The sequence below is a fragment of the Enterobacter sp. AN-K1 genome, assembly GCF_020971765.1.
GTDB lineage: Bacteria > Pseudomonadota > Gammaproteobacteria > Enterobacterales > Enterobacteriaceae > Enterobacter > Enterobacter hormaechei_C.
Genome location: NZ_CP087390.1, coordinates 3,030,657 through 3,145,999 on the forward strand (window position 1 = coordinate 3,030,657; position 115,343 = coordinate 3,145,999).

101 protein-coding genes (2 of these 101 cut by a window edge) are annotated in these 115,343 nt (G+C 54.7%); 60 read left to right on the forward strand and 41 right to left on the reverse strand.

Going from position 1 to position 115,343, the window contains the following annotated elements; all coding sequences use genetic code 11:
* From murF to mutT, 14 genes are all read left to right on the forward strand, one after another.
* Positions 1-783, forward strand: partial view of a UDP-N-acetylmuramoyl-tripeptide--D-alanyl-D-alanine ligase gene (murF, locus tag LOC22_RS14455; protein WP_017383785.1) — the 3' portion only. Its footprint begins 576 nt before the window's first position; the window shows 783 of its 1,359 coding nt (coding positions 577-1,359); the start codon falls outside the window, past its left edge; its stop codon occupies positions 781-783.
* Positions 777-1,859: a phospho-N-acetylmuramoyl-pentapeptide-transferase gene (gene mraY / locus LOC22_RS14460; protein WP_003856353.1), complete on the forward strand. Its 1,083-nt coding sequence runs from the start codon at positions 777-779 to the stop codon at positions 1,857-1,859. The genes murF and mraY overlap by 7 nt, the downstream gene beginning before the upstream one ends.
* Before the next feature lie 2 nt (positions 1,860-1,861).
* Complete coding sequence (gene murD, locus LOC22_RS14465; RefSeq protein WP_062938402.1) at positions 1,862-3,178, forward strand: UDP-N-acetylmuramoyl-L-alanine--D-glutamate ligase; 1,317 nt, start codon at positions 1,862-1,864, stop codon at positions 3,176-3,178.
* Entirely contained in the window at positions 3,178-4,422 is a 1,245-nt protein-coding gene (ftsW, locus tag LOC22_RS14470; RefSeq protein ID WP_006810115.1) for a cell division protein FtsW, read from the forward strand. Before murD ends, ftsW begins: the two co-directional genes overlap by 1 nt.
* On the forward strand, positions 4,419-5,483 hold the full coding sequence (gene murG / locus LOC22_RS14475) for an undecaprenyldiphospho-muramoylpentapeptide beta-N-acetylglucosaminyltransferase (RefSeq protein WP_017383783.1): 1,065 nt from the start codon (positions 4,419-4,421) through the stop codon (positions 5,481-5,483). The genes ftsW and murG overlap by 4 nt, the downstream gene beginning before the upstream one ends.
* A 59-nt stretch (positions 5,484-5,542) precedes the next feature.
* Entirely contained in the window at positions 5,543-7,018 is a 1,476-nt protein-coding gene (gene murC / locus LOC22_RS14480; protein WP_003856345.1) for a UDP-N-acetylmuramate--L-alanine ligase, read from the forward strand.
* Positions 7,011-7,931, forward strand: coding sequence for a D-alanine--D-alanine ligase (locus tag LOC22_RS14485; RefSeq protein ID WP_040117216.1), 921 nt, complete (start codon positions 7,011-7,013; stop codon positions 7,929-7,931). The genes murC and LOC22_RS14485 overlap by 8 nt, the downstream gene beginning before the upstream one ends.
* Position 7,932: 1 nt before the next feature.
* Positions 7,933-8,775 carry a cell division protein FtsQ gene (gene ftsQ / locus LOC22_RS14490; protein ID WP_003856342.1) on the forward strand — a complete coding sequence of 281 codons (843 nt, stop codon included), beginning with the start codon at positions 7,933-7,935 and terminating at the stop codon, positions 8,773-8,775.
* Positions 8,772-10,028: a cell division protein FtsA gene (gene ftsA / locus LOC22_RS14495; protein WP_003856340.1), complete on the forward strand. Its 1,257-nt coding sequence runs from the start codon at positions 8,772-8,774 to the stop codon at positions 10,026-10,028. The genes ftsQ and ftsA overlap by 4 nt, the downstream gene beginning before the upstream one ends.
* 63 nt (positions 10,029-10,091) lie before the next feature.
* The gene (gene ftsZ, locus LOC22_RS14500; RefSeq protein ID WP_003856338.1) at positions 10,092-11,243 is read left to right on the forward strand and encodes a cell division protein FtsZ; all 1,152 of its coding nucleotides are present in this window, start codon (positions 10,092-10,094) and stop codon (positions 11,241-11,243) included.
* Between the two features lie 101 nt (positions 11,244-11,344).
* Positions 11,345-12,262, forward strand: a complete 918-nt coding sequence (lpxC, locus tag LOC22_RS14505) for a UDP-3-O-acyl-N-acetylglucosamine deacetylase (RefSeq protein ID WP_003856337.1) — start codon at positions 11,345-11,347, stop codon at positions 12,260-12,262.
* A gap of 280 nt (positions 12,263-12,542) precedes the next feature.
* A complete protein-coding gene (gene secM, locus LOC22_RS14510; RefSeq protein ID WP_032103219.1) occupies positions 12,543-13,046 on the forward strand; it encodes a secA translation cis-regulator SecM in 504 nt (167 codons plus the stop codon).
* Between the two features lie 58 nt (positions 13,047-13,104).
* On the forward strand, positions 13,105-15,810 hold the full coding sequence (secA, locus tag LOC22_RS14515) for a preprotein translocase subunit SecA (protein WP_015572673.1): 2,706 nt from the start codon (positions 13,105-13,107) through the stop codon (positions 15,808-15,810).
* A 57-nt stretch (positions 15,811-15,867) separates the two neighbouring features.
* A complete protein-coding gene (gene mutT / locus LOC22_RS14520; protein WP_026080649.1) occupies positions 15,868-16,260 on the forward strand; it encodes an 8-oxo-dGTP diphosphatase MutT in 393 nt (130 codons plus the stop codon).
* A gap of 34 nt (positions 16,261-16,294) precedes the next feature.
* On the opposite strand, the gene yacG is transcribed toward mutT, so the two are convergent.
* From yacG to coaE, 3 genes are read right to left on the reverse strand one after another with little or no spacing between them, the layout of a single operon-like run.
* The gene (gene yacG, locus LOC22_RS14525) at positions 16,295-16,489 is read right to left on the reverse strand and encodes a DNA gyrase inhibitor YacG (RefSeq protein WP_015572675.1); all 195 of its coding nucleotides are present in this window, start codon (positions 16,487-16,489) and stop codon (positions 16,295-16,297) included.
* Positions 16,490-16,498: 9 nt separating this feature from the next.
* Positions 16,499-17,242: a cell division protein ZapD gene (gene zapD, locus LOC22_RS14530; protein ID WP_017383779.1), complete on the reverse strand. Its 744-nt coding sequence runs from the start codon at positions 17,240-17,242 to the stop codon at positions 16,499-16,501.
* Positions 17,242-17,862 carry a dephospho-CoA kinase gene (coaE, locus tag LOC22_RS14535; protein WP_039271719.1) on the reverse strand — a complete coding sequence of 207 codons (621 nt, stop codon included), beginning with the start codon at positions 17,860-17,862 and terminating at the stop codon, positions 17,242-17,244. Before coaE ends, zapD begins: the two co-directional genes overlap by 1 nt.
* A gap of 228 nt (positions 17,863-18,090) precedes the next feature.
* Between coaE and LOC22_RS14540 the strand changes: the two genes are divergently transcribed.
* On the forward strand, positions 18,091-19,134 hold the full coding sequence (locus LOC22_RS14540) for a GMP reductase (RefSeq protein WP_017383777.1): 1,044 nt from the start codon (positions 18,091-18,093) through the stop codon (positions 19,132-19,134).
* Between the two features lie 33 nt (positions 19,135-19,167).
* On the opposite strand, the gene hofC is transcribed toward LOC22_RS14540, so the two are convergent.
* The 4 genes from hofC to nadC all read right to left on the reverse strand — a co-directional run bounded on the left by hofC (position 19,168) and on the right by nadC (position 23,239).
* A complete protein-coding gene (gene hofC / locus LOC22_RS14545) occupies positions 19,168-20,352 on the reverse strand; it encodes a protein transport protein HofC (protein ID WP_045333718.1) in 1,185 nt (394 codons plus the stop codon).
* Positions 20,342-21,721 (reverse strand): type II secretion system protein GspE, encoded by a 1,380-nt coding sequence (gene gspE / locus LOC22_RS14550; RefSeq protein WP_015572679.1) that lies wholly within the window; start codon positions 21,719-21,721, stop codon positions 20,342-20,344. The genes hofC and gspE overlap by 11 nt, the downstream gene beginning before the upstream one ends.
* A 12-nt stretch (positions 21,722-21,733) precedes the next feature.
* Positions 21,734-22,171: a prepilin peptidase-dependent pilin gene (ppdD, locus tag LOC22_RS14555; RefSeq protein WP_015572680.1), complete on the reverse strand. Its 438-nt coding sequence runs from the start codon at positions 22,169-22,171 to the stop codon at positions 21,734-21,736.
* Between the two features lie 174 nt (positions 22,172-22,345).
* Positions 22,346-23,239 carry a carboxylating nicotinate-nucleotide diphosphorylase gene (gene nadC, locus LOC22_RS14560; RefSeq protein WP_045338000.1) on the reverse strand — a complete coding sequence of 298 codons (894 nt, stop codon included), beginning with the start codon at positions 23,237-23,239 and terminating at the stop codon, positions 22,346-22,348.
* Positions 23,240-23,326: 87 nt separating this feature from the next.
* Between nadC and ampD the strand changes: the two genes are divergently transcribed.
* Together ampD and ampE are read left to right on the forward strand one after the other, a co-directional pair.
* A complete protein-coding gene (gene ampD / locus LOC22_RS14565) occupies positions 23,327-23,890 on the forward strand; it encodes a 1,6-anhydro-N-acetylmuramyl-L-alanine amidase AmpD (RefSeq protein ID WP_230238993.1) in 564 nt (187 codons plus the stop codon).
* Entirely contained in the window at positions 23,887-24,741 is an 855-nt protein-coding gene (ampE, locus tag LOC22_RS14570; RefSeq protein WP_003856320.1) for a beta-lactamase regulator AmpE, read from the forward strand. The genes ampD and ampE overlap by 4 nt, the downstream gene beginning before the upstream one ends.
* An 18-nt stretch (positions 24,742-24,759) precedes the next feature.
* On the opposite strand, the gene LOC22_RS14575 is transcribed toward ampE, so the two are convergent.
* The 3 genes from LOC22_RS14575 to aroP all read right to left on the reverse strand — a co-directional run bounded on the left by LOC22_RS14575 (position 24,760) and on the right by aroP (position 28,653).
* Complete coding sequence (locus LOC22_RS14575) at positions 24,760-25,710, reverse strand: family 43 glycosylhydrolase (protein WP_045337998.1); 951 nt, start codon at positions 25,708-25,710, stop codon at positions 24,760-24,762.
* 10 nt (positions 25,711-25,720) lie between these two features.
* Positions 25,721-27,118 (reverse strand): glycoside-pentoside-hexuronide (GPH):cation symporter, encoded by a 1,398-nt coding sequence (locus LOC22_RS14580; protein ID WP_023295923.1) that lies wholly within the window; start codon positions 27,116-27,118, stop codon positions 25,721-25,723.
* A gap of 164 nt (positions 27,119-27,282) precedes the next feature.
* Positions 27,283-28,653 (reverse strand): aromatic amino acid transporter AroP, encoded by a 1,371-nt coding sequence (aroP, locus tag LOC22_RS14585; RefSeq protein ID WP_015572685.1) that lies wholly within the window; start codon positions 28,651-28,653, stop codon positions 27,283-27,285.
* A 537-nt stretch (positions 28,654-29,190) separates the two neighbouring features.
* On the opposite strand from aroP, the gene pdhR reads away from it, so the two are divergent.
* From pdhR to lpdA, 4 genes are all read left to right on the forward strand, one after another.
* Entirely contained in the window at positions 29,191-29,955 is a 765-nt protein-coding gene (gene pdhR / locus LOC22_RS14590; protein ID WP_015572686.1) for a pyruvate dehydrogenase complex transcriptional repressor PdhR, read from the forward strand.
* 123 nt (positions 29,956-30,078) lie between these two features.
* A complete protein-coding gene (gene aceE, locus LOC22_RS14595) occupies positions 30,079-32,742 on the forward strand; it encodes a pyruvate dehydrogenase (acetyl-transferring), homodimeric type (RefSeq protein WP_003856315.1) in 2,664 nt (887 codons plus the stop codon).
* Positions 32,743-32,756: 14 nt separating this feature from the next.
* Positions 32,757-34,655, forward strand: a complete 1,899-nt coding sequence (gene aceF, locus LOC22_RS14600) for a pyruvate dehydrogenase complex dihydrolipoyllysine-residue acetyltransferase (protein ID WP_015572687.1) — start codon at positions 32,757-32,759, stop codon at positions 34,653-34,655.
* 175 nt (positions 34,656-34,830) lie between these two features.
* A complete protein-coding gene (gene lpdA, locus LOC22_RS14605) occupies positions 34,831-36,255 on the forward strand; it encodes a dihydrolipoyl dehydrogenase (RefSeq protein ID WP_003856313.1) in 1,425 nt (474 codons plus the stop codon).
* A 52-nt stretch (positions 36,256-36,307) separates the two neighbouring features.
* Here lpdA and LOC22_RS14610 read toward each other — a convergent pair whose 3' ends face one another.
* Positions 36,308-37,099 carry a DUF2950 family protein gene (locus tag LOC22_RS14610; RefSeq protein ID WP_230238994.1) on the reverse strand — a complete coding sequence of 264 codons (792 nt, stop codon included), beginning with the start codon at positions 37,097-37,099 and terminating at the stop codon, positions 36,308-36,310.
* Between the two features lie 10 nt (positions 37,100-37,109).
* Positions 37,110-38,540, reverse strand: a complete 1,431-nt coding sequence (locus LOC22_RS14615) for a DUF3300 domain-containing protein (RefSeq protein ID WP_230238995.1) — start codon at positions 38,538-38,540, stop codon at positions 37,110-37,112.
* A gap of 449 nt (positions 38,541-38,989) precedes the next feature.
* Here LOC22_RS14615 and acnB point away from each other — a divergent pair, with 449 nt between their 5' ends.
* Complete coding sequence (gene acnB, locus LOC22_RS14620) at positions 38,990-41,587, forward strand: bifunctional aconitate hydratase 2/2-methylisocitrate dehydratase (protein ID WP_017383766.1); 2,598 nt, start codon at positions 38,990-38,992, stop codon at positions 41,585-41,587.
* A gap of 212 nt (positions 41,588-41,799) precedes the next feature.
* On the forward strand, positions 41,800-42,162 hold the full coding sequence (gene yacL, locus LOC22_RS14625) for a protein YacL (RefSeq protein WP_015572693.1): 363 nt from the start codon (positions 41,800-41,802) through the stop codon (positions 42,160-42,162).
* A 31-nt stretch (positions 42,163-42,193) separates the two neighbouring features.
* Here the strand turns inward: yacL and speD are convergent, their stop codons facing one another.
* From speD to LOC22_RS14640, 3 genes are all read right to left on the reverse strand, one after another.
* Positions 42,194-42,988 (reverse strand): adenosylmethionine decarboxylase, encoded by a 795-nt coding sequence (speD, locus tag LOC22_RS14630; RefSeq protein WP_017694500.1) that lies wholly within the window; start codon positions 42,986-42,988, stop codon positions 42,194-42,196.
* Positions 42,989-43,858, reverse strand: a complete 870-nt coding sequence (gene speE / locus LOC22_RS14635) for a polyamine aminopropyltransferase (RefSeq protein ID WP_015572694.1) — start codon at positions 43,856-43,858, stop codon at positions 42,989-42,991.
* Between the two features lie 101 nt (positions 43,859-43,959).
* Positions 43,960-44,307: a YacC family pilotin-like protein gene (locus tag LOC22_RS14640; RefSeq protein WP_003856306.1), complete on the reverse strand. Its 348-nt coding sequence runs from the start codon at positions 44,305-44,307 to the stop codon at positions 43,960-43,962.
* 145 nt (positions 44,308-44,452) lie between these two features.
* Between LOC22_RS14640 and cueO the strand changes: the two genes are divergently transcribed.
* Positions 44,453-46,012, forward strand: coding sequence for a multicopper oxidase CueO (gene cueO, locus LOC22_RS14645; RefSeq protein WP_230238996.1), 1,560 nt, complete (start codon positions 44,453-44,455; stop codon positions 46,010-46,012).
* Between the two features lie 86 nt (positions 46,013-46,098).
* Here cueO and LOC22_RS14650 read toward each other — a convergent pair whose 3' ends face one another.
* Positions 46,099-48,489 carry a glucose/quinate/shikimate family membrane-bound PQQ-dependent dehydrogenase gene (locus LOC22_RS14650; protein WP_230238997.1) on the reverse strand — a complete coding sequence of 797 codons (2,391 nt, stop codon included), beginning with the start codon at positions 48,487-48,489 and terminating at the stop codon, positions 46,099-46,101.
* 206 nt (positions 48,490-48,695) lie between these two features.
* Between LOC22_RS14650 and hpt the strand changes: the two genes are divergently transcribed.
* Positions 48,696-49,232 (forward strand): hypoxanthine phosphoribosyltransferase, encoded by a 537-nt coding sequence (hpt, locus tag LOC22_RS14655; RefSeq protein WP_003856303.1) that lies wholly within the window; start codon positions 48,696-48,698, stop codon positions 49,230-49,232.
* Between the two features lie 64 nt (positions 49,233-49,296).
* Here hpt and can read toward each other — a convergent pair whose 3' ends face one another.
* Positions 49,297-49,959 (reverse strand): carbonate dehydratase, encoded by a 663-nt coding sequence (gene can / locus LOC22_RS14660; RefSeq protein ID WP_003856301.1) that lies wholly within the window; start codon positions 49,957-49,959, stop codon positions 49,297-49,299.
* 107 nt (positions 49,960-50,066) lie between these two features.
* Here can and LOC22_RS14665 point away from each other — a divergent pair, with 107 nt between their 5' ends.
* The 4 genes from LOC22_RS14665 to LOC22_RS14680 all read left to right on the forward strand — a co-directional run bounded on the left by LOC22_RS14665 (position 50,067) and on the right by LOC22_RS14680 (position 53,617).
* Positions 50,067-50,993, forward strand: coding sequence for an ABC transporter ATP-binding protein (locus tag LOC22_RS14665; RefSeq protein ID WP_017383763.1), 927 nt, complete (start codon positions 50,067-50,069; stop codon positions 50,991-50,993).
* Positions 50,990-51,760: an ABC transporter permease gene (locus LOC22_RS14670; RefSeq protein ID WP_006810078.1), complete on the forward strand. Its 771-nt coding sequence runs from the start codon at positions 50,990-50,992 to the stop codon at positions 51,758-51,760. Before LOC22_RS14665 ends, LOC22_RS14670 begins: the two co-directional genes overlap by 4 nt.
* A 105-nt stretch (positions 51,761-51,865) precedes the next feature.
* Positions 51,866-52,306, forward strand: coding sequence for a PTS sugar transporter subunit IIA (locus LOC22_RS14675; protein WP_015572698.1), 441 nt, complete (start codon positions 51,866-51,868; stop codon positions 52,304-52,306).
* A 63-nt stretch (positions 52,307-52,369) separates the two neighbouring features.
* Positions 52,370-53,617 carry a polysaccharide deacetylase family protein gene (locus LOC22_RS14680; RefSeq protein WP_015572699.1) on the forward strand — a complete coding sequence of 416 codons (1,248 nt, stop codon included), beginning with the start codon at positions 52,370-52,372 and terminating at the stop codon, positions 53,615-53,617.
* Between the two features lies 1 nt (position 53,618).
* Here the strand turns inward: LOC22_RS14680 and LOC22_RS14685 are convergent, their stop codons facing one another.
* From LOC22_RS14685 to thpR, 16 genes are all read right to left on the reverse strand, one after another.
* On the reverse strand, positions 53,619-54,695 hold the full coding sequence (locus LOC22_RS14685; protein ID WP_230238998.1) for a fimbrial protein StkG: 1,077 nt from the start codon (positions 54,693-54,695) through the stop codon (positions 53,619-53,621).
* An 11-nt stretch (positions 54,696-54,706) separates the two neighbouring features.
* A complete protein-coding gene (locus LOC22_RS14690; protein WP_230238999.1) occupies positions 54,707-55,315 on the reverse strand; it encodes a fimbrial-like protein in 609 nt (202 codons plus the stop codon).
* 14 nt (positions 55,316-55,329) lie between these two features.
* Positions 55,330-55,893 carry a fimbrial protein gene (locus LOC22_RS14695; protein WP_230239000.1) on the reverse strand — a complete coding sequence of 188 codons (564 nt, stop codon included), beginning with the start codon at positions 55,891-55,893 and terminating at the stop codon, positions 55,330-55,332.
* Between the two features lie 26 nt (positions 55,894-55,919).
* A complete protein-coding gene (locus tag LOC22_RS14700) occupies positions 55,920-56,495 on the reverse strand; it encodes a fimbrial protein (protein WP_015572703.1) in 576 nt (191 codons plus the stop codon).
* Between the two features lie 28 nt (positions 56,496-56,523).
* Entirely contained in the window at positions 56,524-59,115 is a 2,592-nt protein-coding gene (locus LOC22_RS14705) for an outer membrane usher protein (protein ID WP_049017530.1), read from the reverse strand.
* 81 nt (positions 59,116-59,196) lie between these two features.
* Positions 59,197-59,940, reverse strand: coding sequence for a fimbrial chaperone (locus LOC22_RS14710; RefSeq protein WP_015572704.1), 744 nt, complete (start codon positions 59,938-59,940; stop codon positions 59,197-59,199).
* Between the two features lie 81 nt (positions 59,941-60,021).
* The gene (locus LOC22_RS14715; protein WP_032647291.1) at positions 60,022-60,630 is read right to left on the reverse strand and encodes a fimbrial protein; all 609 of its coding nucleotides are present in this window, start codon (positions 60,628-60,630) and stop codon (positions 60,022-60,024) included.
* Between the two features lie 277 nt (positions 60,631-60,907).
* Positions 60,908-61,288, reverse strand: coding sequence for an aspartate 1-decarboxylase (panD, locus tag LOC22_RS14720; protein WP_003856284.1), 381 nt, complete (start codon positions 61,286-61,288; stop codon positions 60,908-60,910).
* 32 nt (positions 61,289-61,320) lie between these two features.
* Entirely contained in the window at positions 61,321-62,172 is an 852-nt protein-coding gene (panC, locus tag LOC22_RS14725; RefSeq protein ID WP_230239001.1) for a pantoate--beta-alanine ligase, read from the reverse strand.
* A gap of 11 nt (positions 62,173-62,183) precedes the next feature.
* Positions 62,184-62,975: a 3-methyl-2-oxobutanoate hydroxymethyltransferase gene (panB, locus tag LOC22_RS14730; RefSeq protein ID WP_015572705.1), complete on the reverse strand. Its 792-nt coding sequence runs from the start codon at positions 62,973-62,975 to the stop codon at positions 62,184-62,186.
* Between the two features lie 123 nt (positions 62,976-63,098).
* Positions 63,099-63,578, reverse strand: a complete 480-nt coding sequence (gene folK, locus LOC22_RS14735; protein ID WP_015572706.1) for a 2-amino-4-hydroxy-6-hydroxymethyldihydropteridine diphosphokinase — start codon at positions 63,576-63,578, stop codon at positions 63,099-63,101.
* Positions 63,575-64,972 (reverse strand): polynucleotide adenylyltransferase PcnB, encoded by a 1,398-nt coding sequence (pcnB, locus tag LOC22_RS14740; RefSeq protein ID WP_026080645.1) that lies wholly within the window; start codon positions 64,970-64,972, stop codon positions 63,575-63,577. Before pcnB ends, folK begins: the two co-directional genes overlap by 4 nt.
* A gap of 42 nt (positions 64,973-65,014) precedes the next feature.
* Complete coding sequence (gluQRS, locus tag LOC22_RS14745) at positions 65,015-65,905, reverse strand: tRNA glutamyl-Q(34) synthetase GluQRS (protein ID WP_023303096.1); 891 nt, start codon at positions 65,903-65,905, stop codon at positions 65,015-65,017.
* Positions 65,906-65,964: 59 nt separating this feature from the next.
* Positions 65,965-66,420: an RNA polymerase-binding protein DksA gene (dksA, locus tag LOC22_RS14750; RefSeq protein WP_001155232.1), complete on the reverse strand. Its 456-nt coding sequence runs from the start codon at positions 66,418-66,420 to the stop codon at positions 65,965-65,967.
* Between the two features lie 176 nt (positions 66,421-66,596).
* Positions 66,597-67,301, reverse strand: a complete 705-nt coding sequence (gene sfsA / locus LOC22_RS14755; protein WP_017694492.1) for a DNA/RNA nuclease SfsA — start codon at positions 67,299-67,301, stop codon at positions 66,597-66,599.
* Positions 67,291-67,845 (reverse strand): RNA 2',3'-cyclic phosphodiesterase, encoded by a 555-nt coding sequence (gene thpR / locus LOC22_RS14760; protein ID WP_003856249.1) that lies wholly within the window; start codon positions 67,843-67,845, stop codon positions 67,291-67,293. The genes sfsA and thpR overlap by 11 nt, the downstream gene beginning before the upstream one ends.
* A 73-nt stretch (positions 67,846-67,918) precedes the next feature.
* Here thpR and hrpB point away from each other — a divergent pair, with 73 nt between their 5' ends.
* The 10 genes from hrpB (at position 67,919) to fhuB (ending at position 84,284) form a co-directional block, all read left to right on the forward strand.
* A complete protein-coding gene (hrpB, locus tag LOC22_RS14765) occupies positions 67,919-70,348 on the forward strand; it encodes an ATP-dependent helicase HrpB (RefSeq protein ID WP_032620933.1) in 2,430 nt (809 codons plus the stop codon).
* 152 nt (positions 70,349-70,500) lie between these two features.
* Positions 70,501-73,023, forward strand: a complete 2,523-nt coding sequence (mrcB, locus tag LOC22_RS14770) for a bifunctional glycosyl transferase/transpeptidase (protein WP_017383751.1) — start codon at positions 70,501-70,503, stop codon at positions 73,021-73,023.
* 272 nt (positions 73,024-73,295) lie between these two features.
* Entirely contained in the window at positions 73,296-73,904 is a 609-nt protein-coding gene (locus LOC22_RS14775) for a fimbrial protein (RefSeq protein ID WP_017383750.1), read from the forward strand.
* Between the two features lie 43 nt (positions 73,905-73,947).
* On the forward strand, positions 73,948-74,661 hold the full coding sequence (locus LOC22_RS14780; protein ID WP_017383749.1) for a molecular chaperone: 714 nt from the start codon (positions 73,948-73,950) through the stop codon (positions 74,659-74,661).
* 20 nt (positions 74,662-74,681) lie between these two features.
* Positions 74,682-77,159: a fimbria/pilus outer membrane usher protein gene (locus LOC22_RS14785; RefSeq protein WP_230239002.1), complete on the forward strand. Its 2,478-nt coding sequence runs from the start codon at positions 74,682-74,684 to the stop codon at positions 77,157-77,159.
* Positions 77,160-77,203: 44 nt separating this feature from the next.
* Positions 77,204-78,151 carry a fimbrial protein gene (locus LOC22_RS14790; RefSeq protein ID WP_223862345.1) on the forward strand — a complete coding sequence of 316 codons (948 nt, stop codon included), beginning with the start codon at positions 77,204-77,206 and terminating at the stop codon, positions 78,149-78,151.
* Positions 78,152-78,356: 205 nt separating this feature from the next.
* Positions 78,357-80,567: a ferrichrome porin FhuA gene (gene fhuA / locus LOC22_RS14795; RefSeq protein WP_015572711.1), complete on the forward strand. Its 2,211-nt coding sequence runs from the start codon at positions 78,357-78,359 to the stop codon at positions 80,565-80,567.
* A 50-nt stretch (positions 80,568-80,617) separates the two neighbouring features.
* Positions 80,618-81,415 (forward strand): Fe3+-hydroxamate ABC transporter ATP-binding protein FhuC, encoded by a 798-nt coding sequence (gene fhuC / locus LOC22_RS14800; protein ID WP_003856242.1) that lies wholly within the window; start codon positions 80,618-80,620, stop codon positions 81,413-81,415.
* A complete protein-coding gene (fhuD, locus tag LOC22_RS14805; RefSeq protein ID WP_230239003.1) occupies positions 81,415-82,305 on the forward strand; it encodes a Fe(3+)-hydroxamate ABC transporter substrate-binding protein FhuD in 891 nt (296 codons plus the stop codon). Before fhuC ends, fhuD begins: the two co-directional genes overlap by 1 nt.
* Positions 82,302-84,284 carry a Fe(3+)-hydroxamate ABC transporter permease FhuB gene (gene fhuB / locus LOC22_RS14810; protein ID WP_023295942.1) on the forward strand — a complete coding sequence of 661 codons (1,983 nt, stop codon included), beginning with the start codon at positions 82,302-82,304 and terminating at the stop codon, positions 84,282-84,284. Before fhuD ends, fhuB begins: the two co-directional genes overlap by 4 nt.
* Before the next feature lie 111 nt (positions 84,285-84,395).
* Here the strand turns inward: fhuB and hemL are convergent, their stop codons facing one another.
* Positions 84,396-85,676 carry a glutamate-1-semialdehyde 2,1-aminomutase gene (gene hemL, locus LOC22_RS14815; protein ID WP_015572714.1) on the reverse strand — a complete coding sequence of 427 codons (1,281 nt, stop codon included), beginning with the start codon at positions 85,674-85,676 and terminating at the stop codon, positions 84,396-84,398.
* A 177-nt stretch (positions 85,677-85,853) separates the two neighbouring features.
* On the opposite strand from hemL, the gene clcA reads away from it, so the two are divergent.
* Both clcA and erpA read left to right on the forward strand, forming a co-directional pair.
* The gene (gene clcA / locus LOC22_RS14820) at positions 85,854-87,254 is read left to right on the forward strand and encodes a H(+)/Cl(-) exchange transporter ClcA (protein ID WP_017383743.1); all 1,401 of its coding nucleotides are present in this window, start codon (positions 85,854-85,856) and stop codon (positions 87,252-87,254) included.
* An 85-nt stretch (positions 87,255-87,339) separates the two neighbouring features.
* On the forward strand, positions 87,340-87,684 hold the full coding sequence (gene erpA, locus LOC22_RS14825) for an iron-sulfur cluster insertion protein ErpA (RefSeq protein ID WP_003856230.1): 345 nt from the start codon (positions 87,340-87,342) through the stop codon (positions 87,682-87,684).
* Between the two features lie 58 nt (positions 87,685-87,742).
* Here erpA and LOC22_RS14830 read toward each other — a convergent pair whose 3' ends face one another.
* From LOC22_RS14830 to mtnN, 3 genes are read right to left on the reverse strand one after another with little or no spacing between them, the layout of a single operon-like run.
* A complete protein-coding gene (locus LOC22_RS14830) occupies positions 87,743-88,366 on the reverse strand; it encodes a TRIC cation channel family protein (protein WP_003856227.1) in 624 nt (207 codons plus the stop codon).
* A gap of 23 nt (positions 88,367-88,389) precedes the next feature.
* Complete coding sequence (btuF, locus tag LOC22_RS14835) at positions 88,390-89,199, reverse strand: vitamin B12 ABC transporter substrate-binding protein BtuF (RefSeq protein WP_017383741.1); 810 nt, start codon at positions 89,197-89,199, stop codon at positions 88,390-88,392.
* Complete coding sequence (mtnN, locus tag LOC22_RS14840) at positions 89,192-89,890, reverse strand: 5'-methylthioadenosine/S-adenosylhomocysteine nucleosidase (protein ID WP_003856223.1); 699 nt, start codon at positions 89,888-89,890, stop codon at positions 89,192-89,194. The genes btuF and mtnN overlap by 8 nt, the downstream gene beginning before the upstream one ends.
* A gap of 82 nt (positions 89,891-89,972) precedes the next feature.
* Between mtnN and dgt the strand changes: the two genes are divergently transcribed.
* The 3 genes from dgt to LOC22_RS14855 all read left to right on the forward strand — a co-directional run bounded on the left by dgt (position 89,973) and on the right by LOC22_RS14855 (position 94,357).
* Positions 89,973-91,487: a dGTPase gene (gene dgt / locus LOC22_RS14845; protein WP_040117234.1), complete on the forward strand. Its 1,515-nt coding sequence runs from the start codon at positions 89,973-89,975 to the stop codon at positions 91,485-91,487.
* A gap of 132 nt (positions 91,488-91,619) precedes the next feature.
* Positions 91,620-93,053, forward strand: coding sequence for a serine endoprotease DegP (gene degP, locus LOC22_RS14850; protein WP_015572718.1), 1,434 nt, complete (start codon positions 91,620-91,622; stop codon positions 93,051-93,053).
* A 146-nt stretch (positions 93,054-93,199) separates the two neighbouring features.
* A complete protein-coding gene (locus LOC22_RS14855; RefSeq protein WP_003856217.1) occupies positions 93,200-94,357 on the forward strand; it encodes a CdaR family transcriptional regulator in 1,158 nt (385 codons plus the stop codon).
* 89 nt (positions 94,358-94,446) lie between these two features.
* Here LOC22_RS14855 and LOC22_RS14860 read toward each other — a convergent pair whose 3' ends face one another.
* The 4 genes from LOC22_RS14860 to map form a co-directional block, all read right to left on the reverse strand.
* Entirely contained in the window at positions 94,447-94,836 is a 390-nt protein-coding gene (locus tag LOC22_RS14860) for a DUF3461 family protein (RefSeq protein WP_015572719.1), read from the reverse strand.
* Positions 94,837-94,947: 111 nt separating this feature from the next.
* Positions 94,948-95,772: a 2,3,4,5-tetrahydropyridine-2,6-dicarboxylate N-succinyltransferase gene (gene dapD, locus LOC22_RS14865; protein ID WP_003856214.1), complete on the reverse strand. Its 825-nt coding sequence runs from the start codon at positions 95,770-95,772 to the stop codon at positions 94,948-94,950.
* A gap of 32 nt (positions 95,773-95,804) precedes the next feature.
* Complete coding sequence (gene glnD, locus LOC22_RS14870) at positions 95,805-98,480, reverse strand: bifunctional uridylyltransferase/uridylyl-removing protein GlnD (RefSeq protein ID WP_032666890.1); 2,676 nt, start codon at positions 98,478-98,480, stop codon at positions 95,805-95,807.
* Positions 98,481-98,542: 62 nt separating this feature from the next.
* Entirely contained in the window at positions 98,543-99,337 is a 795-nt protein-coding gene (gene map, locus LOC22_RS14875; protein WP_003856208.1) for a type I methionyl aminopeptidase, read from the reverse strand.
* Between the two features lie 321 nt (positions 99,338-99,658).
* Here map and rpsB point away from each other — a divergent pair, with 321 nt between their 5' ends.
* The 16 genes from rpsB to dnaE form a co-directional block, all read left to right on the forward strand.
* Positions 99,659-100,384, forward strand: coding sequence for a 30S ribosomal protein S2 (gene rpsB / locus LOC22_RS14880; RefSeq protein WP_003856207.1), 726 nt, complete (start codon positions 99,659-99,661; stop codon positions 100,382-100,384).
* A gap of 117 nt (positions 100,385-100,501) precedes the next feature.
* The gene (gene tsf, locus LOC22_RS14885; protein WP_015572722.1) at positions 100,502-101,353 is read left to right on the forward strand and encodes a translation elongation factor Ts; all 852 of its coding nucleotides are present in this window, start codon (positions 100,502-100,504) and stop codon (positions 101,351-101,353) included.
* Between the two features lie 149 nt (positions 101,354-101,502).
* On the forward strand, positions 101,503-102,228 hold the full coding sequence (pyrH, locus tag LOC22_RS14890; RefSeq protein ID WP_002889306.1) for a UMP kinase: 726 nt from the start codon (positions 101,503-101,505) through the stop codon (positions 102,226-102,228).
* Between the two features lie 167 nt (positions 102,229-102,395).
* Positions 102,396-102,953, forward strand: a complete 558-nt coding sequence (frr, locus tag LOC22_RS14895; protein ID WP_017383739.1) for a ribosome recycling factor — start codon at positions 102,396-102,398, stop codon at positions 102,951-102,953.
* 92 nt (positions 102,954-103,045) lie between these two features.
* Positions 103,046-104,245: a 1-deoxy-D-xylulose-5-phosphate reductoisomerase gene (gene ispC, locus LOC22_RS14900; protein WP_015572723.1), complete on the forward strand. Its 1,200-nt coding sequence runs from the start codon at positions 103,046-103,048 to the stop codon at positions 104,243-104,245.
* Positions 104,246-104,430: 185 nt separating this feature from the next.
* Positions 104,431-105,189 carry a (2E,6E)-farnesyl-diphosphate-specific ditrans,polycis-undecaprenyl-diphosphate synthase gene (ispU, locus tag LOC22_RS14905; protein WP_230239004.1) on the forward strand — a complete coding sequence of 253 codons (759 nt, stop codon included), beginning with the start codon at positions 104,431-104,433 and terminating at the stop codon, positions 105,187-105,189.
* A gap of 12 nt (positions 105,190-105,201) precedes the next feature.
* Positions 105,202-106,059: a phosphatidate cytidylyltransferase gene (gene cdsA, locus LOC22_RS14910; protein WP_003856175.1), complete on the forward strand. Its 858-nt coding sequence runs from the start codon at positions 105,202-105,204 to the stop codon at positions 106,057-106,059.
* 11 nt (positions 106,060-106,070) lie between these two features.
* Positions 106,071-107,423 carry a sigma E protease regulator RseP gene (gene rseP, locus LOC22_RS14915; protein ID WP_023303108.1) on the forward strand — a complete coding sequence of 451 codons (1,353 nt, stop codon included), beginning with the start codon at positions 106,071-106,073 and terminating at the stop codon, positions 107,421-107,423.
* A gap of 31 nt (positions 107,424-107,454) precedes the next feature.
* Entirely contained in the window at positions 107,455-109,872 is a 2,418-nt protein-coding gene (gene bamA, locus LOC22_RS14920) for an outer membrane protein assembly factor BamA (protein WP_003856172.1), read from the forward strand.
* Between the two features lie 123 nt (positions 109,873-109,995).
* Positions 109,996-110,490 carry a molecular chaperone Skp gene (gene skp / locus LOC22_RS14925; protein WP_006810039.1) on the forward strand — a complete coding sequence of 165 codons (495 nt, stop codon included), beginning with the start codon at positions 109,996-109,998 and terminating at the stop codon, positions 110,488-110,490.
* A gap of 3 nt (positions 110,491-110,493) precedes the next feature.
* Positions 110,494-111,519 (forward strand): UDP-3-O-(3-hydroxymyristoyl)glucosamine N-acyltransferase, encoded by a 1,026-nt coding sequence (lpxD, locus tag LOC22_RS14930; protein WP_230239005.1) that lies wholly within the window; start codon positions 110,494-110,496, stop codon positions 111,517-111,519.
* Positions 111,520-111,623: 104 nt separating this feature from the next.
* Entirely contained in the window at positions 111,624-112,079 is a 456-nt protein-coding gene (gene fabZ / locus LOC22_RS14935) for a 3-hydroxyacyl-ACP dehydratase FabZ (RefSeq protein ID WP_003856165.1), read from the forward strand.
* A gap of 3 nt (positions 112,080-112,082) precedes the next feature.
* Positions 112,083-112,871: an acyl-ACP--UDP-N-acetylglucosamine O-acyltransferase gene (gene lpxA / locus LOC22_RS14940; RefSeq protein WP_003856164.1), complete on the forward strand. Its 789-nt coding sequence runs from the start codon at positions 112,083-112,085 to the stop codon at positions 112,869-112,871.
* Positions 112,871-114,019, forward strand: coding sequence for a lipid-A-disaccharide synthase (lpxB, locus tag LOC22_RS14945; protein WP_003856161.1), 1,149 nt, complete (start codon positions 112,871-112,873; stop codon positions 114,017-114,019). Before lpxA ends, lpxB begins: the two co-directional genes overlap by 1 nt.
* Positions 114,016-114,612: a ribonuclease HII gene (gene rnhB, locus LOC22_RS14950; protein WP_230239006.1), complete on the forward strand. Its 597-nt coding sequence runs from the start codon at positions 114,016-114,018 to the stop codon at positions 114,610-114,612. The genes lpxB and rnhB overlap by 4 nt, the downstream gene beginning before the upstream one ends.
* A 38-nt stretch (positions 114,613-114,650) precedes the next feature.
* Positions 114,651-115,343, forward strand: partial view of a DNA polymerase III subunit alpha gene (gene dnaE, locus LOC22_RS14955; protein WP_230239007.1) — the start only. 2,790 nt of this gene lie beyond the right edge of the window; the window shows 693 of its 3,483 coding nt (coding positions 1-693); it begins with the start codon at positions 114,651-114,653; the stop codon falls past the right edge of the window.

Below are 115,343 nucleotides of genomic sequence, written 5' to 3' on the forward strand. Positions count from 1 at the left end.
GGTTCGCTGGCCGGTGTGGCGAAAGCGAAAGGTGAAATTTATACCGGCCTGCCGGATGACGGCATCGCCATTATGAACGCCGATAACAACGACTGGCTGAACTGGCAGAGCATCATTGGTTCACGCAAAACCTGGCGCTTCTCACCGAATGCGGCAAACAGTGATTTTTCGGCGACCAACATTCATGTGACGTCACACGGCACCGAGTTCACCCTCACGACCCCAACGGGCGACATCGAGGTGCTGCTGCCCCTGCCCGGTCGTCATAACATTGCCAATGCGCTTGCTGCGACAGCGCTCTCAATGGCGGTAGGTGCCTCACACGCGGCGATCAAAGCAGGTCTGGCAAATTTAAAAGCCGTGCCGGGGCGTCTTTTCCCGATCCAGCTGGCTGAAAACAAACTTCTGCTGGATGACTCCTACAACGCTAACGTCGGCTCCATGACGGCGGCCGTGCAGGTCTTGTCTGAGATGCCGGGCTATCGCGTGATGGTTGTGGGCGATATGGCCGAGCTGGGTGATGAAAGCGAAGCCTGCCATGTTCAGGTGGGTGAAGCGGCGAAAGCCGCCGGGCTTGACCGCGTATTGAGCGCAGGCACGCTGAGCAAGGCCATTTCCGATGCCAGTGAAGTTGGCGAACATTTTGCCGATAAATCTGCACTGATCGAACGCCTGAAGGCATTGATTACAGAAAAACAGATTGTGACTGTTTTAGTTAAAGGTTCACGTAGTGCCGCCATGGAAGAGGTTGTGCACGCATTACAGGAGAACGGGACATGTTAGTTTGGCTGGCCGAACATTTGGTCAAATATTACTCAGGCTTTAACGTCTTTTCCTATCTGACGTTTCGCGCCATCGTCAGCCTGCTGACTGCGCTGTTCATCTCGCTGTGGATGGGCCCGCGCATGATTGCCCGTCTGCAAAAACTCTCTTTCGGCCAGGTTGTACGCAACGATGGTCCGGAATCGCACTTCAGCAAGCGCGGTACGCCGACCATGGGCGGGATCATGATCCTGACCGCGATTGTGGTGTCCGTTCTGCTGTGGGCCTATCCGTCTAACCCCTATGTCTGGTGCGTGCTGACCGTGCTGGTTGGCTACGGGATCATCGGTTTTGTTGATGACTACCGCAAAGTCGTGCGCAAAGACACTAAAGGGTTGATCGCCCGTTGGAAGTATTTCTGGATGTCGGTGATTGCGCTGGGCGTGGCCTTCGCGCTTTACCTGGCAGGAAAAGACACCCCGGCCACCGAGCTGGTGGTGCCGTTCTTCAAAGACGTGATGCCGCAGCTGGGGCTGTTCTACATTCTGCTGGCTTACTTTGTGATCGTCGGCACCGGCAACGCCGTCAACCTGACCGATGGTCTGGACGGCCTGGCCATCATGCCAACCGTGTTTGTCGCGGGCGGTTTCGCGCTGGTGGCGTGGGCGACCGGTAACATGAACTTTGCAAACTACCTGCACATCCCGTACCTGCGACATGCGGGTGAGCTGGTGATCGTCTGTACGGCGATTGTCGGGGCGGGGCTGGGCTTCCTGTGGTTTAACACATATCCGGCGCAGGTCTTTATGGGCGACGTCGGTTCACTGGCGCTGGGCGGTGCGCTGGGCATTATCGCCGTGCTGCTGCGTCAGGAGTTCCTGCTGGTGATCATGGGCGGTGTGTTTGTGGTTGAGACGCTGTCGGTGATTTTGCAGGTCGGTTCCTTCAAGCTGCGCGGTCAGCGCATCTTCCGTATGGCACCGATTCACCACCACTATGAACTGAAAGGCTGGCCGGAGCCGCGCGTCATTGTGCGCTTCTGGATTATTTCGCTGATGCTGGTGCTGATTGGCCTGGCAACGCTGAAGGTACGTTAATCATGGCAGATTACCAGGGCAAAAAAGTCGTTATCATCGGGTTAGGCCTCACCGGCCTCTCCTGCGTGGACTTTTTCCTTGCGCGTGGCGTGACGCCGCGCGTGATGGATACGCGCGTCTCTCCATCGGGTCTGGACAAGCTGCCGGAACAGGTTGAACGCCACCTGGGTGGTCTGAATGATGAGTGGCTGCTGGCCGCCGATCTGATTGTTGCCAGCCCCGGTATGGCGCTGGCGCATCCTTCCCTGAGCGCCGCCGCGGATGCGGGCGTTGAGATTGTCGGCGATATCGAACTGTTCTGCCGGGAGGCGCAGGCCCCGATCGTCGCCATTACCGGTTCAAACGGTAAAAGCACCGTCACCACGCTGGTGGGGGAAATGGCGAAGGCGGCGGGCAAAAATGTCGGCGTGGGCGGTAACATTGGTCTGCCCGCTCTGATGCTGCTTGATAAAGGGTGTGAGCTGTTCGTCCTTGAGCTTTCCAGCTTCCAGCTGGAAACCACTTCAAGCCTGCATGCGGCGGCGGCGACGATCCTAAACGTCACCGAAGATCATATGGACAGATACCCGTTCGGCTTGCAGCAGTACCGTGCGGCCAAACTGCGCGTTTATGAAAATGCCAAAGTTTGCGTAGTGAATGCCGATGATGCACTCACCATGCCGGTGCGCGGCGCAGACGAACGCTGCATTAGCTTCGGTATTAACATGGGTGACTATCACCTTAATCGCCAGCAGGGCGAAACCTGGCTACGCGTGAAAGGTGAGAAAGTGCTGAACGTGAAAGAGATGATGCTCTCCGGCCAGCATAACTACACCAATGCTCTGGCGGCGCTGGCGCTGGCGGATGCCGTTGGCCTGCCGCGATCTTCAAGCCTGAAGGCGCTCACCACCTTTACCGGTCTGGCGCACCGCTTCCAGCTGGCGCTGGAGCACAACGGCGTACGCTGGATTAATGATTCCAAAGCGACCAACGTGGGTAGCACCGAGGCGGCACTGAACGGTTTGCACGTTGATGGCACGCTATACCTGCTGCTGGGCGGCGACGGTAAATCGGCTGACTTCTCCTCGCTGAAGCAGTACCTCAACGGTGATAACGTGCGCCTGTATTGCTTTGGCCGCGATGGCAGCGAGCTGGCAGCGTTGCGTCCTGAAGTCGCCAAGCAAACCGAGACCATGGAGCAGGCGATGCGCCTCATCGCCCCACGCGTGAAGCCCGGCGATATGGTACTGCTCTCACCAGCCTGTGCCAGCCTCGATCAATTCAAGAGTTTCGAACAGCGGGGTGATGTCTTTACCCGCCTGGCGAAGGAGTTAGGCTGATGCGTTTATCTCTCCCTCGCCTGAAAATGCCGCGCCTGCCAGGATTTGGTATCCTGGTATGGCTGTTTACGGCGCTGAAAGGCTGGGTGATGGCTTCCCGGGATAAAGATTCCGACAGCCTGATCATGTACGACCGCACGCTGTTCTGGCTCACGCTGGGGCTGGCGGCGATCGGCTTTATTATGGTCACCTCGGCGTCAATGCCTGTCGGACAGCGTCTGGCAAACGACCCGTTCCTGTTTGCCAAGCGTGACGGGCTGTACATCATTCTCGCGTTCTGCCTGGCAATGATCACCTTACGCCTGCCGATGTCGTTCTGGCAGCGGCACAGTACAGCCATGCTCATCGCCTCAATCATCATGCTGTTGATCGTTCTGGTTGTCGGGAGCTCCGTTAACGGGGCATCACGCTGGATTGCCTTTGGGCCACTGCGTATCCAGCCCGCGGAGTTCACCAAACTGTCGTTGTTCTGCTACCTGGCTAACTACCTGGTGCGTAAAGTTGACGAAGTTCGTAACAACCTTCGTGGCTTCTTAAAACCGATGGGCGTGATTCTGGTCCTCGCGATCCTGCTGCTGGCGCAGCCCGACCTCGGTACGGTAGTCGTACTGTTTGTCACTACGCTGGCGATGCTGTTCCTGGCGGGCGCAAAACTGTGGCAGTTCATTGCCATCATCGGGATGGGGATTTCGGCGGTGGTGCTGCTGATCCTCGCCGAACCCTACCGTATCCGCCGTGTGACCTCGTTCTGGAACCCATGGGAAGATCCGTTCGGCAGCGGTTACCAGCTGACGCAGTCGCTGATGGCGTTTGGCCGCGGCGAAGTCTGGGGTCAAGGCCTGGGCAACTCGGTACAAAAACTGGAGTATTTACCGGAGGCGCACACCGACTTCATCTTCTCCATTATTGGGGAAGAACTGGGTTATATCGGTGTGGTATTGGCGCTATTAATGGTATTCTTCGTCGCTTTCCGCGCCATGTCGATTGGCCGGAAAGCGCTGGAGATCGATCACCGCTTCTCCGGTTTCCTGGCCTGCTCAATTGGTATCTGGTTTAGCTTCCAGGCGCTGGTAAACGTTGGGGCGGCAGCGGGTATGCTGCCGACCAAAGGTCTGACGTTGCCGTTGATCAGTTATGGTGGTTCGAGTCTGTTGATCATGTCGACGGCCATCATGTTTTTGTTACGCATAGATTATGAAACGCGTCTGGAGAAAGCTCAGGCGTTTACACGAGGTTCACGATGAATCAACCGAAGCGGTTAATGGTGATGGCAGGCGGTACCGGTGGACACGTGTTCCCGGGACTGGCGGTTGCGCACCATTTAATGGAACAGGGCTGGCAGGTACGCTGGCTGGGAACCGCAGACCGCATGGAAGCCGATCTGGTACCTAAACACGGTATCGAGATCGACTTTATTCGTATTTCTGGCCTTCGTGGCAAAGGGATCAAGGCGCAGCTGCTGGCGCCGGTGCGCATTTTCAATGCCTGGCGTCAGGCGCGCGCCATTATGAAGCGTTTTAAGCCTGACGTCGTTCTGGGCATGGGCGGTTACGTTTCCGGTCCGGGCGGACTGGCGGCGTGGTCACTGGGCATCCCCGTTGTTCTGCATGAGCAGAACGGTATTGCCGGGTTGACCAACAAATGGCTGGCAAAAATCGCCACCAAAGTTATGCAGGCCTTCCCCGGGGCATTCCCGAAAGCGGATGTCGTAGGGAATCCGGTACGTGTGGACGTGCTGGCGCTGCCGCTGCCAGATACGCGTCTGGCGGGTCGCGAAGGGCCGGTGCGCGTGCTGGTCGTCGGCGGTTCCCAGGGCGCACGTATTTTAAACCAGACGATGCCGCAGGTTGCGGCAAAACTGGGTGATGCGGTGACCATCTGGCACCAGAGCGGGAAGGGCGCTCAGCAGACCGTTGAGCAGGCCTACGTGCAGGAAGGTCAGCCGCAGCATAAAGTGACTGAATTTATTGATGATATGGCCGCAGCCTATGCCTGGGCCGATGTTGTGGTCTGTCGCTCGGGCGCGCTGACGGTGAGCGAAATCGCCGCCGCCGGTTTACCGGCGCTGTTTGTGCCGTTCCAGCACAAAGACCGACAGCAGTACTGGAATGCGCTGCCGCTTGAGAAAGCGGGCGCAGCGAAGATTTTTGAGCAGCCACAATTTACCGCTGATGCGGTCGCCACTACCCTGGCGGGCTGGAACCGGGATGTATTACTGGAGATGGCGCAACGCGCACGCGCGACCGCTATCCCGGATGCAACGGAACGGGTGGCAAAAGAAGTGAGCCTGGCAGCCCAGGCATAATTCTCGCAGTGCGTGTTGCGCTGCACGATTTTTTTGAAGTAGTCGATGGCGTTTAGAGAATGAATACACAACAACTGGCAAAACTGCGTTCTATCGTGCCCGAGATGCGTCGCGTCCGGCACATTCACTTTGTCGGCATCGGTGGTGCTGGCATGGGCGGTATTGCCGAAGTGTTAGCTAACGAAGGCTATCAGATCAGCGGGTCTGACCTGGCGCCAAACCCTGTTACGCAGCAGCTGGCGTCGCTGGGGGCGACTATCTATTTCAATCATCGCCCGGAAAACGTGAGCGATGCGAGCGTGGTTGTGGTGTCCAGCGCTATCTCCGCGGATAACCCGGAAATCGTTGCGGCGCATGAGGCGCGCATCCCGGTGATCCGTCGCGCGGAAATGCTGGCGGAACTGATGCGTTTCCGTCACGGCATTGCGGTGGCCGGTACGCACGGTAAAACCACCACAACAGCGATGGTCTCCAGCATTTATGCGGAAGCGGGTCTCGACCCGACGTTCGTTAACGGTGGTCTGGTGAAAGCCGCTGGCGTGCATGCGCGTCTGGGCCACAGCCGTTATCTGATTGCGGAAGCGGATGAGAGCGATGCGTCGTTCCTGCATCTACAGCCGATGGTGGCGATCGTCACCAACATCGAAGCTGACCATATGGACACTTACCAGGGCGACTTCGAGAACTTAAAGCAGACCTTTATTAACTTCCTGCACAACCTGCCGTTCTATGGCCGTGCGGTGATGTGCGTGGACGATCCGGTTATTCGCGAGCTGCTGCCGCGCGTCGGGCGTCAAATTACGACCTACGGCTTCAGCGAAGACGCGGATGTACGCGTAGAAGATTACAAGCAGATCGGTGCGCAGGGGCATTTCACCCTCGCGCGTCAGGATAAAGACCTGCTGCATGTCACCCTGAACGCTCCGGGACGTCACAACGCCCTGAATGCGGCAGCGGCGGTGGCTGTTGCGACAGAAGAAGGCATTGACGATGAAGCGATCCTGCGCGCACTGGAAAGCTTCCAGGGGACGGGCCGTCGCTTCGACTTCCTCGGTGAATTCCCGCTGGAGCCGGTAAACGGTAAGCCAGGTTCTGCGATGCTGGTAGACGACTACGGTCACCATCCGACGGAAGTGGACGCAACCATCAAAGCGGCACGCGCGGGTTGGCCGGAAAAGAATCTGGTCATGATCTTCCAGCCGCACCGTTACACGCGTACTCGCGATCTGTATGACGATTTTGCCAACGTCCTTTCGCAGGTCGATACCCTGCTGATGCTGGATGTTTATGCAGCGGGTGAAACTCCGATTCCGGGTGCGGACAGTCGTTCTTTATGTCGTACCATCCGTGGACGCGGTAAAGTGGATCCTATTCTGGTTCCCGACCCGGCTCAGGTGGCTGAAATGCTTGCCCCGGTCCTGACGGGTAACGATCTGATCCTGATTCAGGGCGCGGGAAATATCGGCAAAATCGCCCGTACCTTAGCTGAAATCAAACTGAAGCCGCAAACTCAGGAGGACGAGCGTCATGGCTGATAAGATTGCTGTCCTGTTTGGCGGCACTTCCGCCGAACGCGAGGTTTCTCTGAATTCGGGCGCTGCCGTGCTGGCGGGCCTGCGTGAAGGTGGCGTGGACGCGCATCCGGTTGATCCGAAAGAGGTGGACGTCACGCAGCTGAAAGCGATGGGCTTCGATAAAGCCTTTATCGCGTTGCACGGTCGCGGCGGTGAAGACGGCACGTTGCAGGGGCTGCTGGAGCTGATCGGCATGCCGTACACCGGCAGCGGCGTGATGGCATCCGCCATCTCCATGGATAAACTGCGCAGCAAACTGCTGTGGCAGGGGGCGGGTCTGCCCGTTGCGCCATGGGTTGCACTGACGCGTCGTGAATATGAAATGGGTCTGTCGGACAGCGTTAATACACGCATTGCGGCACTGGGCTTACCGGTTATTGTGAAGCCGAGCCGTGAAGGGTCGAGCGTGGGAATGTCTAAAGTCGATAAAGCTGTAGATTTGGCTGACGCTTTAGCACTGGCATTTCAACATGATGAAGAAGTTCTGATTGAAAAATGGCTTAGCGGGCCGGAATTTACCGTCGCGATGCTTGGCGAAGAAATTTTACCGTCAATTCGCATCCAACCCGCCGGAGTCTTCTATGATTATGAGGCGAAGTATCTCTCTGATGAGACGCAATATTTCTGCCCAGCGGGTCTTGAAGCAGAGCGTGAGGCCGAATTACAGTCTCTAGTGCTTAAAGCCTGGAATGTGCTGGGATGTCGTGGCTGGGGACGCATTGACGTGATGCTTGACGGTGACGGGCAATTTTATCTGCTGGAAGCAAACACGTCTCCGGGTATGACCAGCCATAGCCTTGTGCCGATGGCGGCGCGTCAGGCGGGAATGAGCTTCTCGCAGTTAGTCGTACGTATTCTGGACCAGGCGGGCTGATATGTCTCAGGCTGCATTGAACACGCGCAACCGCGATGACGAAGAAGAATATTCCTCTTCGCGCCGGAGTAATGGAACGCGTCTTGCAGGGATCATCTTCCTGCTCGGGGTGCTGTGCACCGTGTTTATCAGCGGCTGGATGGTGCTGGGCTGGATGGAAGACGCGCAGCGGTTGCCGCTGTCGAAGCTGGTGGTGACCGGGGAGCGACACTACACGCGTAACGATGACATTCGCCAGTCGATTCTGGCGCTTGGGTCGCCTGGCACCTTTATGACGCAGGACGTCAACATTATCCAGAGTCAGATTGAACGTCTGCCGTGGATAAAACAGGCGAGTGTCAGAAAACAATGGCCTGATGAATTGAAGATTCATCTGGTTGAATATGTGCCGATTGCGCGTTGGAATGATCAGCATATGGTTGACGTAGACGGAAATTCGTTCAGCGTCCCGAGCGATCGTGTCAACAAGCAGAATTTACCGATGTTGTATGGCCCGGAAGGCAGCGAAAACGAAGTATTGCAGGGTTTTCGTGAGATGGGGCAGGTGCTGGCTAAGGATCGCTTTACGTTAAAAGATGCTGCGATGACGGCGCGCCGTTCCTGGCAGTTGACCTTAACGAATGGCATTAAGCTCAATCTTGGCCGCGGCGACACAATGAAACGTCTGGCGCGTTTTGTAGAACTTTACCCGGTTTTACAGCAGCAGGCGCAGACGGATGGCAAACGGATAAGCTACGTTGATTTGCGCTATGACTCAGGCGCAGCAGTCGGTTGGGAGCCGGCTCCGGTCGAGGAACCTAATCAGCAACAAAATCAGGCACAGGTACAGGCAGAACAACAATGATCAAGTCGACGGACAGAAAATTGGTAGTAGGACTGGAGATTGGCACCGCGAAGGTTGCCGCTTTGGTAGGGGAAGTTCTGCCCGACGGTATGGTCAATATCATTGGCGTGGGCAGCTGCCCCTCCCGTGGTATGGATAAAGGTGGGGTAAACGACCTTGAGTCGGTGGTGAAATGCGTTCAGCGCGCCATCGACCAGGCTGAATTGATGGCAGATTGCCAGATTTCCTCTGTCTATCTGGCCCTGTCTGGTAAGCACATCAGCTGCCAGAATGAAATCGGTATGGTGCCGATTTCTGAAGAAGAGGTGACGCAGGAAGACGTTGAGAACGTTGTCCACACGGCGAAATCCGTGCGTGTTCGCGACGAGCACCGTGTGCTGCATGTGATCCCGCAGGAATACGCGATCGACTACCAGGAAGGCATCAAGAATCCGGTCGGTCTGTCGGGCGTGCGTATGCAGGCAAAGGTGCACCTGATCACATGTCACAACGATATGGCGAAGAACATTGTAAAAGCCGTTGAACGTTGTGGCCTGAAAGTTGACCAACTCATTTTCGCCGGTCTTGCCGCGAGCTATTCCGTGCTGACCGAAGACGAACGTGAACTGGGCGTCTGTGTGGTCGATATTGGTGGTGGTACAATGGACATGGCCGTCTATACCGGCGGTGCGTTACGCCACACCAAAGTGATCCCGTACGCCGGGAATGTGGTGACCAGCGATATCGCTTACGCCTTTGGTACGCCACCGAGCGATGCAGAGGCGATTAAAGTGCGCCATGGTTGCGCGCTGGGCTCTATCGTCGGCAAAGACGAGAGCGTTGAAGTGCCGAGCGTAGGCGGGCGACCGCCGCGCAGCCTGCAACGCCAGACGCTGGCAGAGGTGATTGAGCCGCGTTATACCGAGCTGCTCAACCTGGTCAACGAAGAGATTTTGCAGTTACAGGAACAGCTTCGCCAGCAGGGTGTGAAACATCATCTCGCGGCGGGGATTGTATTAACCGGCGGGGCAGCGCAAATTGAAGGTCTTGCGGCCTGCGCTCAGCGCGTTTTCCATACGCAGGTGCGTATTGGTGCGCCGCTGAATATTACCGGTTTAACGGATTACGCTCAGGAGCCGTATTACTCAACGGCCGTGGGCCTGCTGCACTACGGGAAAGAATCCCATTTGAGTGGTGAAGCAGAAGTGGAAAAACGCGTCTCGGTGGGGTCTTGGGTCAAACGACTTAACACCTGGTTGCGAAAAGAGTTTTAATTTTTTTAAGAGACCGGAGAGAATTAGCGGTCTCGGGCGACAGGCACAACGGAGAGAGAGATTATGTTTGAACCTATGGAATTAACCAACGACGCGGTGATTAAAGTCATCGGCGTCGGTGGCGGCGGCGGTAATGCCGTAGAGCACATGGTGCGCGAGCGCATCGAAGGTGTTGAATTCTTCGCGGTGAACACCGATGCGCAGGCGCTGCGTAAAACGGCTGTTGGCCAGACGATTCAGATCGGTGGTGGCATCACCAAAGGTCTGGGAGCAGGGGCTAACCCGGAAGTGGGCCGCAACGCGGCAGAAGAAGATCGTGAAGCGCTGCGCGCTGCACTGGACGGTGCAGACATGGTCTTCATCGCAGCGGGTATGGGCGGCGGTACAGGTACCGGTGCAGCACCCGTTGTGGCGGAAGTCGCTAAAGATTTAGGTATTCTGACCGTTGCTGTCGTGACCAAGCCTTTCAACTTTGAAGGTAAGAAGCGTATGGCTTTCGCGGAGCAGGGTATCACCGAGCTGTCCAAGCACGTGGACTCTCTGATTACCATCCCGAACGACAAGCTGCTGAAAGTGCTGGGTCGCGGTATCTCTCTGCTGGACGCCTTTGGCGCGGCAAACGACGTGCTGAAAGGCGCGGTTCAGGGTATTGCTGAACTGATTACCCGTCCAGGTCTTATGAACGTTGACTTTGCAGACGTTCGCACCGTGATGTCCGAGATGGGCTACGCGATGATGGGCTCTGGCGTGGCGAGCGGCGAAGACCGTGCGGAAGAAGCCGCTGAAATGGCGATCTCTTCTCCACTGCTGGAAGATATCGATCTGTCTGGTGCGCGCGGCGTGCTGGTCAACATTACCGCTGGCTTTGACCTGCGTCTGGATGAGTTCGAAACCGTGGGTAACACCATCCGTGCGTTCGCCTCTGACAACGCGACCGTCGTTATCGGTACGTCCCTTGATCCGGAAATGAACGACGAACTGCGTGTGACCGTTGTGGCCACCGGTATCGGTATGGACAAGCGTCCTGAGATCACCCTGGTGACCAACAAACAGACTCAGCAGCCGGTTATGGATCGTTACCAGCAACACGGTATGGCGCCTCTGACTCAGGAGCAAAAACCCGCTGCGAAAGTGGTGAACGACCCGACTCCACAAACGGCAAAAGAGCCAGATTATCTGGATATCCCGGCGTTCCTGCGTAAGCAAGCTGACTAAGAATTGGCTGGAATTTGGGGATTTGCGCTCTTTGTGCTAAACTGGCCCACCGTTAGTGATATACACTCTCGGTTGGATAGTTAATTTGGCGAGATTATACGATGATCAAACAAAGGACACTTAAACGTATCGTTCAGGCGACGGGTGTCGGTTTACATACCGGCAAGAAAGTCACACTGACGTTACGCCCTGCGCCGGCCAATACCGGGGTCATCTATCGTCGCACCGACTTGAATCCACCGGTAGATTTTCCGGCCGATGCCAAATCTGTGCGTGATACTATGCTCTGTACTTGTCTGGTGAACGAGCATGACGTGCGGATTTCTACCGTAGAGCACCTGAACGCTGCCCTGGCGGGTCTGGGTATCGACAACATTATGGTTGAAGTCGATGCACCAGAAATCCCGATCATGGACGGGAGTGCTGCTCCGTTCGTTTATTTGTTGCTGGATGCCGGCATCGAAGAACTGAACTGCGCGAAGAAATTTGTTCGCATTAAAGAGACCGTTCGCGTCGAAGATGGCGACAAATGGGCTGAATTCAAACCGTACAATGGTTTCTCGTTGGACTTCACCATCGATTTTAACCATCCGGCGATTGACTCCAGCACCCAGCGCTATGCGATGAACTTCTCTGCGGATGCGTTCATGCGTCAGATCAGCCGAGCACGTACCTTCGGCTTTATGCGTGATATCGAATATCTGCAATCCCGCGGCCTGTGCCTGGGCGGCAGCTTCGATTGTGCCATCGTTGTTGACGATTATCGCGTACTGAACGAAGACGGCCTGCGTTTTGAAGATGAATTTGTTCGTCACAAAATGCTGGACGCGATCGGCGACCTCTTCATGTGTGGTCACAACATCATTGGTGCATTTACCGCCTTTAAATCCGGTCATGCACTGAACAACAAACTGTTGCAGGCCGTCCTGGCAAAACAGGAAGCCTGGGAATATGTGACCTTCGAAGACGAAGCTGAACTGCCGCTGGCGTTCAAAGCCCCGACTATGGTCCTGGCGTAACGGTTAAAGCCGTTTCGTAAGAAAAGCGACTGGTTCACCTGGTACTCTCTCCGACCAGGGAAGCCAGTCGTTTTTATTTCTGCCCTTCTTTAATTTGTCCCCCTCACCCCTGGCCTGTGTCGGGTGCCGAATAACGGTGTGTTCGCTGCATTATTGACCGTTTTTACCTGCTGCAAGGTGTCATTCCTGCTGCCGTGTATTGGCTTTAGTGGTAATATCTGGGCGCTAAAAAAGAATAACTGAACTCAGCCTGCACTGGCGGGCGAACGTGGTGGAGCAAGTGAGCGGAATACTGACGCGCTGGCGACAATTTGGCAGACGTTACTTCTGGCCGCATCTCTTATTGGGGATGGTCGCGGCGAGTTTCGGCTTGCCTGTGCTCAGCAACAGCGCAGACGCGGCCACGCCAGCACGTTCCACGACGACCAAACACGATCTCACCACACGGGTTAACTTCACTAATCTCGCATGGCTTGAAGCCAGCCGCCGTCCTAATTTCTCCGTTGATTACTGGCAGCAGCACGCGATTCGCACGGTTATCCGCCATCTGTCGTTCGCGATGGCGCCGCAGACGATGCCTGTTGCGGAAGAAACGCTGCCGGTTCAGGCTCAGCATCTTGCCCTGCTCGATACGCTTAATGCGCTTCTGACGCAGGACAACCAGCCGCCAGTGACCGTAAATCAGACGGCGCAAACGGATTTTGTTTCCCCTGCATCCTTCTCTGTTTCGACATGGATTAGCCAGGTTCACGGCATCCGTGCCGGGCCTCAACGCCTCAGCTAAATTAACCTTTTTCAATACCTTAATTTATCTGCCCGACTGGGGCGTTTGAGAATTTATTATGCTAATCAAATTGTTAACCAAAGTTTTTGGTAGTCGTAACGATCGTACCCTGCGCCGCATGCGCAAAGCTGTGAACGTCATCAACGGTATGGAACCGGCGATGGAGAAGCTCACTGATGATGAGCTGAAAGCGAAAACCGCGGAGTTCCGTGCGCGTCTGGAGAAAGGTGAAACCTTAGAAAGCCTGATCCCGGAAGCCTTCGCCGTTGTACGTGAGGCCAGTAAACGCGTGTTCGGCATGCGTCACTTCGACGTGCAGCTGCTGGGCGGGATGGTGCTCAACGAGCGCTGCATCGCGGAAATGCGTACCGGTGAAGGTAAAACCCTGACGGCAACGCTGCCGGCTTACCTGAATGCGCTGACGGGTAAGGGCGTTCACGTTGTTACCGTCAACGACTATCTGGCGCAGCGCGACGCCGAAAACAACCGTCCGCTGTTCGAATTCCTCGGCATGACCGTAGGCATTAACATGTCCGGCCTGCCGGCACCTGCCAAGCGTGAAGCCTATAACGCAGATATCACCTACGGCACCAACAACGAATACGGCTTCGACTACCTGCGCGACAACATGGCGTTCAGCCCGGAAGAGCGCGTCCAGCGTAAACTGCACTATGCGCTGGTGGATGAGGTTGACTCCATTCTGATCGATGAAGCGCGTACCCCGCTGATCATCTCCGGCCCGGCCGAAGACAGCTCCGAGATGTACCGTAAAGTCGACAAAATCATTCCTCACCTGCTGCGTCAGGAGAAAGAAGACTCCGATACCTTCCAGGGTGAAGGTCACTTCTCCGTGGATGAAAAAGCGCGTCAGGTCAACCTGACCGAACGCGGCCTGGTGAAAATCGAAGAGCTGCTGGTGGCTGAAGGCATTATGGAAGAGGGCGAGTCTCTGTACTCCCCGAGCAACATCATGCTGATGCACCACGTAACGGCTGCACTGCGCGCGCACGCCCTGTTCACCCGCGACGTTGACTACATCGTTAAAGACGGCGAAGTCATCATCGTCGATGAACACACCGGCCGTACCATGCAGGGACGTCGCTGGTCCGATGGCCTGCACCAGGCCGTGGAAGCGAAAGAAGGCGTGGATATTCAAAACGAAAACCAGACGCTGGCATCCATCACCTTCCAGAACTACTTCCGTCTGTACGAGAAGCTGGCGGGGATGACCGGTACCGCAGATACCGAAGCGTTTGAGTTCAGCTCCATCTATAAGCTGGATACCGTGGTAGTACCTACCAACCGTCCGATGATCCGTAAGGATATGCCGGACCTGGTATACATGACTGAAGCGGAAAAAATTCAGGCGATCATTGAAGATATTCGCGAACGTACCGCGAAGGGCCAGCCGGTACTGGTGGGGACCATCTCCATCGAGAAATCCGAAGTGGTATCCAACGAGCTGACCAAAGCAGGCATCAAACACAACGTTCTGAACGCCAAGTTCCACGCTAAAGAAGCAGATATCGTTGCGCAGGCCGGTTACCCGGCTGCCGTAACCATCGCCACCAACATGGCGGGTCGTGGTACCGATATTATGCTCGGCGGTAGCTGGCAGGCCGAAGTGGCGGAGCTGGAAAACCCAACCCCAGAGCAAATCGCGCAGATCAAAGCCGACTGGCAGGTGCGTCACGACGCGGTGCTGGCATCCGGTGGTCTGCACATCATTGGTACCGAGCGTCATGAATCCCGTCGTATCGATAACCAGCTGCGCGGTCGTGCGGGTCGTCAGGGTGATGCCGGTTCTTCCCGCTTCTATCTGTCTATGGAAGATGCGCTGATGCGTATTTTCGCCTCTGACCGTGTGTCCGGCATGATGCGTAAACTGGGCATGAAACCTGGCGAAGCGATCGAGCACCCGTGGGTTACCAAAGCGATTGCGAACGCCCAGCGTAAAGTAGAAAGCCGCAACTTCGATATTCGTAAGCAGCTGCTGGAATATGATGACGTTGCCAACGACCAGCGTCGTGCGATCTACACCCAGCGTAACGAACTGCTGGACGTGTCCGACGTGAGCGAAACCATCAACAGCATTCGCGAAGATGTGTTCAAAGCCACTATCGACGCGCACATTCCGCCACAGTCTCTGGAAGAGATGTGGGATATCGAAGGTTTGCAGGAACGTCTGAAAAACGACTTCGATCTCGAACTGCCAATCAAAGAGTGGCTGGACAAAGAGCCTGAGCTGCACGAAGAGACCCTTCGCGAGCGTATCTACGAAACCGCGCTGGACGTCTACAAGCGTAAGGAAGAAGTGGTTGGCGCAGAGATGATGCGTCACTTCGAGAAAGGCGTAATGTTGCAGACCCTGGACTCCCTGTGGAAAGAGCACCTGGCGGCAATGGACTACCTGCGTCAGGGTATCCATCTGCGTGGTTATGCGCAGAAAGATCCGAAGCAGGAGTACAAGCGTGAATCCTTCTCCATGTTTGCTGCCATGCTGGAGTCGCTGAAGTATGAAGTCATCAGCACCCTGAGCAAAGTTCAGGTGCGTATGCCGGAAGAAGTGGAAGCGATGGAGCAGCAGCGTCGTGAAGAAGCTGAGCGTCTGGCACAGATGCAGCAGCTGAGCCATCAGACCGATGAAAGCGAAGCCGCAGCGGCAATCGCAGCGCAGACGGGCGATCGTAAAGTCGGTCGTAACGATCCGTGCCCATGCGGTTCCGGCAAAAAATACAAGGCGTGCCACGGCCGTCTGAGTTAAGAACATAACAAACTGAAAAGGCGCAGATATCTGCGCCTTTTTTATGGAAGTGACATGATGAAAACACTGCAAATTGCTGTCGGGATCATTCGCAACCCGCAAAATCAGATCTTCATTACCCAACGTGCCGCCGATGCGCACATGGCCAACAAATGGGAATTCCCCGGCGGAAAAATCGAATCAGGTGAAACGCCGGAGCAGGCGCTGGTGCGTGAGCTTCAGGAAGAGGTGGGGATCACCCCGCTTGGCGCAACGCTGTTCGATAAGCTGGAGTACCAGTTTCCGGATCGTCACATCACGCTGTGGTTCTGGCTGGTTGAAAACTGGGAAGGGGAGCCGTGGGGAAAAGAGGGGCAGCCGGGTAACTGGATTGAGCTTCAGGCCAGCGATGCGGAAAAATTCCCGCCTGCCAATGAGCCTGTGATCCTCCGGCTGGCCGCACAACCGTAGGCCTGCTAAGCGACGCGCCAGCAGGCTTTGAACGTTACTGCTGGTTTTCGCTCCAGTCATCGCTATCCGAGAGATCGCCTTCGCTCGGAATGCGTTTCTCTTCCGCCGCCCATTCGCCCAGGTCTATAAGCTGACAGCGCTTACAGCAGAATGGGCGAAATGGACTTACGTCTCCCCAGACGACAGTTTTCCCACAGGTTGGGCAGTTTACGGTGGTTACGTCAGACATTGGCACTCCTTAACAACAGGCCAGTTCAAAATCGAGGCGTTCCGGCACGGTGCCATGTTCACTGTCCAGCGGCATAAAGCGGATCGCGAAACGGCTTTTATGCCCGGAAATTTGCGGGTAAAGCTGCTCGCCAAGAGACAGGTTCAGGCGCAGAAGATCGGCGTCGTCGCCGTTATCCTGATAGAAACCGTTGAGACTGGTTTGTTTGCGGAACGGGGCAGAGTTACGCACAAGATCGAGGATCAGGGATAACGTCTGATTCATCGGCTCCAGGCTGCCCAGCCAGCTGTTCACCTGGCGATCGCGCTGTTCCTGCGGCATGTGCAGCCACATATGCAGCGTTGGCAGGTCAAAGCTACAGCATCCGCCCGGTATGCTCAGGCGCTGGCGCACCAGCGCAATCAGACGATCCTCTCGTAAAAACTGGCCAACGCGCGGCGCGGCCATCAGGGTCGTGCTGCTGTTTTTTAGCTGCTTGCGTAAAGCGTCAATTCGACTTTGATCCACGCCCGGTACTTCGGCCCAGGCCTGTAATTTACGCTGCTGGCGCTCCAGCTCTTTCAACAGCTCAGTGCGGACGTCGCCGCGTTCAATCACATCCAGCAGATCGCCCACGTTGCGGAAAAAATGCAGCGCGGTGGCGTGATCGTTGACAGGCAGATGTTGTGAAAGCTGTTGAATAAGAAATTCTATGCGTAGCCAGGTACGCATTTTTTCGTTAAGCGGGTGCTCAAAAAGGATATGAGTCGACATTATGGTTTTTCCTGTGCAACGGCCTGCGCGGCGAAGGTCAGATACTGCGCGTGCAGACGAGCAACATCCGATGCAATGGCATCTGGTGCGCCGTTATTATCAATAACATCATCCGCAATGGCGAGGCGCGCTTCGCGCGTGGCCTGTGCGGCAAGAATTTGTTCAGCATGCTCGCGTGAAACATGGTCACGCGCCATGGTTCTCTGGATTTGCGTTTCGCGGGAAACGTCAATCACCAGCGTTCTGTCTGCTTTATTTTGAAGCTGATTTTCCACCAGTAACGGGACCACCCACAACACATAGGGCGAACTGGCTGCGGCAATCTGACGCTGAGTTTCCTGGTGGATAATGGGGTGGAGCAGGGCATTAAGCCAGGCTTTTTCCGCTGGAACGGAAAATATGCACTCACGCAGCTGCCGACGATTCAGGGTGCCGTCAGCCTGTATCACACGGCGACCAAAATGCGCTTCGATGGCGTTTAAGGCGGGTGTATTGGGTTCTACCACCTGACGGGCAATGATATCGGCGTCGATAATCGTGATGCCGAGACGAGCAAACGCATGCGCAACGGTGCTTTTACCACTACCGATGCCGCCGGTTAATGCGACGATATACCCCATTAAATCAGATCCTGGGAATTATTCAGTTTTAAAATCAGTTGCTTAAAATTCAAACTTACAACAGCCAATGTTTAGCTCTCTTTACCCGCTTTTTACCAGGTAAATTTATAGGATTGTAGCGTAAAAAAAGAGAATTTCGCAGTCTTGCGGAGCAGGTATTAGTGCGTATGATAGCGTCACTGGAGTTGTGCTTTTAATATATTTGCCTCTAACCCCAGGAATCCGCACATGCGTATCGAAGAAGATCTGAAGTTAGGTTTCAAAGACGTTCTTATCCGCCCTAAACGCTCTACACTGAAAAGTCGCTCAGACGTTGAACTCGAACGTCAATTCACCTTTAAGCATTCCGGTCAGACGTGGTCTGGCGTGCCGATTATCGCGGCCAACATGGATACCGTCGGGACCTTCGAGATGGCGACCGCACTGGCGCAATTCGACATCCTTACTGCGGTACACAAACACTACAGCGCTGAAGAGTGGGATGCGTTTGTCGCCTCCGCCTCGGCTGACGTGGTGAAGCATGTGATGGTCTCGACCGGTACCTCTGATGCAGATTTCGAGAAAACCAAACAGATCCTGAACGCCAATCCAGCGCTGAATTTTGTCTGCATTGACGTGGCAAATGGTTATTCCGAGCATTTCGTTCAGTTCGTCAGCAAGGCACGTGAGGCCTGGCCAACCAAAACCATCATCGCGGGCAACGTGGTGACCGGTGAAATGTGTGAAGAGCTGATCCTCTCCGGGGCCGACATTGTAAAAGTTGGCATTGGCCCGGGGTCCGTTTGCACCACGCGCGTGAAAACCGGTGTGGGTTATCCGCAGCTGTCTGCGGTAATTGAATGCGCTGACGCTGCGCACGGTCTGGGCGGCCAGATCATCAGCGACGGTGGCTGCACCATGCCAGGCGATGTCGCGAAAGCCTTCGGCGGCGGCGCGGATTTCGTGATGCTCGGCGGCATGCTGGCAGGCCACGAAGAGAGCGGCGGTACCGTGGTGGAAGAAAACGGTGAGAAGTTCATGCTGTTCTACGGAATGAGCTCTGAATCCGCGATGACCCGTCACGTGGGCGGTGTCGCGAAATACCGTGCGGCGGAAGGCAAAACCGTTAAGCTGCCACTGCGTGGTCCGGTCGAAAACACGGCGCGCGATATCCTCGGCGGTCTGCGTTCTGCCTGCACCTACGTTGGTGCTTCCCGCCTGAAAGAGCTGACGAAACGCACGACGTTTATCCGCGTTCAGGAGCAGGAAAACCGCGTATTCAATAGCCTCTGACGGCTACGGCTGGCGCGCGTCCGTGCGCCAGCGTTACCCCGCGCTCATTGCATCCCCCAGATGGAAAATCGGCAAATACATTGCCACCACCAGCGTGCCAATAATCAGACCCGTCACGACCAGTAGCAAAGGCTCAAGAAGCGCCGCCAGATTGTCTGCCTGCTGAAATGTCTGTTCCGTATGGTGGCGGGCCAGATTCATCAGCATCACATCCAGTGAACCCGACACTTCTCCGGTGCGAATGAGCTGAATACACAGTGGCGTAAAAACAGAGGCCTTCTGGAAGGAGGACCACACGGGCATCCCCTGTTCGATATCGCTGCGTATCTCACGGAGTTTCTCCTGCCAGTAGCCCCTCTCAACGGTCTCCTCCACACTCTCCAGTCCTTGTAAAAAGGCAATTCCGGCCTGCTGGGTTAATGACAGCACGGTAAAAATCTGTCCCAGTTTTTGCCCGCGCGTCAGCGTGCCCATAACCGGTACGTGTAACAAAACATACTGCCAGCGTGGATGCCGCCGCAGCTTACAGGCGATGACAACCATTGCCACGAGCAGGGTCAAAAGGGTGAGGATATGCGCCTGAACCAAGGCCGCCAGCCCTATGACTGCCTGCGTGAGCAAAGGGAGCGGGGTGTTGAACGTTTTGTAGATTGCAGCAAACTCAGGCAAAACCAGCGTGACCATCGCCAGCACCACGAAAACGGCCAGCGTCAGGATGATCAGCGGATAGCGCAGCGCTTTCTTCACCTTCGCACTGAGCTGCTGCTGGGATTTTTGTTGCTGCGCAAGCTGACGGCAGCAGGCTTCGAGCTTACCCGTCAGCTCACCCGTCTTCACCATTGAGACATAAAGAGGGCTAAACACCTCTGGCCATTTCTTCATGGCCTCTGACAGGGCGCAACCTTCGCTCAGGTCATCAGCAAGACTGTGCAGCAGCGCCTGCCAGTGCTGCAAAGGATGCTGTTCCGCCAGCATGTGCAGACTTTGGGATAGCGTGAGTCCAGCCTGTAGCAGCGTGGCGAGCTGGCGAAAAATATCGTAGCAGTGCTGCACCTGCCATCGCTGGCGCTGCTGACAGCGTTTTAGCGCCAGCGGGTGCAGTTGTTTAAGCACCAGAGCCGTGTAAGCTGCGTCACGGTCGATGGCCCAGAGGGTGCCGGTTTGCACCTCCCCCTCGGTGTTCAGGGCACGCCAGCGCCAGAGCGAATTAGCAGCCATCGGGCATTCCCAGGACGCGCAACAGCTCTTCGAGCGTGGTCAGCCCTTGTTCTACGGCCATGCAGCCATGCTCAAACAAAGAGGTCATTCCCGCCTGACGAGCGCTGGACCCAATCACCTCCGTGCTTGCTCCGCTGGCGATGGCCTGCCGCAGCGTGTCGTCGATGACGAGCACTTCAAAAATGGCTACGCGACCATAAAAACCGTGGTAGCAGCGATCGCAGCCGGTGGGTTGCCAGCGAGGAAGCGGCCGGGGCCACAGCGTGCGGGGTAATTCGGTGTGGCGGCTGGCTTCCTGTCGGCAGTACGGACATAAACGGCGCACCAGTCGCTGGGCAATCACCATCGAGAGCGCCGAAGAGATCATCCAGCGCGCGACGCCCATCTGTTGCAGCCGTACCAGCGTTTCAGTCGTCGAATTAGTATGGAGGGTGGACAGCACCAGATGCCCGGTTTGCGCCGCCTTAATGGCAATTTCTGCCGTTTCGCCGTCACGAATTTCACCCACCATAATGATGTCAGGATCCTGCCTGAGCAGGGCACGCAGCACGCTCTGAAAGGTCAGCCCCGCGCGCGGATTAATCTGCGTCTGGTTTAAGCCTGCAAGCGGGATTTCAACGGGATCTTCCACGCTGCAAATATTGACGTCAGGGGTATTTCGCGCCTGTAACGCGCTGTACAGCGTCACTGTTTTCCCGCTACCGGTCGGGCCGGTGACCAGAATCAACCCCTGAGGGCTGTTAAGCGCCCCGGCAAAACGGGCCTGCTGGTCTGCGCTCATCCCCAGCTGTTCAAGCTCCAGTGCCTGCTGTACCTGGTGAAGCAGACGAAGCACGATTTTTTCTCCACCACTACAGGGAAGGGTTGCGATACGAAAAGAGACGGGGACGCTTGCCAGCTCCACCGTAAACTGGCCGTCCTGCGGCAGGCGGCGCTCCGCAATATCCAGTTGACCCAGCACCTTCAGGCGTGCGGCAAGCGTCGTCCCGAGGGCGGCAGAGATCGGCAGTTGCGGGTAGAGAACACCGTCGATTCGCAAACGGATCTGGTAGCCGTGCTCCGTCGGTTCAATATGGATGTCAGAAGCCCGCTGGTTTACTGCCTGCTGCAAGGTTGTACTGAGCACGTCAGCGGCTGAGTTTGGCGCTATGCCCGGCAGGTGTGATGATGAGACGGACTGAAGCCGTTTTTCCATCCGTTCTGCCGTCCAGCACTCAATATCAATACGCTTCTGCGTGGCGAAGCGTAACGCTTCCATCAGCTCAGAGGCAGGATTACCCACCACCGCAATGCTGATCATATCGGTGTCGCTTGCGAGTAGCAGTGCGTGATGGCGCTGACAGAGCGTCATTAGCTGTTCGGTATTCATTGTCCACTCCTGTCAGTTGTTGTCGAAGCGGAAAACATCTTCACAGGCTTGTCTGAGCGCCGTGTCGGACGCAATTTTGCAGTCACGCGTCCAGCCCGTCATACCGTTACCGTCGCTCCAGATCGGTGTCATGAGCACTTCAAGTCCGTTAAGGCTTTCCTGCCCTGTTAACGATACGGCCCCCTTTGCCACGCTCATCGCTGAAACGTAACGTGTGGTTGTCGGGGAGGGGATGCCATTGGTGCCTGCGTCGCAGCTATCCACACCACCACGATCCAGGGCGCAAAGCTCAATGGCGGTGCGGTAGGGGATGAACGTTTGCAGCATATCGGTGAGCGCCGCTTTTCGCAGGTAGTTCTGATAGGCCGGAACGCCAATCGCGCTCAGGATGGCAATAATGCCAATGACCACCATTAGCTCAATCAGGGTAAATCCTTGTTGTCTGTTCATGTCTGCTCCTTACGTTAAGTGGCGCTACTGTGGCAGTGCCAGCATGCAGAAACGAGGGACAAAAGCGTGAACGTGAAGGGGCTTTCAGGGAAATGATTCAGTGTTGCAGAGAAGGACAGCGTAATTGCGAGCGGTTTCGTATTTCCCCTCTCCGGGCGGAAAGGGGAGGATAATTTATTTGAAGCGCATCGAGAGGTCGAGGGCGCGGACGTGCTTGGTCAGGGCGCCAACGGAGATGTAATCGACGCCGGTTTCAGCAAATTCGCGGATGGTGTCGAACGTCACGTTGCCGGACACCTCAAGCTGCGCCTGGCCGTTTGTGCGTTTGACCGCTTCACGCATCTGCTCCGTGTCGAAGTTATCGAGCATGATGATGTCAGCCCCCGCTTTAATGGCCTCGTCCAGCTCCTCCAGCGTTTCCACTTCCACTTCGACCGGCACATCCGGATGTAGCCAGAAGGCTTTTTCCACGGCCTGACGCACCGAGCCAGAGGCAATAATGTGGTTCTCTTTGATCAGGAAGGCATCGGATAGCCCCAGACGATGGTTGGCGCCGCCACCGCAGAGTACCGCGTATTTCAGCGCGGTCCGCAGGCCCGGCAGGGTTTTACGGGTATCCAGCAGCTGCGTGCGGGTGCCTGCCAGCAGGTCAACGTAGCGGCGTACTTCACTGGCAACGCCAGAGAGCGTTTGCACAAAATTGAGCGCGGTGCGTTCGCCGGTCAGCAAGACGCGGGACGGGCCGTCCAGCTCGAACAGTGGCTGATTCGCCGTGACCGCATCACCGTCTTCAACGTGCCATGTTACCTGCACCTCGTCGCCTGCCAGCTGGGTAAAGACCTCCTCAACCCAGCGTTTTCCGCAGAAGACTCCCGCTTCGCGGGTGATGATCACCGCATGCGAGCGCGTCTCTTTTGGCAACAATTGGGCGGTAATATCGTGATCGGCGCTGACGTCGCCGCCGAGATCTTCTTTCAGGGCATGGGCAACGCTTGCCGGGATATCACTATTAATACGTTCCAGAAGCGCGTCACGTCGGTGGTCGGGGTTATAGCGGCGAGGCGGCATGATAAAACTCCAAATTGGTAACGAATCATAATATTGAAACATGCTACTCTGAACCGAGTAACAGCACCATAGATAAGGAGTTCCAGCATGTTGTTAGAAAACGGATGGCTGGTGGACGCGCGGCATGTACCGTCGCCGCACCACGACTGCCGCCCGGAGGATGAAAAGCCCACACTGCTGGTGGTTCACAATATTAGTCTCCCGCCGGGTGAGTTTGGCGGTCCGTGGATCGATGCGTTATTCACTGGAACGATAGATCCCGATGCCCACCCCTTCTTTGCTGAGATTGCGCATCTGCGCGTATCGGCGCACTGTCTGATCCGTCGTGATGGCGAAGTGGTTCAGTATGTTCCTTTTGATAAGCGTGCCTGGCATGCCGGCGTGTCGATGTATCAGGGACGCGAGCGGTGCAATGATTTCTCCATTGGAATTGAACTGGAAGGAACGGACACCGCGCCTTACACCGATGCGCAATATGAGAAACTGGTTACTGTAACGCAAACGTTAATCGGGCGCTATCCCGCCATTGCAGACAATATTACAGGGCACAGCGACATCGCCCCGGAAAGAAAAACCGACCCCGGCCCGGCGTTTGACTGGGCCCGGTTTCACGCCATGCTTACCACGTCGTCAGATAAGGAGATAACATGACGTTGTTTACCATGCTGCTGGTTATGATCGCTGAACGCCTGTTTAAGCTCGGCGAGCACTGGCATCTGGATCATCGGCTGGAGGTGTTATTCCGCCGCATCAGGCATTTTTCCATGCTGCGCACGCTGCTGATGGCGGCAGGCGTGATGGCGATTACGTTCCTGTTGCTGCGCTCGCTTTACGGCCTCTTTTTCAACGTGCCGCTGCTGGTGGTGTGGATCCTGCTCGGCGTGCTGTGTATTGGCGCGGGCAAGGTGCGTTTGCACTATCACGCGTATCTGAAAGCCGCTTCCCGGGATGATGCCCACGCGCGCGGCGCGATGGCGAGCGAGCTGACGATGATCCACGGCGTACCGCCGGACTGCGATGAACGCGAGTTTCTGCGGGAGCTGCAAAACGCGCTGCTGTGGATCAACTTCCGTTACTACCTGGCGCCGCTGTTCTGGTTCGTGGTGGGTGGACCCTGGGGGCCGGTACTGCTGATGGGTTATGCGTTCCTGCGCGCCTGGCAGACCTGGCTTGCCCGCTATCTTACGCCGCATGAACGTCTACAGTCCGGCATTGATGCCATCCTGCACGTGCTCGACTGGCTTCCGGTGCGTCTGGTAGGCGTGGTCTATGCCCTCATCGGTCACGGTGAAAAGGCGCTGCCCGCGTGGTTTGTCTCCCTTGCAGACCGCCATACCTCGCAGTATCAGGTTTTAACCCGACTGGCACAGTTCTCGCTGGCGCGTGAGCCGCACACGGATAAAGTCGCAACGCCAAAAGCTGCCGTCTCGATGGCGAAGAAAACATCCTTTGTGGTGGTGGTGATTGTGGCGCTGCTAACGATTTACGGCACGCTGGTCTGAGCCAGCGCGCCGAAGCCGTTACGGCGTATCCGCGGGCGGGATGCCGAAGTCAGGCATCCCGTTTTCGTTCCAGCGGACGAGTTTCAGGCGAGTATGGCGATTGGGATCGTAAAGCGGATCGCCTTCAATTTCAGTGTAGTTTCGCGCGTGGTAGACCAGCACATCTTCGCATTCCGGCGTCTGCGTAAAGCTGTTATGGCCTGGCCCATACTGACGGTTTTCGTAGCTGGTGACGAATACCGGGCGCGGGGATTTATGCCAGTTAGCCGGGTTTTGCGGATCGGCATTCAGGTCTGCCCACAGTAATCCCATGCAGTAGTTCTCGTCGGTGGCGCTGGCGGAATAGCTGATAAACAGCTTATCGCCATGGAACAGCACCGCCGGGCCTTCGTTGACCCAGAACCCACGGCACTCCCAGTCATATTCCGGTTTACTGAGCATCACCGGCTCGCCTTTCAGCGTCCACGGATTTTCCATTTCACACAGGTAAAGATTGGAGTTACCGGAAATGTCCGGGGCTTTTTGCGCCCACAGATACCAGCGTTTACCCTGATGAACAAAGGTGGTGGCATCCAGCGCGAAGGTGTCAAACGGGGTTTTGATTTGCCCTTTTTCCACCCACGTACCGGTGAGCGGATCGCGATCTGCACATTCAATGGCAAACATGCGATGCTGGAACATCCCGAGCTGATCGAGCGCCTGGGTATGCGTGGCGGCAAAATAGATGTACCACCTGCCGTCGATATGATGCAGCTCCGGTGCCCAGATCAGCTGGCTCATCGGGCCGGTGTCGGGCTTGCGCCAGACAATCACCTCTTCGGCATCGCGTAAACCTTCCAGCGAGTCCGCGCGGCGGATCGCCAGCCGATCGTACTCCGGCACGGAGGCGATAAAGTAGTATTGCCCATCGTGACGCAGGATATACGGGTCGGCGCGTTGTTCAATAAACGGGTTTGGCCAGGTTTGCATTCGGCTTTCCTTATTTAGTCTCAGCGGCTTTGAGTTCCTGATAATCGTTCAGCTCGCGATAGTTGGTGCGACGCTTTTCCAGATCGGACTGGATCTGCTTCATGGTCTCACGGTCCACTTTCAGCAGACGTACTACGCCCGCGGTAATTAAGTATCCAATGCCGGGAATGATGGTAAACAGCAGCACGATCCCGTTGATGGCATCCGCGCTCTGCGCTTTTGCGCCCGCGTCGTAGCCGTACCAGGAGAGCAGGAAGCCGACCATTGCCCCGGCAATCGCCAGACCCAGCTTCAGGAAGAAGATGTTGCCGGAGAAGCTGATCCCGGTGATGCGTTTCCCGGTTTTCCATTCACCGTAGTCGTCCACGTCGGCCATCAGCGACCAGTGCAGCGGTGACGGGATCTGGTGCAGGATGTTCAGCAGGACGTAGAGCACGACAATGGTTGTCGTCGCTTTCGGGTCGAAGAAGTAAAAGGCGCAGGAGAAAATCGCCAGCACGATGTTGGTCCAGAAGAAGACCTTCAGCTTACACCAGCGGTCGGTCAGCACTTTCGCCAGCATACTGCCGAACATCATGCCGACCACGCCCAGGCTGATAAACAGCGTGGCGAAATGGGTGCTTTGCCCCATGACCCAGGTGACGTAATACATGGTGGCCGCCATGCGGATAAAGCCAGGGCAGACGTTGCACAGGGTTAACAGCAGGATCCGCACCCACTGGTCATTCTTCCACACGTCTTTCAGGTCGTTTTTCAGTTCGTCATGGGTTTGCACTGCCGGACGCACGCGCTCCCGCACGGTGGCGAAGCAGAACAGGAACATACAGGTTCCAATCAGCGCCAGCACGGTCATTGCCATCTGGTAGCCTTTGGCTTTGTCATCTCCCCCGAACCAGTCGGCCATCGGCAGGAGCGTTAGCGACAGCAGCAGCGTGGCGATACCAACCATAACAAAACGGTAGGACTGGCAGGCAACGCGCTCTTTCGGGTCGTTGGTGATCACTCCGCCCAGCGAGCAGTAGGGAATGTTGATAGCCGTATAGGTCAGCGACAGCAGGAAGTAGGTGACAAAGGCATAGATAACTTTGCTGTTATAGCTCCACTCCGGCGTGGTGAACATCAGAATGCTGAACAGCGCATAGGGGAAGGCAATCCACAGCAGCCATGGACGAAACCGGCCATATTTGCTGCGGGTACGGTCGGCAATCGCGCCCATAATTGGGTCCGTGACGGCATCAATGACGCGTACGGACAGGAGTAAAACGCCAACCAGTGCAGGAGCCAGACCAAAAATATCCGTATAAAAGTAGTTAACAAATAACATGATGGCGCCAAAGATGATGTTGCATCCGGCGTCACCCATGCCATAGCCGATCTTTTCTTTTACTGACAGTTTGTTGTTATTCATCGACAGCTCTCCGGGTTTCGGTATGGAGAGAATTATTCGCTGGCAAACGAATATATGCGTTGCAATATAAAGGCGGTGATATGGAGGATTTTGCTGTGGGCGCGAATTTGTGAGGAAGGTAACAAGACGCTGTACCCGCAACCGCGAGTACAGCGAGAAAACACTTAGTGCGCTTTCACCGTTTTGGCATTTTTCTGTTTCACCATATAACCCACGCCGAGGATCGCAATCCAGACCGGGATCAGGTAGACGGAAATCGCCATGCCTGGGGTGATGAGCATAATGACCAGCACAGCTGCCATGAACAGCAGGCAAACCCAGTTCCCCAGCGGATAGAGCAGGGCAGGGAAGCGCGTGGTTACGCCCTGCTGGTGCTTGGCGCGGCGGAACTTGATGTGCGCGAGGCTAATCATCGCCCAGTTAATCACCAGCGCGGAAACCACCAGCGCCATCAGCAGACCGAAGGCAGATTCCGGTGCCAGGTAGTTAATCAGAACGCACAGCGCCGTCACGACCGCCGACACGATGATGGTATTAACCGGTACGCCACGCTTATCAACGGTAAGCAGCGCTTTCGGTGCGTTGCCCTGTTGCGCCAGGCCGAACAGCATACGGCTGTTGCAGTAAACGCAGCTGTTATAAACGGAGAGCGCGGCGGTCAGCACCACGACGTTGAGCGCGTTCGCCACGAAGGTGTCGCCCAGCTCGTGGAAGATGAGCACAAACGGGCTGGTATCCGCCGTCACGCGCGTCCATGGCAGCAGGGAGAGCAGGACCGCCAGGGAGCCCACATAGAAGATCAGAATACGGTAGATAACCTGGTTAGTGGCTTTCGGGATGCTCTGCTCCGGGTTGTCGGCTTCCGCGGCGGTGATGCCCACCAGCTCCAGACCGCCGAAGGAGAACATGATAATTGCCATCATCATCACCAGACCGGTCATGCCGTGCGGCAGGAACCCGCCTTGCTCCCAAAGGTTGCGCACGGTGGCCTGCGGACCGCCGTTGCCGCTGAACAGCAGCCAGCCGCCGAAGATGATCATCGCTACAACGGCAATCACTTTGATGATGGCAAACCAGAACTCCATCTCACCAAACACTTTTACGTTGGTCAGGTTAATGGCATTGATAATGACGAAGAAGGCCGCCGCAGACGCCCAGGTGGGGATCTCCGGGTACCAGAACTGAATGTATTTCCCAACGGCGGTCAGCTCGGCCATGGCAACCAGAACGTACAGAACCCAGTAGTTCCACCCCGAGGCGAAACCTGCGAAGCTGCCCCAGTATTTATAGGCGAAGTGGCTGAATGAGCCTGCGACCGGCTCTTCAACAACCATTTCACCTAACTGGCGCATAATCAGAAATGCAATAAAACCCGCAATCGCGTACCCCAGAATAATGCCCGGACCGGCCGACTGGATAACCGATGCACTGCCCAGAAACAGGCCAGTACCAATAGCACCGCCCAGGGCGATGAGCTGTATATGGCGGTTTTTAAGGCCGCGCTTTAGCTGATCGCCATGCTGTTGAGCTTCCATTTGAAACCTCGTGTGTGGTTGTTATGTTCACGCTGTGCGTGTGTAATTATGAAAGTCCATATTCTGTATTTATTTCTTTACGGTTAACGATACCGAAAAAAGCGGAGATGGCTTCCGTTAGCGCAAGAATAGTGGTAAGCGCCAGCGAATGCACCTGCTTTATGAAGGGATGAAGACGACTTGAATAAAAAGAAACCAATTGTAAATCGGTACGTTAACCCCTCATACCCCAACCTATAGAATAGAAATGCGTCAGAAGAGGGCGAATTTTCATTTTTTGCCTTGTTGAATCGCTTCAGATTGCAAAAACCCTCGTTTCATTATGGTTAAAACTGCCTCTTTGGTAGTAACCATTTCATTTGTGCAAAGTTACATTCCTGAAACGTTAGTTCTGTAAGGTTGTTAAAATGTGCCGGGTTTACTGATTTCAATCAAAACCAATATGGACAGAAGGTGAATACTTTGTTACTTTAGCGATACGAACATGAAATTGGTAAGACCAATTGACTCCGGGCAAAAAGGCGTAAGACAGGGAATATGGCCTACAGCAAAATTCGCCAACCAAAACTTTCCGATGTGATTGAGCAGCAGCTGGAGTTTTTGATTCTCGAAGGGACACTGCGCCCGGGCGAGAAACTCCCGCCAGAACGCGAGCTGGCAAAACAGTTCGACGTTTCACGCCCCTCTCTGCGTGAGGCGATTCAACGTCTCGAAGCAAAGGGCCTGTTGCTCCGTCGCCAGGGTGGCGGAACCTTTGTGCAAAACAGCCTGTGGCAGAGCTTCAGCGACCCGCTGGTAGAACTTCTCTCTGACCACCCAGAATCCCAGTTTGATCTGCTTGAGACCCGTCACGCGCTGGAAGGTATCGCGGCTTATTACGCCGCCCTTCGCAGCACTGATGAAGACCGCGTACGTATTCGCGAGCTGCATCAGGCCATTGAACGGGCACAGCAGTCCGGCGATTTAGACGCCGAGTCCAATGCCGTCGTCCAGTATCAAATTGCCGTCACCGAAGCGGCGCACAACGTGGTGCTCCTCCATCTGCTACGCTGCATGGAGCCGATGCTGGCCCAGAACGTTCGTCAGAATTTTGAATTGTTGTATGCCCGTCGGGAGATGCTCCCGCTGGTAAGCAACCATCGCACCCGAGTATTCGAGGCGATAATGGCCGGGGAACCGGAGCAGGCGCGCGAAGCGTCGCACCGCCATCTGGCTTTCATTGAGGAAATCTTGCTGGACCGCAGCCGTGAACAATCGCGTCGCGAACGTTCATTACGCCGCATACAGCAACGAAAGGATTAAGCGCCAGGTACTTTTAGAGCGCGGCAACTAAACGCAGAACCTGTCTTATTGTGTTTTCTGGCGAAAATACAATGGGACAGGTTCCAGACAAATCAACGTATTAGATAGATAAGGAATACCCCCATGTCAGAACGTCTCCAAAATGACGTGGATCCGATCGAAACTCGCGACTGGCTACAGGCGATCGAATCGGTCATCCGTGAAGAAGGTGTTGAGCGCGCTCAGTATCTGATTGATCAGCTGCTTTCAGAAGCACGCAAAGGCGGCGTGAAAGTGGCTTCAGGTGCAGGGGCTAGCAACTACGTAAACACGATTGCCGTCGAAGACGAACCGGAATACCCGGGCAATCTGGATCTGGAACGCCGTATCCGTTCTGCTATCCGCTGGAACGCCATCATGACCGTTCTGCGCGCATCCAAGAAAGACCTGGAACTGGGTGGCCACATGGCGTCCTTCCAGTCTTCTGCGACCATTTACGAAGTGTGCTTCAACCACTTCTTCCGTGCAGCTAACGAGAAAGATGGCGGCGATCTGGTGTACTTCCAGGGCCACATCTCTCCGGGCATCTATGCACGTGCCTTCCTGGAAGGTCGTCTGACTGAAGAGCAGATGAACAACTTCCGTCAGGAAGTTCACGGTAAGGGTCTGTCTTCTTACCCGCACCCTAAACTGATGCCTGAGTTCTGGCAGTTCCCGACCGTATCTATGGGTCTGGGTCCAATCGGTGCGATCTATCAGGCTAAATTCCTGAAGTACCTGGAACACCGTGGTCTGAAAGACACCTCTGAGCAGACCGTTTACGCCTTCCTGGGCGACGGTGAAATGGATGAGCCAGAATCTAAAGGCGCGATCACCATCGCGACCCGTGAGAAGCTGGACAACCTGTGCTTCATCATCAACTGTAACCTGCAACGTCTGGATGGTCCGGTAACCGGTAACGGCAAGATCATCAACGAACTGGAAGGCATCTTCGCAGGTGCTGGCTGGAACGTGATCAAAGTGATGTGGGGCGGTCGTTGGGATGAGCTGCTGCGTAAAGACACCAGCGGTAAACTGATCCAGTTGATGAACGAAACCGTTGACGGCGACTACCAGACCTTCAAATCCAAAGACGGTGCCTACGTTCGTGAGCACTTCTTCGGCAAATATCCTGAAACCGCAGCCCTGGTTGCAGACTGGACTGATGAGCAGATCTGGGCGCTGAACCGCGGTGGTCACGATCCGAAGAAAGTTTACGCTGCACTGAAAAAAGCGCGTGAAACCAAAGGTAAAGCGACTGTGATCCTGGCCCACACCATTAAAGGTTACGGCATGGGTGATACCGCAGAAGGTAAAAACATCGCTCACCAGGTTAAGAAAATGAACATGGACGGCGTGCGTTATATCCGCGACCGTTTCAACGTTCCAGTGACCGATGAGCAGGTAGAAAAACTGTCTTACATCACCTTCCCGGAAGGTTCTGAAGAGCACAAGTACCTGCACGAACGTCGTCAGGCGCTGAAAGGCTACCTGCCTGCTCGTCAGCCTAACTTCACCGAGAAGCTGGAACTGCCAGCGCTGGAAGATTTCTCTCAGCTGCTGGAAGAGCAGAACAAAGAGATCTCTACCACTATCGCTTTCGTTCGTGCCCTGAACGTGATGCTGAAGAACAAGTCGATCAAAGATCGTCTGGTTCCAATCATCGCCGACGAAGCGCGTACTTTCGGTATGGAAGGTCTGTTCCGTCAGATCGGTATCTACAGCCCGAACGGTCAGCAGTACACCCCGCAGGACCGTGAGCAGGTTGCATACTACAAAGAAGACGAGAAAGGTCAGATCCTTCAGGAAGGTATCAACGAACTGGGTGCAGGCGCATCCTGGCTGGCTGCTGCGACTTCTTACAGCACCAATAACCTGCCGATGATCCCGTTCTACATCTACTACTCCATGTTCGGGTTCCAGCGTATCGGTGACCTGTGCTGGCAGGCAGGCGACCAGCAGGCTCGCGGCTTCCTGATCGGTGGTACTTCTGGTCGTACGACCCTGAACGGTGAAGGTCTACAGCACGAAGATGGTCACAGCCACATTCAGTCTCTGACTATCCCTAACTGTATCTCTTACGACCCGTCTTACGCGTACGAAGTGGCAGTCATCATGCATGACGGCTTGCAGCGCATGTACGGTGAAGCGCAAGAGAATATTTACTACTACATCACCACCCTGAACGAAAACTACCACATGCCGGCAATGCCAGCAGGTGCCGAGGAAGGTATCCGTAAAGGTATCTACAAACTCGAAACCATCGAAGGTAGCAAAGGTAAAGTTCAGCTGCTGGGCTCCGGTTCTATCCTGCGTCACGTTCGTGAAGCAGCGCAGATCCTGGCGAAAGACTACGGTGTGGGTTCCGATGTGTACTCTGTTACCTCCTTCACTGAACTGGCGCGTGATGGCCAGGATTGTGAGCGCTGGAACATGCTGCACCCAATGGAAACCCCACGCGTTCCGTACATCGCTCAGGTGATGAACGACGCGCCAGCGGTGGCGTCTACTGACTATATGAAACTGTTCGCTGAGCAGGTTCGTACTTACGTTCCAGCTGATGATTATCGCGTACTGGGTACTGACGGCTTCGGTCGTTCTGACAGCCGCGAAAACCTGCGTCACCACTTCGAAGTTGATGCTTCCTACGTGGTAGTAGCAGCACTGGGCGAACTGGCTAAACGTGGCGAAATCGATAAGAAAGTGGTTGCAGACGCAATTACCAAATTCAACATCGATGCAGATAAAGTTAACCCGCGTCTGGCGTAAGAGGTAAAAGAATAATGGCTATCGAAATCAATGTACCGGACATCGGGGCTGATGAAGTTGAAATCACCGAGATCCTGGTCAAAGTGGGCGACAAAGTTGAAGCTGAACAGTCGCTGATCACCGTAGAAGGCGACAAAGCTTCTATGGAAGTCCCGTCTCCTCAGGCTGGCATCGTTAAAGAGATCAAAGTCTCTGTTGGCGATAAAACCGAGACCGGTAAACTGATCATGATTTTCGATTCCGCCGACGGTGCAGCAGCAGCTGCACCTGCGCAGGAAGAGAAGAAAGAAGCCGCTCCTGCTGCTGCTCCAGCAGCGGCCGCGGCAGCGAAAGAAGTGAACGTGCCTGACATCGGCGGTGACGAAGTTGAAGTCACTGAAATCCTGGTGAAAGTGGGCGATACCGTTGCGGCCGAGCAGTCACTGATCACCGTAGAAGGCGACAAAGCCTCTATGGAAGTGCCGGCACCGTTCGCGGGTACCGTTAAAGAGATCAAGATCAACACCGGCGACAAAGTGTCTACAGGTTCCCTGATCATGATTTTCGAAGTGGCGGGCGCTGAAGGCGCTGCGGCTCCAGCGAAAGCGGAAGCTGCTCCGGCTCCGGCTGCTGCACCAGCGGCTGCTGGCGGCGTGAAAGACGTTAACGTACCGGACATCGGCGGTGACGAAGTTGAAGTGACCGAAGTGATGGTAAAAGTGGGCGACAAAGTTGCCGCTGAACAGTCACTGATCACCGTTGAAGGCGACAAAGCTTCTATGGAAGTGCCTGCGCCGTTCGCCGGTACCGTTAAAGAGATCAAAATCAACACCGGCGACAAAGTATCTACCGGCTCTCTGATCATGGTCTTCGAAGTGGAAGGCGCAGCACCTGCCGCCGCTCCAGCTGCCGCGGCTGCTCCGGCACCGGCTGCTGCACCGGCTCAGGCTGCTAAACCGGCTGCTGCCCCTGCTGCTAAAGCAGAAAAATCTGAGTTCGCTGAAAACGACGCTTACGTCCACGCGACTCCGCTGATTCGTCGCCTGGCGCGCGAATTCGGTGTGAACCTGGCGAAAGTGAAGGGCACTGGCCGTAAAGGCCGTATCCTGCGCGAAGACGTTCAGGCTTACGTGAAAGATGCGGTGAAACGCGCCGAAGCTGCACCTGCTGCTGCTGCCGGTGGCGGTATCCCGGGCATGCTGCCATGGCCGAAAGTGGACTTCAGCAAGTTCGGTGAAATCGAAGAAGTGGAACTGGGCCGTATCCAGAAAATCTCGGGTGCTAACCTGAGCCGTAACTGGGTAATGATCCCGCACGTTACCCACTTCGATAAGACCGATATCACCGATCTGGAAGCGTTCCGTAAACAGCAGAACGCCGAAGCTGAGAAGCGTAAGCTGGACGTGAAGTTCACTCCAGTGGTCTTCATCATGAAAGCGGTTGCCGCTGCCCTTGAGCAGATGCCTCGCTTCAACAGCTCCCTGTCCGAAGACGGCCAGAAGCTGACGCTGAAGAAGTACATCAACATCGGTGTTGCGGTTGATACGCCAAATGGTCTGGTTGTTCCGGTCTTCAAAGACGTGAACAAGAAGAGCGTCACTGAGCTGTCCCGTGAACTGACCACCATCTCCAAAAAAGCGCGTGATGGTAAGCTGACTGCCGGCGAAATGCAGGGCGGCTGCTTCACTATCTCCAGCATCGGCGGCCTGGGTACCACCCACTTCGCGCCGATTGTGAACGCGCCGGAAGTGGCTATCCTCGGTGTGTCCAAGTCCGCGATGGAGCCGGTGTGGAATGGCAAAGAGTTCGTGCCGCGTCTGATGATGCCAATCTCTCTGTCCTTCGACCACCGCGTGATCGACGGGGCTGATGGTGCGCGTTTCATCACCATCATCAACAACATGCTGAGCGACATTCGCCGCCTGGTGATGTAATCGAAAAGCCGGCCAGTCGGCCGGCTTTTTTCTGATAATCTCATGGGGTTTTTGAGGTTATTGGTGAAAGCGATAATTCGTGAGCCGTTTGTTGTTTCAAAATTGTTAACAATTTTGTAAAATACGGGCGGATAGAACGACCCGGTGGACGACGGGTATACATTAAGAGGTCATGATGAGCACAGAAATCAAAACTCAGGTCGTAGTACTTGGGGCAGGCCCGGCAGGTTACTCCGCAGCATTTCGCGCCGCGGATTTAGGTCTGGAAACCGTCATCGTAGAACGTTACAGCACCCTCGGCGGTGTTTGTCTGAACGTCGGCTGTATCCCTTCTAAAGCGCTGCTGCACGTAGCGAAAGTTATCGAAGAAGCCAAAGCGCTGGCTGAACACGGTATCGTCTTCGGCGAGCCGAAAACCGACATCGACAAAATTCGTACCTGGAAAGAGAAAGTTATCACTCAGCTGACCGGCGGTCTGGCGGGTATGGCCAAAGGCCGTAAAGTGAAAGTGGTAAACGGTCTGGGTAAATTCACCGGTGCGAACACCCTGGAAGTGGAAGGCGAAAACGGCAAAACCGTGATTAACTTCGACAACGCGATCATCGCGGCAGGCTCTCGCCCAATCGAACTGCCATTCATTCCACATGAAGATCCACGCGTGTGGGATTCCACCGATGCGCTGGAGCTGAAAACCGTTCCTAAGCGCCTGCTGGTTATGGGCGGCGGTATCATCGGTCTGGAAATGGGTACCGTGTACCATGCGCTGGGTTCAGAGATCGACGTGGTTGAAATGTTCGACCAGGTTATCCCGGCTGCCGACAAAGACATCGTTAAAGTCTTTACCAAACGCATCAGCAAGAAATTCAACCTGATGCTGGAAACCAAAGTGACTGCCGTTGAAGCGAAAGAAGACGGTATTTACGTTTCCATGGAAGGCAAAAAAGCCCCATCTGAACCACAGCGTTACGACGCCGTGCTGGTGGCTATCGGTCGTGTACCGAACGGTAAAAACCTCGACGCGGGCAAAGCTGGCGTGGAAGTGGACGACCGTGGCTTCATCCGCGTTGACAAACAGCTGCGCACCAACGTGCCGCACATCTTTGCTATCGGCGATATCGTCGGTCAGCCAATGCTGGCGCACAAAGGTGTTCACGAAGGTCACGTTGCCGCTGAAGTTATCGCCGGCATGAAGCACTACTTCGATCCGAAAGTGATCCCATCTATCGCCTACACCGAGCCAGAAGTGGCATGGGTCGGTCTGACTGAGAAAGAAGCGAAAGAGAAAGGCATCAGCTATGAAACCGCCACCTTCCCGTGGGCTGCTTCTGGCCGTGCTATTGCTTCCGACTGCGCAGACGGTATGACGAAACTGATCTTCGACAAAGAGACTCACCGTGTAATCGGTGGTGCGATTGTCGGTACCAACGGCGGTGAGCTGCTGGGTGAAATCGGTCTGGCTATCGAAATGGGCTGTGACGCGGAAGACATCGCGCTGACCATCCACGCTCACCCGACTCTGCACGAGTCCGTGGGCCTGGCGGCAGAAGTGTTTGAAGGTAGCATTACGGACCTGCCAAACGCGAAAGCGAAGAAGAAATAAGTTGCTTCAGATGAAAAAAGCGGCCTCAGGCCGCTTTTTTTATGCGCCGCGTTCAGGGGGGGACAGGCTGCCAGGTTTTATCCGGGTGGTATGCAGCGAGCGCCTGCGCTTTTTGTGCCGAATCGTTGCCGAGATTTGCCTGATGCACCTTGTCATCCTGGTTAACGACAAAGCTCATTACCCCCGTCTGACCATAGCTCACGGGCCAGGCAACCATCGCAAAGCCATTTTTATCCGGCAGAATGCGGAACCGATAGCCGTGATAGCCCATACCCGGCTCCGGCGGGCTGAAGGCGGGACCCAGCGGGCTTGGCGCTTCGCCCGGCGAGATGGGCCAGTACAGGCCGTCTTTTAGCCCTGGCGTGCTGACAATCTTCTGCGCATAGCGGTGGTTCATGGCGTAGTAGCTCTGCTGTGCGTCGACGTAGGCGTGCAGCGCTTCGATAGCCGCGAGTTCGTTGCGGCCGATTTCGCGGGTCAGGATCTCATCAGCCGCTTTCTGCATATCAAATTGCCAGCCCTCTTTTTTCTTCACTACCGGTATGGGGAGTTGCCAGCCGTTATCGCCAACTGACAGATGGGCAATATCGCCGCTGATTTCGGTACGATGGTTAATCTTCCAGTCACGCAGGAATCGAGCTACCGCCTCCGGATCAACCCCTTCAGGTGGCAGATAGTCGCGCCAGTTATCCCCCAGCAGGTCGGCCATCGCGCTCTCATTCTGCTCGCTGATGGCCTTCGTCAGGGCATTGGCCGCCTGCTCAGGCGTGGAGAAAGATTGCTGGGCGCAGGCGAAGGTGGATACCATCAACAACAGCATTCCACCGATCGGTTTCATGTTCATAGCGGCTTCCTTAACGACGATGGAATTCACGGTGTTCGGTATGATGTTCGGACAGCTGCTGGCGGAAGCTGGCACGCTGCTCACTGTTCAGCGACGCGTGCTGGCGGCTTTGCAGCCCTCGCTGATGCTGAACCTGCGTCGGGCGTCTGGTTTGCGCAAGAGTATTATTCATCCGTTGTGCGTGGGGCCGCGCGCTGTCGTAGCCGCGATAGTTGCTGCGCTGAGAGAGCTGCTTCAGCTGCTGCGCGGACGCTGAATGTTGCGGGAAATGCGCGTCGCCATGCTGTAGCTGTGTGAGGGTTTTGCCCGTCGACTGCTGTATCTGCGCCATCGCAGCCTGCCGCTGGCTATCGCGGTTGACCGTCTGCTGCCGGGTAGCGCTCAGCCCTCCCGGCACTGAAGTCTGATGATAGCGGCTGGCAAGCTGGCTATTGGCGTAGGGCACGCCGTTGCGGTAGGCCGGATTATGCTGCCAGACCTGATGATTATCGGTACGGTGCTCGCCGGTGATCTTATTGAAGTTATTAACATTAATATTAATGTTATCGCCGTTATGCGAATAACCGCCGTGGTGATCGTCATCATGATCGTGATGATGTTCGTCGTCATCGTCCCAGTCTATGTTACTGAACAGCGCATAGGTAGTGGCTACGCCGAGGCTATAGCCAAAGCCTCTGACGAAACTATTGGTAAACTGCTGGCCGGGAGACGGGGGCAGATACACAGGCGGATAGCTGGCGTTTGGCCACGTGCCGTAAACGGTGGAAGGGTTGTAGGTAGGGACATAAACCACCTGTGGATCGGCTGGCTCAATTTTAATCACCGTCGGACTAGCCGACGTTGACGTCGCGGCTGTACTGGCGGAGGCTGGCGCAGATTTTTTCACGGTGGTGACGGTCTGCTGCGGGGTGGATTGCAACGTGCCTGTCTGCTGCGCGAGCAGGCGCAGACGCTGCACGGAATCCATCACATCCTTTGGCTGGGCCAGAAAGGCGTCGCCGAGGCTCTGTACCCACGACGGGTTTTCTCCCATTAACGACATTAACTGCGGAAAGGCGACCAGCGATTTCACGCTGGCATCCCATGGCTGCCCGCTGACCGCCTGAATGGCGGTATCGCCCTGCATTTTAGGGTTGTCCTTTGACCACTTGGCGGCCTGAATCACGCTCGCCGGATAGGTTGAGGCCATCAGAATTTGCGACAGCAGCGCGTCGGGATAGAGCGCAATGGGCGCTGTCCACTGATCGATCTGCGCGGCGGTATAGGCCGGAGTCGCCACCGGGGCAGGTTGTGCTGTCGGGGCGGGGAGCTGCGGGGCTACCGGCGCAGGTGCGGGAGCGGGTTCCGTTGCGCGGCTTTTAACGAACATGACGCCCGAGGCGGCAAACAGCCCCGCACTGCAAAGCAGAACAAGAAGATGTGGTTTAAAAGGCAACTTCATAGATTGACTCCAACGAGACGAGTGCAGTGCCGTGAGGCGTTGCTGTTGCCGCGAGTATCATTCACCCGTGTTTTACAGTTTTGACTTTTGTTGGGAAAACCTCCGAAGCATCCGGATAAAGAGTGTGAGTATTTATTACACAATTATATCGGATGGCTGAGCAGGCGACGGACATTCAGAAGGCCGCTCTTGCGAGCGGCCAGCAGCTAGTTGCTGGGGTGGCGACAAACTTACGGAACTGCTTTCGGGCCCGGTGACGGGGTGCTACACCATGCTTAACGATTCAGCAAATTTTTTAATGTTGCTTTTTTGTAAACAGATTAACACTGTGCAGAAATCCTGCTATGCTGCCCGACGCGGTATCGGGCATTTACCCTACAAACTGCTGTCTCACAGGAGCGTGAAGAGAACGCCCGCCGCATATGACAATGAGAGCGAGGAGAACCGTCGTGCTAGAAGAATACCGTAAGCACGTAGCAGAACGTGCCGCCGAGGGAATTGTACCCAAACCGTTAGATGCAACCCAAATGGCCGCGCTCGTCGAGCTGCTGAAGAACCCGCCTGAGGGCGAAGAAGAATTCCTGTTAGATCTGCTGATCAACCGTGTACCGCCTGGCGTAGATGAAGCTGCCTACGTAAAAGCCGGATTCCTTGCCGCCGTTGCCAAAGGCGAAGCCACCTCCCCACTGGTTACTCCTGAAAAAGCGATTGAACTGCTCGGCACCATGCAGGGCGGCTATAACATTCATCCGCTGATTGACGCGCTGGATAACGACAAGCTGGCGCCAATTGCTGCCAAAGCGCTCTCTTCAACGCTGCTGATGTTCGATAACTTCTACGATGTGGAAGAAAAAGCCAAAGCAGGCAACGTTTACGCGAAGCAGGTGATGCAGTCCTGGGCCGATGCCGAATGGTTCCTGAACCGCCCTCAGCTTGCTGAAAAAATTACCGTTACCGTCTTTAAAGTGACCGGTGAAACCAACACCGATGACCTTTCTCCGGCGCCGGATGCATGGTCTCGCCCGGATATCCCACTGCACGCCCTGGCGATGCTGAAAAACGCCCGTGAAGGCATTGAGCCGGATCAGCCAGGCGTGGTTGGCCCGATCAAACAGATCGAAGCCCTGCAACAAAAAGGTTTCCCGCTGGCTTACGTCGGTGACGTGGTTGGTACCGGTTCTTCCCGTAAATCCGCCACCAACTCCGTGCTGTGGTTCATGGGCGACGACATTCCGCACGTGCCGAACAAGCGCGGCGGCGGCCTGTGCCTCGGCGGCAAAATTGCGCCAATCTTCTTCAACACCATGGAAGATGCGGGCGCGCTGCCAATTGAAGTGGACGTGAGCAACCTGAACATGGGCGACGTGATTGACGTTTACCCGTATAAAGGCGAAGTGCGCAACCACGAAACCAACGAACTGCTGGCCAGCTTCGAACTGAAAACCGACGTGCTGATCGACGAAGTGCGTGCCGGTGGCCGTATTCCGCTGATCATCGGCCGTGGCCTGACCACCAAAGCGCGTGAAGCGCTGGGTCTGCCGCACAGTGACGTATTCCGTCAGGCGAAAGACGTGGCCGAGAGCAACCGCGGTTACTCTCTGGCGCAGAAAATGGTGGGTCGCGCCTGCGGCGTCACTGGTATCCGTCCTGGCGCGTACTGCGAACCGAAAATGACCTCCGTGGGGTCTCAGGACACCACTGGCCCAATGACCCGTGATGAACTGAAAGATCTGGCGTGCCTGGGCTTCTCTTCCGATCTGGTGATGCAATCCTTCTGCCACACCGCGGCGTATCCGAAGCCGGTTGACGTAACCACGCACCACACGCTGCCAGACTTCATTATGAACCGTGGCGGTGTCTCCCTGCGTCCGGGCGACGGCGTTATCCACTCCTGGCTGAACCGCATGCTGCTGCCGGATACCGTCGGTACCGGCGGTGACTCCCATACCCGATTCCCAATCGGGATCTCCTTCCCGGCGGGTTCCGGTCTGGTGGCGTTTGCCGCAGCGACCGGCGTGATGCCGCTGGATATGCCGGAATCGGTGCTGGTGCGCTTCAAAGGTAAAATGCAGCCGGGCATTACCCTGCGCGATCTGGTGCACGCGATCCCGCTGTATGCCATTAAACAGGGTCTGCTGACCGTTGAGAAGAAAGGCAAGAAAAACATCTTCTCTGGCCGCATTCTGGAAATTGAAGGTCTGCCGGATCTGAAAGTGGAGCAGGCGTTCGAGCTGACCGATGCCTCTGCCGAGCGTTCTGCGGCGGGCTGTACCATCAAGCTGAACAAAGAGCCGATTATTGAGTATCTGACCTCCAACATCGTGCTGCTGAAGTGGATGATAGCGGAAGGCTACGGCGACCGTCGTACGCTGGAGCGTCGTATTCAGGGTATGGAAAAATGGCTGGCGGATCCGCAGCTGCTGGAAGCCGACGCTGACGCAGAGTACGCGGCGGTGATTGAGATCGATCTGGCGGATATCAAAGAGCCAATCCTGTGTGCGCCTAACGATCCGGACGATGCGCGTCTGCTCTCTGACGTACAGGGCGATAAGATCGACGAAGTGTTCATCGGATCCTGTATGACCAACATCGGCCACTTCCGTGCTGCCGGTAAGCTGCTGGATACCCACAAAGGCCAGCTGCCGACCCGTCTGTGGGTGGCGCCGCCAACCCGTATGGATGCGGCGCAGCTGACCGAAGAGGGGTACTACAGCGTGTTTGGTAAGAGCGGGGCGCGTATTGAAATCCCTGGCTGTTCCCTGTGTATGGGCAACCAGGCGCGCGTGGCCGACGGTGCGACGGTGGTTTCCACCTCAACCCGTAACTTCCCGAACCGTTTAGGTACCGGGGCGAACGTTTACCTGGCCTCTGCGGAGCTGGCGGCGGTTGCGGCGCTGATTGGCAAACTGCCAACGCCGGAAGAGTACCAGACCTTTGTGGCTCAGGTAGATAAGACGGCGGTGGATACTTATCGTTATCTGAACTTCGACCAGCTCTCTCAGTACACCGAGAAGGCTGACGGGGTGATCTTCCAGACCGCAGTATAAATGCTACCCTCTCCCGTGGGAGAGGGGCTGGGGGTGAGGGCACCAGACCGCTCCGCACCTGACCCATTGCCCGGTGGCGCTACGCTTACTGGGCCTACAAAACCCATCGCAACGTCGGTGGGTTTTTTATTTTCATTCCTCCCACCTCTCCCGCTTTTTTTCTTCCTCTCTGCTGCGATAATTACCCTAATGGCTTTGCAGAGGAAAACGCTATGGATTACGAATTTTTGCGCGACATCACCGGCGTGGTGAAAGTGCGAATGTCGATGGGGCACGAAGCCGTTGGACACTGGTTTAACGAAGAGGTGAAAGAGAACCTCGCGCTGCTGGATGAAGTCGAACAGGCGGCGGAAACGGTGAAAGGCAGTGAACGCTCCTGGCAACGCGCCGGGCACGAATACACGCTCTGGATGGATGGCGAAGAGGTGATGGTGCGCGCCAACCAACTTGAGTTCTCGGGTGATGAGATGGAAGAGGGAATGAGTTACTACGACGAAGAGAGCCTGTCGCTGTGCGGCGTGGAAGACTTCCTGAGCGTGTTGAACGCCTACCGCGATTTTATGCAACAGAAGTAATTCCCCGAAGCGTCCCTGCTCCGGATCACGTTTACACGGTCGGAATGTTACGGCCGTAGTAAATTTCGCGCATCTCTTTCCAGAGCAGGTCGGTAATGACCTTACGCTCTTCGTCACTTAAATCTTCCGGCCTGGTATGGAACATATAGTGCTTAAGATCGAACTCTTTAAGCATCATCTTGGTATGGAAGATATTCTCCTGATAGACGTTCACATCCATCATGTCGTACAGCGACTTCATGTCCTCGGACATGAAGTTCTGAATGGAGTTGATCTCATGATCAATGAAGTGCTTCATGCCGTTGATATCACGGGTAAAACCGCGCACGCGATAATCAATAGTGACGATATCGGATTCCAGCTGGTGGATTAAATAATTCAACGCATTCAGCGGTGAAATCACGCCGCAGGTCGACACTTCAATATCCGCGCGGAAGGTACACAGCCCGCCTTCCGGGTGGCTTTCCGGGTAGGTGTGCACGCAGATGTGGCTTTTATCCAGGTGGGCGACTACCACTTCCGGCAGCGGGCCGGGGTGCTCGGTTTTGTCGATAAGCTTCGGGTCAACCGGCTCTTCACTCACCAGAATGGTGACGCTCGCACCCTGAGGCTCATAATCCTGGCGCGCGATATTCAGGATGTTCGCGCCGATAATCGAGCAGGTCTCTGTCAGGATCTCGGTCAGACGGTTGGCGTTGTAGAGTTCATCGATATAGGCGATGTAACCATCGCGCTCTTCTGCTGTTTTGGCGTAGCAGATATCGTAAATACAAAAACTCAGGCTTTTGGTCAGATTGTTAAAGCCATGCAGTTTAAGCTTTTTCAATTAGTTCACCTCCTTTGAGGACAGCGCGTCTTGCAGATATTGAGGCAACGCAAAGGCTGCGGTGTGGATCGCCGGGTTGTAGTAGCGGCACTGGAGTCCGGCCTGGTGGAAGCGGGCCTGCACGATCTCGGTAGAGAGATGGCGCAGAACGTCGTTATCCGTCGCCCAGGCAAAGGTCATGATCCCGCCGTAGTAAGTGGGGATCGCCGCCTGGTAAAAGCTGACGTCAGCAAAATAGGTGCTCAGCTTACGGTGGCTATCAAGCGCTTCATCCTGTTGCAGGAAGCAAACGCCGTTTTGCGCCACAAAAATTCCGCCAGGCTTCAGGCAGCGCTTGCAGCCTTCGTAAAACGACGAGGTAAACAGCGACGCGCCCGGACCGATAGGGTCGGTACAGTCAGAGATAATGACATCAAACGTTTGCGTGGTCTGGTTAACAAAATTGACGCCATCGTCGATAACCAGATTAAACCGCGGATCGTCATAGCTGCCGGCATTATGGTTGGGCAGATACTGGCGGCAGAACGACACCACACCGGCGTCGATTTCCACCATGGTGATGGTTTCGACATTCTGATGGCGAGAGACTTCACGCAGCATCGCGCCGTCGCCGCCGCCGATAATCAGCACGTCCTTCGCGTGGCCGTGGGCCAGCAGCGGGACGTGGGTCATCATTTCGTGATAGATAAACTCGTCGCGCTCGGTGGTTTGCACCACGCCGTCCAGCGCCATCACGCGGCCAAAGGCGGCGTTTTCGAAGATTATCAAATCCTGATGATCGGTTTTCTCATGATAGAGCACGTTATCCACGGCAAAATACTGACCAAACTGGTCATGCAGCGTTTCTTGCCATACCGTTTTTTCGGTCATGGGGAGCACCTCCTTCGTTAACATCCATTACATCCGGCAGATGGGCGCAACACAACACCGCCGTGAGGCGGTTAACGGGTCAACAAGGGGCGTCGGGAAGGTTACTTCACGTAGGCGAGCAGGCTGAGTGAATCGCGAGCCAGCGCTTTGCATTTTTTAGCAGTGGGAATGCCAATACCGCTTAAATCACGGTAGCTGTCTTCACCGAGCGCCTTCATGTCGAAGCTGTCGTAGTTGCTGAGGTCCCATTGGTTCTGCTGGGCAAAAAAGACCAGTGCGCGACGAATTTGCCCATTGGGTAAATTCTGGTAACCACAATCGTTTTTCAGAAAAACAAAAACTGCCGTCAGATCGGCCATATCTTCCGCTTCGTTTTCACTTAGCGCGTAACTGTTCGCACACATCGCCATCAGGCTGGCGAACAAAATTGTTCTGAAAAACGTCTTCATTGCCTTTACCACTGCATCACGGAAAATTAACGTTAGCATACTTGATGCCAGGCCGACGATCTTTATTATTGCCGCCGTGCTTGACCTTCCGGTAAGGGGAGGGTTTATGCTCAAAAGATCGCCTGCTGGAAATAAGGAAATGCACATGCAACGTCGTGATTTTTTAAAATTTTCTGCCGCGCTGGGGGTTGCCAGCGCGTTACCTCTCTGGAGCCGCGCCGTTTTTGCCGCCGACAGACCGGCTTTACCCATTCCTGAATTACTCTCCCCAGATGCCCGCAGCCGCATTCAGCTTGTGGTGCAGGCCGGTAAAACCACGTTCGGTCAGCACGACGCTACGACGTGGGGCTATAACGGCAATCTGCTCGGCCCGGCGTTGCGGTTACGCAAAGGGAAGGCGGTGACGGTAGACATTCATAACACGCTTGCGGAAGAGACCACGCTGCACTGGCACGGGCTGGAAGTCCCGGGCGAAGTGGATGGGGGGCCTCAGGGCATCATCAGGCCTGGTGGTAAACGCAGCGTAACCTTTACCCCGGAACAACGCGCGGCGACCTGCTGGTTCCACCCGCATCAGCATGGCAAAACGGGCCATCAGGTGGCGATGGGGCTGGCCGGCCTGGTGCTGATTGAAGACGATGAAAGCCGCCTGCTGCGCCTGCCGAAACAGTGGGGAATCGACGATGTCCCGGTGATTGTGCAGGACAAAAAATTCAACGCTGACGGGCAAATTGACTATCAGCTGGACGTCATGAGCGCGGCGGTAGGCTGGTTTGGCGATACGCTGCTGACCAACGGTGCGATCTACCCGCAGCATGCCGCGCCAAAAGGCTGGCTGCGCTTACGTCTGCTTAACGGCTGTAACGCCCGCTCGCTGAACTTCGCCACCAGCGATAAACGCCCGCTTTACGTAGTGGCAAGCGACGGCGGCCTGCTGCCGGAGCCGGTGAAGGTGAGCGAGCTGCCGATGCTGATGGGCGAGCGCTTCGAGGTGCTGGTGGACATCAGCGATGGCAAAGCGTTTGACCTCGTGACCCTGCCGGTCAGCCAGATGGGGATGGCCGTTGCGCCGTTTGATAAGCCGCATCCGGTCCTGCGCATTCAGCCGCTACAGATCACCGCCTCCGGTACGCTGCCGGAGACCCTCACCACGCTGCCAGCACTCCCGTCGCTGGACGGGCTTACACAGCGTAAACTTCAGCTCTCCATGGACCCGATGCTCGACATGATGGGCATGCAGGCGCTGATGAAGAAGTACGGCAATCAGGCCATGGCGGGAATGCATCACGGCCAGATGATGGGCCATATGAATATGGACCACGGCAATATGGGCGGCATGGATCACGGCGGCCATGGTTTCGATTTCCACAACGCCAACCGCATCAACGGCAAAGCGTTCGATATGAACACGCCCATGTTCGCTGCCACGAAAGGGCAGTTTGAACGCTGGGTGATTTCAGGCGAAGGCGACATGATGCTGCACCCGTTCCATATCCACGGCACGCAGTTCCGTATTCTCACTGAGAACGGTAAAGCACCGGAGGCGCATCGTGCGGGCTGGAAAGATACGGTGAGGGTAGAAGGCGGCGTCAGCGAGGTGCTGGTGAAGTTCGACCACGACGCGCCGAAAGAGTTTGCCTATATGGCGCACTGTCATCTGCTGGAACATGAAGATACGGGGATGATGCTCGGTTTTACCGTATAAAAAAAGCCGGGAGGCGGCTTCGCCTTACCCGGCCTACATATGGAAATCGTAGGCCCGGTAAGCGTTAGCGCCACCGGGCTTTTTCGTTACTTAGCGTCGTCAGGCAGTGCATACGCGACAATATAGTCGCCCATCTTCGTGCCAAACGAACCGTGACCACCCGCAGAGATGACAACGTACTGCTTGCCATTCACTTCATAGGTCATCGGCGTTGCCTGTCCACCGGCTGGCAGACGGCCTTGCCACAATTTTTCACCGTTGGTCATGTTGTACGCGCGCAGGTAGTTATCTGCGGTTGCCGCGATGAACAGCACGTTACCGGCGGTGGAGATTGGGCCACCCAGCATTGGCATACCCATATTGAACGGCACTGGAACAGGCATCGGGAACGGCATGCTGTCCTGTGGCGTACCAATACGTTTCTTCCAGACGATCTTGTTGGTCTTCAGATCCAGACCGGAGATGTAACCCCAGGCAGGCTGTTTACACGGCAGACCGAACGGAGAAAGGAACGGATTCAGGGTCACACCATAAGGAACGCCATACTGCGGCTGGATACCGGCTTCGGTACCGCTGCCTTTCGCATCTTTTGGCTGCTCCATTGGGTTACCCGGACCGCGAGGGATCAGACGGGAAACGAACGGCAGCGCCATTGGGTTAGCGATGGCGACCTGACGGTTAGGGTCGACGGAGATCCCACCCCATTCGAACATCCCCAGGTTACCCGGGAAGACCAGCGTACCCTGCTCTGACGGCGGGGTGAAAATCCCTTCGTAACGCAGCTGGTGGAACATCACGCGGCACACCAGCTGGTCAAACATGGTGGCACCCCACATGTCTGCACCACTGAGATCTTTCTTCGGACGGAAGCTCAGGTCAGAGAACGGCTGCGTTTTGGTGACATAGTCGCCTTTGGCCGCGCCCTGCGGAACCGGTTTTTCCGGTGCAGGAACAACCAGCTTACCGTTGCTGCGATCCAGCACGAAGATGTTACCGGTTTTCGCCGGGGCGTAAATCACCGGAACGGTTTTACCGTTAACGGTAATGTCCGCCAGCGTCGGCTGGGACGGCATATCCATATCCCACAGATCGTGGTGAACGGTCTGATAGCTCCATGCCAGTTTACCGGTCGTTGCGTTCAGCGCCACGATGGAGCTGGCGTAACGTTCCTGCTCCGGCGTACGGTTACCGCCCCAGATATCCGGCGTGGTCACGCCCATCGGCAGGTAGACCAGGTCCAGCTTCGCGTCATACGCTGCCGGTGCCCAGGAGTTCGGTGAGTTAAAGGTAAAGGTGTGTTCATCCGATGGGATCGCGTTAGGATCTTTCGCGCCCGGGTCGAAGGCCCACAGCAGTTTACCGGTGTTCACGTCGAAACCACGGATAACGCCGGAGGTTTCACGGGTAGAGAAGTTATCCGTTACCGAACCGGCAATCACGATGGTTTTATCGGTGATGATTGGCGGCGAGGTCGGTTCATACAGACCCGGCGTGGTGTCCGGCATGTTGGTCTGAAGATTCAGAATGCCTTTATTGGCGAAGGTTTCGCACAGCTTGCCGGTCTCAGCGTTGATGGCAAACAGGCGGCCATCGTTCACCGGCAGCATAATGCGGCGAGGACAGTCGGCAATGACTTCCGGGCTGGCATTATCGGCGCGTGCTTCGTGGTAAGAGACGCCACGGCAGGTCACGTGCTGGAACGACGGGTTGGAGTTCAGCTGTGGATCGAAGTGCCATTTCTCTTTACCGGTGGCCGCGTCGAGCGCGAACAGACGCTGGTGCGCCGTACACAGGTAGAGCATGTTGCCCACTTTAATCGGGGTCACTTCGTTGGTCAGCTCACCCGGATCGTTTGGCATCTTCAGGTCGCCGGTACGGAATACCCAGGCTTCCTTCAGGTTTTTCACGTTGTCCGCATTGATCTGCTTCAGCGGGGAGTAACGCTGGCCTTCCTGGTTACGACCATAAGCAGGCCAGTCACCGTCCGCCACCTGCGAGATAGCCGCAGCCGGCGTGGATTCCGCGTTCAGCGTACCGTTGATCTCCTGCGGGTCGTTAAAACCGGCCCAGGTCAGGATGCCGCCACTAATCAGCAGGGCAACGACCAGACCGGCCACGGCGCCACTGGATGGGACGATCAGACGACGCCAGACAAACGGCAGGATCAGCCAGATACCGAAGAAGACCAGAATGTCGCTGCGCGGCGTCAATGCCCAGAAGTCGAACCCGACCTCCCAGACGCCCCAGATCATGGTTGCGAGCAGTAACGCTGCGTACAGCCACAGAGCAGATTGTTTTCTGCGTAAAAGCAGGACGGTTACGCCAACCATAACCAGACCCGCGATCGGGTAGTACCAGGAGCCGCCAATCGCGACCAGCCATACGCCACCGATTAACAGATACAGCGCGCAGAATGCGGCAAACGCGGCTGTTAATGTCACCAGTAGACGCGGCTGTTTAGTTTTTGTTTCAGCCATAGAAAAGTACTCGTCAGTTTTGTTAATTATTTGCTAGCAATTAATTATAGGTATTAACAACTGTGATCGGAATCACAAATATTGCTTTTTATAACTCATACGCCAGGCTTATCCATTTACTGGTATAATGGCTGGCTTGCGTATCGATGCCGGAGCGAGAGTCATCCGCATTGAGAGATTTTCACTAAAATCATTTGGTTAGTAATATGAAACATACTGTTGAAGTGATGATCCCGGAAGCCGAGATCAAAGCGCGTATCGCCGAACTGGGTCGTCAAATCACCGAACATTACAAGGACAGCGGCAGCGAAATGGTGCTGGTCGGTCTGTTGCGTGGCTCTTTCATGTTCATGGCAGACCTGTGCCGTGAAGTGCAGGTGCCGCACGAGGTCGATTTTATGACCGCCTCCAGCTACGGCAGCGGCATGTCCACAACCCGTGATGTGAAAATCCTGAAAGATCTGGATGAAGATATTCGTGGCAAAGATGTGTTGATTGTTGAGGACATCATCGACTCCGGCAATACGCTCTCTAAAGTGCGTGAGATCCTGAGCCTGCGTGAACCAAAATCACTGGCGATTTGTACTCTGCTGGATAAGCCTGAGCGCCGTGAAGTGCAGGTGCCGGTGGAGTTCGTTGGTTTCTCCATCCCGGACGAATTTGTGGTGGGTTACGGCATTGATTACGCGCAGCGTTATCGCCATCTGCCGTATGTTGGGAAAGTCGTGATTCTGGACGAATAATTGCGGGCTGATGCCCTCACCCCAGCCCTCTCCCACAGGGAGAGGGTGAAAACCCCCGGCTTTGTTATTTATGGTTAACGTGCTTAAGCTTGAGGTTGGCAATTCCCGAGCGGTAACGCTGTTCCAGCGTTTCGCGGTTGGTGGCGGTCACTTCCAGATTGCGTAGCAGGCCGTCGTGAATACCGTACGCCCAGCCGTGGATGGAGACCTTCTGCCCGCGTTTCCAGGCAGACTGCATAATCGTCGAGTGGCCCAAGTTATAGACCTGCTCCATCACGTTCAGCTCACACAACGTGTCGAGACGGCGCTCCTGCGGCATTTCGCCCAGCAGTGAGCTATGTTTGAACCAGATATCACGGATGTGCAGCAGCCAGTTATCGATTAACCCCAGCTCTGTATTTTCGACCGCCGCCTGTACGCCGCCGCAGCCGTAGTGACCACAAATAATGATGTGCTCAACCTCCAGAACGTCAACGGCATACTGAACAACCGAAAGGCAGTTGAGATCGGTATGAATAACCAGGTTAGCCACATTGCGGTGAACAAACAGTTCGCCCGGTTCAAGACCGGTCAGACGTTCGGCGGGGACGCGGCTGTCGGAACATCCAATCCAGAGAAAGCGCGGGTTCTGCGCTTGCGCGAGTTTTCCAAAAAATCCGGGGTCTTCCTCCACCAGCATTTTTGACCATAGTGCATTGTTGCTGATAAGTGTATCTATGTCGTTCATGGAGGTTAGCGACCTGTAACCAAGTGATTGCGTTGCGCTACTATAGGGTAACCCGACTTTTAATGAAACCACACAACGTGTGTCAGAACTTAAGGTAAGTTGAATTCATGGCGATTGCACTGGAGCTTGAACAGCTCAAAAAAACCTACCCGGGGGGCGTCCAGGCGCTGCGCGGGATAGATCTTAAAGTCGAAGCGGGAGATTTCTACGCGCTTCTGGGGCCGAACGGGGCGGGAAAATCGACCACCATCGGGATTATCAGCTCGCTGGTCAATAAAACGTCTGGCCGCGTTAGCGTGTTTGGCTACGACCTGCAAAAAGACGTGGTCAACGCCAAGCGCCAGCTGGGGCTGGTGCCGCAGGAGTTCAACTTCAACCCGTTCGAGACGGTACAGCAGATTGTTGTTAACCAGGCGGGTTACTATGGCGTTGAGCGCAAAGAGGCGCTTGAGCGCAGCGAAAAGTATCTCAAACAGCTTGACCTGTGGGAGAAGCGTAACGAGCGCGCGCGGATGTTGTCCGGGGGGATGAAGCGCCGCCTGATGATTGCTCGCGCGCTGATGCACGAGCCAAAGCTGCTCATTCTTGATGAACCGACCGCTGGCGTGGATATTGAACTGCGTCGTTCCATGTGGGGCTTCCTGAAGGATCTGAACGACAAAGGCACCACCATCATCCTGACCACACACTACCTGGAAGAGGCAGAGATGCTGTGCCGCAACATCGGCATCATTCAGCACGGCGAGCTGGTGGAAAACACCTCGATGAAGAACCTGCTCTCCAAGCTAAAATCAGAGACCTTTATCCTCGATCTGGCGGCGAAAAGCGCCCTGCCGAAGCTGGAGGGGTATAACTATCGCCTGGTCGATACCTCGACGCTGGAGGTAGAAGTGCTGCGCGAGCAGGGAATCAACAGCGTGTTCTCCCAGCTGAGCGCGCAGGGCGTTCAGGTATTAAGCATGCGTAACAAAGCGAACCGACTGGAAGAGCTGTTTGTCTCTCTGGTGCACGATAAACAAGGAGACAAGGCATGACGCATCTTTACTGGGTCGCGCTGAAAAGCATCTGGGCGAAAGAGATTAACCGCTTTATGCGCATCTGGGTGCAAACCCTGGTGCCGCCGGTGATCACCATGACGCTCTACTTCATCATTTTCGGCAACCTGATTGGCTCCCGCATTGGTGAGATGCACGGCTTTACCTATATGCAGTTTATCGTGCCGGGCCTGATCATGATGGCAGTGATCACCAACGCTTACGCGAACGTGGCGTCCTCATTCTTCAGCGCCAAGTTCCAGCGCAACATTGAAGAGCTGCTGGTGGCGCCAGTGCCGACGCACGTCATTATCGCCGGTTACGTGGGCGGCGGCGTGGCGCGCGGGCTGTGCGTGGGTATTCTGGTGACGGCGATTTCGCTGTTCTTCGTGCCGTTCCAGGTGCACTCGTGGCTGTTCGTGGCGCTCACGCTATTGCTGACGGCGATCCTGTTCTCACTGGCTGGCTTGCTGAACGCCGTGTTCGCCAAAACGTTCGATGACATCAGCCTGATCCCGACCTTCGTGCTGACGCCGCTAACCTATCTGGGCGGGGTGTTCTACTCCCTGACGCTGCTGCCGCCGTTCTGGCAGGCGCTGTCGCACCTGAACCCGATTGTCTATATGATCAGCGGCTTCCGCTTTGGTTTCCTCGGCATTACCGATGTCCCGCTGTTCACCACCGTTGTGGTGCTGGCGGTATTTATCGTGGCGTTCTATCTGCTGTGCTGGTATTTGATCCAGCGTGGACGTGGGCTGCGTAGCTAATCTTTTGCCCGGCGACGTTCTGTTTGCCGGGCACTTTCTTTGACAGTTATCACCGTAAACTAACCTTCACCTGGATAAACTACTCGCCTGCTAAGGAGAGACGATATGCTGGGATGGGTTATCACCTGCCACGATGAAGAGGCACAGGAAATGCTCCTGAAGCTGGAGGCCCGATTTGGCCCTCTGGCGCAATGTCGTGCGGTAAATTACTGGCGAGGGCTGAGCACCAATATGCTAAGCCGGATGATGTGCGACGCGCTGCATGAAACCGACACCGGTGATGGCGTGATTTTTCTCACCGACAGATCGGGCGCGGCGCCTTACCGTTCAGCGGCGTTAATGAGCCATAAGCATGATAACTGTGAAGTGATCTCCGGTATCAGCCTGCCTTTACTCGAAGCGATGTATCCGCTGCGCGCAACGTTGAGCAGCGCTGAGTTTCGTCACGCCATTGTGGCGCAAGGCTCGCCGGGCGTGAGCAGCCTGTGGCACCAGCAGCAGAAGAATCCGCCTTTCGTTCTGCTTCACGATCTGTATAAGCATTAAACATTGGTATTGATGTCGCTTTTGCTACAATGGCGACTGATTTTCCGTATCGATTTATATCCCATGCTCATGCGCGTTATCTTTATCCTTCTGCTACTGGTCTCCGGTGGTGCGTCTGCCAGCCTGACCAGTCAGCAAGGCCTTCCTGCCCAATATATGCAAACCACCGAAGATGCGGCCATCTGGGCGCAGGTGGGAAATGCCGTCGTGAACGTGGGCAATGTCCGCGCCGGGCAGATCCTCGCCGTCTTTCCGGCCGCGGCGGATTACTATGAATTTCGTTTCGGATTCGGTACGGGGTTTATTGATAAAGAGCACCTGGAAAAAGTGCAGGGTAAGCAACGCGTCGAGGATAGCCTGGGCGATCTGAACAAGCCGCTCAGCAATCAAAACCTCATCACCTGGAAAGACACGCCAGTGTATAATGCCCCCAGCAGCGGAAGCGCGCCCTTTGGCACCTTAAGCGCCAATCTTCGCTATCCGATTCTGAATAAGCTGAAAGATCGCCTGAACCAGACCTGGTTTCAGATCCGCATCGGCAATCGTCTGGCGTGGATCAGCAGCCTGGATGCACAGGAAGATAACGGACTGCCGGTTCTGACCTACCACCATATCCTGCGTGATGAAGAGAACACCCGTTTTCGACATACCTCCACGACAACCAGCGTACGTGCGTTTAATAATCAGATGGCCTGGTTACGCGATCAGGGCTATACCACGCTGACAATGTACCAGCTTGAAGGGTATGTGCGTAACAAGATGAACCTCCCCGCGAAAGCGGTGGTGATCACTTTTGATGATGGCCTGAAATCGGTGAGCCGCTACGCGTATCCGGTGCTGAAAGAGTATGGCTTCAACGCGACGGCGTTTATTATTTCATCCCGAATCAAAGGTCACCCGCAGAAGTGGGATCCCCGATCGCTACAGTTTATGAGCGTTCAGGAAATCAAGGGCATCCAGGATGTGTTCGACATTCAGTCTCACACCCACTTCCTGCATCGCGTGGATGGGTATAAACACCCCATCTTATTGAGCCGCAGCTATCACGTGATCCTGTTCGATTTTGAACGCTCACGGCGTGCACTGGCGCAGTTCAACCCGCGCGTGCTGTATGTTTCGTACCCGTTTGGCGGGTATGACAATAAAGCGATTAAAGCCGCGAATGATGCCGGTTTTCATCTGGCAGTGACAACGGTGAAGGGGAAGGTGAAGCCGGGGGATAATCCGTTCTTACTGAAGCGACTGTATATTCTGAGAACGGATTCGCTGGAGACAATGTCGCGGCTGATCAGCAATCAGCCGCAGGGGTAGGTTATTCGTACGTGGTCTGAATGGTCACGGTGGTACCGAAAACACCGACGGTTACCGGATCGCTACCGGTTTTGACCAACCTGGCCCAAAGTGATCTGTCAATAATACTAACAGGATCCCCAACAACCTCTCCTATAGCAATGACACGTTGGTAACTGTCTGCCGGCACGGGGTAATGATCATTTTCAGAATCCGTAATCATGACGCCGACGCCTCCTGCCGCAGTAACACCACCAGTATTCTCGACGGTATTGGTAAAATATTTTTTATCTGCGGTGGTATGTGTGGAGGATAACGTATAGTAAACCGCGGTTGTATTTACACATGTACCCGTAACATGGAACTCGACTTTGCTGGTATTCCCGTTTTCGACTTCTGCGGGATACCAGTCACCAAGGTTTACCGTTGTGGGCGCACGTAAGACACAGGTCGGGCGATTTAATGGCATGCTGAATGACATTTCGCTCATGTTCACATGGGGACGAGGATGATCGGATTCAATAGTACCGTTTGGATCGCCCAGAATGATCTGACCAATCGGGCCTGCACCGGCCGTTAAAAAATTAACATCCGAAGGAACACCCTGAAATCCATTGGTTTGATAGATTTCCATGCGCACATGCCAGGTTTTTTCGTCAAGCAGCTCTTCGTGATCGTCATTAGGTGCGGTCATATACCAGGACCCTGCGTTGGGCGGGAACCACGCGGTGACGCCGTTACCATCGGGATACATCGCCAGGGTATAGACAATACCCGGAATATTCGTCCGGAAGGTGGCTTTGTTATCTATGTAGCCTGCCAGCATTGAGTTGTCGGTAATCTGATAGGTGTTTTCACCGTCATTTCCCCCAGCACAGTGAGATTTTAACGCAGGCGTTGTTTCCATAATGATCGTATTACTGATCTGTATGGGAGTTGTTACTGTGCCCACAGGCAGAGGAGTGATAACTGGTTGTGCACCTGGAGACATAATCTGCAAGTCATCATTACCGTAAAATTTGCACTCCTCGAAATTAGCCTTTGCTGCGCCAGACATTCCGAGCGCCGCGAACGCTAATATGCTGAGATATTTTTTCATTCTAAATCCCTTTATTCGTAGCTGACATTAACCAGAACATTACTCATAACCACACCGCTGGTGATCGTTCCAATATTCTGATAACGTGCGTAAAAGCCATAATCCTTTATATAGTTCTCACTACTTCCACCGACATCGTAAATAACGTTTGATGTCCCGTCGCTGTTCAGGACGTTAGTTTTGAACGTATCTGAAAAAATAACGATACCCACATTTTCAGCCGCACTGGCTGCAGCATCGTTTTTAAACACCTGGCTGTGATTACTCCAGAAACCATTTTGCGGAGCAAAACTAAATTTTAGTTTGTTAATCGTTGCGCCTTCTGCACTGCTCGCGTAGCAGTCATCTACGTGGATCGTAAAAGGCGTTCCAGCTTCATCATCGTTTGGCGATAAACGATCGCTCTTGTCGCTGTTATAAAACCAGTCTCGTGACACGGTCGGCAAAGTGATCTCTCCGCCGTTTTCGACGCTTAGCCGACAGGTATTATTAACGATGTTTGCTGTCAGGTTTACATCCATACCTGAACCTGCCTGGCTTACGCCAGGCAGAGTGCTACCAGCCAGACCGATAAGCAACACAAGACCGGGCTGGTGTAAATTAAACGGTGATTGTTGCATAATGGTTCCTGGAATTATTGATAGGTGACTGTGAAGGTTACTGGCGCAGTAACGGCACCTGTGCCAACATCGGCAATATTTCTGTCTTTCGCAATCACAATGCGTGAGTTCATCGGGAATTCGCCTACACCGTCAGCAATGGTGACCTCCTGTGCCGCCGGAGGCCTTTTGCAACTCAACATTACGCCAGTATCTACAACTCCTGACCAGATTTCGAAGCCTGTTGCTAACCCAGCAGAATAAGAATCACCGTCCATTTTCGGACCCGAGCATCCCCCACCAGCACCACTCGCTGCGGCTACCGTTGCCTTAGTTACACCAGAGCAGTTTGTAAAGGCAATTTTTAACGGCTCGACACGAGTCTTATTTACCAGATCGGTTTTATATACGTCGCCAAACGCAATTTCAGTGGACGCAGTTCCTGCACCGTTAAGCACTTTTGCTGTACACGTGCCCGAGACTATTTTTGATTTTATCGTTAATTTAACACTGTCAGTACCTGTAATTGCTGCGTTTGCCATTCCCGAATACAGAAGTGCAGAAACGGACAGGGCGATAAAAGTAGATTTAAATTTCATAATGTTGCTCCGTTTTCCTGCACCAATTACTCGTAGCTAAATTCAAAAGTCGCAGTAGCCTCAAAATCACCAACTGTCATGCTATTAACTTTGGTTTCACGTATTGTGGCTACTAAAGGAACTTCTTTATTCTGGATTTCTGTTGCACTCCAGACCAGTCGCTTAGCATCATCGTCAGAGTTGATGATAAAAGGGGCCTCCGGTGCGCTGGCTCTGGCAATTTCAACAGCAGAGAAATCTGCGCCTCCATCGGCTTTTGGTTTTTGATTAACAAGGCCGCTAAGCAAATAACCCGATTGGCTTCCTTTTACCGTGGCTTTCAGTGAGGTCAGAGAGGCCGGGCATTCAACAATCACAATTTTGAAATTGGCATTTGCGGTGCCAGCTTTGACATCGTCGAGACGCACCTGGCCGCCGTTACCAATGAGCAGTGTTTGATCCGTATCGGAACCCGTACCGCCCATCAGTTTCATATCACAAGTGGTTTCACGGATATTGGCCGTAAAGTTAACATCGAGATTCGTGCCCTCGGCGAGCGCCGAACCTGATAACGCCAGCATCGTTACGGCAACGACTGACAGGCTATAAAGATTTTTTTTCATACAAACTCTCGTCTATTTTCCCGAATAATTACATCTGGCACACTTGATTGCTGAGCACCGTTGTAAGTCCTACTTTTTGAGCATGTGATGAGACGTTATAATGCACGTCACATTTACTGTCTTTATCGCTTCCCCAGACAACATGAAGCGTGCCTTCATCCTCAACGCCGCGGACATAGGCTTGCCCCGCCTGTCCCACGGTGCCAATAGATTCATTTTTTTCATTTAAAACATCAGCGCCTAAAGGAATAAATCCGTTATCGGTGCGCTTAAGTTCTAAAATTAATGAACGACCTTCATCGGTTGCAAAATCAACCAGCACAACGGAACCACTGCGGGGAACCGTAATTTCACTGGTGTTTTTAATTTCAACGTCGTTTTCCAGCGTGCTGATATCAAGGTATACGCGGTTTTCACGGTAGGCAGACATATAAGGCAGAATGCCATAGCCGGAACTGCCTATTTCGCTGTTACCAAAGCCGATACCGGCGCCTTTCGCACCACTCGCTTTGACCAGTGCCAGCGCATCGTTGTCACCAATACTCCCTGGCGCAAATGCAATACCTCCTGAATGGATGACCATGCCACCGTTATAGGAGGCAGAATATTGTTTACTGTTGTCATCACCAAAAGAGGCAGATAAACCCAGCGGGCCATATTCACTGTTATAGGACCCGTAGCCGCTTATCTGATTCAGGTCACCATAATTACCACTGTTTGACGAGGCGCTAACGGAATAACTCACCTTATTATCTTGCGTATTTCCACCCGCGGACGTGTTAAAACTTGTGCCGCCTTTAAGGTCGGAACGTAATCCCATATTGATGTTCGAGAATCCACCGGCATTCCCTCTATCTTTTGAGAATACACTTAATGGAATGCTTAGGCTTAAATAAACGCTGTCGTCTTTCTTGCCGTTCTGATCATAGGTTCGCTGTATTGACAAGCTGTAGCTGCCGTAGGTGAAGCTATTGTTATACCCAATATTGTAATTGGAAGTAGAGCCCGTCGCGTTCCAGTAATCCTGCCAGGTGCCGCTTACATACAGGGAGCCAAAATTGTCTTCTCCGGAGGTCAGCGGTTGGTTAAGACTAATTTGCACCTGGTTTTTGGTGCGCTGATAGTCTGCATATAACGCTTCGTTTGAGTCATAGCTACGGTTTGAGTACTTCTGGTGCCTAATACTGTCCTGAAGTTGCGCCGCATCGTTAAGCGTCAGGTAGTCTTCCGTCGAGAAACGATAAGCCGCAACGTTAAAGGAAGTATTCGTCGACTCAATCATTTTGCTGTAGGTTAAACGATAACTTTGCCCGCTTAATTTATCCAGCCCCTCAATATCTGCATAAGATTGCGTAACGTCGAATGCAAACGCACCAACAGGGGTGTTCATTGCCACGCCGAGAATACCGGCATAAAAATCCATGTCGGTATATTGCGCGCCAATATAACCCGTGAACGTATTATTCAGGCCATAGTAAAGCGTACCGTAACCCACTTTAGGCGCATCAATAAGTGACTCATCATTTAACTCACCTAAACCGACGTCCCAGCGAGAGGCTCCCGGACGGAGCATCTGCGTGACGGATGAAAAGGGTACGGTAAAGGAGCGTTTGCTGCCATCAGCTTCTTCAATCGTTACCAGTAAATCATTTCCGTAACCTGTGGTACTCAGGTCGTTTATTTCAAACGCGCCTGGTGGCACCGAGGTTTCATAAATCTTATTGCCGCTCTGCGTGACGCTGACCTTCGCGTTACTGTTCGCGACACCCCGAATGACAGGCGCGTAGCCTGTGGACCCCATTGGCAGCATGCGATCGTCACTGTACATGCGTGCGCCGCGCAGGCTCATAGAGTTAAATGCCTCGCCACGCGTGTAAGAGTCGCCGATGACAAACTGGGCACTCAACGGTGTGATATCGCGCTGCAAATAGACATCCTGACTGGAGTATTTTGTGCCGCTATCTTTGTCCCAGTTAAAATTGCCACGCGAGCGCAGGCGCCATGGCCCCATATTCAGGCCATAGCGTAACCCTACATATGCACTTTCTGATGTACTGCCGTTGTTCTCGCTACGCCAGCCGTTCATGTCATAAGAGAGCAGAGCGGCAGGAATCCCGTTATCCCACAACGATGGATCGACATAGCCCGCCGGGCGTTTCAGCACATAAATCTGGGGAAAATTAAAATCCATAGCCTGCTTGCCACTGTCATAGCTAACCGTAGCGCCAGCGAAAGATTTTTTAATATCGACGCAGGTTTCATCGTCTTCCGGTCCGTCAGGCAATGTGCTGGTGTCGACACCCGATTGTGACAGCAGCAGTTTTGTTATGCACGGGGTCGCACGAGGTGTTCCGTTATCTTTAAACGTGACCTCCACGGTGGACTTCAGTTTACCGTTCAGGTTGATCTTAGTGCGATAGGTCCCCGGTAAAACCGGGTTGCCATGTGAAAAACGATTAATATCAATATTAGCGCTGCCATTTAAAAGAAATTGATCGTTAAACTCGACCTCTTCTTCATTATCAGGCAGATCTTTTGCTGGCGTGATATTTTCTGCACAGGCATAAAAAGGCAATGCTGCACTTATCGTAAGACATAAAAGAGAACGTTTAAATAACATGGCACATCCACTTAATCAGTGCAGAGAGGGTGCTCTCCACAGAGTTAATGCTATTAATTATTATATGTATTAAAGGGTGCTCTATTTTAGTCCCGCTTCGTGATGGTCTGTGCCGCCATAGTCATTAATAGAATCAAACTCTACTTTACCATTTACGGCAGAAGCTAAACCTTTAACCGTCATTGTGGTATCACTGAACGGTGGAACGGCCTTATGATCAACGTCGTATGTTTTTTGACTGGCTTTAATGGTTACCGCCGAAACGGAGACGTTATACGGTGAATTATTATGGGCAACAAGCTTAACCGCGTTTCCTTCTTTTTTCTGCGTCCATGTCAAATGCTCAGCTGCTTCACCTGCCGAGCCTTTTAACCCGTCAGGACGGTAAAAGAATTTTATACGTGTTCTGAATGCCAGCTGAAGCTGGTTAAGATTCTCTTTATCCGCAGCTTTTGATTTTGGTGGAATCTCCAGGACATTGAACCAGAAAAGCGATTCACGATCCTGTGGTAAAGGTGTACCTGTGTAGGTAATACGTACGGATTGGCCTTTTTTCGGGTCAATACGGGATACTGGAGGGGTAATGATAAAAGGAAGCTTTAACTCTTCCGGATTTACGCCATCACGCCCATCATCAAGCCAGGTTTGAACCAAAAGCGGTTTGGTTCCATGGTTATCGAGATTAACAACAACATCCTTCGATGACTGTGGATAGATAATACGGGTGCCGGAAATAACAATATCCGCACTTGCATTCGATGTGGCCAAAACGGCAGTTGCGAGCAATACGGCTTGAAAACTTTTAATGAAGACTGAATGAGACATTTTTTCCACTTCCTTTTGGAATTACACAAGCAATCCCTCATTCATCATGAAGGATTGCTTAATTTAAAGTTTACGAATCTCTTATTCGTAAATCATGGTGAAGGCAACCTGTGCCTGCACGGTACCAGCAGAAACTGGATTACTTGTTGCATCCCAACCCTGACCCTGGGTGTACGCTACGCGGTAGTACAGGTTTCCTGCGCCAGAAGTTCCATCGATGGTTGCTTTCTGGGAGTTGTTAGTCTGGTCAATTTTGATCTGATCGGTAGCTGAGTTACCGTCGTTTGACAGCACCAGGTTAACGTTCTTAGCTGAACCCTGAGCATTGCTTGGTGGAACCAGCAGACCGCCTTCGGTAGAAGAGGAGCCAGCCCAGGAAGAGAACTGTGCAGATGCTTTCTTCACAGTTGCGGTATCACAACCGGTCAGTGAAAGGCTGAATTTCTTTTCACCCAGGGTGCTGGTGCTACCCAGTGCGTTTGCGAAATCACGCACAAATACGGTGTCCAGCGTTACGTCAAAATCGTTACCGTCTTGGTTGATTTTCTGGTCAAGGGAGACCTGGCAAGTGTTGTTAGAAACCATGCCGTGGAAAGTAATAGTCCCGGTGTCAGAATCTGCTGCTACCGCTGAACCCGCAGCCAGAACGCTTGCCATAGCAATTGCCAAACCATATTTTTTAGAAATCATTTCAATATCCATATTCGTTGAGTAAATAATAAGTGCCCGTAAAGCTTTTATTTGAAATTAAATTTCGTGGCGAATTATATTGTTAATCTCAATGAAATGTAGATATTGTGCGTGATTTAAACTAAATGAATAGTTTAGTAAATTTAAAATTATTTGTTATCAATATGATGTGTTTGTCTAGTTGTGCGGGGAGAGTTTGGATATTAATTCAATAAATGCTTTTTAAAGACCCATTCATTTAATAAATGCACAGGAATGGGTCGTGGGATAAATATTATCAGGCAACCTGCACCGGAATCGCCTTCGCGGTACGTTTCATCTCATTGTCGCCTTCAAAGTAGGCTACTTTTGGCTGCCAGCGACGCGCTTCTTCGTCAGACATCATGACAAAGCTGGCGATAATCACGATATCGCCTACGTCCGCGCAGTGCGCCGCCGCCCCGTTGACGGAGATGATTTTGGACCCGCGCTCAGCGGCAATGGCGTAGGTAGAGAAGCGTTTGCCGTTATTTACGTTCCAGATATCAATGGCTTCGTTTTCGAGAATACCCGCCGCGTCGAGAAAATCCTGGTCGATCGCGCAGGAGCCTTCATAATGCAGGTCGGCCTGAGTGACTTTCACACGGTGAAGCTTACCTTGCAGCATTTTGCGAATCATTACGTTTACCTTTCATCTTCCGGGTAGAAAAACTACGCCAGCTCAACCACTTTGTTATCGATAAGGCGGGCCTGGCCGAGCCATGCCGCCACCAGAATTACCGCACGTTTGCTGGTCTCTGTAAGTGCCAGAAGCGTATCGGCATCCCGAATTTGAACGTCGTCAGCACGAAGACCTTTCTCGTTCAGCGCCTGTTCAGCCAGGGCGATAATCTCTTCTGCTGTTAACTCTTTTGCCAGCAGTTGCTCTGCCATCGTATTCATGACTTTGCTTAAGCCCGGCGCAATTTTACGCTGTTCGGCGGTCAGATAGCCGTTACGGGAACTGAGCGCCAGGCCATCTTTCGCGCGTACAATCGGCACGCCGACGATCTCGATGTCGTAGCCCATGTCGGCAACCATCTTGCGGATCAGCGCCAGCTGCTGGAAATCTTTCTCGCCAAAGCAGGCGATGTCCGGCTGCACAAGGTTAAACAGCTTGCTGACGATGGTGGAGACGCCACGGAAATGGCCCGGGCGGCTGGCGCCCTCCAGCATGGTCGAAATACCCGGCACGTCGACGTAGGTCGATTCAGTGGTACCCTGGGGATACACATCTGCGGGTGCCGGTGCGAAGACGATATCCGCATGACATTTTTTGAGCTTCTCGCAATCTTCCTGCAAGGTACGTGGGTAGCGCGCCAGATCGTCTTCGCGATCGAACTGCATCGGGTTAACGAAGATACTGACCACCACGATATCTGCCCGGGCTCTCGCTTCATCGACCAGCTTCATATGGCCGTCGTGCAGGTTGCCCATGGTTGGAACAAGGGCGATACGTTTACCTTCCTGACGCGCCCGACGAATATGCTGACGCAGCAGCGGCAGGGTTTCTATGATTAGCACACCTGGACTCCTTAATGGAAACTGTGTTCTTCGCCCGGATAAACGCCGGACTCAACCTCGGCAATATACTGCCGCACAGCAGCACGCATGTCGCCTGCTTCTGACAGGAAATTTTTAGCAAATTTTGGAATATGGCCGCCGGTGATCCCGAAGGCGTCGTGCATGACCAGAATCTGGCCATCGGTGACGTTACCCGCGCCGATGCCGATCACCGGAATCGACAGCGCCTCAGTGATACGCTTAGCCAGCTCAACCGGCACACACTCCAGCACCAGCAGCTGCGCGCCCGCGGCTTCCAGCGCCACGGCATCATCAAACAGCGTCTGCGCCGCATCGCCTCGGCCCTGCACCTTATATCCGCCAAAGATGTTGACCGACTGCGGCGTCAGCCCCAAATGACCACAAACCGGCACGGCGCGGTCGGTGAGCATTTTCACCGTATCGACCAGCCAGGCGCCGCCTTCGATTTTGACCATATTGGCGCCGGCGCGCATCACTGTCGCCGCATTTTCGAAGGCCTGCTCCGGGGTGGCATACGCCATAAACGGCAGATCGGAAAGCAGCAGGCAGGCGGGGGCACCCCGGCGCACGGCGCGGGTATGGTAAGCAATATCCTCGACCGTGACCGGCAGAGTGGAATCATGTCCTTGTACCGTCATCCCTAACGAGTCTCCGACCAGCATGACGTTGATCCCTTCTTCGGCAAACAGTTTTGCGAAGCTGTAGTCATACGCGGTGATAGTGGCGAAGCGTTTTTTTTCCTGTTTGCATTTCTGCAATAAGGAGATGGTGGTTGGTTTCATACTGTTTCCTGATGGCCCAAAAGCGAATCTTTGCGCATTCTAACAGTAACATTTGAGGGAACAATGATTTTAGGCAATCGATTAACCGCAAATAAGGAATGGTTAATCGATGCGGAGGCGGGATTACCAGCGGGCCGGTTTATCCGCGTTGAGATTTTGCAGAACGGCTTGCAGCGAGGAGCCGTCAGGGAAGGTGAGATCGGGCGCGACTTCAAACAGTGGCCAGAGCATAAACCCGCGGTTTTTCATGTCGTAATGCGGAACGGTGAGGCGTTCGGTGTTAATCACCTCGTGACCGAAAAGCATAATATCGAGATCGAGCGTGCGCGGTCCCCAGCGTTCGGCTTTGCGGACACGACCCTGCTGTAGCTCAATACGCTGGGTATTATCCAGCAGCGTTTCTGCGTCAAGGGTCGTTTCCAGCACCACGGCGGCGTTCAGATAATCAGGTTGATCCTGCGGGCCGAGCGGCGGCGTACGGTAAAATGAGGACAGCGCGACAATGCGGCTTTGGGGGATCTCTCCCAGGGCCTGCACGGCAGCGTTAACCTGCTCCAGCGGAGAGGCCAGATTGCTGCCGATGGCGATATACGCAAGGGTCATGCCGTACCTTCACGACGCGGTGCGCGTTTGCGCGGGCGACGGTGACGACGGCGCGGTGCCGGTTCATCATCCAGATCCGTAAGCATATCTTTTTGCTCCGGTGGCGCAGAAACCTGAAACTCGCCCCACCACTGCGCCAGGCGCTGTAGTTCCGGGTTCCTTTCAACTTCAGCACGCAGAGAGAGCAGATCGAACGCGGCGCGGAACTTAGGATGCTCCATCAGCTTCCAGGCGCGTTTACCCTGACGGCGGGACATACGCAGCTGAAGCTGCCAGATATCACGCACCAGCGTGGTAATACGTTTCGGGATCGCCAGCGTGCGACAGCCTTCGTCCAGCACGTCGTTTGCCGCCAGCGCGAACGCATCATAATAGGCGAGACCGCTCTCCTGGGTAATGCGCTGCGCCGTTTCCAGCAGCGGATACCAGAACATGGCCGCGAACAGGAACGCCGGATTCACGCGCATATCGTTATGAATACGGGTATCGGTGTTCTTCAGCACCTGCGCAATTATCCGCTCCATTGCGCTGTCACCGTTTTCGGTGAAGTAGCGGGTAATGGTCGGGAACAGCGGCTGGAACAGGTTGTATTCACGCAGCAGGTTGTAGGTTTCAAACCCGTAGCCTGCCTGGAGCAGCTTTAACGACTCCTCAAACAGACGGGCAGGGGGCACGTCGTTGATCAGCGTTGCCAGACGCGGGATCGGCTCTGCGGTTTCCGGGCTGATACGCATGTTCAGCTTGGCGGCGAAACGCACAGCGCGCAGCATTCGGACCGGATCTTCGCGATAGCGTGTTTCCGGCGTGCCGATCAGGCGAATCAGACCGTCTTTCAGATCCTGCATACCGCCGACGTAATCGCGCACGGTAAAATCCGCCACGCTGTAGTAAAGACTGTTGATGGTGAAATCGCGACGCTGAGCATCTTCTTCAATAGAGCCGAAGATGTTGTCACGCAGCAGCATGCCGTTTTGGCCGCGCTGGGAAGTCGTGCGATCGTTAACGCCCGCTTCGTGGTGACCGCGGAAGGTCGCCACTTCAATAATTTCCGGTCCAAACATCACGTGCGCCAGACGGAAACGGCGGCCAACCAGACGGCAGTTGCGGAATAATTTACGCACCTGCTCAGGCGTGGCGCTGGTCGTCACGTCGAAATCTTTTGGTTTTTTGCCCAGCAGTAAATCGCGCACCCCGCCGCCGACGAGATAGGCCTCGTAGCCTGCTTTATTCAGACGATAGAGCACCTTGAGGGCATTTTCACTGATATCTTTGCGGGAAATATTGTGCTGCTCACGCGGAATGACCGACATGTGTGGCTGTGCAATAGCGTCGTTCGCCATGCTCTCTTCGCGGCTCAGCACTTTACGGCAAAAATTAGCGACTCGGGTAAAAATAGTACACCTCGTAGTGTGTTTTGTTATCAAAAAAGCGGCTAATCATAGCTCAGCGCAACGCATTTGAGAATGCTGGATTTTTGGCACGGCCATAAGCGTCCAGTCAGCAATGGCCGTTTTCAGCAATTCATCCAGACTCAGATCCTGCCATTCCTGCGTTACATTCTGGTTGAGAAATCGCAGCGCGTCGATCAAAACCGGGCGCGGATCGCCGTCAGGCAGCGCCGGGGCATGATTCTGTTTCGATAGCTTATTTCCCTGTTCATTGACTGCCAGCGGCAGATGGATGTAATCCGGCACCGCCCAGCCAAACTGCTGGTAAAGCGATATTTGCCGCACGGTAGGCTCAACCAGATCCGCCCCGCGCACGATTTCCGTAACGCCCTGGAAATGGTCATCGATAACCACCGCCAGGTTATAGGCAAACAAACCATCACGACGGTGAATAATAAAATCTTCACGCGCCAGGCGTTCATCCGCCTGAATTGTTCCTGAGAGTACGTCGGTAAACTGCGTCACCGGAGAACGCTGTATCAGCCGTACGGCGGCATTCTCAGGACCGTTGTGCCGCGTACGGCAGTGGCCGTCATAAACGCCACCTACGCTCTGAATACGCGCCCGCGTGCAGGTGCAGTTATAGGAAAGGCCCTGTTCAGCAAGCCACGCCAGACGTTCACGGTAGGCATCATGGCGTTGAGACTGCCAGAGTACGTCGCCGTCCCAGTGAAGACCGTAATGTTCCAGCTGACGCAGAATAGTGTCTGCTGCACCGGGAACTTCACGTGGAGGATCGATATCTTCAATGCGGACCAGCCATTGACCCTGGCGGGCGCGAGCCTGTAGGTAGCTGCCGAGCGCGGCAATTAATGAGCCGAAGTGTAATTCACCGGAGGGAGATGGCGCAAAGCGCCCGATATAGTGAGATTCAGACATATCAACGGTAACAAGGCGGGAGAGACTCCCGCCTTAGCTGAGTAGTGAGAGGGCAGGCGTTAGCCGGCCATCTGTTTTTCGCGGATTTCTGCCAGCGTTTTACAGTCGATGCACAGATCGGCTGTTGGACGCGCTTCCAGGCGACGAATACCGATTTCAACACCGCAGGATTCGCAGTAGCCAAAATCTTCGTCCTCGACCTTCTTCAGCGTTTTTTCGATCTTTTTGATCAGTTTGCGCTCGCGGTCACGGTTACGCAGTTCGAGGCTGAACTCTTCTTCCTGAGCGGCACGGTCGACCGGGTCCGGGAAGTTAGCAGCTTCATCCTGCATATGTGTAACGGTGCGATCGACTTCATCCCTGAGTTGATTACGCCATGCTTCAAGAATACGCTTGAAGTGCGACAGCTGGGCTTCGTTCATATACTCTTCGCCCGGCTTCTCTTGATACGGCTCCACCCCAGCGATGGCGAGAATACTCAGGGACGATGTTTTACGGTTTTGCCCTTCTTGCATGTTGCTTCTCCTTAACACGCACTATCGATCCCCGTGTTGGGGGAAAAATCAGGTCGCTATAAATAGCAGATGCTTTTCCGTATGGCAATTATCTAAACGTAACACTTGACAACCCTGTGAGGAAAAGCGTATTTGCGCACGCGGCCAGAACACTTATTAGTCAATCGTCTAATCCCTTATAAGACAATGGGAAGAGAGGATCTCAGAGTCATATTATCGGCAGAAAGTTCCGCTTTATAGGCGAAAATCTCTACCCCCTGCTTTTGTGCCTCATTCAACAATTGCGCGTATTTAGGATCAATATGACGGGCCGGGGAAAACCGTTCAATGGCTGAATGCAGAACCGCAAACAGCAACACGGCGCGCTTGCCCGCCGCCGCTACACTCATTAGCTCTCGCAGATGCTTCTGGCCACGTAGCGTTACCGCATCCGGAAAGAAGCCGTTTTCCTGTTCCGCTAACGTCACTGATTTCACTTCAATATAGCACTCAGGGCGGTCTTCCGCCTGTAACATAAAATCAATTCTGCTGCCTTCATCGCCATATTTCACTTCGCTTTTTTGCGTGCCGTAACCCACCAGTTCAGGAAGCATTCCATTTGTCAGGGCTTCCTTAACCAGCTGATTTGCGCGCAGGGTATTCACGCAAATAAATGCCCCGCTTTGCGTCTCGGTCATTTCCCAGGTATGAGGATATTTGCGTTTAGTATTTTCTGATGTGGAATACCAGACCGTGTCACCCGGCGTGGCGCAACCGGTCATGGCGCCGGTGTTAGGGCAGTGCAGCGTGAGCGTTTCGCCCTCAGGGGTGATCACGTCAGCGAGAAAGCGTTTGTAACGCTGGATCAGCGTGGCGGGCTGGAGTGCAGGGCTAAACTTCATCAGGATTCCTTAACGTGTCGCCCAGCGTCCAGCGCTGAAGCGGAGTATAGCGGGTGCGTCCTTGTACAAAGGCAGATTCGTACAGCGCAAATTCATTCACCTGAAAGGACCAGTGAAAGCCCGGTGGCGGGATGGCAACGGCCTGACCCGCATCGCGCAGCAGGGTAATGTGGGGATGAAACGGCTGCGGGCTCTGATAACAGCCGCTGCGCGCGGCCTGCGCCCGCAGCATGTTGGCGAGCTGTAGCAGTCCGCGAGGGGGCTGCCGCGTCCCCAGCCAGACCACCCGAGAGCGCAGCCATTGCCCGGCATCGTCAAGATGCAGCGTAAACCCCGGCTGCGAAATGCGTCCGGCCATTGCGCTTAACGCGCGCTGCTTTTCAGCGCTTACTTCACCAAGAAAGGCTAACGTCAGGTGCATATTGGCGGCGACGACGGGGCGGCCCGCTTCTGCGGGGAAGTGGCTGGCGCGCCAGCGAACAATCTGCCGTTGAAGCGTGGTGGGTAATTCAATGGCGAAGAATAGCCGTTTTGACTCAGACATGCGCAAGACTCGGTAATGATATGCGCCGATGCTACAATGTACGCCGATTAATGTTAACCCTCTGGAGCCGTAAGTGTCCTCTTTGCCCGTCGCCGTCGTCCTTCCTGAGCTACTCGCAGCCTTAGAACATGCGCCACAGGTTTTGCTCAGCGCGCCCACCGGAGCGGGTAAATCCACCTGGCTGCCCCTGCAAATTCTGCGCGAGGGGAGCATCAGCGGGAAAATTATCCTGCTGGAGCCGCGCAGGCTGGCGGCGCGCAATGTGGCGCAGCGCCTGGCTGAACTGCTGAATGAAAAACCGGGCGAGACGGTAGGGTACCGGATGCGCGCCGAAACCTGCGTTGGACCGTCCACGCGGCTGGAGGTGGTCACCGAAGGTATTCTCACCCGTATGCTGCAAAACGATCCGGAGCTGACCGGCGTCGGGCTGGTGATCCTTGATGAATTTCACGAGCGCAGTCTCCAGGCCGATCTGGCCCTTGCGCTGCTGCTCGACGTTCAGCAGGGGCTGCGCGACGACCTTCGGTTGCTGATTATGTCGGCGACGCTGGATAACGAGCGGCTCCGGCAGACGCTCCCTGACGCGCCGATGATCTCCTCTGAAGGGCGTGCGTTCCCGGTCGAGCGCCGCTATCAGCCGCTGCCTGCCCATCAGCGTTTTGACGAAGCGGTTGCCATCGCCACCGCCGAATTGCTCCGTCAGGAACCCGGCTCGCTGCTGCTGTTTTTACCCGGCGTAGGCGAAATCCAGCGCGTACAGGAGCAGCTGGCATCCCGGGTGAACAGTGACGTTATGCTGTGCCCGCTCTACGGCGCGCTGCCGTTGGCTGACCAGCGCAAGGCGATCCTTCCCGCACCGGCGGGGCAGCGCAAAGTGGTGCTGGCAACCAATATCGCGGAAACCAGTTTGACCATCGAAGGCATTCGCCTGGTGGTGGACAGTACGCAGGAGAGGGTGGCCAGTTTTGATCCGCGTACCGGGCTGACCAGGCTACTGACGCAGCGCATCAGCCAGGCCTCAATGGTGCAGCGCGCAGGGCGAGCAGGGCGTCTTGAGCCGGGTATTTGCCTGCATTTAACCAGCGCCGAGCAGGCGGAGCGTGCGGCATTGCAGAGCACGCCTGAGATTTTACAAAGCGATCTCTCCGGGCTGGTGATGGATCTGATGCAGTGGGGCTGCCCGGACCCTGACCAGCTCACCTGGCTTAATCCTCCGCCTGTCGTGAACCTTTCCGCCGCGCGCAGCCTGCTGACCCAGCTTGGCGCGCTGGAAGACGAGCGACTGACGGCGCGCGGTCAGAAAATGGCGGCGCTGGGCAACGATCCGCGTCTGGCGGCAATGCTGGTGGCAGCACAGGGCGACGATGAAATTGCCACGGCGGCAAAACTGGCGGCTATTCTTGAGGAGCCGCCGCGCGGTGGCAGCAGCGATCTGGGACAGGCCTTTTCTCGCCATCAGGGAAACTGGCAACAACGCGCGCAGCAGCTGTGTAAACGCCTGAATTGCCGGGGCGGTTCGCCTGACAGCGATAAAGTTATCCCTCTGCTGGCCCAGGCCTTCCCGGACAGGATCGCGCGCCGTCGCGGGCTGGATGGTCGCTATCAGCTGGCAAATGGGATGGGCGCGATGCTGGACAGCGATGACGCCCTGACGCGTCACGAATGGCTGATCGCGCCGCTCTTGCTCCAGGGCAGCCATTCCCCGGACGCGCGTATTTTACAGGCGGTTGCCGTGGATATTGACGCCCTGACGCGTGCCTGCCCGCAGCTGCTTCAGCAATCTGACATCGTGGAATGGGATGATGCCCAGGGCACGCTGAAGGCGTTACGTCGTAGCCAGATTGGCAAACTGACGCTCGGGACGAAACCGCTGGCGAAGCCGTCGGAGGAAGAGTTACACCAGGCGATGCTGAACGGCATTCGGGAAAAAGGGCTGAGCGTACTGAACTGGACGCCGGAGGCCGAACAGTATCGCATTCGCCTGCATTGCGCCGCGAAGTGGCTGCCGGAACAGGGGTGGCCAGCGGTGAATGATGAGACGCTGCTCGCGACGCTTGAACAATGGCTGTTGCCGCAGATGAACGGCGTACACTCGCTGCGCGCCCTGAAGGCGCTTGATGTTAAGGCAGCGTTACAGAATTTACTGGACTGGTCGTTACGTCAACGTCTGGATAGTGAACTGCCTGGGCATTACACTGTGCCAACCGGGAGCCGGATTGCCATTCGTTATCATGAGGATAATCCGCCGGCGCTGGCGGTTCGGATGCAGGAGATGTTTGGTGAGGCCACCACGCCATCCATCGCTGAAGGGCGCGTGCCGTTAGTGCTTGAGCTGCTTTCGCCTGCGCATCGTCCCTTGCAGATCACCCGCGATCTGGGGGCGTTCTGGGCGGGGAGCTATCGTGAGGTGCAGAAAGAGATGAAAGGGCGATATCCCAAACACGTCTGGCCGGACGATCCGGCGAATACCGCGCCGACACGGCGCACGAAGAAATATTCGTAATGGATCGAAAAGGGGAGTGCGGCCTGATGCCCTCACCCCGGCCCTCTCCCATGGGGAAAGGGAGAAACAAACTTTGAGAGATTTCTTCTTTCACTGACCTGTGCAAGATAAGAAAATCTGGCCTTTGCGCCTGAATGTTGCGGAGAAAAAGCATGGCGGGGAATGACCGCGAGCCAATAGGACGTAAGGGAAAGCCGACGCGTCCGGCGAAAGAAAAGGTAAGCCGTCGTCGCCTCAGAGATGAGGAGTATGACGATGACTATGAAGACGATTATGAGGATGAAGAACCGATGCCACGTAAAGGGAAAGGCAAAGGGCGTAAGCCTCGTGGTAAGCGCGGCTGGTTCTGGTTGCTGCTGAAGCTGTTCATTGTTTTTGTTGTCCTGATCGCGATTTACGGCGTTTATCTGGATCAGAAGATCCGCAGCCGTATCGACGGGAAAGTCTGGCAATTGCCTGCGGCAGTGTACGGCCGCATGGTGAACCTTGAGCCGGACATGTCCATCAGCAAGAACGAGATGGTGAAGCTGCTGCAAGCCACGCAGTATCGTCAGGTCACGAAAATGACCCGTCCGGGTGAATTTACCGTCCAGGCGAAAAGCATTGAGATGATCCGCCGTCCATTCGACTTCCCGGACAGTAAAGAAGGGCAGGTGCGCGCGCGTCTGACCTTTGACGGCGATCGCCTGGAAACCATTGAGAACATGGATAACGATCGCCAGTTCGGTTTCTTCCGTCTCGATCCGCGTCTCATCACCATGCTGTCGTCCGCAAACGGCGAACAGCGCCTGTTCGTGGCGCGTAATGGCTTCCCGGATCTGCTGGTAGATACCCTGCTGGCAACCGAAGACCGCCACTTCTACGAGCACGACGGTATTAGCCTTTACTCCATTGGTCGTGCGGTACTGGCGAACCTGACTGCCGGGCGTACGGTGCAGGGGGCAAGTACCCTGACCCAGCAGCTGGTGAAAAACCTGTTCCTCTCCAGCGAGCGCTCTTACTGGCGTAAAGCCAACGAAGCGTACATGGCCGTGCTGATGGATGCGCGCTACAGCAAGGATCGCATTCTTGAGCTGTACATGAACGAGGTGTACCTCGGTCAGAGCGGTGACAACGAGATCCGCGGCTTCCCGCTGGCGAGCCTGTACTACTTTGGTCGTCCGGTAGAAGAGCTGAGCCTTGACCAGCAGGCGCTGCTGGTGGGCATGGTGAAAGGCGCGTCGATCTACAACCCGTGGCGTAACCCGAAACTGGCGCTGGAGCGACGTAACCTGGTGCTGCGTCTGCTGCAACAACAGCAGGTGATTGACCAGGAGCTGTACGACATGCTGAGCGCGCGTCCGCTGGGCGTTCAGCCGCGCGGTGGGGTGATCTCTCCGCAGCCTGCCTTTATGCAGATGGTGCGTCAGGAGTTGCAGTCTAAGCTCGGGGATAAAGTGAAAGATCTCTCCGGCGTGAAGATCTTTACCACCTTTGACTCCGTGGCACAGGACGCCGCAGAAAAAGCGGCGGTAGAAGGTATTCCGGCGCTGAAAAAGCAGCGTAAGCTGAGCGATCTGGAAACCGCGATGGTAGTGGTTGACCGTAACACCGGCGAAGTTCGTGCCATGGTGGGCGGTGCTGAGCCGCAGTTTGCGGGCTATAACCGTGCCATGCAGGCGCGTCGTTCAATTGGTTCACTGGCAAAACCGGCGACCTATCTGACCGCGCTGAGCCAGCCGAATCTTTATCGCCTGAATACCTGGATTGCCGATGCGCCAATTTCCCTGCGCCAGCCTAACGGCCAGGTTTGGTCACCGCAGAACGATGACAGACAGTTCAGCGGCCAGGTCATGCTGGTGGATGCGTTAACCCGCTCGATGAACGTGCCAACGGTTAACCTCGGAATGGCGCTGGGCCTGCCGGCCATTACCGACACCTGGCAGAAGCTGGGGGTACCGAAAGATCAGCTGCACCCGGTGCCAGCGATGATTCTGGGGGCGCTTAACCTGACGCCAATCGAAGTGGCGCAGGCGTTCCAGACCATCGCCAGCGGCGGTAACCGTGCTCCGCTTTCCGCTCTGCGTTCGGTGATTGCCGAAGATGGCTCCGTGCTGTATCAGAGCTTCCCGCAGGCAGAACGTGCAGTTCCGGCGCAGGCGGCCTATATGACGCTGTGGACCATGCAGCAGGTTGTCCAGCGCGGTACAGGCCGTCAGCTGGGAGCGAAGTATCCGGGCCTGCATCTGGCGGGTAAAACCGGGACCACCAACAACAACGTCGATACCTGGTTCGCCGGTATTGATGGTCGTGAAGTGGTCATCACCTGGGTGGGGCGCGATAACAACCAGCCGACCAAACTGTATGGCGCGAGCGGTGCGATGTCGATTTACCAGCGCTACCTGGCCAACCAGTCTCCGGTGCCGCTGAACCTGGTTGCCCCGGAAGATATCGTTGATATGGGCGTGGACGCATCGGGCAACTTTATCTGCGGTGGCGGGATGCGTACGCTGCCGGTCTGGACGACTAACCCGGATGCGCTGTGTCAGCAAAGTCAGCCAGAAGAACCGACAGGTAACCCGTTCGATCAGTCTTCTCAACCCCAGCAGCCGCAGCAACAGCCGCAGCAGCAGAATGAGAAGAAAGACAGCGACGGTGTCGCCGGCTGGATCAAGGACATGTTTGGCGGAAACTAATTAGTTTCCTGAATAAAAGGCCGCTTAAGGATTAAGCGGCCTTTTTTTATGTTTACATTCATTTATATTTAAAATTATTAAATTTAAAATGTAGAATTATTAATTTTTGCTTTTTTTCATCTAAAACAGAGAGTTGTGTCCGATTATTCGGGCATTATCATTTTGCGATCTAGACGTGATGAAGAATAATCTGATTAAATCCTCCCCAGAAATTTACTGACCTCACAGGATATTCCTTAGAGGACTTCCCAACATTTTTGTATATATCAAGAATGGATATCTTCATCATCACATATAAGGATATTGTTATGAGTAAATATGTTGTTTCAACGGTGCTGGCCAGCACGTTTATGGCTGCACTTTCTCTGCCGGTATTTGCAGCGAATGATTCTGGTACGGTAAATTTCGCCGGAAAAATTGTGGCGGATACCTGTGAAATTGATGTTGATGGCTCGGGGTCCAATACTTCCACCGTCACATTTGCAGATACTTATCCTTCTGATTTTGGTACTGACGGTCAGGTCGGGACGTCGAAGGCCTTTAAGATTGAAGTGAAAAAATGTGATCCGCTGGTTGCCAAACTGAACCTCAAGTTCAGCGGCACCACAACGGATGCGGAATACAAGCGCCTGAAGAACGATCTTTCCGGCGCTGGCAATGCGACCAACGTTGGCATCATTGTCAGTAATGAAAATGGGACTAAGGGGGACGTGGTTTTCAACGGATCAGAACCGGAAGCCGGTACCGATGTTGCGAACGATGCCACTGGCGCCACAGCATCTGTCTTTAATTACACCGCGAAAGTTATTCAGGTTGGTGATAACAAACCAACAGCAGGTCACTACTCCTCATCTGCAACGTTCGAGGTTGTTTATCGCTAAATCTATTTTGGCAGCCTGAAAGGGCTGCCTTCTGGAACGTAGTATGAATTATTTATTAAAATTGTTAGGTGGATGTTTGATTATCTCTTGCTGTTCAGTACAGGCAAGTGTGGTTCTCGGTGGCACGCGAATTATTTATCCATCGAATAAATCCGAAGTACAAATAGCACTCAAAAATAAAGACCCTCATACTCGATATCTGGTGCAAAGCTGGGTGAGTTACCCCAACGATGCAAAAGCACCTTTCATCATTACGCCGCCTGTCTATAAATTACAGGAAAATCGTCAGACCCTTTTGCACATCATTTTTACCGGCGATAAAAAAAATCTGCCCGCAGATCGCGAATCTTTATTTCTGGCGAATGTGAAATCCGTCTCGGCGTTATCACCTGACTTAAAAGACAAGAATACGCTGCAATTCGCGATGAAAACGCGTCTGAAGCTGTTCTGGCGTCCTGCTGATTTGAAAGAAACCGATGCGCTACAAGCCTATGAAAAAATCACCTTCCGCCGCCAGGGGAACAAGCTCATTGCGAAAAACCCAACGCCGTTTTACGTCTCCTTTGGCGAGCTGGCCGTGGGCGGGAAAAGTGTCCCTGTGACTGACACAAGAACAACGCCGGGGGCGATTTCAATGATGGTCGCACCTTTCAGCGAGCAATATTTTTCTGTGCCTCAATCTGCAAACGGGCCCGTGACGTGGACTGCTATTAGCGATTTCGGCGCGCAAACCTCCCAGCGCAAGCAGGCTCTTTAAACACACAATGCTGGTACCCTATGTCGTCATCTCCACTCTACAAACAGGTTCTGAAGGGAATCGCGTTAGCGCTGCTCGCGATGATCCAGCCTGTGAGTGCAGATGACGAATTTAACCTGCGGATCCTCGAGATGGACACTCCGCTGGAAAACACCTCAACGCTAAAAAATTTCATTAATGATAATGGCTTACTGCCCGGAAACTTTCTGACGACCATTATGTGGGATCGGGATGTTCTGGATAAACGCACGGTGAGTTGGATCTTGTCTGACGATAAGCAGCGCCTGTTACCGGAGCTGACCAAAGCGGATCTGCGTGCATTAGGGGTAAAAGTCGACACGATCCCGGACATGAAAGATCTGGATGATGCGGTGATAATCGATGACATCTCCCATTTTATTGATAATGCCCGCTACGATTACGACCAGGATAATCAGACCCTCAAGCTGGTGATCCCGCAAAAATACCGCGATCAGGCTGCGGCCGGGGCTATCGAGCCGAAATTCTGGGATGACGGTGCTCCCGCCGCCTGGACAAGCTACCAGTTTAGCGGCTCTCAGCAGCACTATCGTTCTGGTAAAACGTCATCTGCATGGCTTGGCCTGGAGTCGGGGATCAACCTCGGGGCGTGGCGGTTGCGTAACAACAGCACCTGGAGTGACAACGCCGGTTGGGATGCAATCGCCAGTACGCTGCAACGTGATATCAAAACCCTGCAAAGCCAGCTTGAGATAGGCCAGACGTACACTAACGGCGAGCTTTTCGACAGCGTCCAAATGACCGGCGTGAAGCTGGAAACGGATACTTCCATGCTGCCCACCAGCCAGCAGGGGTTTGCCCCCGTGGTGCGTGGTATCGCAAATAGCGATGCAAAGGTCACCATCAGGCAAAACGGCCACACCATTTATCAAAGCAACGTCTCTCCGGGGCCATTTGAGATCCGCGATTTAAGCCAGGTCACATCCGGCCCGGATCTGGAGGTGACGGTGGAAGAGGCCGACGGCAGCGAACACAGCTTCATCCAGGCCAGCGCATCGGTACCGGTGCTACAGCGGGAAGGGGCATTTAAATATTCGCTGGCGGCAGGGCGTTATCGCGGTAATGAAGGTGAGGACGAGCCCCCTTTTCTGCAAGGGACGGTCATTTACGGCCTGCCTTATGGCGTAACAACATACGCCGGCGCGCTCGTTGCATCGTCGTATCAGGCTATGCTGGCGGGAACAGGGGCCGATCTTGGCCGTTTCGGATCGGCATCCGTGGATGTGACCGCCGCCCGTACGGCTTTTGATGATGGACGAGATGATGCCCGCGGGATGTCATGGCGTGCGCAGTATTCCAGGGATATTCCGGATACAGACACCACCGTGACGCTTGCCAGCTACCGTTATTCCACCTCAGGGTTTTATACCTTTCAGGAAGCTGTCGACCAGCGTGACAGCGAGATTGACGATGGGATTTATACCTATCGGCGAACCAATAATCGGCGCAGCCGCATGCAGGTTAATCTTTCCCAACGCGTTTCGGACTGGGGATCGGCTTACCTTAATGGTTATCAGCAGGATTACTGGAACATGGCGGGACACGAGCGCAGCGTCAGTGCGGGGCTAAGCTCCGGCTGGCGCGGTATAACCTGGTCGGTAAGCTACAGCCTGACGCGTACGCCGGACGCCAATACCGATCGGCAAATGGCGTTGATGGTCAACGTACCTCTTTCACGCTGGCTAGCGAACGCATGGTCAACTTACAGCGCCAACACTGCCAGCGGTGGATTCGTTTCGCATCAGGTAGGGATCGGCGGCACGGCACTTGAGAACAATAACCTCAGCTATAACCTCCAGCAGACCTATGCCAGTCACGATACTGGCTATGGTGGCAGTGTATCCGGGCGCTACCGGGGATCTGCCGGTGATGTCGGGCTGGGGTATAACTACGGGGGCGATAACCGACAGTGGAACTACAGCGCGCAGGGTTCAATTGTTGCGCATGAACATGGAGTAACCCTGGGGCAATCCGTCCGCGACGCCTTTGCCATTGTCCATATCAAAGATGGCGATAACGTCAAAGTACAGAACGGGCGAGGGATCTACACCGATCGCTTTGGTAACGCGATTGTCCCTTCCCTGACGGCCTACCGGAAAAACGGTATTACGGTCAACACCCAGGATCGTGAAGATATTGAAATTGCCGCCGCTACCCAGGATGTTGTCCCAACAAAAGGCGCGGCCATCTCAGCGAATTTTGATGCACGAGTGGGGAAGCGTGCGCTTATCACGCTGCTTTTCCACGGCAAGCCGGTACCTTTCGGCGCCATTGTCACGCAGGAAAGTGCAACGGCTATCGTCGGTGATGAAGGAGAAGTCTGGCTTACCGGTCTGCATGAAGCGGTTTCCCTGAATGTGCAGTGGGGTGACGGGCGCGATCAACGGTGTGCGTGGGCGGGGGATCTCCCTCCCGGGCGCTCAGCAACTATTTTGAAAATGACGGTAAATTGCCAATGAGGCGTAGCAAAGAACTATTCATCAGCGCAATGGCTGGCCTAATCATGCTGTTTTCAGCTCCGGCATTCGCAACTTGTACATTTACGGGAGGCGGAAGTAGCGGGGGAATTGTTACCTTCAACATTCCCGCTGTCATCCAGCTTGAGCCAGACGTTCAGGTCGGTACCATTATTTATGACGCCAGCGTGGAATCAGGTGAAATTGCGCAAAGATGTGATGGTGATTCCGTTCGGGTACGTAGAGGCTATCTCTCATTGAGTGATGCTGATGCGCGTGAAGATGTTTTACCCGGAGTGTATAAAACCAACGTGACCGGGATTGGCATTCGCGTTGCAGCGTCTACAACCCAGTTCCCCAGCTATACCGAAGAAGACATTATCAGGCCGGAAACTTATCTTGGCACGATCAGAAGCTTTTCAACGAATTACAATTTCCGGGCTACCGCTCAGTTGATCGTTATTGGTGAAGTCGAAGAGGGCGATCTTAATACGTCCCTGTTAACCTCACATGAAACTTACGATAACGACGTGATAGGCGAAATTCGCTTTTCACCAACCAGTGTGCACATTACGACAAACACCTGTAACCTGGCGGATAAAAACATCTACGTGCCGCTGGAAACGGTCAATGCGCACGATTTTAACGGTCAGTATTCTGACATCCTGACCGACAGTCGTTTCAGGATTGATATTACGGACTGCGCCGCCGGGACAAAAATTGATTATCAGTTCACCAGTGCAGGGTCGACTGGCGTAACGGATGGCAATATCCTCAATATTGCTACCGGAGACAACGCTGCAAGCGGCGTAGGCATTCAAATCCTCGACAAGAACGATGCGGTGTTACAGTTCGACCAGAGCTACACGGCAATAACCCGTACCCAGGACAACGTCCCGGTTGAGATCCCACTCAAAGCCCGTTACATCAAAACGGGAGAGGTTAAAGCCGGGAAAGTCGACGCCGTCGCGACTTTCGAACTCTTCTATCGTTAAGCCCTCCGGCCCGTTTCGGCAGGCTTTAGCGATCATTTCGCTAACTTCATTAACCCTCTATTTTCATCTGGTTAATTCTTAAACCCTTAAATCTTGTAGGGCCGCATACTGCTTGCTATGCAGCCAACGTTTCGCATATTATTCTGCGGTCATAATAATAATTCTCGTTTACGTTATCATTCACTTTTTCCATCAGAGATCCATCATGGCGCTTTCCAATACTGCTCAGCCAATTAACACGTCGCTGCGTAAAATCGCGGTCGTCGTAGCCACAGCGGTTGCCGGCATGTCTGCTTATGCTCATGCCGCCGAAACCCCGAAAAAAGAAGAAACCATTACTGTTACTGCCGCACCGGCTGCGCAGGAGAGTGCCTGGGGGCCTGCACCGACGATTGCAGCAAAGCGCACTGCAACGGCGACGAAAACCGATACACCGATCGAGAAAACCCCGCAGTCCATTTCCGTGGTCACACGTGAAGAGATGGACATGAAACAGCCGGGGACGGTTAAACAGGCGCTGGCCTACACGCCGAGCGTTTTCGCAACGCGCGGCGCCTCCACGACCTATGACGTGGTTTCTATTCGTGGTTTTACGACCTCCAGTACAGTGAACACCAACCAGTATCTGGACGGTATGAAGCTGCAAGGGGATAACTACTCTGAAGCGTCGATGGACCCATACTTCCTGGAGCGCGTAGAGCTGCTGCGAGGCCCGACGTCCGTACTGTATGGAAAAAGCCACCCTGGCGGCGTAGTGAGTATGGTCAGCAAGCGTCCAACCACGGAACCGTTAAAAGAAATTCAGTTCAAAATGGGGACGGATAACCTGTGGCAGACTGGGTTTGACTTCAGCGACGCGATTGATGATAACGGCGTGTGGTCCTACCGTCTGACCGGCCTGGGACGCAGTGAAAATGCGCAGCAGGAGATGGTGAAGTCTACTCGTTACGCGATTGCGCCGTCTTTCAGCTGGCGTCCTGATGATAAAACTGATTTCACTTTCCTGAGCAACTTCCAGAGCGATCCGGATGCGGGTTACTACGGCTGGCTGCCGCGTGAAGGTACCGTTGTGCCTTACTATGATGCTAACGGAAAGGCGCACAAACTGCCGACCGATTTCAACGAAGGCGATGAAGACAATAAGATCTCCCGTCGTCAGAAAATGGTGGGTTACAGCTTCGCGCATGAATTCAACGACACCTTCACCGTGCGTCAGAATCTGCGTTATACCAAAATCAATACGCTTTACCGTTCAGTTTACGGTAATGGCTATATCGCTCCGGCCCAGATCAGCCGTGCGTACGTGCGCTCAGATGAAGACCTCAACTCGTTCACGGTTGATACACAGCTCCAGTCGAAATTCGCGACCGGTGCCGTTGACCATACGCTGCTGACGGGGGTGGATTACCTTCGTATGCGCAATGATATTGATGCTGACTACGGTACCGCCGATCCGATCAGCATGAACAATCCGCAGCACGGCAATGCGAACGTCAATGTGAACTTCCCGTATGCCATGCTAAATCGCCAGGAGCAGACCGGGCTCTATGCGCAGGATCAGGCGGAATGGGATAAGTGGGTACTCACCATGGGTGGCCGCTATGACTTTGCAAAAACGTCTGCCTTTAACCGTAATAACGGGACCACCGCGGAAATTAACGATCAGGCATTTACCTGGCGCGGGGGGATTAACTACCTGTTCGACAACGGGATCACCCCATACTTCAGCTACAGTGAATCCTTTGAGCCGCTCTCTGGCACCACCCAGGGCGGCAAACCTTTCGATCCGGCGCGCGGCAAGCAGTATGAAGCGGGCGTGAAGTATGTTCCGAAAGATCTGCCTGTTGTGGTGACGGCAGCGGTCTATCAGCTGACCAAGAACAACAACCTGACCGCCGATCCGGCGAACCCGACCAGCGGCTTTAGCGTGCAGGGCGGTGAAATTCGCTCCCGTGGCTTTGAGCTGGAAGCGAAAGCGGCGGTGTCGGCTAACGTGAACGTAACGGCGGCCTACAGCTACACAGATGCGGAATATACCCATGATACCTGGTATGAAGGTCGTCGTCCGGCAGAAGTACCGCGCAACATGGCATCCCTGTGGGCGGATTACACCTTCCACGAGACGGCGCTGAGTGGCCTGACCGTCGGTGCGGGCGCGCGTTACATCGGTAACACGGTGACGTACTACTCCTCAGCGTCGCCTAAAGCCTATGAGTCCTTTAACGTCGCGGGTTATGCCCTGGCGGATGCGACCGTGAAATACGATCTGGCGCGCTTTGGTCTGCCGGGATCTTCCGTCGGCGTCAACGTGAACAACATCTTTGACCGTGAATACGTCTCCAGCTGCTACAGCGAGTATGCATGCTACTGGGGAGCAGGACGCCAGGTTGTTGCCACCGCGACCTTCCGCTTCTAACCTCTTTATGGGCACGGTTCGCCGTGCCCTTTTTATTTAAGTTGGCTGACATGCAGGATAATAAAACGCAATCCGACTCCACCTTCACGCTTAACAATCTCTCCTTTCGCGTACCCGGGCGCACCTTGCTGCATCCGCTCTCTTTGACGTTTCCCGCAGGTAAAGTGACCGGTTTAATCGGGCACAATGGTTCCGGTAAATCGACGCTGCTGAAGATGCTGGGTCGTCATCAGCCGCCGTCCGAGGGCGACATATTGCTGGATGACCAGCCGCTGGCGAGCTGGAGCAGTAAGGCCTTTGCCCGCAAGGTGGCCTATCTGCCGCAGCAGTTGCCGCAGGCGGAGGGGATGACGGTGCGCGAGCTGGTGGCGATTGGACGTTATCCGTGGCACGGTGCGCTCGGGCGTTTTGGCGTCGCTGACAGGGAGAAAGTGGAAGAGGCGATCGCGCTGGTTGGGTTAAAACCGCTGGCGCACCGTCTGGTGGATAGCCTGTCCGGTGGCGAGCGTCAGCGCGCATGGATCGCGATGCTGGTGGCGCAGGACAGCCGCTGCCTGCTGCTCGACGAACCCACTTCGGCGCTGGATATTGCTCATCAGGTTGACGTCCTGGCGCTGGTGCATCGCTTAAGTCAGCAGCGCGGCCTGACGGTGATTGCCGTTCTGCATGATATCAACATGGCGGCACGCTATTGCGACTACCTGGTAGCGCTGCGCGGCGGTGAAATGATCGCTCAGGGTACGCCTGCCGAACTGATGCGCAGCGAAACGCTGGAACATATCTACGGTATTCCTATGGGCATCCTGCCTCACCCAGCCGGGGCTGCACCCGTGAGCTTTGTCTACTGATGCTGGATTCAACATTCATTAGCCGCCGTCGCCTGCTGACGGCCATGGCGCTCTCACCGCTGCTGTTAAAGATGGGCCCGGCCCGCGCTGCGGCTATCGATCCGCACCGCATCGTGGCGCTGGAGTGGTTGCCCGTCGAACTGATGATGGCGCTTGGCGTGACGCCTTACGGCGTGGCCGATATTCCCAACTACACCCTGTGGGTGAATGAGCCAAAACTGCCGGACTCCGTCATCGACATTGGCCTGCGTACGGAGCCGAACCTTGAGCTTCTCACCCAGATGAAACCGTCTTATTTATTCTGGTCTGCGGGGTATGGCCCGTCGGAAGAGACCATGGCGAAGATTGCGCCCGGACGGGGCTTTTCCTTTAGCGACGGCAAAAAGCCGCTGACCATGGCAAAAAATTCCATCCACGAGATGGCGCAGTTTCTCAACCGTGAGGCTCAGGCGAAAAAACATCTCGATGAATTTGATGCGCTGATTGATTCCCTCAAGCCGCGCTTTGCCCACCGTGGCGATCGGCCTTTGCTGATGGTAACCCTGCTGGATGCCCGCCATATGCTGGTCTTTGGAAATAACTGTCTGTTCCAGGAAGTGCTCGACAGCTTTGGCATTCGCAATGCCTGGGAAGGCGAGATGACATTCTGGGGCAGTACCGCCGTGGGTATTGACCGTCTGGCGGCGTTTCATGATGTGGACGTGCTGTGCTTCGATCACGGGAACGAGCGCGAGATGCAAACCCTGATGGCGACCCCGCTCTGGCAGGCAATGCCGTTCGTCCGCGAGCAGCGCTTCCTGCGCGCACCAGCGGTATGGTTCTACGGCGCGACGCTGTCGGCAATGCATTTTGCCCGCGTGCTGGACAATGCACTGGGAGGCAAGGCATGAGCACGCGGATGGCCCGTTTCCCAATGTTACTGTTAGCGCTCATTTTTCTGGCTGCCCTGGTGTTAACCGGCTTTAACCTGAGCACGGCGTTACCGCGCGATCAATGGGCAGCCGCGTTTGCCGCACCGGATATCGATAATATTCAGCAAATGCTGTTCCACTACAGCCTGCTGCCGCGTCTGGCTATCTCTCTGCTGGTCGGGGCGGGACTGGGACTGGTGGGCGTACTGTTTCAGCAGGTGCTGCGTAACCCGCTGGCAGAGCCGACCACGCTGGGCGTGGCGACGGGGGCTCAGCTGGGGATCACCATCACCACTCTCTGGACCCTGCCGGGAGCGTTAACCTCGCAGTTTGCCGCGCTGGCAGGCGCATGTGTGGTCGGTGCGCTGGTCTTTGGCGTGGCCTGGGGAAAACGTCTCTCGCCGGTCACGCTGATCCTCGCGGGGCTGGTCGTCAGCCTCTACTGTGGGGCGATCAACCAGCTGCTGGTGCTGTTTCACCACGACCAGCTGCAAAGCATGTTTATGTGGAGTACCGGCACGCTCACCCAGACCGACTGGAGTATCGTCCAGCGCCTGTGGCCGCAGCTGTTCGGCGGCGTGGTGCTGACGCTGCTGCTGCTGCGTCCGCTGACGTTGATGGGCCTCGATGACGGCGTGGCGCGCAATCTGGGGCTGGCGCTGTCGCTGGCGCGTCTGGCGGCCCTGACCCTGGCGATTGTGCTGAGCGCGTTACTGGTTAACGCCGTCGGCATCATCGGGTTTATCGGCCTGTTTGCGCCATTGCTGGCAAAAATGCTCGGCGCGCGCCGTCTGCTGGCGCGTCTGATGCTGGCTCCGCTGATTGGTGCGCTGATCCTCTGGCTTTCCGATCAACTCATTCTCTGGCTGGCGCGCGTCTGGATGGAAGTTTCCACGGGCTCGGTGACGGCCCTGATCGGCGCGCCGCTGCTGCTGTGGCTGTTGCCGCGCCTGCGCAGCATTAGCGCCCCGGCAATGGATGCCGGCGATAAAGTACATGCCGAACGTCAGTCGGTGGTGTGGTTCAGCCTTGCCGGGCTGGCGGTGCTGGTTATCGCCTCGTTTGCCGCACTCTCGCTGGGACGCGACGCCACGGGCTGGCACTGGGCGACGGGGGATTTGCTGCATGAACTCATGCAGTGGCGCTGGCCGCGGATCTTCTCCGCGCTGATTGCGGGCGTCATGCTGGCGGTGGCGGGCTGTATTATCCAGCGTCTCACCGGCAACCCGATGGCAAGCCCGGAAGTATTAGGGATCAGCTCCGGGGCCGCGTTTGGCGTAGTGTTAATGTTGTTCCTCGTGCCGGGAAATGCGTTCGGCTGGCTGATGCCTGCCGGGAGTATCGGCGCGGCAGTCACGCTGATGATTATCCTGATCGCCTCCGGGCGAGGGGGGTTCTCACCTCACCGCATGCTGCTGGCCGGGATGGCGCTCAGCACCGCGTTTACTATGCTGCTGATGATGTTGCAGGCGAGCGGCGATCCGCGCATGGCGCAGATCCTGACCTGGATTTCCGGTTCAACGTACAACGCCACCGGCAGTCAGGTGGTGCATACCGGGATTGTGATGATCGTGCTGCTGGCGATTGTGCCGCTGTGCCGTCGCTGGATGACCATTCTGCCGCTGGGTGGGGATACCGCCCGCGCGGTCGGAGTGGCGCTGACGCCAACGCGTATCGCCCTGTTGCTGCTGGCCGCGTGCCTGACGGCGACGGCCACCATGACTATCGGCCCGCTCAGTTTTGTCGGATTAATGGCGCCGCATATCGCCCGTATGATGGGCTTCCGCAGGACTTTGCCGCATATCGTGATCTCTGCGCTGACGGGCGGAGCGATCCTGGTCTTTGCTGACTGGTGCGGAAGGATGGTGCTGTTCCCGTATCAGATCCCGGCGGGCCTGCTGTCGACCTTTATCGGCGCGCCGTACTTTATATATCTGTTGAGAAAGCAGAGTCGGTAGTAAAAGTAAACGGCAATCCTTGGATTGCCGTTTTCGTGTTTGCTCCCTCTCCCAAGGGAAGATGGAGAACATCGTAGGCCGGGTAAGCGTTAGCGCCACCCGGCAATGCCCTTAGAGCTTCGCAAACACCTTACGCGCTGCGTCGATGGTGTTATTGATATCTTCTTCGCTGTGTGCCACGGACATAAAGCCCGCTTCAAACGCTGACGGGGCCAGATACACGCCTTCTTCCAGCATCAGGTGGAAGAAGCGTTTGAAGCGTTCCACGTCGCATTTCACCACGTCCTGATAGCAGGTCACGGTTTTCGCATCGGTGAAGAAAATCCCGAACATCCCGCCGACGTGGTTTACCACCAGCGGAATACCCGCGTCTTCTGCGGCTTCCAGCAGGCCGTTTGCCAGCTGCGTCGTCCGGTCCGTCAGGGTTTCGTGGATACCCGGCTGCGCCACTTCGGTCAAACAGGCAAAGCCCGCCGCCATCGCAATCGGGTTACCGGAGAGCGTACCCGCCTGGTAAACAGGACCGGTTGGCGCCAGCGCGTCCATCACGTCCTTACGGCCGCCAAACGCGCCGACAGGCATGCCGCCGCCAATGATTTTGCCGAGGCAGGTCAGATCCGGCTCTACGCCGTAGTATGACTGTGCTCCCGCCAGCGCGACGCGGAAACCGGTCATCACTTCGTCGATGATCAGCAACGCGCCGAACTCATCGCACAGTGCGCGCAGGCCCGGCAGGAAATCCGGCTGCGGTGGAATACAGTTCATGTTGCCCGCCACCGGTTCAACGATGATGCAGGCGATCTCCTGCGGATACTGCTCGAACGCGGCGCGAACGGTGTTCAGATCGTTATAGGTGCAGGTCAGCGTGTGTTTCGCGAAATCAGCCGGCACCCCCGGGGAGTTCGGTTGACCGAGCGTCAGCGCGCCGGAACCGGCTTTTACCAGCAGGCAGTCGGCGTGGCCGTGATAACAACCTTCGAACTTGATGATCTTGTCACGACCGGTAAAACCGCGCGCCAGACGAATAGCGCTCATGGTCGCTTCGGTACCGGAGTTCACCATACGCACCATGTCCATCGTTGGCACCAGCTCGGTGACCAGCTCCGCCATTTTGACTTCCATCTCGGTTGGCGCGCCGAAGCTCAGGCCGCGCTGAGCGGCTTCAATCACCGCGTTGCGGATCGCCGGGTGGTTGTGCCCCAGTACCATCGGGCCCCAGGAGCCGACGTAATCGACATAGGCTTTACCATCCACATCATACAGATATGCCCCATCCGCACGTTCGATAAACAGCGGGGTGCCACCCACGCCGGTAAAGGCGCGCACGGGTGAGTTCACGCCGCCTGGGATTAGCTCGCGGGCTGCGCTGTAGAGGTTTTCAGACTTGCTCATGGCGTCGTTCCTGGTTCGTAGAAATAAGTTAAGGCAACTATTCTAAGTGATTCGGAAGAGGTTATAAAATTTTTGCCCCTCAGAAGGCTTAACAATTGTTAAGTATTTTTCAGGGGACGAGGGGATTGTCTCTGGTAGAATCCCTGCGGCCTTTTGTATGACGAAACAGAACAGGTAATGAACGAGAACACACCTTCTTTTGAACAACAACAGTTTACGCGCGCGAAGCACCGGGTCAGTATCCGGCGGCTGCTCAACCGTGACAAAACCCCGTTAGCCATTCTGCTGGCAGCCGCCGTGGTCGGTACGCTGGCCGGGCTGGTGGGAGTCGCATTCGAGAAAGCGGTCAACGCGGTGCTCAACTGGCGCATAGGTACCGTCGCCAGCTTTGCCGATCGGGAATGGCTGGTCTGGGTGTGGGCCTTTGGCCTTTCGGCGCTGTTTGCCATGGTGGGGTATTTTCTGGTGCGTAAATTCGCACCTGAAGCAGGTGGCTCGGGGATCCCTGAAATTGAGGGGGCGCTGGAGGAACTACGCCCGGTTCGCTGGTGGCGGGTGCTTCCTGTGAAATTTATCGGCGGGATGGGAACCCTCGGGGCGGGCATGGTGCTCGGTCGGGAAGGGCCAACGGTACAGCTGGGCGGTAACGTCGGGCGCATGGTCGGCGATCTGTTCCGTATGCGCAGCGCCGAAGCACGACATACACTGCTGGCGACGGGGGCCGCAGCGGGGCTGTCTGCGGCGTTTAACGCGCCGCTGGCGGGTATCCTGTTTATCATTGAAGAGATGCGCGCCCAGTTCCGCTACAACCTGATCTCCATTAAAGCGGTGTTTACCGGCGTGATTATGTCGAGCATTGTCTTTCGCGTCTTTAACGGCGAAGGAGCGGTGATTGAAGTTGGCAAGCTGACCAATGCGCCGGTCAATACTTTATGGCTGTATCTGGTTCTTGGGATGATTTTTGGCGTCGTCGGCCCGCTTTTTAACACCCTGATTTTACGGGCGCAGGATATGTTTCAGCGCATCCATGGCGGAAATACCACGAAATGGGTGCTGGTGGGAGGCCTGCTTGGCGGCGTGTGCGGGATCCTCGGTTTCATCGAACCGAATGCGGCGGGCGGCGGTTTCGGCCTGATTCCCATTGCCGCGGCGGGGAATTTCAGCGTAGGCCTGCTGCTGTTTATGTTTATTTCTCGCGTCATCACTACGGTATTGTGCTTCTCCTCCGGCGCACCGGGCGGCATTTTCGCTCCGATGCTGGCACTGGGAACGCTGCTGGGTACGGCGTTCGGGATGGCGGCGGCGGCAGGTTTCCCGGCCTACCATCTGGATGCGGGGACGTTTGCGGTTGCGGGAATGGGGGCGCTGCTGGCGGCCTCCCTGCGCGCGCCGCTGACCGGGATCGTACTGGTGCTGGAAATGACCGACAATTACCAGCTCATTTTGCCAATGATCATTACCTGTCTCGGCGCGACACTATTAGCCCAATTCCTGGGTGGAAAACCGCTATACTCCACCATTCTTGCCCGTACCCTGGCGAAACAGGAAGCTGAACAGGCCCTGAAGCAGAATACTTGAATGAATTACCAGGGTATTAGATAATGACAAAAAGAATTGGGTGATTTTTGCCCAATAGCAGTCGCAGTATTCATGGGAGCATAAGATGAGTGATGACGTAGCGTTGCCGCTGGAATTTACCGAAGCAGCAGCGAAAAAAGTGAAAACCCTGATTGCCGACGAGGACAATCCGGATCTGAAACTGCGTGTTTATATTACCGGCGGCGGCTGTAGTGGCTTCCAGTATGGTTTTACCTTTGACGATCAGGTTAACGATGGTGATATGACTATCGAGAAACAGGGCGTCGCGCTGGTGGTTGACCCGATGAGCCTGCAATATCTGGTGGGCGGTTCAGTGGACTACACTGAAGGTCTGGAAGGTTCGCGCTTTGTGGTGACTAACCCGAATGCGACCAGCACCTGCGGGTGTGGTTCTTCGTTCAGTATTTAAGCCTGAACGCAGATTGTAGGCCCGGTAAGCGAAGCGCTACCGGGCTTATAAACGACGCCTATCTTGAATTTTCATCCAGCGCAAACGTCGGCAGCTTCAGGTGCCAGCGTATCGCCGCTAAACGGATCACCAGCGTGACCACCATCCCCAGCATCGCCGCATTCTCCAGCGGGACAGCAAAGGTGTAATACGCCGTGGCGTGAACAATCCCCCCGATGATACAGGCCGTCGCGTAGATTTCCGTTCGCAGGATCATCGGGACTTCTCGCGCCAGTATGTCGCGAATAATCCCTCCGCCCACGCCGGTTAACACGCCCATACAGATCGCCACCAGCGGGCCAGTCCCGGCAATAAAGGCTTTATTCACGCCTATTCCCACAAAGACCGCCAGACCGACGGCATCCAGCACCGGCAATATCCATTTTGGCAGTCTGCGAGGCTGACGAACCAGCACGATGGTTAACAGGCAGGTGACCATCGCCACCACCAGATCCGTGGGATCTTTTACCCAAAATACCGGGCCATTTGCCAGCGCCATATCGCGGATCGTTCCGCCTCCCACCGCCGTAACAACGCCGAGTACCAGTACGCCAAAAGGGTCCATGCGCAGTTTTCCGGCAAGCAAAACGCCGGAGATAGCAAAAACGGCTGTGCCAAGAATATCCAGCCAATACACGAGCATCGTTAAATCCTCGAAGGGGGTATTTATCTGTTTGAGTGACTCTCTGCCAGTTCGGCGCAGAGTTGTTTTGCGGCGAGGATAATACGCGGGCTGGCGCGTTCAAACCAGTCGCTGTTGAGTGCGATGACCGGAATTTTAAGCTGCCGATGCCAGAATTGTTCTATTTTAGGAATCTCGCTCGCATTTCCGACCACCACAATGGCCTGCGGTTGTCGCGCAAGAACCTGCTCACGACTGACCTGGGGCCAGGGAACCCGGCTTTCGGCAAAGATATTTTCACCTCCACAGGTTTCAAGCACCTGGTTCTGGATCGAGCCTTTCCCGGTAGTGAACAGCGGCTGGCTGCCAAATTGCAGAAAAACGCGTTGTTTCGGTTGCGTGCCGTATCGGGCTTTTAGCGCGGCATAGTCGTTGAGCATCTGCTGTGCAGCCTGCCCGGCGCGTTGGGGGGTAGGGCTGAAAGGCGCGAGGTCACGGAGGGTTTGCGCCACCTGTTCGATGCTCACCGCGTCCACCCATTTCACCGTTATTCCCAGCGAAGAGAGCTGGTTCACCTGCCGTTCGGCATTACCGCCGCGCCAGGCGAGGACCAGATCGGGCTTTAGCGCCACGATGCGTTCCAGGTTCATTCCCTGCCAGGTGGCAACCTGTTCGATATGGGCGGCCTGCGGTGGATAATCGGAAAAGCTGCTCACCGCAACGGGCGTGATCCCGGCGGCAAACGCCAGTTCCGTATTGGCAGGAGAGAGAGTGATCACCCGCGGCGCGGCGATGAGCCAGGCCGGAGCGAGCAGAAGCAGGGCGACCAGCGCCCTGAATGACACCTTACCCACGCGCCAGTTTCTGCACCAGGGTTTCCACCATCACGGTGGACTGTTTCGCCGCAACGGCCAGGAATTCGTCGAAGCTGATGTGGGACTGCTGGTCCGCCACGTCAGAGATAGCGCGAACGACCACGAACGGCACGCTGAAGTTATGGCATACGTGCGCGATGGCCGTGGCTTCCATCTCAACGGCCACAGCCTGCGGGAAGTTATGACGGATTTTCGCCAGACCGACAGAGCCGTTGATAAAGGCATCGCCGCTGACGATCAGGCCACGCACCGCATTGAGGTTCAGCTCGTTAATGCAGCTTTCAGCGGCGGCAATCAGCTTATCATCCGCTTTAAACCCGGCCGGGCAGCCCGGAAGCTGACCATATTCGTAGCCGAATGCGGTGACATCTGCATCGTGGTAACGCGCTTCGTCGGAAACCACGATATCGCCCACTTTCAGCGTCGGCGCCAGACCGCCCGCAGAACCCGTATTAATGATAACGTCAGGCTTGCAGCGCTCAAGCAGCAGGGTCGCGCCCAGTGCCGCTGCAACTTTACCGATGCCTGATTTCAGCAGAGCCACGTCAACACCGTTCAGCTGGCCGGTGTAGATCTCACAGCCACCGAGGGAGAGGGTCTGACGGTTCTCAATTTTGTCACGCAGCAGCGTAACTTCTTCTTCCATTGCACCAATAATGCCGATTTTCATAGATTTACTCGCGATGTGCCTTGTTAAGATGCATAGTCTATCATGCGGTTAAGGGGAAACGCATTCTCACGCGGGGGAGCACATGGCACCAATCGATTTTCGCACCAAAATTAACTGGCACCGACGTTTCCGTTCGCCACAGGGCGATAAGAGCGAACATGAGATCCTGCGCATTTTCGAAAGCGATCGCGGACGCATCATCAACTCGCCCGCCATCCGTCGGTTACAGCAAAAAACCCAGGTGTTCCCGCTGGAGCGTAACGCCGCGGTGCGTACGCGGTTAACGCACTCCATGGAAGTGCAGCAGGTGGGGCGCTACATTGCGAAAGAGATCCTCAGCCGTCTCAAAGAGCAACGTCTGCTGGAAACCTACGGACTGGATGAACTGACCGGGCCGTTCGAAAGCATCGTTGAGATGGCCTGCCTGATGCACGATATCGGCAATCCTCCCTTTGGTCATTTCGGCGAGGCCGCCATCAATGACTGGTTTAAACAGCGGCTTTTTCCCTCTGACGCCATAAGCCAGCCGCTCAGCGATGACCGCTGTGTGGTACGCGATTTATGCCTGCGTGAAGGCGAAGATAGCCTGAACGATCTGCGCCGTAAGGTGCGCCAGGATCTGTGTCATTTCGAAGGTAACGCGCAGGGGATCCGTCTGGTGCACTCCCTGATGCGGATGAATCTGACCTGGGCCCAGGTGGGCTGTATTCTTAAATACACGCGTCCCGCATGGTGGACCGGAGAAACGCCCGCCACGCATAGCTACCTGATGAAAAAACCGGGCTATTACTTATCGGAAGAAGCATACATCGCGCGGTTGCGTAAAGAACTGTCTCTGACCCCTAATGGCCGTTTTCCATTGACATGGATTATGGAAGCGGCTGATGACATTTCTTATTGCGTGGCCGATCTGGAAGACGCGGTGGAAAAAAGAATATTCAGCGTCGAGGAGCTGTATCAGCATCTTCATGATGCCTGGGGAGAGCATGAAAAAGGTTCTCTGTTTGCGCAGGTCGTTGAGAATGCCTGGGATAAATCGCGTTCAAATTCGCTGAGCCGCAGTACCGAAGATCAGTTCTTTATGTATTTGCGGGTGAACACGCTGAATAAACTGGTGCCGTATGCGGCCGCCCGTTTCATTGATAATTTGCCGATGATATTTAGCGGGGAATTTAATCACGCCCTGCTGGAAGATGAGAGCAGTTTTAGTCAGCTTCTTGAATTATATAAAAACGTGGCTGTTCGCCATGTTTTCAGCCACCCGGATGTCGAACAGCTGGAGCTGCAAGGATACCGGGTTATCAGCGGGTTGCTGGAGATTTATGGCCCGCTGCTCCAGCTGACGGTCGATGAGTTCAGTGAGCTGGTCGAAAATGAACGTGTTCGCCGCCTGCCGATTGAATCTCGTCTCTATCAGAAGCTTTCAACCCGCCACCGGCTGGCATACATTGAAGCCGTCAGTAAAATAGATCGCCATTCTTCCCAATGGCCAGTCATGGAATATTATTATCGCTGTCGTCTTATCCAGGACTATATCAGCGGGATGACAGATTTGTATGCCTGGGATGAATACCGCAAGCTTATGGCCGTTGAATAAGCCATGAGTTTTGTAAAGACGACCAATAAATTTTTACTTTTTCCATAAACTTAATCCCGGAACTAAGCGGTATAAAACGAATCTGAGTTACACAGCAATTTTGCGTTATCTGGTAAATCGAGATTGAGAAACATGAAAAAAACCACATTAGCAATGAGTGCACTGGCTCTGAGTTTAGGTTTAGCGCTGTCCCCTCTGGCGATGGCGGCCGAGACAGCTTCCTCGGCAGCGACTGCGCAGCAGATGCCAAGCCTGGCCCCGATGCTCGAAAAAGTGATGCCATCGGTGGTGAGTATTAACGTTGAGGGCAGCACGACCGTCAATACGCCGCGTATGCCGCGTAATTTCCAGCAGTTCTTCGGCGATAATTCGCCATTCTGCCAGGACGGCTCGCCATTCCAGAGTTCTCCGTTCTGTCAGGGCGGCGGCGCAGGGGATGACGGTCAGGGCGGCGGCCAGCAGCAGAAATTCATGGCACTCGGCTCGGGCGTTATTATTGATGCAGCGAAAGGCTACGTGGTGACCAATAACCACGTGGTAGATAATGCTAACACCATTAAGGTGCAGATGAGCGATGGCCGTAAATTCGATGCCAAAGTGGTTGGTAAAGACCCGCGCTCCGATATCGCGCTGATTCAAATCCAGGATCCGAAGAACCTGACGGCGATTAAGCTTGCCGACTCTGACGCGCTGCGCGTGGGTGACTACACCGTCGCCATCGGTAACCCATTTGGTCTGGGCGAAACAGTGACCTCGGGTATCGTCTCTGCGCTGGGACGTAGCGGCCTGAATGCGGAAAACTATGAAAACTTCATTCAGACGGATGCGGCCATTAACCGTGGTAACTCCGGCGGTGCGCTGGTTAACCTGAACGGTGAGCTGATCGGTATCAACACCGCTATCCTGGCACCGGACGGTGGCAACATCGGTATCGGCTTTGCTATCCCGAGCAACATGGTGAAAAACCTGACTGCGCAGATGGTGCAATATGGACAGGTGAAACGCGGTGAGCTGGGTATCATGGGTACCGAACTGAACTCCGAGCTGGCGAAAGCGATGAAAGTGGACGCTCAGCGCGGCGCATTCGTAAGCCAGGTCATGCCGAACTCTTCGGCGGCGAAAGCCGGCATTAAAGCGGGTGACGTGATCACCTCTCTGAACGGTAAGCCGATCAGCAGCTTTGCCGCCCTGCGTGCGGAAGTTGGTTCTATGCCAATCGGCAGTAAAGTGACCCTCGGCCTGCTGCGTGAAGGTAAGCCGGTTAACGTGAGCCTGGAACTGCAACAGAGCAGTCAGAATCAGGTCGATTCCAGCACCATCTTCAGCGGTATTGAAGGTGCCGAGATGAGCAACAAAGGGGCAGATAAAGGCGTGGTGGTGAACAACGTGAAAGCGAACTCACCTGCTGCCCGTATCGGCCTGAAAAAAGGTGATGTGATCATGGGCGCTAACCAGCAGCCGGTGAAAAACATCGCTGAACTGCGCAAAATTCTCGACAGCAAGCCTTCTGTGCTGGCACTGAATATTCAGCGTGGTGATACCTCTATTTATCTCCTGATGCAATAATCTTCTTAAGCCCCTGTTCGCAGGGGCTTTCTCTTTTCTGTGACCTTTCCCACAACTCCATACATCTCTCTCTGCCTTTGGGCATCTGCACAATGCAGCCTTAGCTGAACTTCCCTATGCTTGAGCTCTGCTCACGGGAGGGTTATATGGCTGGCTGGCATCTTGATACCAAAATGGCGCAGGATATCGTGGCGCGAACCATGCGCATCATTGATACCAATATCAACGTAATGGATGCCCGCGGGCGCATTATCGGCAGCGGCGATCGTGAGCGTATTGGGGAATTGCACGAAGGGGCGTTGCTGGTGCTCTCTCAGGGGCGCGTGGTCGACATCGATGACGCCGTGGCGAAACATCTGCACGGGGTCCGTCAGGGGATCAACCTGCCGCTGCGTCTGGAAGGAGAGATTGTTGGCGTTATCGGTCTGACCGGCGACCCTGAATCGCTGCGTAAATACGGTGAGCTGGTCTGCATGACGGCGGAGATGATGCTGGAGCAGTCGCGTCTGATGCACCTGCTCGCCCAGGACAGCCGCTTGCGTGAAGAGCTGGTGATGAATTTGATTCAGGCGGAGGAGCACACGCCTGCCCTGAGCGAATGGGCGCAGCGTCTGGGTATCGACCTGAATCAGCCGCGCGTAGTCGCCGTTATTGAGGTGGATAGCGGCCAGCTTGGTGTGGACAGCGCCATGGTGGAGCTACAGCAGCTGCAAAACATGCTGGCGACGCCGGAGCGTAACAACCTGGTGGCGATTGTCTCTTTGACGGAAATGGTGGTGCTCAAGCCTGCGCTTAATCAGTTTGGTCGCTGGGACGCGGAAGATCATCGTCGCCGCGTTGAGCTGCTCATCGAGCGCATGAAGGAGAACGGACAGCTCCGTTTTCGCGTCGCGCTGGGAAATTACTTTACCGGGCCGGGAAGTATTGCCCGTTCATGGCGAACGGCGCGCACCACCATGATGGTAGGGAAACAGCGCATGCCGGAGAGCCGCAGTTATTTCTATCAGGATCTGATGCTGCCGGTCCTGCTCGACAGCCTGCGCGGTGGCTGGCAGGCCAACGAGCTGGCGCGTCCGCTTGTGCGTCTGAAAGCGATGGACAACAACGGGCTGCTGCGCCGCACGTTGCAGGCATGGTTCCGGCATAACGTGCAGCCGCTGGCAACGTCAAAAGCGCTGTTTATTCACCGTAATACGCTGGAGTATCGGCTAAACCGGATCTCGGAACTGACGGGGCTGGATTTAGGGAATTTTGACGACCGGCTATTGCTGTATGTGGCGTTGCAGCTGGATGAACAGAGATGATGCTGTTTGCCGGGTGGCGGCTTCGCCTTACCCGGCCTACATGCGTTCATAGGCCCGGTAAGCGAAGCGCCACCGGGCAATAAAACGGCTCATTTGTTACGCGTCAATTTCTCAAGATCCGCTTCAATCTCGCTGATCTTATTGGTGACTACGCTTTCCAGGTGACGCAGGTCGTCAAGGATCTTACGTTTCAGATCGACTTCGCTGCGATCGCGCTGGCAGATTTGATCGAGTTCGTCGATCACGTAGCGCAGGTTAGGGCTGATTTCCTGTACTTCTTTATATCCCTGACCGATACCGTCAGCGACAACGGTCTTACGCTGGCGAGGGTATTTAAACTTCACGCTTTTGGCGAAGAACTCTCCTTTGTCCTTGTGAAAATAGATTTTCAAAATATCGTTATTGGCTTCCTGGCGGAGACTATAACGATCAATTTCATCAGGATTGGTAATGCCCAGACTTTTCAGATTATCGTACATAGCGGTACCCTTGATCTCAACATAACCTATGAATAATTAACGAAAAAATCTATTTTCGCCACCTTCGGATATAAAAAAAGCGGGGTTGCCCCCGCTTTTTGTTATACCCGATTAATCGATGGTGCGCAGCAGTTCATTGATGCCCACTTTACCGCGCGTTTTCGCGTCCACTTTTTTCACGATGACCGCGCAATACAGGCTGTATTTGCCATCTTTAGACGGCAGGTTGCCGGAAACCACAACGGAACCAGCTGGAACGCGGCCGTAGTGAATTTCACCGGTTTCGCGATCGTAAATACGGGTGCTCTGGCCAATATAAACGCCCATGGAGATCACAGAACCTTCTTCGACGATCACGCCTTCAACCACTTCGGAACGTGCGCCGATGAAGCAGTTGTCTTCGATGATGGTTGGGTTAGCCTGAAGTGGCTCAAGAACGCCACCGATGCCCACACCGCCGGACAGGTGAACGTTTTTACCGATCTGCGCGCAGGAGCCGACGGTAGCCCAGGTGTCCACCATGGTGCCTTCGTCAACGTAGGCGCCGATGTTCACGTAGGATGGCATCAGCACGGTGTTGCGTGCGATGAAGGCACCCTGACGAACGGCCGCCGGTGGTACTACGCGGAAGCCCTCTTTCTGGAAGCGCGCTTCGTCGTAATCCGCAAATTTCATTGGCACTTTATCGAAGTAGCGGCTTTCTGCTCCGTCGATAACCTGGTTATCGTTGATGCGGAAAGAGAGCAGCACAGCTTTCTTCAGCCATTGATGAGTAACCCACTGACCGTCGATTTTTTCTGCCACGCGCAGCGCGCCGGAATCCAGCAGGGAAATAACCTGGTTTACCGCTTCACGGGTCACGGTATCCACATTTGCCGGAGTGATGTCGGCGCGACGCTCAAAAGCGGACTCAATAACGTTCTGTAACTGCTGCATTGTTTACTCTTTCCATTTCACTAAAAAACACGTCACCCTTTATCGTTTGGATTGAGGGCTGCTGTCAACCGTTGTTGCACTTCAAGTTGCAGGTCATTATTAAGGGCACGCCGGTCGGCCGTCGCGATTATAAATAAATCTTCTACTCGTTCGCCAATGGTTGTAATTCGGGCGCCGTGAAGCGAAATTCCCAGATCGGCAAAAACCTGACCGACGCGGGCTAGCAGCCCTGGCTGGTCGAGCGCAATCAGCTCAAGGAACGATTTACGGTCGGTATGGGTCGGCAGGAAATTGACCTCGGTATCGACGGTAAAGTGGCGCAGTTTTGCCGCCTGACGACGCGGCTGCGGAGGTTGCCAGCTGCGCTGCGTAATCGCCTGCTCGAGGCCAAAGCGTATCCCCTCATGCCTGTCCGACGACAGCGGGCTGCCGTCCGGCTCCAGCACAATAAAGGTGTCCATCGCCATGCCGTCGCGGGTGGTAAAAATCTGCGCGTCGTGCACGCTCAGGTTACGCCTGTCCAGCTCGGCACAGACCGCTGCAAACAAATAAGGCCGGTCCGGACTCCAGATGAAAATTTCCGTCCCGCCGCGCGTGGCCTGCGGGCTGAGCAGAATCATCGGTTTTGTCAGGTCGTGCTTCAGCAGATGCCGGGCGTGCCAGGCAAGCTGGTTTGGGCTGTGGCGCACAAAGTAGTTGGCGCGACAGCGCGCCCAAATCTGATGCAGCGCCTCTTCGTTGATGTTATCCATGCGCAGCAGAGCCAGCGCCTGCAACTGATGGTGGCGCACACGCTCACGCATGTCGGGGGTGTTCTGCATCCCGCGACGCAGCTGTTTTTCGGTGGCGAAGTAGAGTTCGCGCAGCAGGCTCTGCTTCCAGCTGTTCCACAGGGTTTCGTTGGTGGCGCAGATATCGGCTACCGTCAGGCAGACCAGGTAGCGCAGGCGGTTCTCCGTTTGCACTTCCTCGGCGAACTGCTTGATCACTTCCGGATCCTGAATATCACGACGCTGAGCGGTAACTGACATCAGCAGATGATGGCGAACCAGCCAGGCGATAAGCTGCGTTTCACGCGAGTTCAGGCCGTGCAGCTCGGCAAATTTCAGCACGTCCTGGGCACCGAGCACGGAGTGGTCGCCGCCGCGACCTTTGGCGATATCATGGAACAGGGCGGCGATCAGGATCAGCTCCGGGTGCGCCAGACGTGGCCACAGATCAACGCACAGCGGATGGCGGGATCGCGTCTCTTCTTTAGCGAAGCTTTCCAGCTTCAGCATGACGCGGATCGTGTGCTCATCTACCGTATAGGCGTGAAACAGGTCGAACTGCATCTGCCCGACAATATGCGACCACTGGGGCATATAGGCCCACAATACGCTGTGACGGTGCATCGGCAGCAGACCGCGGCTGACGGCGCCCGGATGACGAAGCATGCTCAGGAACAGCGAGCGCGCCTCCGGGATGTAACACAGCGGCTGCTTCAGATGGCGTCGTGCATGGCGCAGATGACGCAGGGTGGTGGAGTAGATCCCGGTGATCGTGCTGTTGCGCACCATGGTGTAGAACATTCGCAGGATCGCTTCCGGTTCGCGGATGAACAGCGTTTCGTCGCGCAGATCGATAAGCGTGCCGCGCAGCTGAAATTCGTCATCAATCGGACGCGGTTTTTCGTCTGCCGTCAGCGCGAGGATCGCCTCATCGAACAGCTGTAACAGCATCTGGTTTAGCTCAGAGACGCGGCGGGTGACGCGGAAGAAATCCTTCATCATTTGCTCGACCGGCTCGTTGCCCTCGCCCTGGTAATTCAGGCGCTGCGCCACGCTGAGCTGTCGGTCAAACAGCAGGCGGTTATCGTAGCGGGTGACTTCCAGGTGCAGGGCAAAACGGATGCGCCACAGCAGATGCAGACACTCATTGAGTTCGTTACGTTCGGCTTCGGTCAGAAAACCAAACCCGACCATTTCGTCCAGCGATGTTGCCCCAAAATGTCGACGGGCGACCCATTGCAGCGTGTGGATATCGCGCAGGCCACCGGGGCTGCTTTTAATATCCGGTTCGAGATTATAGCTGGTACCGTGATAGCGCTGGTGGCGCTGGTTTTGTTCTTCGACTTTCGCGGCGAAGAATTTTTCCGAAGGCCAGAAGCCGTCGCTAAAGATGTGCTTTTGCAGTTCGAGGAACAGCGCAACGTCGCCAATCAGCAGGCGGGTTTCAATCAGGTTGGTGGCGACGGTCAGGTCAGATAACCCTTCCAGCAGACACTCTTCCAGCGTGCGTACGCTGTGGCCCACTTCCAGCTTTACGTCCCAGAGCAGGGTCAACAGTTCACCGATTTTCTGCGCCCGATCGTCCGGCAGTTTTTTACGGCTTAAGATCAGCAGGTCGATATCAGAGAGTGGATGCAGTTCACCCCGGCCATAGCCGCCGACCGCAACCAGCGCGACGTCGCTCACCTGTCCGAAACCGTAGTCGATCCACAGACGTTGCAGGAGCTGGTCGATAAATTCGGTGCGCGCTTCAATGAGCTGCTCGGCCGAAACGCCTGCGTCAAATGCGTTACCCAGCCAGCGATGGAAAACCTCCATGTGGGCTTTGATATGCGCGCAGGTCAGCTCATGCGGTGGCCAGACGCCCGGGTTATCAGGCTGGTCGGGGAGGGTGGGAAGTGCTGTGTTAGCATACTGTTCGGGTAAGAGATTACTCATCGTGCGCCACCCATAAGAAAAAGCTATCGCCATTAAAAAAGCCGGCATTCGCCGGCTTCTTATCACTCAATGTTCGTCAGTATCGCCGGGATGGTGTCATCCTTGCGCAACGTCATAATTTCGCAGCCGTTGTCTGTAACCACAATAGTATGCTCGTACTGGGCAGACAAGCTTCTGTCTTTGGTTTTTACCGTCCAGCCATCTTTCATGGTACGGATGCGGTAATCACCCGCGTTGACCATTGGTTCGATAGTGAAGGTCATGCCCTTTTGCAGCACTACGCCGCCGTCGTCTGCATCGTAGTGCAGAACCTGCGGTTCTTCATGGAACACACGACCAATACCGTGACCGCAATATTCACGCACCACAGAGAAACCTTCCGCTTCCACAAATTTCTGGATTGCGGCGCCGATGGTGCGCAGGCGGATGCCCGGCTTCACCATTTTCAGCGCAAGGTAGAGGCTCTCTTGCGTCACTTTGCACAGACGCTCGCCCAGAATCGTTGGCTTGCCAACGATGAACATCTTAGAGGTGTCGCCGTGGTAGTCGTCTTTGATGACGGTCACATCGATGTTGACGATGTCGCCATCTTTCAGCAGCTTCTCGTCATCCGGAATGCCGTGGCACACTACTTCATTAATAGAGATGCAGACGGATTTCGGGAAACCGTGATAGCCAAGGCAGGCGGAGACCGCATGCTGCTCGTTGACGATATAGTCGTTACAGATGCGATCCAGTTCGCCAGTGCTGACGCCCGGTTTCACAAACGGCTCGATCATTTCCAGCACGTCCGCGGCCAGACGACCGGCGACGCGCATCTTTTCAATTTCTTCAGGTGTCTTAATAGAGATAGCCATGTAATCTGTCCATCGGTGTCGATTTTTTCGACAATACTAGTGTAAGTGTTGTCAATGGTATCAGTCAGGCGCACCCCGTGCCAAATTGAGAATCATTAACAGCACACTCCGCCAACAATTATTGGTTTCTGGCCGTGTTTTGTGATATAAAGCGCGCCGGACTTCCGATCCATCTCAGATACACAGGCTGGACGGGAGCGACAAATCTCACTTTGTGTAACAACACACACGTATCGGCACATATTCCGGGGTGCCCTTCGGGGTCGGTAATATGGGATACGTGGAGGCATAACCCCAACTTTCAATATAGAGGTTTTAAACATGGCAACTGTTTCCATGCGCGACATGCTCAAGGCTGGTGTTCACTTCGGTCACCAGACCCGTTACTGGAACCCGAAAATGAAGCCTTTCATCTTCGGCGCACGTAACAAAGTTCACATCATCAACCTTGAGAAGACTGTACCAATGTTCAACGAAGCCCTGGCTGAGCTGAACAAGATCTCTTCCCGTAAAGGTAAGATTCTGTTCGTTGGTACTAAGCGCGCTGCAAGCGAAGCTGTGAAAGATGCTGCTAACAGCTGCGACCAGTTCTTCGTGAACCATCGCTGGTTGGGCGGCATGCTGACCAACTGGAAAACTGTTCGTCAGTCCATCAAGCGCCTGAAAGATCTGGAAACCCAGTCTCAGGACGGTACTTTCGATAAGCTGACTAAGAAAGAAGCGCTGATGCGTACTCGTGAACTGGACAAGCTGGAAAACAGCCTGGGCGGTATCAAAGATATGGGCGGCCTGCCAGACGCGCTGTTCGTAATCGATGCAGACCACGAGCACATCGCAATCAAAGAAGCTAACAACCTGGGTATCCCGGTATTCGCTATCGTTGATACCAACTCCGATCCGGACGGTGTTGACTTCGTTATCCCGGGTAACGACGACGCAATCCGTGCTGTTAGCCTGTACCTGAGCGCTGTAGCTGCTACCGTTCGTGAAGGCCGTTCCCAGGATCTGGCTTCTCAGGCGGAAGAAAGCTTCGTAGAAGCTGAATAATAAGGTTTTACCCCTTATTAGTACCGTGTATGAATAGGGGCCCATTATCGGCCCCTTTTTTCAATTTATACTGTTTGGCTCCCGGCCGGGCAGTTCACATCTCCCGAGGATTTAAGAATGGCTGAAATTACCGCATCCCTGGTAAAAGAGCTGCGTGAGCGTACTGGCGCAGGCATGATGGATTGCAAAAAAGCGCTGACCGAAGCGAACGGCGACATCGAGCTGGCAATCGAAAACATGCGTAAATCCGGTGCGATCAAAGCAGCTAAGAAAGCAGGCAACGTTGCTGCTGACGGCGTGATCATCACCAAAATCGACGGCAACTACGGCATCATTCTGGAAGTTAACTGCCAGACTGACTTCGTTGCTAAAGATGCTGGTTTCCAGGCATTTGCTAACAAAGTTCTGGACGCAGCGGTTGCAGGCAAAATCACTGACGTTGAAGTTCTGAAAGCACAGTTCGAAGAAGAGCGTGTAGCGCTGGTTGCTAAAATCGGTGAGAACATCAACATCCGTCGCGTTTCTTCCCTGGAAGGCGATGTTCTGGGCTCTTACCAGCACGGCGCGCGTATCGGTGTTCTGGTTGCGGCTAAAGGCGCTGACGAAGAGCTGGTTAAACAGCTGGCAATGCACATCGCTGCAAGCAAACCAGAATTCGTTAAGCCAGAAGACGTGTCTGCTGAAGTGGTAGAGAAAGAGTACCAGGTTCAGCTGGACATCGCGATGCAGTCTGGTAAGCCAAAAGAAATCGCAGAGAAAATGGTTGAAGGCCGCATGAAGAAATTCACCGGCGAAGTTTCTCTGACTGGCCAGCCTTTCGTAATGGATCCAAGCAAGTCTGTTGCTCAGCTGCTGAAAGAGCACAACGCTGATGTAACTGGCTTCATCCGCTTCGAAGTGGGCGAAGGCATCGAGAAAGTTGAGACTGACTTCGCAGCAGAAGTTGCTGCAATGTCCAAGCAGTCTTAATGATTGAAAAGGAGCCGCCTGAGGGCGGCTTCTTTTTGTCACCCGTCTCACGAAATCAGACAGGCTCCAGTATCGCTGTGCTGATTTGCGACATATCATGTCGCCAGAATTAACCCCATCTTAATCGTTGACAGTCTCAGGAAAGAAACATGGCTACCAATGCAAAACCCGTGTACAAACGCATTCTGCTTAAGCTGAGTGGCGAAGCGCTGCAAGGATCGGAAGGCTTCGGTATTGACGCAAGCATCCTTGATCGCATGGCACAGGAAATCAAAGAACTGGTCGAACTGGGTATTCAGGTTGGCGTGGTCATTGGCGGTGGCAACCTTTTCCGTGGTGCTGGTCTGGCGAAAGCGGGGATGAACCGCGTAGTGGGCGACCACATGGGTATGCTGGCAACCGTGATGAATGGCCTGGCGATGCGTGATGCGCTTCATCGCGCCTATGTGAACGCTCGCCTGATGTCCGCTATTCCTTTGAATGGCGTATGCGATAACTACAGCTGGGCAGAGGCCATCAGCCTGCTGCGCAACAACCGCGTGGTGATCCTCTCCGCCGGTACGGGTAACCCGTTCTTTACCACCGATTCCGCAGCCTGCCTGCGCGGTATCGAAATCGAAGCCGATGTGGTGCTGAAAGCGACCAAAGTAGATGGCGTGTTTACTGCCGACCCGGCAAAAGATCCTTCAGCGACCATGTACGATCAGCTGACCTACAGCGAAGTGCTGGAAAAAGAGCTGAAAGTGATGGATCTTGCCGCCTTTACGCTGGCTCGTGACCACAAACTACCGATCCGTGTCTTCAACATGAACAAGCCTGGCGCGCTGCGTCGCGTTGTTATGGGCGAAAAAGAAGGCACTTTGATCACGGAATAATTTCCGTCGGCGATAAATACAGGTAAGATTCCGCTTTATTTCGACGTGGTATCTTACCCGGGCGCGCCTTTGGCGTTGTCATGAATTAAACGCGACTATACTTAGCACACCTGTAGCGCTGTGCTGGCGGATAGTCTGCCTGAGACAAGTTTTCAAGGATCCGTAACGTGATTAACGACATCAGAAAAGATGCTGAAGTACGCATGGAAAAATGCGTAGAAGCGTTCAAAAACCAAATCAGCAAAATCCGTACTGGCCGTGCTTCCCCAAGCCTGCTGGATGGCATCATCGTAGAATATTACGGTACGCCAACGCCTCTGCGTCAGCTGGCGAGCGTGACGGTAGAAGATACCCGTACCCTGAAAATCAACGTGTTCGACCGCTCAATGAGCCCGGCCGTTGAAAAAGCGATCATGGCATCCGACCTGGGTCTGAACCCAAGCTCAGCCGGCGCGGATATTCGCGTTCCACTGCCTCCGCTGACGGAAGAGCGTCGTAAAGACCTGATCAAAGTAGTTCGTGGTGAAGCTGAGCAGGGTCGTGTTTCCGTACGTAACGTGCGTCGCGATGCGAACGATAAAGTGAAAGCCCTGCTGAAAGAAAAAGAGATCAGCGAAGACGACGATCGTCGTTCTCAGGACGACATTCAGAAAATGACCGACGCGGCCATCAAGAAAATTGATGCGGCGCTGGCAGAAAAAGAAGCGGAACTGATGCAGTTCTGATTTTCGCTGTACACTGATAAACGCCGTTCAGAAGGACATTGAGTCTTGCTGGCGGCGTTTTGCTTTTATCTGGTCTAACTTTTGGGCATCTCATGAAGCATCTCACTCTCCTCGGCTCGACCGGCTCTATCGGTTGCAGCACTCTCGACGTTGTACGTCATAATCCTGACAGCTACACCGTGGCCGCGCTTGTGGCCGGAAAAAACGTGCAGCGAATGGTCGAACAGTGCCTGGAGTTTACCCCCCGTTTTGCGGTGATGGATGACGAAGAGAGCGCCCGCCAGGTGAAAGCGCTGTTGCAGGAGAAGGGCTGCCGTACCGAGGTACTCAGCGGGCAACAGGCGGCGTGCGATATGGCCGCGCTTGATGAAGTTGATCAGGTCATGGCGGCAATCGTCGGGGCGGCGGGTCTTCTGCCGACGCTTGCCGCTATTGATGCGGGTAAAGATGTCCTGCTTGCGAACAAAGAGTCGCTGGTCACCTGCGGACGCCTCTTTATGGAGGCGGTAAAACAGCGTGGGGCGCGTCTTTTGCCGGTCGATAGCGAACACAACGCGATTTTTCAGAGTTTGCCTCAACCTTTTCAACAAAACCTGGGGTACGCTGACCTGGAGCAGAATGGCGTTGTGTCGATTCTGCTTACCGGGTCTGGTGGCCCGTTCCGTGAAACGCCACTGTCTGAATTGAGCGCAATGACGCCGGATCAGGCGTGTCGTCATCCGAACTGGTCAATGGGGCGTAAGATCTCCGTCGATTCGGCCACCATGATGAACAAAGGTCTGGAATACATTGAAGCTCGCTGGCTGTTCAATGCGTCGGCGAAACAGATGGAAGTGCTGATCCACCCGCAGTCGGTGATTCACTCGATGGTGCGCTATCAGGACGGCAGCGTGCTGGCCCAGCTGGGCGAACCGGATATGCGTACGCCTATTGCTCATACGATGGCGTGGCCAAACCGCGTAAAATCGGGCGTTAAGCCTCTCGATTTTTGTAAGCTGAGTTCACTGACGTTTAGCGAGCCTGATTACGACCGTTATCCCTGTCTGAAACTGGCGATGACGGCCTTCGATCAGGGGCAGGCGGCGACAACGGCGCTTAATGCAGCCAATGAAGTGACCGTTGAAGCATTCCTGAATCAGCAGATCCGCTTTACTGACATCGCCGCGTTGAATTTATCCGTGCTGGAGATAATGGATTTGCGTGAGCCGCAGAGCGTGGAAGAGGTGCTGGCCGTGGATGAACAGGCACGCATTGTTGCGCGTAAACAGGTGACACGTCTCGCAAGCTGGTGATAAAGCAAGCACTAGTCGTCGTGCTATTTGTTAGCGTTGGGCTTCAGTGATATAGTCTGCGCCACCTGATCGCAGGTATTTGGCTTTAAGTGGTCAGGTAAGCCGTGGTTTGACACGGCTTTTTTATGTATAGGCTTCAGTATTCCTGTGTACCGTTAAATCCTTTCAGGGACTAAAAACGCGTTATGTTGTCTGCGAATCAACCAATAAGCGAAAACTTGCCAGCACATGGCTGTCGCCATGTTGCAATCATCATGGATGGCAATGGCCGCTGGGCGAAAAGACAAGGGAAGATACGAGCCTTTGGGCATAAAGCTGGGGCGAAATCTGTTCGCCGCGCCGTCTCTTTTGCCGCCAACAACGGCATTGATGCGTTAACGCTCTATGCTTTTAGCAGTGAGAACTGGAATCGACCTGCGCAGGAAGTGACTGCGTTGATGGAACTGTTCGTGTGGGCGCTCGATAGTGAAGTAAAAAGCCTGCACCGCCACAACGTCCGCTTGCGTATTATTGGCGAAACCAGTCGCTTTAACTCACGTTTGCAGGAACGGATTCGCAAAGCAGAAGCGCTGACGGATAATAATACCGGCCTGACGCTCAATATCGCGGCGAATTACGGCGGACGCTGGGATATTATCCAGGGGGTTCGGCATTTGGCTGAGCAGGTTCAGGAAGGGCTGTTAAGACCCGACCAGATTGATGAAGAGGCGCTGAGTCAGCAAATCTGCATGAATGAACTGGCACCCGTGGATTTGGTTATAAGGACAGGGGGGGAACATCGCATAAGTAACTTTTTGCTGTGGCAAATTGCCTACGCCGAACTTTACTTTACGGATGTTCTTTGGCCAGATTTTGATGAACAAGACTTTGAAGGTGCGCTGCATGCCTTTGCCAATCGAGAGCGTCGTTTCGGCGGCACCGAGCCTGGTGGCGATAACGCCTGATGGGGGTAGCTTTTGCTGAAGTATCGCCTGATTTCCGCTTTTGTATTAATACCCGTCGTCATCGCAGCGCTGTTTTTACTGCCTCCGGTGGGATTCGCTATTGTTACGCTGGTGGTGTGTATGCTCGCCGCGTGGGAATGGGGGCAGCTTAGCGGCTTTACCTCGCGCACTCAGCGGGTATGGCTGGCGGTACTCTGTGGTTTTTTACTGGCCCTGATGCTGTATACCTTGCCTGAATATCATCATGATGTTCACCAGCCGCTGGTTGCCGGATCCTTATGGATATCGCTGGCCTGGTGGATTGCTGCGCTTGTTTTAGTGCTTTTCTATCCGGGCTCTGCGGCGATCTGGCGTAACTCTAAAGTGTTGCGCCTTATTTTTGGTCTGCTCACGATTGTTCCGTTTTTCTGGGGGATGGTTGCGTTGCGCGCCTGGCACTATGACGAAAACCACTACAGCGGCGCGATATGGCTGCTTTATGTGATGATTCTCGTCTGGGGGGCTGACTCCGGGGCCTATATGTTTGGTAAACTGTTCGGCAAACATAAACTGGCGCCAAAGGTTTCTCCGGGCAAAACCTGGCAAGGCTTCATCGGCGGCCTGTTTACGGCAGCGATTATCTCCTGGGGCTATGGCGTCTGGGCGAATCTTGAGGTTGCCCCCTCCACGCTGCTGGTATGTTCGATTTTCGCGGCGCTGGCATCGGTGCTGGGTGATTTAACCGAGAGTATGTTTAAGCGTGAAGCAGGGATTAAGGACAGTGGTCACCTGATTCCAGGACATGGCGGAATACTGGATCGCATTGACAGCCTTACCGCGGCTGTTCCCGTATTTGCTTGCCTGCTTTTACTGGTGTTTGGGACGATATAACGGAAGGTTTTATGCTGAGCATTCTCTGGAATCTGGCGGCGTTCATTGTTGCACTGGGTGTACTGATTACCGTGCATGAATTTGGCCATTTCTGGGTTGCCCGGCGCTGTGGTGTGCGGGTGGAGCGATTCTCGATTGGCTTTGGCAAATCGCTCTGGAAGCGCACCGATAAGCATGGCACCGAGTTTGTCATTGCTCTGATTCCCCTGGGCGGCTATGTCAAAATGCTCGACGAACGCGTTGAGCCTGTCGCCCCGGAACTTCGCCATAGCGCGTTTAACAATAAAACTGTTGGACAACGTGCTGCCATCATCGCTGCCGGCCCGGTAGCCAATTTCATCTTCGCTATCTTCGCTTACTGGCTGGTGTTTATCATCGGCGTGCCTGGCGTGCGCCCGGTCGTGGGCGAAATCACTACGGGTTCTATTGCGGCAACGGCGCAAATTACACCGGGAATGGAACTTAAAGCGATTGATGGTATCGAAACCCCTGATTGGGATGCCGTGAGGTTACAACTGGTTGCCAAAATTGGTGATGAGCAGACAACCGTCAGCGTATCGCCATTTGGTTCCGACCAGCGGCAGGAAAAAGTGCTGGATTTACGCCACTGGCGCTTTGAGCCAGACAAAGAGGACCCTGTCGCCGCACTCGGGATTCGACCGCGCGGCGCGCAGATCGAGCCGGTATTAGCCGAAGTACAGGCCAAATCGGCAGCGAGTAAAGCAGGTTTACAAGCGGGTGACAGGATCGTTAAAGTCGATGGTCAGCCATTAACACAATGGATGACCTTTGTTACTCTGGTGCGCGATAATCCAGGCAAGCCGCTCGCGCTGGAAGTGGAAAGGCAGGGGAGTTCGCTCTCACTGACTCTCACCCCGGATACCAAATCGGGCGGCGGTAAGGCGGAAGGGTTTGCAGGCGTTGTGCCGAAAGTGATCCCACTGCCAGATGAGTACAAGACAATACGCCAGTATGGGCCGTTTAGCGCCATCGTTGAGGCCACGGATAAAACATGGCAGCTGATGAAGCTTACGGTCAACATGTTGGGGAAATTGATAACCGGTGATGTGAAACTGAACAACCTCAGTGGGCCAATTTCGATTGCTCAGGGGGCTGGGATGTCAGCGGAGTTCGGGGTGATTTACTATCTCATGTTCCTTGCGCTGATTAGCGTGAACCTGGGGATAATCAACCTGTTCCCGCTTCCCGTATTAGATGGGGGCCATCTGCTGTTTTTAGCGATTGAAAAGCTAAAAGGCGGACCGGTATCCGAGCGAGTTCAAGACTTTAGTTATCGCATTGGCTCGATTTTGCTGGTGCTGTTAATGGGGCTTGCACTTTTCAATGATTTCTCTCGGTTGTAAGAGAGTTAGTTAGGAAGAACGCATAATAACGATGGCGATGAAAAAGTTGCTCATAGCGTCGCTGCTGTTTAGCAGCGCGACCGTATACGGTGCTGACGGGTTCGTAGTGAAAGATATTCATTTCGAAGGCCTTCAGCGTGTCGCCGTTGGTGCGGCCCTCCTCAGTATGCCTGTGCGCCCCGGCGATACGGTTAATGATGAAGATATCAGTAACACCATCCGTGCTCTGTTTGCCACTGGCAACTTTGAGGATGTCCGCGTCCTGCGCGATGGTGATACGCTGGTGGTTCAGGTAAAAGAACGTCCAACGATTGCCAGCATCACTTTCTCCGGTAACAAATCGGTGAAAGACGACATGCTCAAGCAGAACCTTGAGGCATCGGGTGTTCGTGTGGGGGAATCTCTGGACCGCACAACCCTTGCAGACATTGAAAAAGGTCTGGAAGATTTCTACTACAGCGTCGGTAAATACAGCGCGAGCGTTAAAGCGGTTGTTACACCGCTGCCACGTAACCGTGTTGACCTGAAACTGGTCTTCCAGGAAGGTGTTTCTGCGAAGATCCAGCAGATCAACATCGTGGGTAACCACGCGTTCAGCACCGACGAACTGATCTCCAACTTCCAGCTGCGTGACGAAGTGCCGTGGTGGAACGTGGTGGGCGATCGTAAATACCAGAAACAGAAACTGGCGGGTGACCTTGAAACCCTGCGCAGCTACTATCTGGATCGCGGTTACGCCCGTTTCAACATCGATTCAACTCAGGTGAGTCTGACTCCGGACAAGAAAGGTATCTACATTACCGTTAACATCACAGAAGGCGATAAGTACACGCTTTCGGGTGTTGAAGTCAGCGGCAACCTGGCAGGACATTCAGCTGAAATTGAATCTCTGACCAAAATTCAGCCGGGCGATCTGTACAGCGGATCTAAAGTCACCAAAATGGAAGACAGCATTAAGAAGCTGCTCGGCCGTTATGGTTATGCGTATCCGCGTGTGCAAACGCAGCCGGAAATTAACGACACGGATAAAACCGTTAAGCTGCACGTTAACGTTGATGCGGGCAACCGCTTCTACGTGCGTAAGATCCGCTTCGAAGGTAACGATACCTCTAAAGACTCCGTTCTGCGTCGTGAAATGCGCCAGATGGAAGGGGCATGGCTGGGAAGCGATCTGGTAGATCAGGGTAAAGAGCGTCTGAACCGTCTGGGCTACTTCGAAACGGTCGATACCGATACTCAGCGTGTACCAGGTCGTCCGGATCAGGTTGATGTTGTTTATAAAGTTAAAGAACGTAATACCGGTAGCTTCAACTTCGGTATTGGTTACGGTACTGAAAGTGGCGTGAGCTTCCAGGTCGGTGTTCAGCAGGATAACTGGCTGGGTACGGGCTACTCTGTCGGTATCAACGGGACGAAAAACGACTACCAGACCTACTCTGAGTTCTCCGTTACCAACCCATACTTCACCGTTGACGGTGTAAGCCTGGGCGGTCGTATCTTCTATAACGACTTTAAAGCGGACGATGCGGACCTCTCCTCGTATACCAACAAGAGTTACGGTCTGGATGGTACGCTTGGCTTCCCGGTTAACGAATACAACACCTTGCGCGCAGGTTTAGGGTACGTGCATAACGACCTGTCCAACATGCAACCGCAGGTGGCGATGTGGCGTTACCTGGACTCCATCGGTCAGTCGGCGAGTACGTCCAGCGATGACAACGGTTTCGCCGCGGATGACTTCACCTTTAACTACGGTTGGACCTACAACCGTCTTGACCGTGGCTACTTCCCGACGGAAGGTTCACGCGTCAACCTGAACGGTAAAGTGACTATCCCGGGCTCGGATAACGAGTTCTACAAGGTCACGCTGGATACAGCGTCCTACTTCCCAATTGATGAAGATCACAAGTGGGTTGTTCTGGGTCGTACCCGTTGGGGTTATGGTGACGGTATTGGAAGCAAAGAACTGCCGTTCTATGAAAACTTCTACGCCGGTGGTTCAAGCACCGTGCGTGGCTTCCAGTCCAATAACATTGGTCCGAAAGCGGTTTATTACGGCGGTAATGACGAAGATAACTGCGCAAGCCGTGATCCTAAGCAAGTATGTAGCTCTGATGACGCAGTAGGTGGTAACGCTATGGCCGTGGCGAGCCTCGAGTTCATCACGCCTACGCCGTTTATCAGTGATAAGTATGCGAACTCCGTGCGTACCTCCTTCTTTATGGATGCAGGTACGGTGTGGGACACCAACTGGGAGAACACCGCCCAGATGCGTGCGGCGGGGGTTCCGGACTACAGCGATCCGAGCAACATTCGCATGTCCGCAGGTATCGCATTACAATGGATGTCACCGCTGGGGCCGTTGGTCTTCTCTTACGCCCAGCCGTTTAAGAAATACGATGGAGACAAAGCGGAGCAGTTCCAGTTTAACATTGGTAAAACCTGGTAATAATCCGCTGCAATGGAATGCGTTGGCAGTGTAGCGCTGACAACCGGCGATCGGTAACACGGTCGCCTTGCCACGCAAAGAACGGTACCCCTCGGGTGCCAATGGGATGGTAAGGAGTTAATTGTGAAAAAGTGGTTATTAGCTGCAGGTCTCGGTTTAGCGATGGCAACTTCTGCTCAGGCAGCGGATAAAATTGCAATCGTCAACATGGGTAATTTGTTCCAGCAGGTTGCACAGAAAACCGGTGTTTCTGCAACGCTGGAAAACGAATTCAAAGGCCGTGCGAGCGAACTGCAACGTATGGAAGGTGATCTTCAGTCCAAGATGCAGCGTCTTCAGCGTGATGGTTCTACCATGAAAGCGAGCGAGCGCAGCAAACTGGAAAAAGACGTCATGTCTCAGCGCCAGACCTTCTCTCAGAAAGCACAGGCTTTCGAGCAGGATCGTCAGCGTCGTTCTAACGAAGAGCGTGGCAAACTGGTGACGCGTATTCAGTCTGCCGTTAAAGCAGTAGCAGCCGATCAGAGCATCGATCTGGTTGTTGATGCGAACGCCGTTGCATTCAACAGCAGCGATGTTAAAGACATCACCGCTGATGTTCTGAAACAGGTTAAATAAGTAATGCCTTCAATTCGACTGGCTGATTTAGCTCAGCAGTTGGATGCAGAATTACACGGTGATGGCGATATCGTCATCACCGCTGTTGCGTCCATGCAATCTGCTAAAGCAGGCACTATTACCTTCATGGTAAGCCCTAAGTACCGTGAACACCTGGCCCAGTGCCAGGCGTCTGCCGTTGTGCTGACGCAGGACGATCTTCCGTTTGCCACTAGCGCTGCACTGGTAGTGAAAAATCCCTACCTGACCTATGCGCGCATGGCCCAAATTCTTGATACCACGCCGCAGCCGGCACAGAACATTGCAGCCAGTGCTGCGATTGATCCGACGGCTCAGCTGGGTAACAACGTATCAGTCGGCGCAAACGCCGTTATCGAATCCGGCGTTGTTTTGGGTGATAACGTGGTGATTGGCCCTGGCTGCTTTGTTGGAAAAAATACGAAAATTGGCGCAGGGTCTCGTCTGTGGGCCAATGTCTCTGTCTACCATGAGGTTGAGATTGGCAAGAATTGTCTCGTACAGTCCAGCACGGTGATTGGTTCTGACGGATTTGGTTACGCCAACGATCGGGGTAACTGGGTTAAGATCCCTCAGCTGGGTCGCGTGATTATCGGCGATCGTGTGGAGATCGGCGCTTGTACAACTATCGACCGCGGTGCGCTTGACGACACCATTATTGGTAACGGTGTTATCATAGACAACCAGTGCCAGATTGCACATAACGTTGTGATTGGCGACAATACCGCAGTTGCGGGTGGTGTTATCATGGCAGGCAGCCTGAAAATTGGCCGTTACTGCATGATTGGCGGTGCCAGCGTGATCAATGGCCATATGGAAATATGCGACAAAGTCACGGTGACGGGGATGGGTATGGTGATGCGTCCAATCACTGAGCCTGGCGTTTATTCCTCAGGTATTCCGCTGCAACCGAACAAGGTCTGGCGTAAAACAGCTGCACTGGTGATGAATATTGATGATATGAGCAAGCGACTCAAAGCGATTGAGCGCAAAATCGATCAACAAGACTAAGCGTTCATCCGTTTAACGCTAAATTTCCCGGCCTGTCGGCTTTGTTTATAAACCGGCAGGCCGTGTTATTATTGCTACTTAGTACATTTGACAGGAAGAGTATTTTGACTACTGACACTCATACTCTGCATATTGAAGAGATTTTAGAACTTCTGCCGCACCGCTATCCGTTTTTACTGGTAGACCGTGTGCTGGATTTTGAAGAAGGTCGTTTTCTGCGCGCAGTGAAAAATGTCTCCGTTAACGAGCCGTTCTTCCAGGGGCACTTCCCTGGTAAGCCTATCTTCCCGGGTGTATTGATCCTGGAAGCGATGGCACAGGCTACCGGTATTCTGGCGTTTAAAAGCGTAGGTAAACTGGAACCGGGTGAACTCTATTACTTCGCGGGTATCGATGAAGCGCGCTTCAAGCGTCCGGTCGTGCCTGGTGATCAAATGATCATGGAAGTCACTTTTGAAAAAACGCGTCGCGGCCTGACTCGCTTCAAAGGCGTAGCTATGGTTGACGGCAAAGTTGTTTGCGAAGCGACAATGATGTGTGCGCGTAGCCGGGAGGCCTGATACGTGATTGATAAATCCGCCTTTATTCATCCTACCGCCATTGTGGAAACGGGTGCCATCATTGGTGCCAATGTCCACATCGGCCCGTTTTGTATTGTTGGACCCCATGTCGAAATTGGTGAGGGTACAGTACTGAAATCTCACGTTGTCGTGAATGGTCATACCACCATTGGCTGCAACAATGAGATCTATCAGTTCGCCTCCATCGGCGAAGTTAACCAGGATCTCAAGTATGCTGGCGAACCGACCCGCGTGGAAATCGGCGATCGTAACCGCATTCGCGAAAGCGTCACCATTCATCGTGGTACAACGCAAGGCGGTGGATTGACGAAGGTGGGCAGCGACAACCTGTTTATGGTTAATGCGCATATTGCGCACGACTGTACCGTGGGTAGCCGCTGTATTCTCGCCAACAACGCAACGCTGGCGGGACACGTATCGGTTGATGATTTCGCCATTATTGGCGGCATGACCGCAGTCCATCAGTTCTGCATCATTGGTGCACACGTGATGGTCGGCGGATGCTCCGGTGTGGCGCAGGACGTCCCACCGTTTGTGATTGCGCAGGGCAACCATGCCACGCCGTTTGGCGTGAACATCGAAGGTCTCAAGCGTCGTGGTTTTAGTCGCGAAGCGATTACTGCCATCCGCAACGCGTACAAACTGCTGTACCGTAGCGGTAAAACGCTGGAAGAGGCTAAGCCGGAAATTGCCGAGCTGGCGAATAAGCACCCTGAAGTGAAAACGTTCATGGAATTCTTTGAACGTTCAACCCGTGGTCTGATTCGTTAATGGTCGACAGTCGTCCGCTTACCATCGCCCTGGTCGCCGGAGAAACCTCCGGCGATATTCTTGGTGCAGGTCTTATCCGCGCGCTTAAAGCCCGTGTACCCAATGCCCGCTTTGTGGGCGTGGCTGGGCCGCTGATGCAGGCCGAAGGCTGTGAAGCCTGGTATGAAATGGAAGAGCTGGCTGTGATGGGCATCGTCGAGGTGTTGGGGCGCTTGCGTCGCCTGCTGCATATTCGCGCCGACCTTACCCGCCGCTTTACCGACCTTAAGCCCGATGTATTTGTCGGCATTGATGCGCCTGATTTCAATATTACCCTTGAAGGGAACCTGAAAAAGCAGGGGATCAAAACTATCCATTACGTCAGTCCGTCCGTGTGGGCGTGGCGACAGAAACGCGTTTTCAAAATCGGACGATCCACTAATCTGGTGCTGGCTTTTCTGCCTTTCGAAAAAGCGTTTTACGACAGATTTAATGTCCCGTGCCGTTTTATCGGTCATACCATGGCGGATGCCATGCCGCTGGATCCGGATAAAAACGCGGCGCGTGACGAACTGGGCATCCCGCATGATGTGCACTGTCTGGCGCTGCTGCCAGGGAGCCGGGGTGCGGAAGTTGAAATGCTCAGTGCCGATTTCCTGAAAACGGCGCAAATTCTTCGCAAGACTTATCCCGATCTTGAAGTGGTCGTGCCGCTGGTGAATGCCAAACGCCGCGAGCAGTTTGAGCGTATCAAAGCTGACGTCGCCCCGGATCTTCACGTCCGCCTGCTGGACGGGAAAGGGCGGCAAGCCATGTTTGCGAGCGATGCCGCACTACTGGCTTCCGGCACGGCTGCGCTGGAGTGTATGCTGGCAAAATGCCCAATGGTGGTCGGTTATCGCATGAAGCCGTTTACCTTCTGGCTGGCAAAACGTCTGGTAAAAACAGATTACGTATCCCTGCCAAACCTGCTTGCGGGTCGCGAACTGGTGAAAGAGCTCTTGCAGGATGAATGCCAGCCGCAGGCACTGGCTGATGCATTACTGCCGCTGCTGGCCAACGGTAAAACCAGCCACCAGATGCATGATACCTTCCGTGAACTGCATCAACTGATCCGCTGTAATGCTGATGAGCAGGCGGCCGATGCGGTGCTGGAGTTAGCACAATGATGGAATTTATTTATCCCCATACCCACCTCGTTGCAGGTGTGGATGAAGTCGGTCGTGGCCCGTTAGTGGGTGCCGTTGTGACCGCGGCGGTGATCCTCGATCCAGCCCGCCCGATCGTTGGCCTGAACGACTCGAAAAAACTGAGTGAAAAGCGTCGCCTGGCGCTGTTCGATGAAATTAAAGAAAAGGCGCTGGCCTGGAGTCTCGGGCGCGCAGAGCCGGATGAGATCGACGATCTGAACATTCTGCACGCCACCATGCTGGCGATGCAGCGTGCCGTTGCTGGCCTGAAGATTGTGCCTGAGTATGTGCTGATCGACGGTAACCGTTGCCCGGCGCTGCCGATGCCTTCCATGGCTGTTGTTAAAGGCGATAGCTGCGTCGCAGAAATCAGTGCGGCGTCAATCATTGCCAAAGTGACGCGCGATGCCGAAATGGCCGCGCTGGACCTCACTTATCCCGCGTATGGTTTCGCCCAGCACAAGGGATATCCAACGGCTTTCCATCTGGAAAAGCTGGCTGAACATGGCGCAACTGAACATCATCGGCGCAGCTTTGGCCCGGTGAAACGCGCGCTGGGACTGGTGTCCTGAATCAAGACGCAAGCAATTAAGTAACGCGGGATCTGAAGATGGCTGAACCACGTTTCGTACACCTGCGGGTGCATAGCGACTACTCCATGATCGATGGGCTGGCAAAGACCGGGCCGCTGGTAAAAAAGGCGGCCTCGCTTGGCATGCCTGCGCTGGCGATCACCGATTTTACCAACCTGTGTGGCCTGGTGAAGTTCTACGGAACGGCGCATGGCGCAGGATTAAAGCCCATCGTCGGCGCGGATTTTCATGTGCAGAGCGACCTGCTCGGCGATGAGATGACGCAAATTTCCGTGTTAGCCATGAATAACACGGGTTATCAGAACCTCACTCTGCTGATCTCAAAAGCCTACCAACGCGGTTACGGCGCACTGGGTCCATGGATTGACCGCGACTGGCTGGCGGAGCTGAACGAAGGTTTGCTGCTGATCTCCGGTGGCCGTATGGGGGATGTCGGCAAATGTCTGCTACGCGGTAATAACGCGCTGGTGGATCAGTGCGTCTCGTTCTACGAAGAGTATTTCCCGGATCGTTATTACCTGGAGCTGATCCGTACCGGGCGTGCGGATGAAGAGAGCTACCTGCATGCGGCCGTCGCCCTGGCGGAAGCGCGTGGCCTGCCTGTGGTGGCCACCAACGATGTGCGCTTCCTTGAGGCGGGTGATTTTGACGCGCATGAAATTCGCGTCGCTATCCACGACGGTTTCACCCTCGACGATCCAAAACGCCCG

Excerpts from the sequence above, each read along its gene's own strand:
- mraY (WP_003856353.1), top strand. The coding sequence starts at position 777 with ATGTTAGTTTGGCTGGCCGAACATTTGGTCAAATATTACTCAGGCTTT.
- murD (WP_062938402.1), top strand. The coding sequence starts at position 1,862 with ATGGCAGATTACCAGGGCAAAAAAGTCGTTATCATCGGGTTAGGCCTC.
- ftsW (WP_006810115.1), top strand. The coding sequence starts at position 3,178 with ATGCGTTTATCTCTCCCTCGCCTGAAAATGCCGCGCCTGCCAGGATTT.
- murG (WP_017383783.1), top strand. The coding sequence starts at position 4,419 with ATGAATCAACCGAAGCGGTTAATGGTGATGGCAGGCGGTACCGGTGGA.
- murC (WP_003856345.1), top strand. The coding sequence starts at position 5,543 with ATGAATACACAACAACTGGCAAAACTGCGTTCTATCGTGCCCGAGATG.
- LOC22_RS14485 (WP_040117216.1), top strand. The coding sequence starts at position 7,011 with ATGGCTGATAAGATTGCTGTCCTGTTTGGCGGCACTTCCGCCGAACGC.
- ftsQ (WP_003856342.1), top strand. The coding sequence starts at position 7,933 with ATGTCTCAGGCTGCATTGAACACGCGCAACCGCGATGACGAAGAAGAA.
- ftsA (WP_003856340.1), top strand. The coding sequence starts at position 8,772 with ATGATCAAGTCGACGGACAGAAAATTGGTAGTAGGACTGGAGATTGGC.
- ftsZ (WP_003856338.1), top strand. The coding sequence starts at position 10,092 with ATGTTTGAACCTATGGAATTAACCAACGACGCGGTGATTAAAGTCATC.
- lpxC (WP_003856337.1), top strand. The coding sequence starts at position 11,345 with ATGATCAAACAAAGGACACTTAAACGTATCGTTCAGGCGACGGGTGTC.
- secA (WP_015572673.1), top strand. The coding sequence starts at position 13,105 with ATGCTAATCAAATTGTTAACCAAAGTTTTTGGTAGTCGTAACGATCGT.
- mutT (WP_026080649.1), top strand. The coding sequence starts at position 15,868 with ATGAAAACACTGCAAATTGCTGTCGGGATCATTCGCAACCCGCAAAAT.
- yacG (WP_015572675.1), bottom strand. The coding sequence starts at position 16,489 with ATGTCTGACGTAACCACCGTAAACTGCCCAACCTGTGGGAAAACTGTC.
- zapD (WP_017383779.1), bottom strand. The coding sequence starts at position 17,242 with ATGTCGACTCATATCCTTTTTGAGCACCCGCTTAACGAAAAAATGCGT.
- coaE (WP_039271719.1), bottom strand. The coding sequence starts at position 17,862 with ATGGGGTATATCGTCGCATTAACCGGCGGCATCGGTAGTGGTAAAAGC.
- LOC22_RS14540 (WP_017383777.1), top strand. The coding sequence starts at position 18,091 with ATGCGTATCGAAGAAGATCTGAAGTTAGGTTTCAAAGACGTTCTTATC.
- hofC (WP_045333718.1), bottom strand. The coding sequence starts at position 20,352 with ATGGCTGCTAATTCGCTCTGGCGCTGGCGTGCCCTGAACACCGAGGGG.
- gspE (WP_015572679.1), bottom strand. The coding sequence starts at position 21,721 with ATGAATACCGAACAGCTAATGACGCTCTGTCAGCGCCATCACGCACTG.
- ppdD (WP_015572680.1), bottom strand. The coding sequence starts at position 22,171 with ATGAACAGACAACAAGGATTTACCCTGATTGAGCTAATGGTGGTCATT.
- nadC (WP_045338000.1), bottom strand. The coding sequence starts at position 23,239 with ATGCCGCCTCGCCGCTATAACCCCGACCACCGACGTGACGCGCTTCTG.
- ampD (WP_230238993.1), top strand. The coding sequence starts at position 23,327 with ATGTTGTTAGAAAACGGATGGCTGGTGGACGCGCGGCATGTACCGTCG.
- ampE (WP_003856320.1), top strand. The coding sequence starts at position 23,887 with ATGACGTTGTTTACCATGCTGCTGGTTATGATCGCTGAACGCCTGTTT.
- LOC22_RS14575 (WP_045337998.1), bottom strand. The coding sequence starts at position 25,710 with ATGCAAACCTGGCCAAACCCGTTTATTGAACAACGCGCCGACCCGTAT.
- LOC22_RS14580 (WP_023295923.1), bottom strand. The coding sequence starts at position 27,118 with ATGAATAACAACAAACTGTCAGTAAAAGAAAAGATCGGCTATGGCATG.
- aroP (WP_015572685.1), bottom strand. The coding sequence starts at position 28,653 with ATGGAAGCTCAACAGCATGGCGATCAGCTAAAGCGCGGCCTTAAAAAC.
- pdhR (WP_015572686.1), top strand. The coding sequence starts at position 29,191 with ATGGCCTACAGCAAAATTCGCCAACCAAAACTTTCCGATGTGATTGAG.
- aceE (WP_003856315.1), top strand. The coding sequence starts at position 30,079 with ATGTCAGAACGTCTCCAAAATGACGTGGATCCGATCGAAACTCGCGAC.
- aceF (WP_015572687.1), top strand. The coding sequence starts at position 32,757 with ATGGCTATCGAAATCAATGTACCGGACATCGGGGCTGATGAAGTTGAA.
- lpdA (WP_003856313.1), top strand. The coding sequence starts at position 34,831 with ATGAGCACAGAAATCAAAACTCAGGTCGTAGTACTTGGGGCAGGCCCG.
- LOC22_RS14610 (WP_230238994.1), bottom strand. The coding sequence starts at position 37,099 with ATGAACATGAAACCGATCGGTGGAATGCTGTTGTTGATGGTATCCACC.
- LOC22_RS14615 (WP_230238995.1), bottom strand. The coding sequence starts at position 38,540 with ATGAAGTTGCCTTTTAAACCACATCTTCTTGTTCTGCTTTGCAGTGCG.
- yacL (WP_015572693.1), top strand. The coding sequence starts at position 41,800 with ATGGATTACGAATTTTTGCGCGACATCACCGGCGTGGTGAAAGTGCGA.
- speE (WP_015572694.1), bottom strand. The coding sequence starts at position 43,858 with ATGACCGAAAAAACGGTATGGCAAGAAACGCTGCATGACCAGTTTGGT.
- LOC22_RS14640 (WP_003856306.1), bottom strand. The coding sequence starts at position 44,307 with ATGAAGACGTTTTTCAGAACAATTTTGTTCGCCAGCCTGATGGCGATG.
- cueO (WP_230238996.1), top strand. The coding sequence starts at position 44,453 with ATGCAACGTCGTGATTTTTTAAAATTTTCTGCCGCGCTGGGGGTTGCC.
- LOC22_RS14650 (WP_230238997.1), bottom strand. The coding sequence starts at position 48,489 with ATGGCTGAAACAAAAACTAAACAGCCGCGTCTACTGGTGACATTAACA.
- hpt (WP_003856303.1), top strand. The coding sequence starts at position 48,696 with ATGAAACATACTGTTGAAGTGATGATCCCGGAAGCCGAGATCAAAGCG.
- can (WP_003856301.1), bottom strand. The coding sequence starts at position 49,959 with ATGAACGACATAGATACACTTATCAGCAACAATGCACTATGGTCAAAA.
- LOC22_RS14665 (WP_017383763.1), top strand. The coding sequence starts at position 50,067 with ATGGCGATTGCACTGGAGCTTGAACAGCTCAAAAAAACCTACCCGGGG.
- LOC22_RS14670 (WP_006810078.1), top strand. The coding sequence starts at position 50,990 with ATGACGCATCTTTACTGGGTCGCGCTGAAAAGCATCTGGGCGAAAGAG.
- LOC22_RS14675 (WP_015572698.1), top strand. The coding sequence starts at position 51,866 with ATGCTGGGATGGGTTATCACCTGCCACGATGAAGAGGCACAGGAAATG.
- LOC22_RS14680 (WP_015572699.1), top strand. The coding sequence starts at position 52,370 with ATGCTCATGCGCGTTATCTTTATCCTTCTGCTACTGGTCTCCGGTGGT.
- LOC22_RS14685 (WP_230238998.1), bottom strand. The coding sequence starts at position 54,695 with ATGAAAAAATATCTCAGCATATTAGCGTTCGCGGCGCTCGGAATGTCT.
- LOC22_RS14690 (WP_230238999.1), bottom strand. The coding sequence starts at position 55,315 with ATGCAACAATCACCGTTTAATTTACACCAGCCCGGTCTTGTGTTGCTT.
- LOC22_RS14695 (WP_230239000.1), bottom strand. The coding sequence starts at position 55,893 with ATGAAATTTAAATCTACTTTTATCGCCCTGTCCGTTTCTGCACTTCTG.
- LOC22_RS14700 (WP_015572703.1), bottom strand. The coding sequence starts at position 56,495 with ATGAAAAAAAATCTTTATAGCCTGTCAGTCGTTGCCGTAACGATGCTG.
- LOC22_RS14705 (WP_049017530.1), bottom strand. The coding sequence starts at position 59,115 with ATGTTATTTAAACGTTCTCTTTTATGTCTTACGATAAGTGCAGCATTG.
- LOC22_RS14710 (WP_015572704.1), bottom strand. The coding sequence starts at position 59,940 with ATGTCTCATTCAGTCTTCATTAAAAGTTTTCAAGCCGTATTGCTCGCA.
- LOC22_RS14715 (WP_032647291.1), bottom strand. The coding sequence starts at position 60,630 with ATGATTTCTAAAAAATATGGTTTGGCAATTGCTATGGCAAGCGTTCTG.
- panD (WP_003856284.1), bottom strand. The coding sequence starts at position 61,288 with ATGATTCGCAAAATGCTGCAAGGTAAGCTTCACCGTGTGAAAGTCACT.
- panB (WP_015572705.1), bottom strand. The coding sequence starts at position 62,975 with ATGAAACCAACCACCATCTCCTTATTGCAGAAATGCAAACAGGAAAAA.
- folK (WP_015572706.1), bottom strand. The coding sequence starts at position 63,578 with ATGACCCTTGCGTATATCGCCATCGGCAGCAATCTGGCCTCTCCGCTG.
- gluQRS (WP_023303096.1), bottom strand. The coding sequence starts at position 65,905 with ATGTCTGAATCTCACTATATCGGGCGCTTTGCGCCATCTCCCTCCGGT.
- dksA (WP_001155232.1), bottom strand. The coding sequence starts at position 66,420 with ATGCAAGAAGGGCAAAACCGTAAAACATCGTCCCTGAGTATTCTCGCC.
- sfsA (WP_017694492.1), bottom strand. The coding sequence starts at position 67,301 with ATGAAGTTTAGCCCTGCACTCCAGCCCGCCACGCTGATCCAGCGTTAC.
- thpR (WP_003856249.1), bottom strand. The coding sequence starts at position 67,845 with ATGTCTGAGTCAAAACGGCTATTCTTCGCCATTGAATTACCCACCACG.
- mrcB (WP_017383751.1), top strand. The coding sequence starts at position 70,501 with ATGGCGGGGAATGACCGCGAGCCAATAGGACGTAAGGGAAAGCCGACG.
- LOC22_RS14775 (WP_017383750.1), top strand. The coding sequence starts at position 73,296 with ATGGATATCTTCATCATCACATATAAGGATATTGTTATGAGTAAATAT.
- LOC22_RS14780 (WP_017383749.1), top strand. The coding sequence starts at position 73,948 with ATGAATTATTTATTAAAATTGTTAGGTGGATGTTTGATTATCTCTTGC.
- LOC22_RS14785 (WP_230239002.1), top strand. The coding sequence starts at position 74,682 with ATGTCGTCATCTCCACTCTACAAACAGGTTCTGAAGGGAATCGCGTTA.
- LOC22_RS14790 (WP_223862345.1), top strand. The coding sequence starts at position 77,204 with ATGCTGTTTTCAGCTCCGGCATTCGCAACTTGTACATTTACGGGAGGC.
- fhuA (WP_015572711.1), top strand. The coding sequence starts at position 78,357 with ATGGCGCTTTCCAATACTGCTCAGCCAATTAACACGTCGCTGCGTAAA.
- fhuC (WP_003856242.1), top strand. The coding sequence starts at position 80,618 with ATGCAGGATAATAAAACGCAATCCGACTCCACCTTCACGCTTAACAAT.
- fhuD (WP_230239003.1), top strand. The coding sequence starts at position 81,415 with ATGCTGGATTCAACATTCATTAGCCGCCGTCGCCTGCTGACGGCCATG.
- fhuB (WP_023295942.1), top strand. The coding sequence starts at position 82,302 with ATGAGCACGCGGATGGCCCGTTTCCCAATGTTACTGTTAGCGCTCATT.
- hemL (WP_015572714.1), bottom strand. The coding sequence starts at position 85,676 with ATGAGCAAGTCTGAAAACCTCTACAGCGCAGCCCGCGAGCTAATCCCA.
- clcA (WP_017383743.1), top strand. The coding sequence starts at position 85,854 with ATGAACGAGAACACACCTTCTTTTGAACAACAACAGTTTACGCGCGCG.
- erpA (WP_003856230.1), top strand. The coding sequence starts at position 87,340 with ATGAGTGATGACGTAGCGTTGCCGCTGGAATTTACCGAAGCAGCAGCG.
- LOC22_RS14830 (WP_003856227.1), bottom strand. The coding sequence starts at position 88,366 with ATGCTCGTGTATTGGCTGGATATTCTTGGCACAGCCGTTTTTGCTATC.
- mtnN (WP_003856223.1), bottom strand. The coding sequence starts at position 89,890 with ATGAAAATCGGCATTATTGGTGCAATGGAAGAAGAAGTTACGCTGCTG.
- dgt (WP_040117234.1), top strand. The coding sequence starts at position 89,973 with ATGGCACCAATCGATTTTCGCACCAAAATTAACTGGCACCGACGTTTC.
- degP (WP_015572718.1), top strand. The coding sequence starts at position 91,620 with ATGAAAAAAACCACATTAGCAATGAGTGCACTGGCTCTGAGTTTAGGT.
- LOC22_RS14855 (WP_003856217.1), top strand. The coding sequence starts at position 93,200 with ATGGCTGGCTGGCATCTTGATACCAAAATGGCGCAGGATATCGTGGCG.
- LOC22_RS14860 (WP_015572719.1), bottom strand. The coding sequence starts at position 94,836 with ATGTACGATAATCTGAAAAGTCTGGGCATTACCAATCCTGATGAAATT.
- dapD (WP_003856214.1), bottom strand. The coding sequence starts at position 95,772 with ATGCAGCAGTTACAGAACGTTATTGAGTCCGCTTTTGAGCGTCGCGCC.
- glnD (WP_032666890.1), bottom strand. The coding sequence starts at position 98,480 with ATGAGTAATCTCTTACCCGAACAGTATGCTAACACAGCACTTCCCACC.
- map (WP_003856208.1), bottom strand. The coding sequence starts at position 99,337 with ATGGCTATCTCTATTAAGACACCTGAAGAAATTGAAAAGATGCGCGTC.
- rpsB (WP_003856207.1), top strand. The coding sequence starts at position 99,659 with ATGGCAACTGTTTCCATGCGCGACATGCTCAAGGCTGGTGTTCACTTC.
- tsf (WP_015572722.1), top strand. The coding sequence starts at position 100,502 with ATGGCTGAAATTACCGCATCCCTGGTAAAAGAGCTGCGTGAGCGTACT.
- pyrH (WP_002889306.1), top strand. The coding sequence starts at position 101,503 with ATGGCTACCAATGCAAAACCCGTGTACAAACGCATTCTGCTTAAGCTG.
- ispC (WP_015572723.1), top strand. The coding sequence starts at position 103,046 with ATGAAGCATCTCACTCTCCTCGGCTCGACCGGCTCTATCGGTTGCAGC.
- ispU (WP_230239004.1), top strand. The coding sequence starts at position 104,431 with ATGTTGTCTGCGAATCAACCAATAAGCGAAAACTTGCCAGCACATGGC.
- rseP (WP_023303108.1), top strand. The coding sequence starts at position 106,071 with ATGCTGAGCATTCTCTGGAATCTGGCGGCGTTCATTGTTGCACTGGGT.
- bamA (WP_003856172.1), top strand. The coding sequence starts at position 107,455 with ATGGCGATGAAAAAGTTGCTCATAGCGTCGCTGCTGTTTAGCAGCGCG.
- lpxD (WP_230239005.1), top strand. The coding sequence starts at position 110,494 with ATGCCTTCAATTCGACTGGCTGATTTAGCTCAGCAGTTGGATGCAGAA.
- lpxB (WP_003856161.1), top strand. The coding sequence starts at position 112,871 with ATGGTCGACAGTCGTCCGCTTACCATCGCCCTGGTCGCCGGAGAAACC.
- rnhB (WP_230239006.1), top strand. The coding sequence starts at position 114,016 with ATGATGGAATTTATTTATCCCCATACCCACCTCGTTGCAGGTGTGGAT.